The sequence below is a fragment of the Paraburkholderia sp. BGA-UO-ETr-F21 genome (assembly GCF_059567925.1).
In genome coordinates this window covers 57,672-171,551 of sequence record NZ_JCAQOY010000005.1, presented here as the reverse complement: position 1 = coordinate 171,551, position 113,880 = coordinate 57,672, and the positions used below count along the sequence as shown (strand labels likewise).

Genomic DNA, 113,880 nt, shown 5'->3' with positions numbered 1-113,880 from the left:
TTACTTCGCATGCCTGACGATGAGCCGACTCGGCGTGCCGGTTGCCTCGCTGCCGATGTCGGTCGCGACGCTCCAGCAAGCGCCGCTGCAGGTGCGCGATCAGCTCGCGCTGGCGTTCTCGCAATCGGGCAAGAGCCCGGATCTGGTCGGCACGATGGAAGCATTGCGCCAGGCAGGCGCGTTGACGGTCGCTGCCGTGAACGTGTCGGGCTCACCGTTGGCCGATGCGTGCGAATTCGAGTTGCGGCTCGAAGCCGGTCCGGAACTGAGCGTTGCGGCCACCAAGAGCTACATCGCGATGCTGTCGATTTCCGCGCAACTCGTCGCGCATTGGCAGAAAGACGCCGAACTGCTCGCGGCGTTGAAGACACTCCCCGAAGCCCTGCGAGCCGCGGGCAAGCTCGACTGGTCGAATGCCGTGGAGGAATTGCACGGCGTGGAGCGCATGATCGTGATCGGCCGCGGTCTGGGTCTGGCCATCGCGCAGGAAGCCGCGCTGAAACTGAAGGAAACCTCCGGCATTCAGGCCGAAGCGTTTTCGAGCGCGGAAGTGCGTCACGGTCCGATGGAACTGATCGACCGCGACTACCCGCTGCTGGTCTTCGCACCGCGCGGTCCGGAACAGGCGGGCTTGCTGCAACTCGCTCGCGACATGAAGGCGCGCGGCGCCCGTGTGCTGCTCGCGGCGCCGGCCGACGTGCCGGAAGCCACGCTGCCTCTCGCTACCACCGCTCATGCGGCGCTCGATCCGATCGCCGCGATCCTGTCCTTTTACGTGATGGCCGCCGGCCTTGCCGCCGCGCGCGGGCGCAATCCCGATGCGCCGCGCCATCTCAACAAAGTCACCGAAACTCACTGACGAGAAATCAGATGCGACGTGTCGAGGAGTCCCGCTTGATGAGCCATTCTGAAGGCCATATTGTTTTGCTCGCGCCGATGACCGGTCCGGTCGTGCCGCTCGCGAACGTGCCCGACCCTGTGTTTTCGGGCGGTATGTTCGGCGACGGTATCGGTATTGATCCGCTCGAGGGCCGACTCGTCGCGCCGTGCGACGGCACGGTGACGCATCTCGCGCGCACGGGTCACGCAGTGACGCTTGCCACTGCCGAAGGTGTCGAGATTTTGCTGCATATCGGTATCGATACGGTCGCGCTGAACGGCAAGGGCTTTGCGCCGATGGTCGCGCAAGGCGCTCACGTGCGCGCCGGCGACGTGCTGATCGAGTTCGATCAGGATCAGGTCGCGCTCAAAGCGCCGAGCCTCGTGTCGGTGGTGGCGATTGCCAATTCCGACGCGTTCGAGATCGTCGAGCGCGTGCAAGGCGGCCTGCTGAAAGCCGGTGAAACGCCGCTGCTGGTGCTCCGCGCGCGCAGTGGCGCGGCGGCCGAGGCGTCACGCCAGGCTGGTGTGACGAACGTGGCGGAAGAAGCCCGTCAGCAAGTCACGCTGGTCCACGCAGGCGGTCTGCATGCACGTCCGGCGGCGCGGGCCCGTGAAGCGGCGCGCGGTTTCGACGCACGCGTCGAAGTGCGTTACGAAGGGCGCAAGGCGGCGATCGAAAGCGTGGTGGGTTTGCTCGGACTCGGCGCGGGTGAGGGCGCGACCGTCGAGTTGCTCGGCGTCGGCCCGCAAGCGAGGGCCGCGATCGAAGCCATTGCTCACGAACTGACGCGCGAAGCGCATGGCGAAGTCGAAGAAAAACCGGCACGCCAAAGTTCGCCGGCGCCGCAAGCCGTGGCGCGTCCGGCGGGCGAAGCGCTCGCTCCGAATACGCTCGCCGGCGTGTGCGCCGCACCGGGCATCGCGGTCGGCAAACTGGTGCGCTGGGACGACGCGGACATCGATCCGCCGGAGAAGGCGACCGGCACGTCCGCCGCGGAGAGCCGCCTGCTCGACAAGGCGATTGCCACCGTCGATGCGGACCTCGGCACGACCGTGCGTGACGCATCGCAGCGCGGCGCGGTCGGCGAAGCGGGCATTTTCGCGGTACACCGCGTGCTGCTCGAAGATCCCACGCTGCTCGACGCGGCGCGCGATCTGATCAGCCTCGGCAAGAGCGCCGGCTTTGCATGGCGCGAAGCGATCCGTGCGCAGATCGCGATCCTTTCGAAAATCGAAGACGCGTTGCTCGCGGAACGCGCTGCTGACCTGCGCGACATCGAGAAGCGCGTGCTGCGCGCGCTCGGTTATACGAACGCCGCGGCGCGCACGTTGCCGGAAGAAGCCGTGCTCGCGGCGGAAGAGTTCACGCCCTCCGATCTCTCGACGCTGGATCGCTCGCGCGTTACCGCGCTGGTGATGGCGCGCGGCGGCGCGACTTCGCACGCGGCGATTCTGGCGCGTCAGGCGGGCATTCCCGCACTGGTGGCAGTCGGCGACGCGTTGCATGCGATTCCCGAAGGCACGCAAGTGGTGGTGAACGCCACGACCGGCCGCCTCGAATTCGCGCCGACCGGGCTCGACGTTGAACGCGCACGTCTGGAACGCACCCGTCTCGCCGGTGTGCGCGAAGCCAATCGCCGTACCTCGCAGCAAGCCGCCGTCACGTCCGATGGCCGCGCGATCGAAGTGGCCGCGAACATCGCCACGCTCGACGACGCGAAGACCGCCGTCGAAAACGGCGCCGATTCCGTCGGCCTGTTGCGCACCGAACTGCTGTTCATTCACCGCGCCGCTGCGCCGACCACGGACGAACATCGTCAGAGCTACCAGGCAATCGTCGACGCGTTGAGCGGTCGCACCGCGATCATCCGCACGCTGGATGTCGGCGCGGATAAGGAAGTCGACTATCTGACGCTGCCGCCCGAGCCGAATCCCGCGCTCGGCTTGCGCGGCATCCGCCTCGCGCAAGTGCGCCCGGACCTGCTCGACGACCAGTTGCGTGGTCTGCTCGCGGTGCAGCCTCTCGGCGCCGTGCGCATCCTGCTGCCGATGGTGACCGACGTCGGCGAATTGATCCGGATCCGCAAACGCATCGACGAATTCGCTCGCGAATCGGGCCGCACGGAGCCAATCGAAGTCGGTGTGATGATCGAAGTGCCGTCGGCGGCGCTGCTTGCCGATCAACTCGCGCAACACGCGGATTTCCTCTCGATCGGCACCAACGATCTGACGCAATACACGCTCGCCATGGATCGTTGCCAGGCCGACCTCGCCGCCCAGGCGGACGGCTTGCATCCGGCTGTGCTGCGGTTGATCGCAGCCACCGTGCAAGGTGCCGACAAGCACGGCAAATGGGTCGGTGTGTGCGGCGCGCTGGCGGGCGATCCGCTCGCCATGCCGCTGCTTATCGGCCTTGGCGTGACCGAGCTTTCGGTGGACCCGGTGTCGGTGCCGGGCATCAAGGCGCGCGTGCGTAACCTCGATTATCAGCTGTGCCGTCAACGCGCCCAGGATGCACTGGCGCTCGAATCGGCGCAGGCGGTAAGAGCAGCAAGTCGCGAAACCTGGCCTTTGGACTGAACCCCACACGGTCCGCAGCCGGCTTCGCTCAATTATTAACCCGAGCTACAAGACTCAACGACGACGTTCGATAACGACGTTCGACAACGACGTTCAACAAAGAGACAAAGGATTGGAGGTATCAATGGATGGGAATCCGTTTCTGAAAATTCAGCGGCTGGGACGCGCGCTGATGCTACCGATCGCGGTGCTGCCGGTTGCCGGCCTGCTGCTGCGACTCGGCCAGCCCGATGTGTTCAACATCAAGATGATTTATATGAACGCCCCCTTATGCGCCAGTTTTCGCGTGCTTTGATTTAACAGGATAGGCTGCAGCTTTATATACGGCCTTCTTGCAGCCTCATCCGCTGCGGGCCCCGATGAAATCCGCTAACTCGCCCCTCATTTGTCGCATGAGCTCCAAGCTCGAATCATCTTTCAGGTTTAGCGAGTTCCGGTCCGACCTGTCTTGTCATCACACTCGTTGCCAACGCAACCTTTGACGTCACCCTGCAAAGTTTAAATGTTCTGTTTCTGCTCTGACCATCAGGCCAGCCTGGTACTCACGTGCNTGAAATCCGCTAACTCGCCCCTCATTTGTCGCATGAGCTCCAAGCTCGAATCATCTTTCAGGTTTAGCGAGTTCCGGTCCGACCTGTCTTGTCATCACACTCGTTGCCAACGCAACCTTTGACGTCACCCTGCAAAGTTTAAATGTTCTGTTTCTGCTCTGACCATCAGGCCAGCCTGGTACTCACGTGCTCCTTCTGATACGGCTTGCCATGTGCAAGGATTGCCCAGATCGTCCGAGCCATCTTGTTCGCCAGTGCCACGGTGATCACGTTCGGCGGTCTTCGTTTTTTCATCTGCTCGACCCACGGACCTGGCTCCTTCGCGTGGAAGAGCACACTGCGTGCACCGTGGATCAGCAAGGTACGTACATACGTGTCGCCACGCTTGGAGATGCCCAACAACTGAATCTTTCCGCCCGTGCCCGTTTGTCCGGGAACGAGACCGAGCCAGGCCGCGAACTCGCGTCCGGATTTGAACGCTTTCGGATCGCCCATAGTCGAAACCACTGCGGTCGCAGTGAGCAAACCCACCCCGGGTATCGCCGCGATCGCATGACACGCTTTGTCTTCTTTCATCCACGTCTGCAAGCGTCGTTCGATGTCGGCGATCTGCTTATCGAGGCGCTCGAGGTCATTCCACATCTCACGCAACGACTCGATCAGCATCGCCGGCAGACGCTCGGCAAGTCTCGCAAGTACCGCGGGAATCGCTTTGTCGAGCGCTGCCCGGCTCTTGCTCATCACTTCGCCGTATTCAGTGAGCAGCCCGCGCAGACCGTTCATCTGTGCGGTCCGGAACTTGACTTTCTGTTGCCGCATCCGGTGCAGCGCTAACACTGCCTGCTGCGCCTCGGTCTTCACCGCGACCGCTTTACTTGGCATCTGGGCAGCCATCCAGATCGCGCGTGCATCTGCCGGATCATTCTTATTGCCAATCACGAAGGCTTTGACGAACTTCGCCGGCATCAGTTTTACCTGGTGACCCATCTCAATTAACCGCCGTGCCCAATGCTGAGCTCCGCCGCACGCCTCCATCCCTATCAGGCAAGGAGCCCGGTTCGCGAAGTGCTCAAGAAACAGCGCCCGTTTGAGCTGCCGGCTGACGATCTCCCCCGTGTCAGCATCTACCCAGTGAAGCTGGAACACCGTCTTCGCGATGTCGACCCCGACCGTCGTATACTTCATCTCGGACCCTCCGGTTAGCCTGTGAAGACCTTCATGATCTTCCAATTTGGGCACTTTTGATGCCGGCGGCCCGTGAGGGTCCACTTTTTCAGCTCCTAACGTCCGATAGGTGGGGGCGTTCATTCCATCATCTTGGCCGGTCGGCCGAGGTGATTGTTACGGGTTAGGTGGTCATGGTTGTCGTTGCTCCTTCGTTATTGTCGTTGGGGAATTTTTCGTTTATTTGATCGCCGTCGTTACCGCGTAACGATGTGTCGATGAAGTACGCACGCCACTGCGCCGAATCGGGCTCAATGCCCGCGAGGATGCGCTCATCTTCCGCGACGACCAACTGCTCGATCAATGTCTGTTGCGTTACTGCGTAACGACGTGCCAGCCTGGCAAGTGCCAGGGAGGCGCCGGTCTCGATCCAGACGCTCAGGCGTCGCTCACCATTGCCGTCATGGCCTGAATGAGGGCGCCGCGCCCTGTATGCGGCTTGCCGTTGCGCAGCTGTTTTTGCCATTTTCTTCCCCTGTCAGATTTCGTTACGCAGTAACGGCATCGCGCATGCGTTACCGCGTAACGTCGCCGTGGATGGCGTCACGTCGCATGCCCACTCACCGACAACTATCTGGCCGGTCAACGGGGGAGTTGTCGCTGGCCAGGAGGTCATGTCGTTGTCGCTGCTCCTTCGTCATTGTCGTTGGGTAATTGACGCCGGCGAGCATTCTGTTTGTCGCTGGCTTTGCGGCGTCGATAGCTTTCAACATTCAGCTCGAAGATCGTCGAGTGATGCACGAGCCGGTCGATGGCGGCGACCGTCATGCCGGGATCCGGGAAGACGTCGTTCCAGCCGGAGAATGGCTGATTGGCCGTGATCAGAAGACTTCGCCGCTCATACCGCTCGGCGATCAGCTCGAACAGCACGCTGGTTTCCGCCTGATCCTTCCTCACGTACGACAGGTCATCGAGGAGGATGAGATCGAAGCGATCGAGTTTGGCGAGTGCCGAAGGCAATTGCAGCGCCTTGCATGCTGCCTGAAGCTTCTGCACCAGTTCGCTGGTACGCGTGGACAGGACCCGGTAGCCCGCATCAATCAGCGCATGCCCAATCGCGCTTCCAAGATGACTTTTGCCCGCACCAGGTGGCCCGAACAGGAGTATCGTGGCGCCTTACTCGAGCCATGAATCGCCGGTGGCCAGTGCCATCACGTGCGCCTTCGAGACCATCGGGACGACGCCGAAGTCGAAGGTCGCGAGCGTCTTGGTCGGATCCAGTTGCGATTCGGCGCGATGACGTTCCAGCCTGCGTTTTGCCCGTTCAGCCAGTTCATGCTCGAACAGCACGCCGAGTAATTGAGAGGCCTGCCAACCTTCCTTGTCCGAGCGTTGCGCGAAGTCTGACCACAGCCGGCCGATCGTGGGCAGACGCAATTCGTTGAGCATCAGTCCCATGCTGCCGGCGTCGTAAGCGGGAGTGTTCATGCCAGCACCTCCTCATCGAGCAGCGTGTCGTAAAGCGACGCGTCGGGCATCTCGACCACCACCACCGGGCACTCAGCCTCGCGTGGCGCGAACTCGTTGAACAGCTTCTCCAGATCGGGTAGGTTCCCGAGCGCGAGCAAGGTGTCGAGCCGTTCTGCCAGTTGAGCCTCCACGCCGTGGTTACCGGCCAGATCGAGCAGGCCCACCATGGTCTTGCAGGCGTTGCGCGGCGTCATATCCCGATCCAGTCGCTCCCAAGCCCGGCGGTACGCCTCGCGAGGAAACAGGTCGTCGCGAAACGCGAGTCCCCTGAAGGCCTGCGGCTTACGCTTGAGCGAGTCGATGAAGTGCCGGTAGTCGATCGCCCGTCCGCGGCCCTTGCTTGTGCTCGTGGTTCTCGCGGTGCTGTGCACGAGCGCGCCGGACAGATAGCAATCGAGCCGGTCGCCGTAGACGCGCACCTTTAGCCGGTGGCTGATCAGTCGCGACGGCGCGCTGTACAGGACGCCGCGCACGCTGAAGGTGCCGCAGCGGGTCACGCGCGCCTCTTCCTCGACGAAGTCAGTGGTGCGGTGCTCTGGCAGATCCAGGAGGTATTCCCGCTCGACCTGGAACGCCGCGGCATTGCGCCGGTTCCGGCGCATCACGACGCCGCGCACAAACTCGTCGTAGGCCGCCCGGTCGGCGAAGTCGCGATGGCCTCGTAATTCCAGCGCCTGATCGATCTGGTCCTTCAGGTAACGATGCGAGGATTCAACGCTGCCATTCTCATGATTATGGGCTCGAGCCCATAATCACGAGTATGGTGTGGTAAAAAAATGTGCTGGTCGATAACCAACGAGGCCAAGGCAGCGTCTTTGCGGAAATCGAACAGCACATATTATTCGGCTACAGGGTGCGGAGGAAGGCCATCAGGTCGGGCTGATCACGCCATTGTTTTTGTACTTCGGCATTGCCTTGCACTTCGCATGTCGCCAGCGCCCGCGCCTTTGTTTCCAGGTTGATCTCGGCATAGATGTTGGTCGTCTCCAACGACACGTGCCCAAGCCAGCCGCGTATCGTATTGATGTCGACACCGGCCTGCAGTAGTAGCGAAGCGGTTGTATGTCGAATCACATGTGGGTGCACATTCTTGCCGGCGAGTGACGGTGCGCTGGCTGCAGCACGACTAGTACAACATCCCCTAAATACTTTTATTAATTGATCGGATGGTTTATCCTGGCCGTATGAGTCGAGGACGCCATGCAACGCCAGTGAAGCTGGCCAGGAAGGAAAGACAGGAGCTGCAGTCGCTGATCCGGCGCACGACGGCTGCACAGCGCGATGTGACGCGGGCACGCATCGCGTTAATGGCTCACGAGGGCTACACGAGCGCGGCGATCTCGCAGGAACTGGGGGTGTCTGTGCAGACAGTCAGCCAGTGGCGCCAGCGCATCGCACGGCAAGGCGCGCGAGGTATCCGGGAGGGCGAGCGCAGTGGTCGTCCGCCGCGCATCACGCAGGAGACACGGCTGCAGTTGATCGCGCTGGCGTGTGAAGTGCAGGAAGCGGGAGGCCGGGTCACGCCGACGCTCGACGAGATTGTGACGCGTGCAGTCGAGCGTGGGATCGTCGAACAGATTAGCCGCAGCCATGTGCAACGCATTTTGCAGGCCGGCGACGTTCGCCCGCATCGGGTGCAACAGTGGCTGCACAGTCCGGATCCGGCCTTTCGCGAGAAGGTCAACGTGATTTGCGGGCTGTACCGCAAGGCGCCGAAGAATGCGGTCGTGCTGAGCATCGACGAGAAGACCGGCATTCAGGCCATAGAGCGCAAGCATCCTGGGCGCGCCCCCGCAGCGGGACGGTTGCGTCGCCGTGAATTTGAATATATCCGTCATGGCACACAGGCGCTGATAGCGGCACTGGATGTGCATTCCGGACAGGTGCTGGGCAGTTGCCGCGACCGGCGCACCCAGGAGGGCCTGGTGGCTTTCATGGACAGCGTGGCGGCCGCGTATCCGGGCAAACAGGTGCATGTGATCTGGGACAACCTGAACACGCATCGTGCACAGGCCGTGTGGCAGGCGTTCAACGCGCGGCATGGCGGGCGGTTTCACTTCCACTTCACGCCTTTGCACGCGAGCTGGGTGAACCAGATCGAACTGTGGTTTGGGCTCTATACGCGCCGTGTGCTGCGTCACGCCAGCCACACCAGCACGGTGCATCTGCGCGAGCGTACAGAGCAGTTCATCCGCGAGCGCAACCAGACGGCACGTCCCTTCAGATGGACTTTCCGGGGTTACCCGTTGCAAACTGGCGCTTCCTGAACCGGAGCGCTCATGCCTGCCTTATCCGCAAACCATCATGCAAGCGAACTGCAGCGTCAACTGCGCACCCTGCTGGGCCACGACCAGATCGTCACGCAGGCTTACGGGCGTCATCTGCTGATCAAACGCGTGGACGATCAGGATCCGACCGTTGTGGCACGCCTGAGTGAACTCAGCCGCAATCGTTATGGTGCGGCCTTTCGCAGCCATAGCGGGCGATGGGAACCTCTGCCAGGTTACGGCACGCTCGACGAAATGGCCCAGCTGGTCGTCACGCTCCTGCAGCCCTACTTGCAGCCAGACAATTATTAAACCTATTTACGGGATGTTGCACTAGCGCAGCGCTTCACCAGAGCATGAATGCCGGAGCGCGTCATCGTCTGGTGGAACCGGTTGAGGAACACAGGTTCGGCGGCGGCCCTGCCTTCAGTCTGTGAGCGCAACGCCTCGATTGTGGATTTCCAGAGCGGGCAGCGGCGATGTTTGTTCCCCTTGCCGACGATGCTGGCCGAACGCGTGTGCCAGTCAATGTCGCCAATCCTGAGCTGCGCGGCTTCGCTTGCACGCGCTCCTGAATTAAACATGAAGAGCAGTAACGCATGTTCGCGCTGCCCCTGTGCTGTATTCATGTCAAAGGCTGCGAGCAGGGCGTCCATTTCCTGCCTGCTAAGGTAGCTGATCTCCGGCCGACTGGTTCTCTTGACGGGAATCAGATGAATCTGTGCCCACCAGTCGACGTATTCCGGTGCATGTTCGCCGATGAAACGAGCCAGCGCATGGATGCCGCCGAGCCGCTGATTTCGTGTGCTGACCATACAGTGGCGCTGTTCTTCCATGTGCGTCAGGAACAGGCGGACCATTTGCGCTGAGAGATCATCAACGATCAGGCGGTCGATCCGTTTGTCGACCTTGGCGGCCAGATACGGAAGCAACAGCATGAGCATGTCGCGGTAACTTTTTTGCGTATTGATGGCAAGATTACGTTCACCCACCAGATACTCGATCAGGAACCGCCGGATCCACGGACCCAGCAGAGATGAGTTATTCATGATGCACCTCAAGGAAGTAAGTTTCAAAGCGCGTGCCCGCTTCATTCAGCAACTCGGGCGTCAGAGTGAGGTAGCGCTGGGTGCTCGCGAGATCGATGTGGCCGAGATAGGTGGCCAGTTGCGGTAACAACAGTTGCAACTCCACGCCACCGCGATACCAGGCGGTTAGCCGGTGCACTGCGCCTGAGTGCCGCAAATCATGCAGCCTCGGCTGGCAGGACGCACCGCCTTCGCGTTGGATGTTTGCCAGGACGCGCTGTCGCTGAAAGGCCTTGCACACAGCTTTCTGGGTCACAGGGCGACCATCGCGGAAACAGAAGAACGGCGCAGCCGGTGCCTGCCCAAATCTCTGGTTGCGTTGCCGGGCATAGGTTCGCATCGCACTATTCAGATCTGCGCCTAGCGGAACCAGCCTCGATTTATAGAATTTGCTCTCGTGCACGTGCAGGACGGCTTCGTCGAGATTGACGTCCTGCATGGTTAGCCGCAAGGCTTCGCCATGGCGCAGGCAAGCGCCATACAGCATCAGAATGAGTGCACGCAAAACATATGCATCCAGCAGACCGTATGGACTGCATGCCGCCGGAGCCACGTCGAGCAGGCGCTTTAATTCCTGCTGCGAATAGATATAGGGTGTCAGCGGTGGCGGCAATTCCGGACTGTAGCGAGAAAGTGGAGAAGCCGAGACATGCCCACGCGAGAGGGCAAAACGAAACAGGCAGTCAAGTACTGACCTTCTCTTGCGCCAATGGTTAGTCAGCGGCCTGTTGCCAGTCAGGAAGTCATGTACCTGCCTGAGCGTGACCGACGTCACATCAATGTTGCCATCAACCCGGCGGCAGAATGAGGCAAGCGTGGCCGCTTCGGAATCAAAGCGCATGCCCAACGCCCGTTTGTGGCTCACGTATTGGGCGACAAGTTCGGAGAGCGTCATAGCAGACTCCCCAGATCGATTTCGGCCACACGCCTCAGTCCGCTCAGGTCAACCTTCGCATAGGTTCTCGTCGACGAAGCGCTGCGATGGCCGAGATGATCGCCGATCTCCTTCAGGGCAAAACCAGCATCGAGTAAGTGCCGGGCATTGGCATGCCTCAGGCAATGTGCGCCGCGCCGCGGGATGTCGATGCCAAGCACTGCGAGACGCGACCGGACAATGTCGCTTACGCGCGCAGGTGACAGCGGTCGGATCGGCGCCTCAACCGACAGGAACAGCTCACGATGAGCGCTTCGTGGACGCGCCTCCTTCAGGTAACGCAGAATGGCATTCCCAACTGTTGCCACCAGCGGATATTGCTGTGTGCAAAGCTGCTTGGGACGATGAACATGAAGGATCTCGCCGCACCAGTCTATATCCTCCAGACGGAGCAGTACCACCTCGCCGCGCCTCAGTCCGTAGACAACCAGCAGCATGATCATCGCACGGTTGCGTAGATCGATCGCACTGTCGCCGACAAAACTGGCCACGAATCTTTGCACGTCCTCCCAATCTGGCCCGAGCGGCAAACCCTCCTCCCTATACACCACGGGTGCTTCAATGCCGCACGCAACGTTGGTAGCCCAGCCTTGTCCTTCCGCATACCGGAAGAAATTGCGCAGCGTGCTCGCAAGCGCGTGCAATGACGCTCTGGACCAGCCCCGGTTGCCCTGGTACGCGAGATAGGTGTCGACGTCGTGGATAGTGAGAGCATCAATTGCCCTGTCAGGGCGGCAGACCATCGCCAGAAAATGACCGATCTCATCACGACAGTTTGAAATCGTAGCAGGAGAGAGTCCTCGCTGGTCGCGCATGAAATCGACGTAGTGCTCGACATAGTGAACAAATGGTTCTCTCGTGGGATGCCGTTCCTCCAGACGCCCCAGAAAACGCAGCCAGGCCGTGGCGGTATGGATGAACAGACGCCGCGAGCTGCGGGACTCGTTCGTGCGCTCACTTCGAACGAGACGAATCCGGTGGTCAACCGCAAACGCGATTTCCTCGTGCGTTATTAACCGCGGGCGGGACAGATCCATGCTCTGTGAAAAAACCAGCAGGACCCACGCGATCTTGCGGATCGACTTAGGCGGATAACCCAGTTCCTGACAATGTACGAGGAAGCGTTTCCTGGATTCCACGCAGGGCGCGAGCGTGTGGGCAGCAAGAGCATGCGGACGCGTAAAGAGAGTCTCAAACATGATATTCCCCCAATGTTGATCAGTGGAATATCAGTATCAGCCTGAAATTATGTCGCCATGGACGCGTCAACCTGACAGGCAATACAGGGTCATTAAGAGGCACCGCGACATTTTTTTTACCACACCATACTCGTTGCCCAGGCCCCGGTTGTTGCGTGTGCCTTCCATCCCGTAATGTTCGAGCAGCGCAGCATAGCGAGCCGTGAAGTCTTCCTTGTCCTTCAGGTTCTTGAATGCCGCCGACAGGCTGTCGGAGCGATGTTCGCGCGGGCAGCCACCAGCCTGCCACAGCGCGTTCTGCAATCCCGTCGCGAGGGCCTGGAAACTCTCTCCACCGTCGACCACGCTGGCGTACTCCCAGCGGGAGAACGCCAGCACGAAGTGATACAGCAGATGGGCAAAGGCAACGCCGCCGATTGTGACAGCCAGTTTCTCCATGTGCGTGAAGTCCGACAGGCCTCGCGCGCCGGGTTGATACGTTTGAGGGAAGAACACTTCCTTGCCGGGGCCTTCGAGGGCGCGCCACTGGCTGATATGCCGCTCGAGCGTGCGCCGCATGCTGTCTGGGAAGCGCTCCGGATGGTCTTCCTGCAATTTACGCAGCAGGGTGATCGCCTTGAGCTTTGGCACACTGCGCAGCAATGGGACAACTTCACTCTCCCAGACGTCGGCGAACGGATCAGGCCTTGAGCGCCAATAGCGTCGGGGTTGCTGCGACGGCAGTCCGGCGTCGTGCTCGACACGCCGTGCCGTGCGCTCACTCATGCCGGACTTCGCGGCAGCGAGCTTCTGGGGATGATGTTTGCGATGGTTCATGTAGAGGCGGACCTGTTGTTCGGTAATGCGGGTTCCAGACATGGGGCTGACCGCTCTTTTTAGCTTTAGTCAGCCATCCTATGCCTCCGCCGAACCGGCGCCGCCGGTAGCTCGTCGTCTCCGGCGGCTACGCCGCCTCCGACTCCTCACTACCGGCCAAGATGATCGCCGCTACACCGGACAAAATGATTGTCGCCCCCCACCAGAAAATGCGCTCCGAGCTCGCAGGCAGCGTCAAACAGCTCAAAGATGTCGCTTTCCCGGTCACCGATATGCACACAGCGATCTGGATCGCCGAGCCGGGTCGTTGATTGCCGCAGATTCTCAATCCAGCGAAAGCTTTCTTTCTGCTCGATCGGTATGCGAGTGAAGTTGACCTTGTTACGCCGGGTCGCCGTGTCCTTGAACTCTTTGCGGCTCCAGAACTTGATGGCGCTCAGCCCGAGCGGCAGACCTTGCGCTGTCACTGCGAGACTCGAATGCATCAGGATGCCGCATTGCGAGCTCGGCTTCTCCCTGCCTCGTCGCTGGGCAGAAGTTATCGTGCTGCCAGCGTAGCCGATGAGTTCGGGGTGCTCCCTTTCGTACGAAGACGTAGTGGTATCCTGAAGGACAAGAATTGGCCCATCGGTCGTGGAGAAACGCTGTGTGGTTGCCTGAAAATGTCCGCTCAGAATGTCCTGTTCACTGACGCGGTCATTGTCCATAAAACGATAGGCTGCCTTGGTATTGGCCCAGTCCTGGCAGGCAAGCGGAATGGTCTGCCCCATACCCTTCCAAAACTGCTTCAGCAGTATGCCAAAACGCTTGCGTAGCCGCACGTCCTGGAATTCGCTGCCTTCGAGTTCCTGTTCAAGCCACGCCCGGTCTTCTACCTGTCGTTTCCTGACCATCCATCTCGCACGCCATTCGTGACCTATGCCAGGTTACCAGGTTTCGGAGTGCAATTGTGGGTAATCACAAGTTGAAAAAATGTGTTTACATCCTGTCTTTTGCGCTACGAGACAGGATGGTACGAACGTTACTGAGCGACGAAGTATGGAACAAAGTGCAAGTTATCCTGCCGGGCAAGGAAGGCGACCGTGGTCGAACGGCATCCAACAATCGTTGGTTCCTCGAAGCAGTGCTATGGATTGCCCGAACCGGCAGTCCGTGGCGCGATCTTCCCGCGGAATTCGGCCGATGGCATACGGTATATATCCGCTTCTCGCGCTGGCGAAACAAGGGTGTGTGGGCGCGGGTGGCGAATGCTTTGGCAGGCGAGACCGAAATCGAGCACATCCTGATCGATTCGACGATCGTGCGAGCGCACCAGCATTCGGCCGGGGCCTTAAAAAAAGCGGGCCGCAAGCGCTCGGACGTTCTCGAGGCGGACTGAGCACCAAACTGCATCTGGCGGTGGATTCGAAAGGTCGCCCGTTGCGACTGATCGTCACTGAAGGACAGGTCGCCGACATCTCGTGCGCCGCGCAACTGGTCGAGCATCTGCGCACCGGAGCGGTGATCGCGGACAAGGGCTACGATGCTGACCACTTCGTGCAACGGATTCGGGCTACCCGTGCGAAGGTCGTGATTCCCCCGCGTTCGAATCGCAAGACAACGCGGCGCTACAACCGTGCGCTGTACCGTACACGCAACCTGGTCGAACGGTTTTTCAACCGCATCAAGCATTTTCGCCGCGTCTCCACTCGATATGACAAGCTTGCCGAGAGCTATCTCGTCTTTGCATCGCTTGCCTGCGCGTTTGGGCCAGTCGTAAATGTGAACACAGCCGAATTGATGTACTAAACGGTCCGCCGATTGCTGTTGCGTGTGACCAAATTACTGTCGGCTGGGTTGGCGACAAGCCGTTGCGGAAATGCAACGAAGTTTGATGCCTGGCCGCCCAGTGACGAACAGAGACCGAGATAGTGGGCGAGAAGACAGATCGGGTCTGGAAGCCACACGGACACAATTCTTTCTCACCGGCTGCAGAAGTCAAAAGCTCGCAGAGAGTGATGGTCTTCTTCATATTCCCCATCTAGAAACACGCGGAGCATGATGCTGACGCGGTCTGGCTGGACATTACTTGCACACTCGAACGAAGAAGAAGGGTTGTTGGAGTGAATGTCTTAAAGGCGCATCTAAAATCCACCATCGCCACGCTCATCGCCCGGGGGCAAACGTCAGCACTGCGGTGAGTGGCCTGAATTCCATCGGCTAGACGACTTCGGGCAATTCAAAGCTGCCGCCGCAAAGCCACGCTCGTTGCAAAAGGCAATCCACCCCCATTGAGGCGAGCGGCCCGTCGCCGATGGTTACAGCGGCAAACGTGCATGACAAGCACGCATTGCCTGATCTGCTCCATGGGGACGAACAACGTGTGTACGTTACAGTGCATATGCGAGCCAAAAGGAGCTGATGGCAAGCAAAGCGCCCAAGGCGAAAGACTTTACCAATGACCGCGTAAAAAACCGCCTTGGTGAAGTCGATGAGCTCAAGCGGGCAAAGAATCACAATAAATCAAAGATACGCGCTCGGGTAGAGCATGGCGGTTTCAAGAGCGAAGCGCAACACCGGGATCAATGGCCGGGGTGAGGATTGACTGGGCGGTTTCAAGAGTGAAGCGCAACAGGGGGCTAATGAATGGAAGCTGAGGTTATCGACGCGGTTGCAAGCATACGTTCGAAGACCTCGAATGGCGAATGAAATGCATGGGTAGCGCGAGGTCGGCTGTTGAGGCTGTCGGCGATGGCGTCGAGTTCGTCCTGACTGTAGATCGAGAGGTNCTGAGCTCCGCCGCACGCCTCCATCCCTATCAGGCAAGGAGCCCGGTTCGCGAAGTGCTCAAGAAACAGCGCCCGTTTGAGCTGCCGGCTGACGATCTCCCCCGTGTCAGCATCTACCCAGTGAAGCTGGAACACCGTCTTCGCGATGTCGACCCCGACCGTCGTATACTTCATCTCGGACCCTCCGGTTAGCCTGTGAAGACCTTCATGATCTTCCAATTTGGGCACTTTTGATGCCGGCGGCCCGTGAGGGTCCACTTTTTCAGCTCCTAACGTCCGATAGGTGGGGGCGTTCATTCCATTTGCCGACGCCGGCGGCGCGATCTTCGACAACCTGCCGCTGCTGTTCGCGATCGGCGTGGCGGTCGGTTTCGCGAAAGACAACAACGGCGTGGCGGGTCTGGCTGGCGCGATCGGTTATCTGATCGAAGTCGCCGTGATGAAGGACATCAACGACAAGCTCAACATGGGCGTGTTGTCCGGGATCGTGGCGGGTATCGTCGCGGGCTTGCTGTACAACAGGTACAAGGACATCAAGCTGCCCGATTACCTCGCCTTCTTCGGAGGGAAACGCTTCGTGCCGATTGTCACGGGGGTAGTGTGCCTCGTGCTCGGCATAGCGTTCGGCTACGTGTGGCAACCGGTGCAAGCCGTGATCGATACGGCTGGCCACTGGCTGACCACCGCGGGCGCGCTCGGCGCGTTCGTGTTCGGCGTGCTGAACCGTTTGCTGCTCGTCACGGGTTTGCATCACATCCTCAATTCGCTCACATGGTTCGTGTTCGGCACCTTCACGCCGCCGGGCGGCGCCGCGGTGACGGGCGATCTGCATCGCTTCTTCGCGGGCGACCCGACTGCGGGCACCTTCATGACGGGCTTCTTCCCGATCATGATGTTCGGCCTGCCGGCTGCCTGTCTCGCGATGTTCCATGAAGCGCCGAAGGAGCGCCGCGCGGTGGTCGGCGGCCTGCTGTTCTCGATGGCGCTCACGTCGTTCCTCACGGGCGTGACCGAGCCGATCGAATTCAGCTTCATGTTCCTCGCGCCGGTGCTGTACGTGATCCACGCGCTGCTGACGGGGCTCTCGCTCGCCATCTGTTCGGCGCTCGGCATTCACCTCGGCTTCACGTTCTCCGCGGGCGCAATCGACTACGTACTGAACTACGGCCTGTCGACGAGAGGCTGGTGGGCAATTCCGATCGGCCTCGTGTACATGGTGGTGTACTACGGACTGTTCCGCTTCTTCATCCGTAAGTTCAACATGGCGACGCCGGGCCGCGAGCCGGCCGCAGCCGACGAACAGGCCGACTCGTTTGCCGCTGGCGGTTTCGTTTCGCCGGTCGCCGGTGCGGCCGTGCCGCGCGCGCAGCGTTATATCGCCGCGCTCGGCGGTGCAGCGAATCTGTCGGTGGTGGATGCGTGCACGACGCGTCTTCGTCTGTCGGTAGTGGATTCGAACAAGGTCTCCGAAAACGAACTGAAGACGATTGGCGCACGCGGCGTGCTCAAGCGCGGGTCGACCAATGTGCAGGTGATCATCGGACCGGAAGCGGACATCATCGCGGATGAAATCCGCACGGTGATCGCGCAAGGTGGCGGCGATGCGATGAAGCCGGTGGCTGCCGCTCCGGCTCCTACTATGGCGGCTGCGCCGGTTCCGCAGGTGACGGCATCGGGCGCGCAAGGCGGCCCGCTCGATCCGGATCCATTGCGCTGGCTCGCCGTGTTTGGCGGCGCAGGCAACGTGGTGTCGCTGGATGCGGTGGCGGCAACGCGTCTGCGTATCGTCGTGCGTGACCCGTCGGCGGTCGATCGTCAACGTCTGGCGGCGCTCGACACGGCATGGGTCGCGGCGGATAGGTTCCATATCGTCGTCGGCGATGCCGCGCAGCGCTACGCAGAAAAGCTGGCGACGCGTCTGTCGCCGGCTACGGGAGCCGGTGCGGCGCCGCTGCCCGCGTAATTCTATCGACGCTTCGAACCGCGCTGATTTCGGTCTATCGGGCGGTTCGGTTCGCAAGCCACGATGTTCGGGAAGCCTCCGTTTTAACACCGGAGGCTTTTTTATGCACGGCAGTTACCGATATACGGCGGTGCGGCGCAGTAGCGCACACACGGTCTATTCTGAAAATAATTGGGTAAGCTAACTAATGACATTCGAGCGCCTTGTCATACCGGCAAGGCGTTTTCGTTCAAGCTCAGGAGTTACCCATGTCAATGCGAGCGGCAATCTGCCTCTTGTTCTTCCTGCCAGCCGGCGCTGCGTACGCCGGTGGCCAGTTCAATGTTCAATGCGCGTATTCGCACACGCTGCCGGACGATGCGATCGTCTTTCCGGGGCAGCCTGGCAGGGCCATGGTGCACGACTTTTTTGGCAACACGGGCGCGAATGCATATAGTACGTACTACTCCCTGAACGACAACAAGGTCACCACCTGTAATGTCGCGGCGGACCCTTCCTCGTACTGGGTTCCGCAATTGAAACGCGCGTCGGGAATCGTCGTGCCGGGTTATCAGAAGACCTACTACAAGAACGATCAGCCGGTGGTGCCGCTGCACACGATTCCCGATGGCCTGGAAATGCTGGCTGGCGATCACCGTTCATCCGTGCCCAAACCGCAGATCAACTATCTGTGCCGCGGCGGCTCCTACACCCAGATCGCGCCGACCCACTGCCCGGTCGTAACGGACAGCAGCGGCACTTACGCGCAGCTCGATATCTCGGTCCATTTTCCGGATTGCTGGGACGGCCGAACCCTTGTGCCGAACATGGCCAGCCACATCATGAACATGGCCTACCGGCAGGCGGACGGAAAATGTCCGGCCGCCTATCCCGTCAAGATTCCGGAACTGCAACTCAATGTTGCGTACGACCTGGGACAGGATCCTGATCTTTCCACCGCGCAATTGTCGATGGATCCGATTTTCGTGAATGGCACGTGGGTGCCGCAATGGGGAAGCCTGTATACCGCGCACGCGGACTTCATCAACGCGTGGAAGACCGATTCGCTGCAGTACGCTGTGGACAATTGCTCGAATGCGAACATTGCGTGCAGCAACAGCATCCCGACGTACTACTCGAAGGCCAGCGCCGATGTGTGGGTGGATGGCCGCGGCGTCACGCATGCGAGCGATAGCACGATGACCTCGGACGCGGGAAGTGTCGTGCTGATCAAAGTCCCGACGCCCACCAATCTGAAGGATTATCCGTACACCAACTCGTATCTGCAGACACTTGCGCAGAACGTCACGGACACGAGTGCGGTGACGCTGGATATCTACGCTGCTTCCACGAACTGGGACGATGTCGCCAACCTGCCAACGGCGGCCGCCTGCAATACGAACCAGCGAATCGGCGGCATCTACCTGGATAGTGCATTGCAGCCGCGCATCAACGACATCACGCGATACGTTGCATCGCAAGTCGCTGCGGGGGCGTCGCAAATCGGCGTGTGCATTCGCAACGCAACCGGCCGCACGATTCAGATCTCTTCACGCGACGGGACACGAACACCTGCGCTGTTCATGAAGTAATGTGGGCGGCGTGAGAGCAGGCGGGACCGCTTCTCATCTAGCCACGCAAAAAACGGCACCTTGAACCTCGAGGTGCCGTTTCTTTTTTGCGTGGCTATTCGACCGGCGCGCGGCCGGTTGAGCATGCATCAATGCGTCTTATGCTTGCCTGCTTCCACCGGCCGACGCGATTCCAGCCACATCACGTTGATCATGCCGAACGCTAACGCCACGCCGATTCCGAGAATCCAACTGAAATACCACATCACAAACTCCTGTTAAGCGTATTGGCGATCAATACATCGAATGGTGATTTTCTTCGAGCGCTGCCGCAGTCACCTTGCCGCGCATCACGCGATACACCCAGCTCGTATAGATCAGGATGATCGGCAGGAACACGATCACGGCGATCAGCATGATCTGCAACGTCATGCGGCTCGAGGTCGAATCCCACACGGTGAGACTGCTGCGGCCGTCGAGCGAGGAGGGCATGATGAACGGAAACATCGAGAAGCCCGCTGTGAGGATTACGCCGATGATCATCAGCGAGGTCGACAGGAACGCGCTCTTTTCAAAGCGCGAACGCGCGAGCAGCGTGGCGAGCACACCGCCCACCAGGCCGGCTGCGGGAGCGGCCACCATCCACGGATAGGTGGCGTAGTTGGTGAGCCACAGGCCCGGTGCGCCGATCACGCTCTTTAGCAGCGGATTGGCGACCGTATCGAGCGGCGCCGCGTCGACCAGCTGATAGCCGCCGATCATCGTAGCGATCAGCGCGCCGGCAATCAGGAACAGCACCACCGCCGCCAGCGACGCGATGCGCAGCGCGAGCGACGCGCGTTCGGCCACAATATCGTCCGCCTTCATCTTCACGAAGGCGGCGCCGTGCGCGGCCAGCATCGACACGCTGACGAGCCCGCACAGCACCGCGAACGGATTGAGCAGCGCGAAGAACCCGCCGTGATAGGTCACGCGCAGGTCGGTGTCGAACGAGAACGGCACGCCTTGCAGCAGGTTGCCGAACGCGACGCCGAACACCAGCGCCGGCACGAAGCCGCCGACGAACAGCGCCCAGTCCCACGCACTGCGCCAGCGCGGGTCTTCGCGCTTGCTGCGGTAGTCGAAGCCGACCGGCCGGAAGAACAGCGAGAACAGCACCAGCAGCATCGCGAAGTAGAACCCGGAGAACGAGGCCGCGTACACCAGCGGCCACGCGGCGAACATCGCACCCCCGGCGGTGATGAGCCACACCTGATTGCCTTCCCAGGTCGCGCCCACCGTATTGACGACAATGCGCCGCTCGGCGTCGGTCCTGCCGATGAAGGGCAGCAGGATCGCCGCGCCCATGTCGAAGCCGTCGGTGAGCGCAAAGCCGATCAGCAGCACGCCGATCAGCACCCACCAGATGAGTTTGAGGCTTGCATAATCCATGATGTTCTTTTCCCTTGAAACTCGGTGGCGGCGAATCAGGCGACCGTGTTGGTCGGCAACGGCTGGTTCAGCGGCTGATTCGGCGGCTGTTGTTCATGGTGGTAACGGCCCGTATGCAGCGACGAGGGACCGAGCCGCGCGTACTTGAACATCAGCATGATCTCGATGATGAACAGCACCGTGTAGAACACCACGAAGCCCCCGATACTCAGATACAGGTCGCCTGCCGTCAGGCTCGAGGCCGACAGGCTGGTGGGCAGAATGCCCGCGATGGTCCACGGCTGGCGGCCCACTTCCGCCACAATCCAGCCGAATTCAGCCGCGAGCCACGGCAGCGGAATCGCCCACACGGCCCAGCGCAGGAACCAGCGGCGCTTCTCCAGCAGCAGCGAGCGCTGCGCGCAGAACCAGAACGCCAGCACGAAGGTCGCGAGGAACAGGATGCCGAGGCCCACCATCAGGCGGAACGAGAAGAACACGGGCGCCACCGGCGGGATCGTTTTCTTTGCGGCCTGGGTGATCTGGTCGGGCGTGGCGTCGGTGACGTTCGCGGTGAACTGCTTGAGCATCAGGCCGTAGCCGAGGTCCTGCTTGTGCGCGTCGAAGGCGGCTTTGGCTTCGTCGGTGACATCGCCCTGTTTCAGCTTCTGCAGCGCGGCGTAGGCGAGCATGCCGTTCCTGATGCGCGCCTCGTTGCGCACCATCAGGTCCTTCAGGCCGACCACGGGTTCATCGAGTGAGCGCGTGGCGATGAGGCCGAGTGCGTAGGGAACCCGGATCGCGTAGTCGGTGCGTTCTTCCTTCTGGTTCGGAATCCCGATGATCGTAAACGGTGCCGGAGCGGGCGCGGTTTCCCATTCGGATTCGATCGCGGCCAGTTTGACCTGCTGGACTTCGCCGGTGCGGTAGCCGGATTCGTCGCCGAGCACGATCACGCACAGCGTGGAGGCGAGGCCGAAACCGGCGGCGATCGCGAACGAGCGCAGCGCGAATTCGGTGTCGCGGCGCTTGAGCAGATACCACGACGACACGCCGAGCACGAACATCGAGGCCGTCACATAGCCCGCCGAGACGGTGTGCACGAACTTGACCTGCGCGACCGGATTGAACAGCACGGAGAAGATGCTGTCGAGCTCCATGCGCATGGTCTGGTAGTTGAAGGTGGCGCCGACCGGATTGTTCATCCAGCCGTTGGCCACCAGAATCCACAGCGCCGAGAGGTTCGAGCCGAGCGCGACGAGGAACGTGACGCCCACGTGCTGGACCTTCGAGAGACGCTTCCAGCCAAAGAAGAACAGGCCGACGAAGGTGGACTCGAGGAAGAACGCCATCAGGCCTTCGACGGCGAGCGGCACGCCGAAAATGTCGCCCACGTAATGCGAGTAGTACGACCAGTTGGTGCCGAACTGGAATTCGAGCGTGAGGCCGGTGGTGACGCCCATGGCAAAGTTGATGCCGAACAGCTTGCCCCAGAACTGGGTCATGTCCTTGTAGATCTGCTTGCCGGTCATCACGTAGACGGATTCCATGATGACGAGCAGCCAGGACAGGCCGAGCGTGAGCGGCACGAACAGGAAGTGATAAAGCGCCGTGATGGCGAACTGGAGGCGCGACAGTTCTACGACTTCGCTAACGGGCATGTTGATCACCTTGGGACGGATGCGAGGCAGGCACGGACAGCAGCGCCTGCGCGACTTGCTCAGGCGGGAGCGACATGTGCTCTGCCTGTGGATGGTTGAAGAACGCGTATTTGAGCGCCATCAGCAGTACAAATTTGATGGCGAGGACGATGGCGATGTCCCGCGCCAACGTCGGACCGCGCACCCAGCCGTGGAACCTCTTGCGCAGGCTCGGGCGGCGGACGGTATTGCGATTGAGGGCTATGGTCATGATCGGTAGAAGGCAACTTCACACCGGTGAATCCGGCTGGCGCCAAGCCGCTTGAACGCATCAACGGTCTGGCGAATGCATCCCGATTCTAGGAGCAGAACCTCGCGCGCAACGGTTCCGTGCTGCGGCATTGGGTCGCGAGACTTGCGTCGTTTGACCAGTATTGCTATCGGGTTTGTGTTACGTCAAGAAACGCGTTGACCTTGCATCGGGTTCCACGCATGCGGGCGCGTGGGGGCATGCGGCGGCATGGGCGAAAAAAAGCCCCGCCGTCTTGCGAGGGCGGGGCTTTAGCGGTTGACTACCGCGCGCCGGGCGAACCGGCATGCTGAAACGCTTCAGGCTTTACGCATATTCGGTGAGTGCACCGCGCATCTTCTTCATTGCGCTCGCCTCGATCTGGCGAATCCGCTCGGCCGATACGCCAAACTCATCGGCGAGTTCGTGCAGCGTCGAGCCACCCGAGCCGTCGTCTTCCACCTTCAGCCAGCGAGCCTCGATGATGCGGCGGCTGCGGGCGTCCAGTGCGTCCAGCGCGCTTGCGATACCGTCGCTTTGCAGCTTGTCACGCTGACGCGAAGCCAGCACGGCGGTCGGTTCGCTATGCGAGTCGGCCAGATAAGCGATCGGCGCGTACGACTCTTCGCCGTCTTCAACCTGGCCTTCCAGCGCGATGTCGCCGCCGGACAGACGCGTTTCCATTTCGGAAACTTCTTCGCGCTTCACGTTCAACTCTTTGGCCAGATCGTCGATCTGGTCCGGCGTGAACGCGCCCAGCCCCTGCTTGTGGCTGCGCAGATTGAAAAACAGCTTGCGCTGCGCTTTGGTCGTGGCGACTTTCACCATCCGCCAGTTGCGCAGAATGTATTCGTGGATCTCGGCCTTGATCCAGTGCATGGCGTACGACACAAGGCGCACGTTCTGCTCCGGGTCGAAGCGCTTCACGGCCTTCATCAGGCCGATATTGCCTTCCTGGATCAGGTCGGCGTGCGGCAGTCCATAACCCAGATAGTTGCGCGCGATCGATACGACCAGCCGCAGGTGCGACAGGACGAGACGGCGCGCGGACTCGAGGTTGTCCTGCTCGCGAAATTCGGTGGCGAACTGGCGTTCTTCCGCCGGCGTCAGCATCGGAATCCGATTTACGGCCTGGATGTAGGCGTCGATATTGCCCAGTTGACCGGGCAGCAGCGAGGAATGCGAGAGCGCCAGCGCACCTGCCGAAGCGGCCTTAGCCGACGACGGGCTCAGAGTACTCGGAAGGGTCATTGCATGGCTCACGTAGGAAACTCCTTTGGAATCAGACAAAAGCTTGTTCAGGTAACGACTCCAGCGTTGGATGTTAGCACTCTGATTTACCGAGTGCTAATACTTAGAGGGCGTAGGGCCTTCTAGGTTCCGCAAATCGCTATTGAAATTCACGATCCAATAGCCATGCTACGCCTTCTTCAGCACCTCTGTTTGGAGCGTAGAAGTTACCTGTCAAAGCGCATTTGAGACGATAAGTGACCGATATTTGCTGAATTTGAAGTGACTAATTGCGAAAAAGTGGATTCCTTCATACGATCCACTCAATCGAGATTGACCTTAGAATACGCAGAACTGTTACGAATTGTTCAATGTTCGGCGGAGAGCGGGTGTTAGATGAACAACAAAAAGAATGGTTTGCGTGGTCTGGCTCTAAAAATTGCGACAGGGGCGGTACTGGTGGGCATGTCGGCATTGGCTTCGGCGGACCAGTTCGGCGTACAGGTGGCCGGTGGACTCGGCGATCGTCACGTCAAGAAACTTGATCTGGGAATCGTCTGGGATCCGGATCTGACCTGGTGGCAGATCGGCGACTGGCATTTCTCGCTGATCGGCGAAGCGCATGTGGCATGGTGGCACACCAACGAAGGCAACGTGCACGACAATATCGCCGAGGTTGGCGTGACGCCGATCATCCGCTTCATCAAGGAATCGGGCCCGATCCGCCCGTATGCCGAAGTAGGCGCGGGCATCCGCTTGCTTTCGAGCCCTCGGCTATCTTCGACCTTCACGCTGGGCACGGCGTTCCAGTTCGCCGACATGGCCGGTGTGGGCATGCAGTTCGGCAACCGCCAGCAGTATCAGGCGGGCTATCGCTTCCAGCATATTTCCAACGGCGGTATCAAAGAGCCGAATCCTGGTATAAATTTCCACCAGCTATATCTGCAATATAACTTCTGACGACCGTGGCCACGTTCGGCTCATCGGTGCGAGGGGCTGAGCGATGGTGGCAAAGATATTCGAAGCGATTCGCGCGGTCGAGCGAGAGCGTTTTCGTGCAATGGTCGACGGCGACGGCCAGTCGCTCGACTCTCTGCTCGCGGATAACGTGAGCTACGTTCACACGAACGGCAAGCGGGAAACGAAGCGGCAGTTCATCGACGGGATTGTCGCGGGGCGCCGCCGCTATCGGCAGATCGAGGTGCAGTCGCAAGACCTGCTGCCGGTCGGGCGGGAAACCTGCGTGGTCACCGGCCGGGCTTTGATCGAAATGGAAGCGAATAACGGCGCACTGCTGTTTCCGATCGCCTACACGGCGATCCATACGCAGGAAGACGGGCAATGGCGCCTGATCGCCTGGCAGGCGACGCGTTGCGCAATCGAGTGAGCTTTTTGAGCTCACTCTATCGGGCCGGTTGCGCCGTGTGAGCGTCCGGTTGCCACGAGCAAGCGGGTAGCTCGCTTGTGGTTTGCGTGTGTCTCGCGCATATGCCGGTTTGGTCGGGGCGTGGGCCTGCTCGCGGCCTCACTTGCGGCCTGATTCGCGGCCTCATTCGAGGCCTGATTCGAGGCCTTACCCAAGGCCTCTCCCGGGGCCTGATTGTCAGGCCGCGACGCTCTCCTGATCCACGCCGCTCCACTCGCGACTACCCATCGTTTCGGCCTCGACCATGACGGCCTGTTCTGCCGCGACGCCTTGTCGCGCCCCATGCTTCGCCTGAATCACCGTATCACCCGCATACGGGTGCCGCGGATCCACCGGCAACTGGTTGCACCGCTCCACCACGCGCCGGATCGCCGCCATGTCCGAGAAATCGAGCCCCGTGTCGATGCCTTGCGTAGCCAGATTCATCACGAGCGCGACGAGATCGACATTGCCGGTGCGCTCGCCGTTGCCGAACAGACAGCCTTCGACGCGGTCCGCACCGGCCAGCAGCGCCAGTTCCGCGGCGGCCACGGCGGTGCCGCGATCGTTATGCGGATGCACGGACAGCACGATGCTGTCGCGATAGGCGAGATTGCGATCCATCCATTCGATCTGGTCGGCGAACACGTTCGGCGTCGCCGCCTCCACGCTCGCGGGAAGGTTGACGATCATTTTGTGATCGCGCGTGGGCCGCCATGTCTGCGCCACCGCGTCGCACACCTCGCGCGAAAACGGCAGTTCGGCGGTATTGAACGTTTCGGGCGAGTACTGGAAGGTCCAGTGCGTGCCGGGCCGCGCCTGCGCATGCGCCTTGATGATTTGCGTGCCTTCCACGGCCAGCGCCTTGATTTCGGTCTTCGACTGGTTGAAAACGACCCGGCGAAACGTCGGGCAGATTGCGTTGTACAAATGCACGATCGCGCGCGGCACGCCTTCCAGCGCTTCGAATGTGCGCGCGATCAGTTCCGCTCGCGATGGCATGAACACCTCGATCGCCACGTCGTCGGGAATGCGGTTTTCCTCGATCAGCTTGCGGACGAAATCGAAATCCGTTTGCGATGCCGACGGATAGCCCACCTCGATCTCCTTGAAACCGATTGCGACCAGCATCTCGAAGAATTCGAGTTTTTGTGCGGCGTTCATCGGCTCGATGAGCGCCTGGTTGCCGTCGCGCAGATCGGTGCTCATCCAGACCGGCGCCTGGTTGATCGTGCGGCTCGGCCATTTGCGGCCGGTCAGTCGTACAGCGGGGAAGGGGCGGTATTTTTCAGCGGGATTGCGCAACATGGTGAGCCTCGTTCGTGGTGTCGTCTGCAAAAGGGTGGCGTCGAGCGGTTGGCGGACTGCCACGGGTGCACGGTCCGCCAACCGGTGGTTAGCGGCAGTAACGAACGGGCGCGAACGAACAGTGTCATGGAGACGGCGAAAACGGACGTGGAGATGGCCCATGCGACGTGCATTTGATCCTCGTGCTTCGTCCGCGCGGTAAACGGACGAATGCAAACGACTACGGGTGGTAAAGAACTACGCTTTGGGGATGAAACGGGAACAGCTGGGAGGACCGGACGAAGGCAACGCGGTTGCCGACGCGCCGACGCTACGCCTGACTCACGCTAGGCGTAGCGATAGGGGCCGCGCTAGGCGGCCGGAGGTAATTCGGAGGGTGTTCGGAAGGGAACGCATGGGTCTAATGTATGACGGCGCGCGACAGCGTGTCAACCCGCCGCGCTCTCGCCGGGCGACGGCGAGCGAGTCGTCGCGCTTACTGCGAGGCCGTCACACGGGCATTCTGGCGACGTCCACGATCAGTTCGACCTGCCGTTCGATCGCGCTCGGCACCGGCGCCTCGCCACGCAGGACGGCGCTGATCCAGGCGGCTGTCGTCGGCGCGTCTTTGGCCTCGGGCAAGTCGACTTCCGGCGCATTGGGCGACGAGCGTTCATGCGGCACGCGTGTTTCGCAGATGCCGTCGTGCAGCCAGTCGACCTGCACCTGACGGCGCGTATCCGCCACCGCTTCGCCTTCCGTACCGCGCGCGAGCAGGGCGCCGCCGGCTGCCGCGTCCGGATGTGTGTTGAACAGTTGCGTGAGACTGTCGCGATAGGGCGGGTGCGTGTAGTTCACGAGGCGCAATCCCGCGGGCGCGAACGGTTGCAAAATCTTCACCAGCGTGTGCGTCGAATTACGCACGCCCATGCGCCGGCGCAGCGCGAGCAGGCGCGCGAGTTTCGGCGCGAGCATGTCGATCGGCGTGAACGCAAGACGGCGCTCGGCGAGACCGTCTTCGATGTCGGCGAGCGAGCGCGCGTGCGGAATCTGCAGATGCGTGAAGATTTCCGCGCTCGTCACGCGGCCCGGATCTTCGGTTACGCCATGCACCAGCACCGGCACGCCTTCGCGAGCCAGCAGCAGGGCGAGCAGCGGCACCAGATTCGGCTGCTTGCGCGCGCCGTTGTAGGTGGGTATCGACACGGGCCGAAACGCGCCGTGCGGCAGATGAACCGGCTCGAACGACGCATGCGCGCCGGCCAGCATCGCGGCGAGTTCGTCGGCGGTTTCGCCCTTCACGCGATACGCGAGCAACACCGCGCCGAGTTCGAGATCGGCCACGCGGCCGTCGAGCATGGCGGTGTAGAGCGCGCGCGTATCGTCGGCAGTCAGCGCGCGGGCGCCGTTGGGGCCCCGGCCGATTTCCTTGATGAAGCGGGCGCAGGGGAAGGGATTGGCGGTGTCGGCGGAGTCGGTCATCGGGCGCAGTGGGACGTATTGGCGTGCCGCCTCGGAGCGGTCGGCCATGGTATTCAAGGGACGCTATTCAGTGTGAGTATCGCATCTATGGCGATCCGGCGAGGCAGCGCGTCCGCGGTTCGGGCCTTGCCGGTTCACGCCGAACTGCTGCGCGCGGCGCTTTGCCGCGCGTTACACTCGATGTTTTCTTGCCGCGCTGGCGGCATACATCAACGAACGGAGAACGGGATGAGTTACGTGTTTGCACCCGCACCGGTGGTCGCGGTGCCGGTGGTGGGATCCAGCGAGCAATTCGCGGTGCGTCGCATCTACTGCGTGGGCCGCAATTACGAGGCACATGCGCGGGAGATGGGACACGATCCTGATCGCGAACCGCCGTTCTTCTTCACCAAGCCGGCTGACGCCGTGCTGTACGTCGCGCCTGGCGCCACCGGGGAGTTTCCTTATCCGTCGCAGTCGAAAAACGTCCATTTCGAAATGGAAATGGTGGCGGCGATCGGCAAGGGCGGCAAGAACATTCCGGCCGAAACCGCGCTCGACCACGTCTACGGCTACGCGCTCGGTCTGGACATGACGCGCCGCGACCTGCAGGCGGAAGCGAAAAAGCTCGGCCGTCCGTGGGACACCGCGAAGGGCTTCGATCACTCGGCGCCGCTCGGCCCGATCCATCCGGCGGCCACGGTCGGCCATGTCGGCAAGGGCGCGATCTGGCTGTCGGTCAACGGCGAGGAAAAGCAAAGCTCGGACGTGTCGCAACTGATCTGGTCGGTGGCCGAGACGGTCGCTTATCTGTCGACGCTGTTCGAATTGCAACCCGGTGATCTGATTTTCACCGGCACGCCGGAAGGCGTCGGCGCGGTGGTGCCGGGCGATCTGATGAAGGGCGGCGTGGACGGGCTCGGCGAGCTCAGCGTGCGCGTCGTCTGACGGCCGGTTGGGGGAGACAGACAACATGAAGCTCTACAGCTATTTCCGTAGTTCGGCGTCCTATCGCGTGCGTATTGCGCTGAACGTGAAGAATCTGCCGTATGACTACGTGCCGGTCCACCTCGTGCGCGACGGCGGCGAGCAGTTGAAGCCCGAATACCGGAAAGTGAATGTGGACGGCATCGTGCCGACCTTCGTCGACGGCAACGACGTGATGCCGCAGTCGCTCGCGATCATCGAGTATCTGGAAGAGACGCACCCTGAGCCGCCTCTGCTGCCCGTGGCGCCGGCCGATCGCGCGTATGTGCGTGCGCTGGCATTGCAGGTGGCGTGCGAGATTCATCCGCTGAACAATCTGCGCGTGCTGAAGTATCTGAAGCACACTTTGTGTGTCGACGACGATGCCAAGGACGCGTGGTACCGGCATTGGGTGGAAGCAGGTTTCGCGACGTTCGAAGCACACGTCGCAGGCGACTCGCGCACCGGCAAGCTGTGTTTTGGCGATACGCCCACGATCGCCGATACCTGCCTGATTCCGCAGGTGTTCAACGCGCAACGCTTCAAGGTCGACACCGCGAAGTTTCCGACGATCCAGCGCATCTACGACTACGCAATGCAACTTGATGCGTTTGCCCGCGCGGCGCCAGGCGTGCAGCCCGACGCCGAGTAAGCCGGCACGATCCGGCTTGCTCCGGCCTGATTCGGGCGGCGGGGTAAAAAAAGGGCACTCCGTGGAGTGCCCTTTTTTGCTGTTTCGGCCGTCGCTGCTGTCGCAGCCGCTCTAAGCGCTGTAGCGTTAGCCACCCAGCAACGCGTCGGAAAACTCTTCCGCGCTGAACGGTTGCAAGTCCTCGACCTTTTCGCCGACGCCGATGAAGTACACCGGAATCGGACGCTGCCGGGCGATCGCGGCCAGAATGCCGCCTTTCGCCGTGCCGTCGAGCTTGGTGACGATCAGGCCGGTGAGGCCGAGCGCATCGTCGAAAGCTTTCACTTGCGCGAGTGCGTTCTGGCCGGTGTTGGCGTCGATCACCAGCAGTACCTCGTGCGGCGCGCCGTCTTGTGCCTTGCCGATCACGCGTTTCACCTTGCGCAATTCTTCCATGAGATGCAACTGGGTCGGCAGCCGACCGGCCGTGTCCGCCATCATCACGTCGATCTTGCGCGCACGCGCGGCGCCGACCGCGTCGAAGATCACGGCGGCCGGATCGCCGCTCTCCTGCGACACCACGGTCACGTTGTTGCGCTGGCCCCAGATGGCCAGTTGCTCGCGCGCGGCGGCGCGGAACGTGTCGCCCGCAGCCAGCAGCACCGACTGATCGAAGCTTTGCAGATGTTTGGCGAGCTTGCCGATGCTGGTGGTTTTGCCCGCGCCGTTGACTCCCGCGATCATCATGACGAGCGGCTGCGCGCGGCCGAGCATAAGCGATTTTTCAAGCGGCTTGAGCAGGTCGACCAGCAGTGTGCGCAGCGCCGCCTTGACCTGCTGCGGTTCGGTGAGGCGCTCGGCGCGCACTTTTTCGCGCAGCGCTTCGAGCAGGAATTCGGTGGCGTCGACGCCCGCGTCCGACATCAGCAGCGCGGTTTCGAGCTCTTCGTACAGATCCTCGTCGATCTTCGTGCCGACAAAGATGCCGGTCAGGCTCGAACTCGTTTTCGACAAACCAGTCTTCAGGCGTGTCAGCCATGAGCGCTTCGCGCCTGCGTCCTGCAGCGGAGGCGGAACGATTTCGACGGTTTCGGGCGCGGAATCTTCCGGCTCGGGCTCGATTGCCACCGGAGCGGCCGCAGCAGGCGCCTCGACGCGAGCCGGAGCCGCCGCCGGACGCGGGGTGGCCGGCGCGACCGGCGCAGGCGCCTGCACGGCGGCTTCGGGCGCCGGGGCTTCTGGCGCGGATTGCGACTCTTCTGGCGCGTTATCGGACTCTTTCGAACCCTTGAATCGTTTGAAAAAGCTGAACATGATCTGGCGTGGTGAGAGCGCGCGCCGATGCGCGCAGCCGGCATGACACCGGCGGGAGCGGCAGGCAGCGTTGCGATGCGGGATGCAAGGCGCTGGAAGCCGCACATTTTATCAGGCGCGCCGCTGCCCGTCGTATCGGCCGAACGGCCAGGCTGGACGCGCAGCGTCGCTGTGGTAACGTTGGCGCTCCGGCCCTCACGTATCGACGTTGCGGGCGCTTTCAAAACGTAATCGAAACTGCATGCCCCGTTCCGCACCTTCACGCGCCCATGGCGCTTCGTCCAAAAGCGGCAAGCCGCACGCCATCCGTATCATCGGCGGTGACTGGAAGCGCACGCCTTTGCCCGTGCTCGATCTCGACGGCCTGCGCCCCACGCCCGACCGCGTGCGCGAGACGCTGTTCAACTGGCTGGGCCAGAATCTGGACGGCCAGCGCTGCCTCGATCTGTTCGCCGGCAGCGGCGCGCTGGGCTTCGAGGCAGCGTCGCGCGGCGCCGCCCGGGTGTTGATGGTGGAGCGCAATGCGCGGGCCGCCAGCCAGTTGCGCGCCAATCAGGAACGCCTGTCGGCGCGCACGATCGAAATTGCTGAAGCCGACGGTTTGCGTCTTGCCGCGAGTCTCGCGCCCGGATCATTCGACGTGGTGTTTCTCGACCCGCCGTTCGGCGAAGATCTGCTCGGCAAAGCGCTCGCACTCGCCGGGCCGCTCGTCAGCGCAGACGGATTTCTATACGTGGAAGCCGGCGAGGCGCTCGAAGTCGAGGGAAACGAGACGCTCGCCGGGTGGGAAATCGTGCGGCAAGGGAAAGCGGGCGCTGTCCACTTTCATTTGCTGCAGCGCGAAAATAAGGAATAATGCGCGTTCCAAAACAAGCGCCGGGCGGTCTGCCGTCACGTGCGCGGTCGGTGCCAAATGCGTCGCGTGGACGCTTTGACGTGCCCTTTGTCTGAAGAGAGGAGAAGTCTCATGGTAGTCGCCGTGTACCCGGGCACGTTCGATCCGCTGACGCGCGGTCACGAAGACCTCGTTCGGCGCGCGTCGAGCATTTTCGACACGCTGGTGGTCGGCGTCGCCGACAGCCGTAACAAAAAGCCGTTTTTCACGCTCGAAGAGCGCCTCGACATTGCTCACGAAGTGCTCGGGCACTACCCGAACGTTCAGGTAATGAGTTTCAAGGGGTTGCTAAAGGATTTCGTGCGCAGCAATAACGCGCGGGTGATCGTGCGAGGCCTGCGTGCCGTGTCGGACTTCGAATATGAGTTCCAGATGGCCGGCATGAATCGCTATTTGCTGCCTGATGTCGAAACCATGTTCATGACGCCGTCCGATCAATACCAGTTCATTTCGGGCACGATCGTGCGCGAAATTGCCCAACTGGGCGGCGATGTCAGCAAATTCGTGTTCCCGTCGGTCGAGCAATGGCTGAAGGAAAAGGTCGCCGCGCTGGACCCGGCCAACGGCGCTTCGGCGGGGCAACCGTAACCGGCGTAAACTGTCGGTTTGACGGATCAAAGCTGGCTGCCGCCAGCGTGAAGTGAGAGAAGCATGGCCTTGATGATTACCGACGAGTGCATCAATTGAAAATTGGGGTCATATCATAAATTGACCGTCAACTAAGGCTTTCCAGCATTTCCAATTGCGCCGAAATCATGTTTTGCAACACCTATGCAACATCGGGAGCAAAACATGGCCACATTTAGTCAACGGAATGGCCGTTGGCAAATTAAAGTCGTCCGCAAGGGATTTCCAACCCAGTACAAATCGTTTGCAACAAAGGCTGAAGGGCAGGTTTGGGCACGTTCCGTCGAAACAGCAATGGATGACGGAACGTGGGTCGATCCGGCCAGCACGACCGACATAACGTTTGGCAAGCTGTTGGAGCGCTACCAAAAGTCGGTTACGCCGTCAAAGCACAGTCATGGCTCGTGCTTGCAAAAAGGGGGCAAGAGAGGGGCGATTCAGAGCAGGCTAACTACTGCGCAGCTAAAGCCCAGTACTGGCTCGGGAGAAGCGAGCAGCTATCCGGCTTGCCGCTCGAACTTATCTACGCGCAACATGTTAGCCAGAAGAAAGCGGCCAAAGCTCGGGTCGCGAAAGCCGATCCTATCCGCGAGTTCGCTGTGGGTCTGGTGAAAGACAACCCCGGTCGGTTCAACGGGCCATACGCTGCTGCCGCTGCAATCGAACCCAAGGTATTGCAAAAAATTGAGGAGCAAACGGGCAAGCGTCCTGTTGCGGGTTCGAAGAAAAAAAGCATTGCGCGATGGCTTGCGCATTTCTATGCCAAGTAAGCTCGCAAATATGGACACATGCCGGATGTGTCCATTTTCCCGATTGGTCCACGTCCGTAAGATTCTCCTTGTCGAAATCAACGACAAAACAACTTTACCGATAAGGAGATTCACAAAATGCTGAACGTTAATGATGTCAAGGATGAGGTTAAAGTTTCGGTTGCAGGCTCTGTCGATACGGATAATTTTTTCGACTCCGAAGAGCGTGAGGCCGATCTTTCTCCGGTGAGCGGTGCTGAAAACAAAGCACAGATTTCCTCTTCGAATAATCGTCCGGCTCCGCAAACGCCCGTCGATAAGTTTTTGGCTCAACTGGATGACGCGAGGGCAACCGTCGAAAAATACCGTGACCAACTGTACGAAACGCTGACTGCTGCGTACAAAGCCAGCCTGTTTTATTTCGAGCAAGACGAGAAGACGCGGAAGGAGTTAAAAGCGCAACTTGTAGCTCGATATGAAGCAGCAGGCTTCAAAGCTACGAAGAAAACCGTGATCGAGCACATGGTCCTGAAGAGTACGTTCGGCATGCTGAGCGACGCGACCGTATCGAACCGCGCAATCGCGCTCAAAGCGGCACGTGAAGAAAATATCGCTGTCGGCGAGTTCACGGGCTGGGTCGAGGGAAACGGCGGTATCCAAGCGGTTGTCACCGCGTACCGTCAGGAGAAAAACGGAACGGACAAACCGTTGTCACGCTCGGATCTGATCAAACAAGGTCAGGAAAAGATCGCCAACAACACCTCGAAAACCTTCAAAGCTGACGAGATGGGCAGTTTTGTGGCGGAAGCGGTCGCGCAGGACACGGAAGCGGTCGCGATTGTAGTGCGTCATCCGGGCGGCGGTTTCACGCTGAAGGGCTTCACGACTGCTCAGGCAGCGATCAGCGAGGCCTACGCAGCATTCGGCAAGTGAGCTGACAAAGCGAAAGTTAGTCGGGTTGGTGTCGGTTTTCATTGGTAGTCCTGATGGAACTCTGCGCGAACTCAATTTGATCGAGATTTTTCCCGAAGCAAATGCACAGGGCGAAAGCTGGTGCGACATGGCGCAGGTTGTCGCAACCGGTTCGAAATCTTGCGCAAATCTAAATTTAATCGAGATTTTTTTAAACAAGGAAAAATACCATGGCAGCACCGCAAAATGTTAAGCAAATCGCATTTCCCAATGTCACAGCATCGAGCTTGATTTTGGGAATTGCAAACGGCACGATTCCGTTTCCCGGAACGAGCGGAGTTAACGGCATCATTCTTCACGGCGATACGGGGAATGGTAAAACTGCTTGTGCAAAGTTGTTGCCGCAAGCAATCCAAAATGCGATTAATCCCGTTAAGATCAATGCCAGGTATGAGGATTGTACGCCGCCGAATAATGGGATCGATCTCCTGGAACAGATTAAGACTCAGATCGGGATGCAGATTCTAAATGGGGCGTACCACTACATCGTTCTTGACGAATTTGACAATCTGACGGCGGCTGCCATGAAACAGCTTAAGTCGGTTATGAATTATGGGCAGGATCACGCGGTGTTTATCTTGACGACGAATCACCTTAACAAGATTTCTGCGCCGATTCAGCAGCGCTGCAAGATTGTTAACTACAACCCGTCTTGTCCGACCGTTTGGATTCCGGTGGTTAGTCAAGAAATTCAGGTGCTTGGGAAAAGGCCGGTATCAAACGTTGACATTCTGAACAAGTTGATTCTTCCGGAAAACAATCTTCGTCGTGCTCTTGATCGCGTAAGTCAGTTGCCGTAACGCGGATATATTAGGCAGTACATCATCCTGATAAGGATGATTTCCGCAAAAAACTTGGGATTTCACCATGAAAACCCAGCAAAAAGCAGTAAGCCGGAAAATTAATTGAGCCGTTTGACGTATTCAGGTTCGCTGAGCCGAAATATCTCAGACTGTTCGATTCCTTCCGGGGCAGTAACTCTCAACGCTCGAATGGTTCGAGCAGGGATTAACTCATGCTTTATAAGGGACATCAGATATGAATAACATAACGTGGATGGAAACGCAGCTCAGGGGAAATACGCTTTTAAAGTAGTCTTGCGGGAGCGTGAGGCCATTCAGGTTGATGCCGACGTGTACAGTGACCTGCGAGACTGTGGGTCGAGAGCTATCCGCAGCCTGGAAATGGCGCGTTTGCAGGAGCGTCGAGACGTGCGAGATCGCTTTGGGATGGTGTATGCGCATCACATCGCTTCTGAAGCGTATGAGGTTTCCGTTACCTTCGCTGTTAATGCCGAGGCGGTGGCGTTCAAGCTGAAGTTCTGCTGACAAATTGGGGAGCCATGCTCCCCAATTTGTCAGCTACACGTAAGGCAAGCTGCCAGACGTTTTGGCACGTTGGCCGACTTGAGATGTACCCCGGCGTCGAAATCCTTCGGCAAGACGCCTGAGCTGCGTCGTCGCTGCCAAGAGACGCAGGTACGCGACAGGACGTGTATTACGGCCATTCGATGCGCGGCACTTACAGGTACGCGGTAACGCTTCACTTCAAAACCGATGGCGAAGCAGTAGCGTTCAAGTTGTTTGTAAGCTGGCGTAGCCCCTGTAACGGAGTAGCCTGCGACGTAGATTTGTGCGTCTTATTGGAATCTGCGCGGCTCAGTTTTTTGTGTCGCGCAGTCAAAGCTACAGTGCAGCAGTGGATGGCGCCTAGCTCGCATGGAACACAGGTCGCAAATCCTTGCGATAAACCGGCTGAAGTAATATCGAATTTGGCACGTTCTGTAGGGGTACACTTGCTCCGCTACGAAGCCGTGCAGACAAAAGCTTGGCGGCTCTGCTGGCAACCCCCGCGCGCATTTTGCGTGAGACATGCAGTGGTCGATTTAATTGACTCACGTGTGGCTAGGACCGCGCCATGATAGGGCGAGACAACGCACGCGCACAAGAGTCGGCTCAGTTACGTCCGTGCACGATTGGCGGGACACGCAGTTCGTCGATAACTTTTTGCAGCGCAATTCTGGCGCGCTCAAGGGTCATGGCGTCGCGCAGGTAACCGTCCTCAAAGACCTCACGGCTCTTGTCAGATTCGAGGCGACAGCGGACCGATATTTCCTGCAAGCACAAGGGAAGCGAGTCGTCTCTTGTTAGTCCGACTTTGGATGCCCAGAAGGCTATTGCCGATTCGGAGAGACCAAGCAATGGTGTCGGCCATGCGCGTGCACGATTAACTTCTAGCAAAACGCTGCGTTCGAAGCGCACTTTTTCTTTAAATGACAGTTTCATTGCATCATCCTATGTCCATTCAGCAACAGATCGAATCCAGCCTAGCGCCCGTTCCCCAAGGTCTATAGCCTGTCTCCGATCGAGGTCGGGCGCGGCGGTACCGCGGGTGACCGAATGTCGAGCGGTAATCAATAGCATATATTCTTCGTCGCTCAGAGGAAACGGGATGCTAGGGATGACTACCCGCATGGGAGATTGAGGACCGAAAATCGGCGCGTTACCTACTCGCGTCGATGCTATGAGGGCTGCGTTCCGACAGCAGACGTACAAGATGCCGCTCTCGTAGATGACCGTTGACTCTGGATCTCGCAGCGAAATGGCGGCCTCAGTCGCGATTTCCGCCAGTTCCACTATGTCTTTTCTTGCCTCGACATAGCATGCCGGTCTGCCGAGCGATTCGACGAAACTTCCGGAGGCATCAGACCACACCGGCTTCGATTCGAGGTACAGGTGCCAAGCGAAAAGGTGGCCGGTTTCGAACATTTTGCGTAGCCGCCGCTCGCCGTAGAGTGAGATATCCTTTTTCTCCGCCCGAGGCATGCCGGAAAACTGAGCTTCCGCCCACGATTGATCGCCCGCCCTCGAGCTATCGACAACGTACAGAACATCTAGGTCACTGTCCGCTCCGTCATCGCCACGAGCGCGAGAACCGAAGATGCGAATTTCTCGGACATAGGCTGTCTGTAAGCTCATCTATGCGAAAGAAAGCGAAAAATCATGTTCGTGAAAAGGCCCAATGAAACGTACCGAAATGTTGCGATCGCAACAGCGAGCCCATCTGGTACTTGTTCGTTGAATTTGACAGGTGCGTCGAGAAAGATATAAGTCGTCACGAGAATACCGCGCCACGCCAGATGGAGGTTTTGACCTAGCGACTGCGCCAAGTCGACACCTGAGCCAAGGACGAAAACAAGCAACCCGAGCACAACCACGACGACAAGCATTGAGCGAATAAAGCGCCACGGATGTTCACCGTGGCCCCAGAACCACCAGTCGCAGGTTAACCAAACAGATCGCAGAAGATGCGCTACCCGTTCCAACGTTGTGTATTTGTCAACGTACCACTGAGTTTTGCCTATCGCCGCTTCCACATGGAACTGCCGTTCCGCCCTTAATTCTTCGCGAATGACCAACCGCGCAGCGCGAACATCGCCGAGACTCTCGGCATTTACGCGGGCTGCAGCCATAAAATCCCGTCGCAAGTTTGGACGGGCGGGCGCGCTCGCGATAAGCTCCTTCGCTTCCAAGTGAGTCTCGAAAAATTGCGCATAGTCGAACTTGCACTGGGAAAACACCGCGCCGCGAAAGTTGGACCGGCTACATTTGACGGCCCTGAAATCGCAATCCTCGAATGTAGCGTCTCGGAAATAGGCGTCTTCAAATTCGCAAAAGGAAAAATCGCAGTTTTTGAAGTGGACTTTTCCGGCTGACACGTGTTTGAACTTGACGTGCTGGTATTTCCCGTCGGTAACTGTTCCAGAGAACTTCACGCCTTCCGCCCGTCGGATCGGAAAATCGGAATATTGCGCGGGAGGCTCAATCCCGTCGTTGGGTCGCTGATCGTTCATGGGCTGGCGTTGATGCAATTGGACGGAGACGGCTTGCATGGTGCCCCGCTAGTTTAACGTACAGAGTGCCGTCGTACGGCTACTGTGAACTTGGCGCGTCGGACCGCGCCTAGTAGTGAGGCTCGCAACGGTGCCGGCGTCCGCTCGCTCAACAACGCATTTCTTCTCGTGGCTCGTGTCGGTCGAGACGACAAGTCGTCCCCGCTATTTTTCTCATCAACAAATGAGATCGTTCCTTTACATCCAAAGGCACTTGTCGTATGATTTTCTCATTGTTACTCATCAATAGAGGAGATCTGTGATGAAAGCTTGTATTGAGGTCGATGACGCGCTGCTGGCAAAGGCGCTAAATGAGTGTGTCGAGCGCAAGGTAGATTTTGAGGCGTTTGTTGAGGAGGCAATTCGTGCCGCGTTGGACGAGCCCGACGAGAACGACGCAAAGGATGTGGATATCACTGGGATTGTCGCTAGAGCGGTTGACCATGCAAGTTCCTTGCCACCGGATACCACCTTTCATACCGATGACGTGTGCCTACCGGATGATTGGAAGGCGTTGAACGCTGGCGAACGCAAAATCTTCGGCAAAGCGTTTCGCAAGGCCGTTGAGGGTAGCTTGCCGCAGGTCGCAATCCATGTGGGTCGAACGAGCGGCAACAAGGCAATCTACAAGCGCGTGCAGTAAGGGAACAGCCACCGGCCGAAGGGGAAGACATGCAAACCTCAAGAAACGAGCAGAAGAAGTCCGAAGTCCTCGCGTATCTCAACGAGTTGGTGTTCAATCCGATTCTCGACTCGGATCATGCGTCTCCCAAGCTCAAGGCCGGCATCCGCATGACCTTGGCGCGAATGAGCAGTCGCGACCCGGCCGGTATCGTTCACTTTTTCTGGGCAGCAGTGACAGGAACTGAGAGGAGTGTTTCCTTTGCGCGTCAGATGCGGGAAGAGGGCTTCACTCGATTTGAAGAGATAATTGAGCCTTTCCGCGACCGGTTCAATGACGAGTGGCTGGGTGCTCCCTCGATTAGTTGATCACGCTGATTTTCGGGCCCATCGAAATCGCGTCGCTCGGGCACTCCGGCTCGCATACGTCGCAATTGTGTCTAAACGTCTTGCTGGTCATCGCTCGGCATGCTATCTGGACTTTGCGCGGCACAATTTGCAACACCTATGCAACTCAGCCGCAACACGCAAACGTGATTTTGGGCAGTCATGCGCGACCGTCGATAGGCTGAAAAAGCTATAATGTATTGTTTTTTCTAGCAAAGTTGGTGGCAGTATGGCCTTGATGATTACCGACGAGTGCATCAATTGCGACGTATGCGAGCCTGAGTGCCCGAACGACGCGATTTCGATGGGCCCGGAAATCTATGTGATCGACCCGAAGAAGTGTACTGAGTGCGTCGGGCATTTCGACGAGCCGCAGTGTATTCAGGTGTGCCCGGTCGAGTGTATTCCGCGCGATCCGGAGCATCTGGAAACGCCCGATGCGCTGATGGCGAAATACCACGCGCTACAGGCTGCAAAAAGCGAGTGAGGTACGGAGTTTTAAAAAAAGCGGCGAGACCTTTTGGACTCGCCGTTTTTTTATACCGTGCTTTTTAAGCTGTACGCCGCGCTATCCGACGTATGTACCGAAGATGTCGCGCAACGCGCCCAGCAGAACGTCACATTCGGCGTCGGTGCCGACTGAGAGCCGCAAGTGTTGGTCGATTCGCTGCGCTTTGAAATGGCGCACGAAAATCTCCTTTTCCCTCAACTGTGACGCGAGCGTCGCAGCATCGTAGCCTTCGTGGCGCGCGAACAGAAGATTCGCCGCCGACGGCACCACCTCGAAGCCCAGCGCCGTCAACCCGGCGGCCAGCCGTTCACGGCTCGCGATGACCTTGGCGCACGTGTCGCGAAACCAGGCGTCGTCTTCGTATGCTGCAGTGGCGGCGACCTGTGCGAGGCGGTCTAACGGATAGGAGTTGAAACTATCCTTCACGCGATTCAGCGCGTCGATCAATTCCGGGCTGCCGAACGCAAAGCCAACGCGCATGCCGGCCAGCGAGCGCGACTTCGACACGGTCTGAACGACCAGCAGATTCGGATAGCGATCGATCAGGCCGACGGCCGATTGGGCGCCGAAATCCACATACGCCTCGTCGATTACCACCACGGAATCCGGATTGCCCGCGACGAGCCGCTCGATATCGGCGAGCGGCAGCGGCCGGCCGGTCGGCGCGTTCGGGTTCGGGAACAGAATGCCGCCATTCGGCGAGGCGTAATCGTCGACGTTGATTGCGAAGCTATCGTCGAGCGGGATGGTCTGGTAGTCGACTTCGAAAAGCCGCGCGTAGGTCGGATAGAAGCTATAAGTGATGTCCGGAAACAGCAAAGGTTTGTCGTGCTTGAGCAGTGCCTGGAAGGTGAGGGCGAGCACTTCGTCCGAGCCGTTACCTGCAAAGACCTGGTCGGCGCGGATGCCGTGGTAGGCGGCGACCGTTTCGCGGAGTCTTCGCGCAGTTGGATCGGGATAACGGCGCAACGATTCTGCCGAGTCGCCGAGTTCCTGCCGGATGGCCTCGAGTACGCGGGGCGACGGCGGATAGGGATTTTCGTTGGTATTCAGCTTCACCGGATGCGCAACCACGGGCTGCTCGCCGGGCACGTACGGCGTCAGATGATGAACGATGTCACTCCAATAGCGGCTCAAGCGATTCTCCCTCATACAAAGCGGCCGACCGGCGTTGGCGCAAAGCACCGGCTCGGGTCCTGCGCAGGATAGTTGCGGTCGACGACGATACGGCGATCCAGGTTCCAGCAGCGGAGTCTATGGGTTGCGATGCAGCTGCATCATCGCGCGTTCAAGCTCGCCCTTGATGACTTGCGGCATCACGGCCAGCGCACGCTCGATCGATGCATCGATCACATCCTGCTCTTCCCGCCGCGGCGGCTTCAACACGTAGTTGGCGACATCCGGCTTGGCGCCGGCGCGCGCGCTTTCCGGGATAAGATCCCGCGGATGCCCGATGCCGATCCGCAGCCGCCAGTATTGCTGTGACGACAGATGCGCGGTGATGTCCTTGAGCCCGTTGTGGCCGCCGCTGCCGCCGCCGAGCTTCAGCTTGACGCTGCCGGGCAGCATGTCGAGTTCGTCGTGCGCGACCAGAATCTCGTCCGGGAGAATCTTGAAGAACTGAGCAACCGCCACGACCGATTGTCCCGAGCGGTTCATATACGTCTGCGGTTCCAGCAGATGCACTTCCTCGCCGTGAAGCCGTGCCTTGGCGTAGAAACCGTGAAAACGCCGCTCGTCGCGCAGCGTCGTGCCTGCTTCGCGCGCCAGTTGATCGACCAGCCAGAAGCCGGCGTTGTGGCGCGTCGCAGTGTATTCGGCGCCCGGATTGCCGAGGCCGACGATCAGCTTGATCATGATTGCGTAGGTCCGTCTGGCCCGGAAGGCGAACGCAGCCGAGCCGAAAAAAACCGAAAAAAAACCCGCCGGGGCGAACCTCGGCGGGTCACATCGACCGTTTCATTGAAACGGATCGAGAGGATTACTTGCTCAGTGCCTCGTGGCCCTTAAGCAGCCGGCGTTTCGCCTTCACCTTCAGCAGCAGCGGCATCGCCTTCAGCGATTGCGCCAGCCGGGATCGTTGCAGCTGCGACCACCGGGTTTTCTGCTTCGACGTGAGCAACCAGCGACACACCTGCCGGCAGCTTGATGTCCTTGGCGTGAACCGAGTGACCTGCTTCGATCGTCGCCAGATCAACTTCGAGGAATTCCGGCAGTGCCGAAGGCAGGCACTCGATTTCGATTTCGTTGATGACGTGCGAGATCACCGCGCTCGACAGCTTCACTGCCGGGTTCGATTCCTGGTTCATGAAGTGCAGCGGCACCTTGGTGTGCAGCTTCTTCTTGGCGTCGACACGTTGGAAGTCCACGTGCAGCACGAGCTGACGGAACGGGTGGTATTGCACGTCGCGCAGCAGAACCTGTTGCGACTTGCCTGCCACTTCCAGATCGAGGATTGACGAGTGGAAAACTTCTTTCTTCAGCGCGTGCCACAGCGCGTTGTGGTCCAGTTCGACCAATTGCGTTTCAGCACCAGCGCCATATACGATGCCCGGGGTCTTGCCCGAGATACGCAGGCGGCGGCTCGCACCCGTACCTTGCAAAGAACGCTCGAAAGCGACTACTTTCATTTTGAATCTCCAATGCACTGCCCGCGACCAGGCAGTAAAAACGGGGCCTGCAAGCCATTACGGCTGAGGCCCCAGAGCTGCGGCACGAACCTTCGTTCGTTCATGCCGATTGCGCGAAAGCGCAGTGTGCCGCCATGAGCGACGCGCTGCACCTTCGCAAATACTTAACTTTCAGCGAACAGCGACATGACCGAATCGCCGCGGCGAATCCGCGAGAACGTTTCGGCCAGCAGGCCGGCGCTGGTCAACGAACGGATCTTGGCGCACGAACGGGCTTCTTCGCCGAGCGGGATCGTATCCGTGACAACGAGTTCGTCGAGTGCGGAAGCAGCGATACGCTCGCCTGCGCCGCCTGACAGAACCGGGTGAGTCGCGTAAGCGAACACCTGTTTTGCGCCGCGCTCCTTCAAAACCTGAGCTGCCTTGCAGAGCGTACCGGCGGTATCGACCATGTCGTCCATGATCACGCAGGTGCGGCCTTCGACTTCACCGATGATGTTCATCACTTCGGCAACGTTCGCCTTCGGGCGGCGTTTGTCGATGATCGCGAGATCGCAATTCAGTTGCTTGGCCAATGCCCGGGCACGCACCACGCCGCCGACGTCCGGCGAAACGACCAGCAGGTTCTCGTAGTTCTGCTTGCGCAGATCGCCGAGCAGCACGGGCGTAGCGTAGATGTTGTCGACCGGAATGTCGAAGAAGCCTTGAATCTGGTCAGCGTGCAGATCCATCGTAATGATCCGCTCTACGCCGGCGATTTCCAGCATGTTCGCCACGATCTTCGCCGAGATGGCGACGCGCGCGGAACGCGGGCGGCGATCTTGACGGGCATAACCGAAGTAGGGGATGGCTGCGGTGATCCGGCCTGCGGATGCGCGCTTGAGCGCATCGACCATGATCATCAGTTCCATCAGATTGTCGTTCGCCGGTGCGCACGTGGACTGCAGGACGAAGACATCCTTGCCACGCACGTTTTCCTGAATCTCGACCTGGATTTCACCGTCCGAGAAACGGCTAACCATTGCTTTGCCGAGGGGAATACCGAGAATTTTGACGACTTCCTGTGCAAGCGCGGGATTTGCGTTGCCAGTAAAAACCATCAGGCCGTCATGGCTGCTCATCGTGCACCTACTTCAGGCTGGGGGCGAGGGGAAATGCGAGAAATTTTGGCAGGGGAGAAAGGATTCGAACCTTTGCATGCCGGAATCAAAATCCGGTGCCTTAACCAGCTTGGCGACTCCCCTACACTAACTCTGAGCTCCGCCGAACGTGGAGTTTCGTTCGGCGATGCAAAACTTATGACGCGAAAGTAAAGAGTGGATGCTGATCGAGACTTGCCGCCACTGCGCTGTTCCATTCGCCTGGCAGTTTGGTTTGCACCGCTTCTGCTTCAGCTTTACTACGGAACGCTGCAAAGACACTTGCACCTGATCCAGACATCCGCGCTGGCGCGATGTTTTCAAACCATCGCAGCACTTGCGCTACTTCCGCGTACTTCCCTACGACAACCTGCTGCATGTCATTCCGGCCAAAGCTTTCTGGCCATTCAGTGTTGCAGCTAAGTTCTGCAGGAAAGTCCGTAATTGTGAGGGGTTTTGAATCTCTTGTCAACGCTTTTTCAGAAAAAATCGCTGCAGTCGGAACATGAACCCTCGGCGTCACTACTAGGAAATGGCGCGGCGGCAATTGTACAACGTCTAATGCTTCTCCGACACCCTGTGCGAACGCATTTTTTCCAAAAACAAAAAATGGCACATCGGCGCCGAGTTTCAACGCCAGCGCCTGCAATTCGAGACGCGGCAGGTTGAGCTTCCACAGACGGTTCAGCGCGAGCAACGTCGTCGCCGCGTCGGAGCTGCCGCCGCCGAGGCCGGCGCCCATTGGCAGGCGCTTCTCGATTTCGATATCGACGCCTTCAGGCGAACCTGTATGCGTTTTGAGCAGCGTAGCGGCGCGCACGGTCAGGTCGTGCTCCGGCGGCACCTCGGCGATCTCGGTGCTGCGTGTGATGAGTCCGTCGTCGCGTCGCTTGAAGTGCAGGGTGTCGCCCCAGTCGAGCAACTGGAAGACCGTTTGCAGCGTGTGATAGCCATCCGGCCGGCGGCCGGTGATGTGCAGGAAGAGGTTGAGTTTCGCTGGCGCGAGGCAATCGCGCAGCGAATCGGTCGTTTCAATCATGAGTTGAGGCTACATGCGCCAGATGACGCAGAAGAAGCGGCAAGGTCGCGCGCGCAACGGTGCGTGAGGCGGTGCGTGAGGCGGTGCGTGAAGCGGCGCGGGTTACTGATCCAGAACGAGTTTGATGTCGAGAGGCGGCTGCGAGCGGCTCAGGTTGACGCGCTTCACACCGGTGGCCGGTGCTTCGGCGTACGCCAGGTAGTCGATCGTCCAGCCGTCCTGAGTAATCTCTTTTAGCCGCGAAGGTTGATCAGGGTCCTTCTCGGTCCTGGCGCGCGAAGTGGGCGCGGGCGACGGTTGCAGCCAATAGCGCAGCCCTTCGACCGGCAACGCGAAGCCGAGCGCATTCTGCATCAGCGTGGAGACGTTATCCGCTGTGAGCGGCTGGCGATTGGGCAATTCCAGCGTGGCCGAAGCCGGCGACGACGTCACCACCGCCAGCGTCTGGCCGAGCGGATTGCGCAACTCCAGGGTCACTGTGTCACCGGTTTCCTGCCAGCTGAAATTGCCGTAGGCATTGCGCTGCTGGCCGTTCTGATCGTCGTACTGGACCGCGAAGCGGCCTTGGTAAGCACGGCTCGTCTGCGCGGTCACAGAGGTCGCCGCATTCGACGTGGACGGCCCCTGCGGTTTCACAGAGGCACAGCCGGACAATGCGACAACCGCTGCCGCTGCGAGTCCGAGCGCCGCGCCACGCGGCGCCCGGGGAAGGGAAATCAGACGGGAAAGACGCATCAAAGATCGTTCACCTGAAGACGTTGGAGCGTTTTGACCAGCGTGTCGTTGTCCGGTTCGAGCTTGCGCGCGTCGCGGAAAGCGGCGCGTGCCTGATCCTGATTGCCGGTTTTCCACAACACTTCGCCAAGGTGCGCGCCGATTTCGGCATTCGGCTGCAGGTCGTAGGCTTTACGCAGCAGCTTGATCGCGTCCGACGTATCGCCCATCCGGTATTTGACCCAGCCGACGCTGTCCATGATGAACGCGTCGTTCGGCGCCAGCGAGGATGCCTTCTCGACCAGCTTGTCCGCTTCGGCGAGGCGCTGATTGCGATCAGCCAGCGAGTACCCGAGCGCGTTATACGCTTGCGGATTGTCCGGCTGCGTCTGGATCAGCTTGCGCAACTGCGCTTCCATGATGTCGTAATGTCCGGTCTTTTCGGCGGACATCGCGTAGTCGTAGGTCAGATCAGGGTCGTCGGGAAACTGCGCCGTGGCTTGCTGCAGGCGTGTTTCCGCCTCCGGATAGCGCTTTGCGTCGAACAGGATCGCCGCGTCCGTGCGTAAGATCAGTGCCTGGTCGCGCGGATCGGGCGCCTGCAGGTTGGCTAGCAACTTGCGCGCGTCGTCGGTCTTGCCCTGCTTGGCGAGCAATTGCGCGCGCGTGATCTGCGCCGGCACGAATTGCTGGCTCGACGGCGAAATCTTGTTCAGCCAGTCGCCCGCTGCCGCATCGTTCTTCTGTTCGAGCGACAGTTGCGCAAGATAGATGTACGCCTGGCCCGGATCGGCGCCCGGCGTTTTCTCGGCCTGCTGTGCGTACTGCGTGAGGTACGTTTGCGCCTCGTTGAAATTCTTTTGCTGGATCTTGATCAGCGCGAGCGCCATGAGCGGCGTGAGGTCGTTCGCGTTGTTCTTGTGCATGATCTCGAACTGCTTCTGCGCGTCGTCCAGACGGTCACTCGCCAGATACATCTGGGCGAGCGCGAGACGCGCGTCATGCGATTTCGGGTTTTGCTGCACGTACTTTTCGAGCGAGGCGATGCCTTCCTTGCGCTCTTCCGGGCCCATTTGCGACAGCATCAGCGCGGCCGGCAAATAGTCGGGCTTGAGCGCAAGCGCCTGCTCGAGCGACTTGCGCGCGCCCGGCGCGTCGTCCGAAACGAGCTGCTGGCGGGCGATGGCCAGTTGCGCTTCCGGCCGGTTCATGTCGTTCTTGAGCAGATCCTGCAGCACGTGCAGGCCGCCGATCCGGTTCGGCCCGCGCGAGAGCAGCAGTTGCAACGCCAGAATTGCGCTGCCGCGATTGGCGGCGGGCACCCTGGCGAGTTCGCGGGCGAGGATCTGCTCCGCGTCGTCAGGCTTGCCGGACAGCACGAGCAGCGACGCGTCCAGTTGCGCTGCGCGTTCCGAGTTCGGCGCATACTGCTGCCACAATTGCGCGGCGGCCAACGCATCCGACGGGCTTTGCGCGGCCAGCGCGATTTCGGTGGCGCGTTGCGCCATGCGCGGATCGTGCGTGTCGCGCGCGAGCGCGAGGTAGGTCTGATAGGCGGGCGCCGGCTGGTCGCGCTGCAGCGCGACTTCGGCGGCGAGCACCTGGAATACGATCTGGCTCGTCAATGGCACACCAGGCAGGGACTTCTGGTCTTCCGCCGATGCCGGGCCAAGCGGGTCCGGCAGGGTGACCGAGGTGTCATCCGAGTCCTGCGCGTGCGCGGGCACGGCAGCCAGCGCCCAGACGGCAAGCGCCGCCGCGCCGAGCATCCGGCGAGCGGACACGGCGTGCGGTACGCGGAGTGCGCTAGCCGGGCGCTTCAAAAACAGCTTCACGAAGGACAAGTTCATGGAAATCCGTTCAATGTTTCGGACGATTGTAACGCGCTCGCTACAATACGCGCACAACCACTCACGCAAGTTGCAGACCAGTTAGACATGCCAGAGTTGCCAGAAGTTGAGGTTACCCGACGGGGAATCGAACCGTATGTGTCCGGGCGCAAGGTTGAACGCGTTGATGTTCGTACGCCCGCGCTGCGCTGGCCGATTCCGGCCGATCTTGCGAAAACGTTGCGCGGCCACGTGGTGCGCAAGGTCGAGCGGCGCGGCAAGTACCTGTTGTTCGAGATCGACGCGGGCTGGTTCATTGTGCATCTTGGCATGACTGGGACACTGCGGGTGCTGCGCCATGTACCGCATCCGCCGGCCGCGGCGAAACACGATCACATCGACTGGATCTTCGACGAGTTCATTTTGCGCTATCGCGACCCGCGGCGCTTCGGCGCGGTGCTGTGGCATCCGCGCGAAGCCGGCGACGTGCTCGAACATCCGCTGCTTGCGGGCCTCGGCGTCGAGCCGTTTTCGCCCGCGTTCTCCGGCGCGCTGATGCACCGGCTCACGCGCGGGCGCAAAGTGTCGGTGAAACAGGCGCTGCTGGCCGGGGAAATCGTCGTGGGCGTGGGCAATATCTATGCGTCGGAGAGCCTGTTTCGCGCCGGCATCAGGCCGACCACGGCGGCGGGGCGCGTCTCGCTCGTACGATACGATCTGCTCGCGGACGCCGTGCGCGTGACGCTCGCCGCCGCGATCGAGAAGGGCGGCAGCACGCTGCGTGATTTCGTCGGCAGCAATGGCGAAAGCGGTTACTTTCAGCTCGACTATTTCGTCTATGATCGCGCGGGGCTGCCGTGCCGCGTGTGTGGAACGCCGATCAAACAGATCGTACAGGGGCAGCGTTCAACGTATTTCTGCCCCACCTGCCAGCGCTAACTCTTCAATGCCTTCTCGCTTAACTCCGCGTTCAACGCCATCCGATGCGCCTGCAGCGCCCGCTTTTCCGGCCATGTCCGATTTTTCCACGCGCCTGATCGCGTGGCAGCGTCAGCATGGCCGGCATGATCTGCCGTGGCAGAACACGCGAGATCCGTATCGCATCTGGCTGTCGGAAATCATGCTGCAGCAGACGCAGGTGTCGACGGTGATTCCGTATTACGCGAAGTTCCTCGCGCGTTTTCCAACTGTCGCTGCGCTCGCCGCGGCGCCGTCCGACGACGTCATGGCTTTGTGGGCCGGCCTTGGCTATTACACGCGTGCCCGCAATCTGCATCGCTGCGCGCAGGTCGTGGTCGAGCAGCATGACGGCGCGTTCCCGGCATCGGTCGAGGCGCTGGCGGAGTTGCCGGGCATTGGCCGTTCGACGGCGGCGGCGATCGCGTCGTTCGCATTCGGCGCGCGTGCGACGATTCTCGACGGCAACGTCAAGCGCGTGCTCGCGCGCGTGTTCGGCGTCGAAGGATTCCCGGGCGAGAAGAGAGTCGAGAACGCGATGTGGACGCTGGCGGAGTCGCTGCTGCCGTCGAATGCATCGGACGCAGAAGTCAGTGCGTACACGCAAGGCTTGATGGATCTCGGCGCGACCTTGTGTGTGCGTGGCAAGCCCGACTGCCTGCGCTGCCCGTTCGCCGCCGACTGTGTGGCGAACGTGACGGGGCGTCAGCGCCTATTGCCGACGGCGCGTCCGAAGAAGGCGGTGCCGACGCGCCGCACATGGATGCTGGTGCTGCGCGACGGCAATGCCGTGATGCTGGAGAAGCGGCCGCCTTCGGGTATCTGGGGCGGCTTGTGGAGCCTCCCCGAAGCCGCCGACGAAACCTCGCTCGCCGAGCGTGCGCGTGCCTTCGGCGGAGACGGTGCGGTTTCGCCGCTGGCGCCGCTCACGCATGTGTTCACGCATTTCAAACTGGATATCGAACCGCGGCTCGCGGAACTGGATCGTGGCGTGGGCGCCTTGGCGGCGTTGGGCGACGCGGACACCGCGTGGGTCGCGCTCAGCGATCTCGATTCGTTCGGCGTGCCCGCGCCGGTGCGCAAACTGCTGGACAGCTTGCAGGGCTCGCTGATCTGATCAAGCCGGCTGCAGCACGGCGGCCGCTTTCAGAGCAATTGATGTTGCTGCATGTAGTGATGAACCACGTCGATGCGCGCTCCGGCATCCTGCAATTCCATCAGTTTCTGGCGAGCACGCAGCGCGATCGGCAGCACTTCGGCCAGACGGTTCGACACCCATGACGGATCGTCGAGCCTGAATGGCTGCGCAAACGGCAGGCTTTCCGGATCCCGTTCGCGGATGGTCGCGATGATCCGTTCGAGCACCTCAGCGCATGCGCCGAATTTGGCCAGCTGCTCATTGCCTTCGAGCGGCGTGTCCTCGCCGAGCGGTTCCGCCATGCCGACCAGCAGGCCGCTTGTCTCCACGCGATGCGACAGCAGGCGAAAACGCCGTGTGCCGCGCGCGCGAATCAGCAGCATGCCGAAGGCTTCGACGTCGCATTCCTCGATTTCGGCGAGACAGCCGATTGCTTCGGGCACCGAAGGCTCTTCCTCGCGCGCGACTTCCGCGCCGCTCTTCAGCAGACACACGCCGAATGGCGTTTTTTCCCGCAGACAGTCGCGCGCCATGTCGAGGTAGCGCGCTTCGAAAATCTTCAGCGGCAGCAGTCCGTCGGGAAACAGCACCGTATGCAGCGGAAACAGCGGCACATCGGCAAGCACAGTAGAAGTAGAAGACATGGCGCAACGCTTCGAGTTGAGGCCGCGCGATGCGGCCGGTTAAGCCACTAACTTCGATGATTCGCCGGCTTCGACCGGCGCATCGCGGTGCCGCACAATGACATTCGCCGAAGCTGCGAGACGCGCGGCGAGCGTCTCGGCAATGAACACAGAGCGATGCTGGCCACCGGTGCAACCGATCGCGACGGTCAGATAACTGCGGTTGTCGTCGCGGAAATGCGGAAGCCATTTGGCGAGGAATTTCTCGATGTCGTCGATCATTTCATGCACGACCGGCAGCGCATCGAGAAAGTCGATCACGGGTTTGTCGAGGCCCGTGAGCGGCCGCAATTCATGATCGTAATACGGGTTCGGCAAGGTGCGCACGTCGAAGACGAAATCCGCGTCGAGCGGCACACCGCGCTTGAAGCCGAACGACTCGAACATCAGCACGAGGCCCGAATCTTTCTGCTCGATAAAGCGTTTGACCCACGCGCGCAACACGTTTGCGCGCAGATTGCTGGTGTCGATCTGATGGCCGAACTCGGCCAGGCCCGCCACGAGTTCGCGTTCGCGCTCGATCGCTTCGGCGAGTGAGGTGAGCAGGCCGACGTCCGCGTCGCGCGCGGTCGAACCGGACAGCGGATGGCGGCGGCGCGTTTCGGAGAAGCGTTGAATCAGCGATTGTGTGCTTGCGTTCAGGAACAGCACCCGCACGTCGTGGGCACGCGACAGGTCGCGGATCATGGCGGGCATTTCGTCGAGCGAGGCGCTAGAACGCGCGTCGATTGCGACGGCAAGGCGATCTTGCCCGTCCTCGGCGAGATAGGAAGCCAGTTGCGGCAGGAAACGCGGCGGCAGGTTGTCGACGCAGTAATAGCCTGCGTCTTCAAGCGCGTTCAGGGCAACTGACTTGCCGGAGCCGGATATACCGGTGATCAGGATTATGCGCATGGAGTCGTCGAAACCGTACATTTCATCATAGCATCTGGTCCCCATGCGCGTACCCGACCTGCCGCTGGCTGCGGTAAGGCATGGTCTCGTGGACTCAGATCAGTTTGCCGGGAAACTGGCTGTCGGGGTCTTGCATCGCCAGGCGCTGGCGATCCATGAAGTCGCGCAGCGTGTCGATGCCGCGCAGTTGCAGGATCGTATTGCGCACGGCTGCTTCGACCAGCACCGCCAGGTTTCGGCCGGCTGCCACCTGAATCGTGACTTTGCTGATCGGCAGGCCGAGCACGTCCACGGTCTGGCTCTCCAGCGGCAGGCGTTGGAATTCGCCATCAGGACGGCGGACCAGTTGCACGATCAACTTGAGCTTCATTTTTCGGCGAACCGCGGTTTCGCCGAAAATGGTCTTGATGTCGAGCAGGCCCAAGCCGCGCACTTCGAGCAGGTTTTGCAGCAGCGGCGGGCAACGCCCTTCAACGAAGTCCGGACCGAGACGCACGAAGTCCACCGCGTCGTCGGCAACGAGTCCGTGGCCGCGGCTGATCAGTTCCAGCCCGAGTTCGCTCTTGCCGAGGCCCGAGTCGCCGGTGAGCAGCACGCCCATGCCGAGGATGTCGAGAAACACGCCATGCAGCGTGGCGCGCGGCGCCAGAATGCGCGACATGTAGAGGCGCAGGCTGTCGATCACCGCGGCGGCGGACATTGGCGTGGTGAATAGCGGCGTGGACGAGCGCGTGCAGCGCAGCACCAGTTCCGGCGGCGCCGCGACGCCGCCCGCCACCACCAGAAACGGTGGTTCCAACGCGATCAGCTCGGCCATGTGGCGCGAGCGGTCTTCATCGGTTTGGCGCTTGTAGTAGTCGATTTCGGCGTCGCCGAGCACCTGGATCCGGTTCGGGTGGATCAGGTTCAAGTGGCCGACAAGGTCGGCGCTCGACGTGGCATTGGCGACCGATTCCGAAGAAAAGCCGCGCTCCCAGCCTTCATGCCCCGTCAACCAGCTGAGCTTCAGCGTGGCGGCGTTATCGTCGAAAATGCTCTGGGCGTTGATGCTGGACGTATCCATGAGTCAGTGACTCCAGTGTGGGCCGCTTGCCGGGCAAAGCGAAGGCCACGCTAGCGCGAGCCGCTTGCCTTGCCGGGCAGTATCCGCGTGCGGGCGGATAACCGGCGTGCGGATAACCGCCGATACATCAAGGTTGCCACTGAGTGAGCAGGCGATGCAATGTTTCGCGGTCTTCTTCCGTGTGCAGGCGCTCGCGGGCTTCGCGATCGGATAGCAACTGGGCGATTTCCGAAAGGATCTCGAGGTGTTGCTGAGTGGCCTGTTCCGGCACGAGCAGGAAGATGAGCAGCGAGACCGGCTGACCGTCGGGCGATTCGAAGGGGATGGGTTCGGCAAGGCGGACGAACGCGGCGAGCGGCTGCTTCAAGCCTTTGATCCGGCCATGCGGAATCGCCACGCCTTCACCGAGGCCAGTCGATCCGAGGCGCTCACGCGCGAACAGATTGTCAGTGACCGTGCTACGGGCGATGCCGTTCTGGTTCTCGAAGATCAGGCCCGCTTGCTCGAACACACGCTTCTTGCTGGTGACCGAAAGACCGACGACGACGTTCTCGAGGGGAAGAAATTTGGCTAAACGATTCATGTTGACAGGCGAAAACGTGGCCTGGGTTCTCCTCGCTGGGGCGTTTGAGTGGCGTTCCATTCGTTTGATGCTCGCGGCGACGAGCGTGGAGGTGCAAAAAGCGCAGGACTCCGGCCGACCGTTTTTTCCGCTTGAGCTAACTTTGACCCCGATGGTAACCGGAACATTATAGAACAGGGTAGCCACGGATGGTGCGACGCGCCATCAATGCGCCGTGAGTTATGTTCTAGCGTCGATATGCCACGCGGCCATGCGAGAAATGGGCGTCCAGAAACAAAAAACCGCCCGGGTTCGGGCGGTTTTGCTGGTTAAGGGAAAACGAAGAGCGAATGAAAAAATCCTCCAGGTTCCCTTACTGCGGCGGCACGTCTAGTTGCGGCGCCGGTTGATACTTGATCGCCTCATGCGCATGGCCTTGCAGGCGATCCTTATGGCGAATGACTTGCCGGTCAAGCTTGTCGATCATCAGATCGATCGCAGCGTACAGGTCGCTGTCACAGCTCTCGACAAAGAGATCCTTGCCCTTGAGATGCAGGTTGATTTCAACCTTTTGACGCTTTTCCTTTTCCTTGTGGTTGTTGTCGACCGAGAGGACCACACTGCCGTCGATGACCTGATCGAAATGTCTTAGCACCCTATCCAGTTTGGTGATCACGTATTCGCGCAACGCAGGCGTTACTTCGAGGTGGTGTCCACTGATCTGCAGATTCATAGTGCTTCTCCAAGCTAGTGGCCGCTTGATCCGCACGATGAGGAAGGTCCGGTCGATCTGTCGACTTGCCTGAGTCGTCCCCCGGTGACTGACTTCTGGCAGGTCGCATCGGCCGGCCTGTCCGCCAACAGCGGAGCGGCCGGTAAATGCCCGCCACGGAAGGCGACGGGCTACAGAGACTTGCGCAGGTTGACTGCCGGAATCTTGAGCGCTTCACGGTACTTCGCAACGGTACGCCGTGCGACCACGAAGCCCTGTTCCGCCAGCAGTTCGGCTATGCGACTGTCTGAAAGAGGAGATTTCGGGTTTTCCGCTCCTATCAGTTGCTTGATGAGCGCGCGGATCGCCGTTGAAGACGCCGCGCCGCCCGTGTCAGTCGAAACGTGTGATCCGAAGAAGTACTTAAATTCAAGCGTCCCGAATGGGGTCAGCATGTATTTACCGGTTGTCACACGCGAGACAGTTGACTCGTGTAGGCCCAGCGTATCAGCAATTTCCCGCAAAACCAAGGGGCGCATGGCAATTTCGCCGTGCACAAAAAAGCTCTTCTGACGCTCGACAATAGCTTGCGCCACCCGCAGGATCGTCTCGAAACGCTGCTGGATATTTTTGATCAGCCAGCGCGCTTCCTGCAGTTGCTGGCGCAACGAACCGCTGCCCGGATCGCCCCTGTTATTGCGCAGGATGTTCGCGTAAAGGTGATTGATTCGCAGCTTCGGCACGACTTCCGGATTCAGCTCGGCCTGCCAGCCCTGTGCCGTTTTGCGCACCATGATGTCCGGCACGACGTAGTCCGCTTCGGCCTTGCCGTAAGCGGCGCCGGGGAACGGTTCGAGCGAGCGGATCAGCACGTGGGCGTCGCGTAAGTCGTCGTCGCTGGCCTTCAGGTGCTTGCGCAGACGCGTGAAATCGCGCGCCGCCAGCAATTCCAGATGGTGGGCGACGATATCGAGCGCGAGCGTGCGAGTGGGTGAGGCATCGAGCCGCAGCAATTGCAGCTTGAGACATTCCGACGCGGAACGGGCGCCGACGCCGGCCGGGTCGAAGCTATGCAGCAGCGCAAGCGCGGCATTCAGTTCGTCGAGGTCGACTTCGAGTTCTTCGGGCAGATCGGCCTGCACTTCCTCGAGCGTGGCGGCAAGGTAGCCGTCGTCGTCGAGCGATTCGATCAGGAAGGTGATCAGCGCCCGGTCGCGCTGGCCCGCCTGGGTGACGCGCAATTGCGCCATCAGGTGGTCGCGCAGCGAGGTGCTCGATTCGTGGATTTGCAGCGGCGGCAGGTCGTCGTCGTCCGAGGCGTTGCCCGAGCGGCCGTAGTCGTCGAGATTCCACTGGGATGCGTCGCCGTTACTGTCGCCGCCGAGGCCGTTGTATTCGTCCACGCCCTGCGGCTCGCCGTTCTCGGCGCGCTCGCTGCTGCTGGTGGACGATGACGACGTGCTGCCGCCCATCTGGTCGGGCGGAGCGGACGAATTCGGCGTCTGGGCGATCAGCGAGCCGTCGGCCGCCACGCGCAGCGGGCTCGCGATCCAGTCGTCCTCGTTCTCGAGGAGTGGATTTTGCGAGATCGCCATTGCGACTTCCTGCTGCAATTCGAGCGTAGACAACTGAAGCAGCCGGATGGACTGCTGCAGTTGCGGCGTCAGCGCAAGATGCTGCGATAGGCGGAGTTGGAGGCTGGCTTTCATGGCAAGTTGAGATTCATTGTAGAGAGTTTGCCACGACCGCGATACCTTGCGACATTCGCAATTACGCGTGCGCCTCTCGCGTGCACTCTCGTGCGCTCTTTCGGGCGGTGTTGGGCGGTGCTGGGCGCGAATCGGCCCGGGTCGAAAATACGCGTGTGCGGTTGCCGCACGGGGAGCCGGCGGGTGCGCGCTCGCACCGCCGGGAATCCCTGATGCGCTTACATGCGGAAGTGCTCGCCCAGATAGACGCGCCGCACGCTTTCGTTTTCGATGATGTCGCTCGGGGCGCCGGCTGCCAGCACACTACCGTCGCTGATGATATAAGCGTGATCGCAGATGCCGAGCGTTTCGCGCACGTTGTGGTCCGTAATCAGCACGCCGATGTTGCGCTGCTTCAGAAATTTGACGATCTTCTGGATTTCGAGCACGGCGATCGGGTCGACGCCGGCGAACGGTTCGTCGAGCAGAATAAAGCTCGGATTGGTGGCCAGCGCGCGAGCAATTTCGACCCGGCGGCGTTCGCCGCCCGAGAGCGACAGCGCCGGATTTTCGCGCAAGTGCGAAATCTGCAATTCGTCGAGCAAGGCTTCCGTGCGGCTCGTAATGGTGTCTTTGCTAAGCCGCTTGCCGTTGTCTTCGTGCTGCAATTCGAGCACGGCACGAATGTTTTGTTCGACGCTGAGCTTGCGGAACACCGAAGCTTCCTGCGGCAGGTATGACAGCCCAAGCGAAGCGCGCTTGTGGATCGGCAGCAGGCTGATCGACTTGCCGTCCAGATCGATTTCACCCGCGTCGAGCGGCACGAGGCCGACGATCATATAGAACGAGGTGGTCTTGCCCGCGCCGTTGGGCCCGAGCAGACCGACCACTTCGCCGCTTTTGACGTCGAGCGACACGTCTTTGACGACGGTGCGCGACCCATAACGCTTTTTCAGGTTGCGCACTGCCAGCGAACTACTGGTGCCGGCCGGCTTGCGATTGGGGAGGGACGCGGAGGTGCTCACTGGTTCGGCGCTCCCTGGATCGTAGTGGACGGCGCAAGCGTGGCCGACGCGCCGTTCAGCGGCGCGGCGCCGCCGTTGCGCGGCGCCAGCATGGCGCGCACGCGGCCGGTCGGGTTACCCGGGCCGGCTACGTCCTTACCTGCCTTCGCGGTATAGAAGTCGCTCTGGCCGTCGTACGTAATGACGCTGCCGTGCACCTGGTCCATGACCGTGGACAGGCCTTGCAGGCGTTTCACGGTGGCGTTGGTGGTGAGCGTGGTCAGATCCTGCTTGCCGTCGTAGTCGATACGAATGGCCGTGCCTTCGATGTATTCGTCGAGACCTTCGCGCTTCTGGCGGAAATACGACAGATTGCCGCCGCTCGAGGTGCCGGTGGCGTACTGATAGCCTTGCGGGTCTTGTGTCACTTCGACGCGGTCGGCCTTGATCACGATCGTGCCTTTGGTCGCGACCACATGGCCGGTAAAGATATTGACCTGTTTGAGGTCGTCGTAAGTCATGTTGTCCGCTTCGACGTTCAGCGGCTTGTCCTTGTCGGCACGGTCCGCGTGCGCGAGCGGCGCGAAGCCGGCGAGCGGCAACGCGACGATCAGCGCGGCGAGTCCGGCGCGGCACGCGGACAGGGAGCGCGAGCGGCCGGTATCAAAACGGGGGAACGATTCGTTCATGCAGTCACGCCTGGAATGGATTACCCGGGTTGCTTGGGCGAGCTGCCGCCTGCTTCGGACGGGGCGATCGAGCCTTTCACGTTGCCGAACAGCTGCATCACCCGGGTGACGTTGTTGTAGTTCATGCCGCTGGCAGTCATCACCGACATGCCGCGCTGAAGTTTAACCGGCTTTTCGGTCTCGATCACATCGTCGTTGACCAGCACCCTAAAATGCTGCGAATCCGCTTGCATCTGCGGATCTCCGAAGCCGGGCGCGCGCAGGATGCGCGCGTTGTCGTACAGATCGACGATGGACGCGTCGCCGTTCACCTTGCCGGTGTCGCCGGTCGCGGTGACGATTGGTTTGCCGGGCTGGAACGCGCGCATGGCCGGTTTGACCATGTCGCTCAGCTCGTCGTCTTCGTAGTGGATCAGCGATTGCGCAGTCAGCCGGTATTGCGTCGAGCCCGACTGGTCGAGTTCGGAAATCGAGAAGTTGTCGGCGAAGTAGTCCGGCGTGTGTTCCTTGGGACGCACCACGCCTTCGTTCTGCCGGGGCAGGGTGGCCTGCAACAGCCACCACGTGATACCGGCGAGCGCAGCCATTGCGACCAGCGGAATCAGCGAAGTCAGGCGAAACTGGTTCATCCGACGAGGCCTCGCTGTTCGCCGCTACAGGCGGCCGCGAGCAACGCCTCGTATTTGTGCTGCGCACGCAGCAACGTATCGCAGACTTCGCGCGCCGCGCCATGGCCGCCGCGCGCTTCGCTGACCCAATGGGCCCGCGCGATCACTTCGGGGTGCGAGTTGGCCGGCGCGGCCGCGAAGCCGACCTTTAGCATCACGCCGAGATCGACCCAGTCGTCGCCCATGTAGCCGCATTGTTCCGCTGTCATGCCGGTTTGCTGCAGCAGGTCTGCGAACGCCAGGGGTTTGTCCTGCACGCCCTGGTAGACGTGCGTGATGTTCATTTCCTTCGCCCGCGCCGCCACGATGCCCGACTTGCGCCCGGTGATGATCGCCGTTTCGATGCCGGCCTGGCGCAGCAGCTTCATGCCGTGGCCGTCCATCGAATTGAAGCCCTTCATCGTGTCGCCTTCCGCCGTGAACAGGAGGCCGCCGTCGGTCAGCACGCCGTCGACGTCGAAAATCATCAGCTTCACGCGGCTTGCGCGTTCGGTTGCGGTGGCGGGAGCGAGGGCCATCAGATCACCTTCTTCGAGAACAGGTCGTGCATGTTGAGTGCGCCGATCAGCTTGCCTGCTTCGTCGACGACCAGCATCTGATTGATGCGGTGGCGCTCCATGAGTTCCACGGCTTCCACCGCGAGTTGATCCGGACCGATGGTGCGCGGGCCGGCGGTCATCACGGAGGCGATCGGCAACTGACGGAAATCGCCGTCGCGTTCGAGCACGCGGCGCAAGTCGCCGTCGGTGAAGATGCCGGCCACGTGGTCCGCGTGATCGACGATCGCGGTCATGCCCATGCGCTTGGCGGTCAACTGGAACAGCGCGTCGCGCACGGTGGCCTCGGGTGTGACCTTCGGCACTTCGTCGCCGGTGCGCATGACGTCGCGTACATAAGTGAGCAGGCGCCGGCCGAGCGCGCCGCCCGGATGCGAGCGGGCGAAGTCGTCGCGGCCGAAGCCACGCGCGTCGAGCACCGCGACCGCGAGCGCGTCGCCGAGCGCGAGCGCGGCGGTGGTGCTGGCGGTGGGCGCAAGGTTCATCGGACAGGCCTCTTTCGCTACCCCGGAATTCAGGTGCACGTCGGCCAGTTGTGCGAGACTCGATGACGGGCGGCCCGTCATCGCAATCAGCTTCGCGCCGAGCCGCTTGATGAGCGGCAGGATCGCCACGAGTTCTTCGGTTTCACCGGAATTGGACAGCGCCACGAACACGTCGTCGGCAGTGACCATGCCGAGGTCGCCATGACTGGCTTCCGCTGGGTGCACGAAGAACGCCGGCGTGCCGGTGCTGGCGAGCGTGGCCGCGAGCTTGCGGGCCACGTGGCCGGATTTGCCGATGCCGGAAACGACTACGCGCCCGCGGCAGCCGAGGATGAAATCGACCGCCCCGACGAAACCATCGTCGAGTTGATCGCGAAGCGCGCGCACGGCGTCCGCTTCGATGTCGAGCACGTCGCGAGCGAGCGCGAGTGCCCGGTCGCCATTGATTTTCGCTATCATTCGCGAAGTATAGCAAAGGCGCCTGTTCGCCGCGCCGGGCCTGCTGTGCCGAGCCGCTGTCTCTATTGCTGCCTTTAACGGCCCCTCAACCTTGTCGCACGGCGTTTCTCGTGCGCGGTTCCGCTGACGAACGAGGACGCTTTACCGATGCGTTTCTGCCGATGATTTCCCCCCTCGAAATGACGCTGTTCCTGCTGCTTGCATCGGTGGCGGGCGTGGTGACCTTTCGCTTTCTGAATCTTCCGCCGATGCTCGGCTATCTGACGGTGGGCATCGTCGTCGGGCCGCATGCATTCGGTCTGATTCCGGACTCGGTCGGGGCGCAGAACCTCGCTGAATTCGGCGTTGTGTTCCTGATGTTCTCGATCGGGCTGGAGTTTTCGCTTGCCAAGCTGCGCTCCATGCGCCGTCTCGTGTTCGGCCTCGGCCTGTTGCAGGTGATCGGCACGATCGCGGTGGCGGTCACGCTCGGTTTCGTGCTGGAGCGCTGGGTGCACATCAGGTGGCAGGCAAGCGTGGCGCTGGGCGGCGCGCTCGCCATGTCGTCGACGGCGATCGTCAGCAAGATGCTGGCGGAGCGGCTGGAGATCGAGACGGAGCATGGGCGCAATATCTTCGGCGTGCTGCTGTTTCAGGATCTGGCGGTGGTGCCGCTGCTGATCGTCATCGCGGCGCTGGGCGGCAATTCCGAAGACCTGGTCAGCGCGCTCGGCGTGGCGGCGATCAAGATCGTGGTGGCGTTGGCGCTGCTTTTGATCGTGGGTCAGCGGTTCATGACGCGCTGGTTCAACGTGGTGGCGCGGCGCCGGTCGCAGGAACTGTTCATTCTCAATCTGTTGCTGGTGACGCTCGGCGCCGCGTTCATCACGGACAAGTTCGGGCTGTCGCTCGCGCTCGGCGCATTCATCGCCGGCATGTTGATCGCCGAGACGCCGTACCGGCATCAGGTGGAAGAGGACATCAAGCCGTTTCGCGACGTGCTGCTCGGTCTCTTCTTCGTCACCACAGGCATGCTGCTCAATCCGCGGGTGATCTGGGAGCATCCGCTGATCGTGCTCGGTTTCGTGCTCGGGCCGATCCTGCTGAAGGCGGTCATGGTGACGGGCCTCGCGCGCCTGTTCGGCGCCTCGCCGGGCGTTGCGATGCGCACCGGTATCGGCCTCGCGCAGGCGGGCGAGTTCGGCTTCGTGCTGCTGAATCTGATTCTCGACAAGCATCTCGTCGACGCCACGTTGTTGCAGGCGATACTCGCCGCCATGCTGCTGTCGATGCTGGCCGCACCGTTCATGATCCAGAACGCGGACCGGATCGTGCTGCGCCTGTCGTCGACTGAATGGATGATGCAGTCGTTGCAGATGACGCGCATCGCCACGCAAAGCCTGAAGCAAAGCGGCCACGTGATCATTTGCGGTTACGGCCGGGCCGGCCAGAATCTGGCGCGCATGCTGGAGCACGAAGGGTTGTCGTACGTCGCGCTGGACCTGGATCCCGACCGTGTCGCGGCGGCGGCGGCGGCGGGTGAGTCGGTCGTGTTCGGCGACGCAGGGCGGCGCGAGTCGCTGCTCGCCGCCGGTATCCACCGCGCGGCCGCGATTGCGATCACCTACGCGAACACGCCGTCGGCACTGCGCGTGCTGCACAACATTCACGAACTCGAACCCACGCTGCCAGTGATCGTCCGTACGGTGGACGACGCCGATCTGGAAAAGCTGCTGGCCGCGGGCGCGACCGAAGTGATTCCGGAAATCGTCGAAGGCAGTCTGATGCTCGCCTCGCATACGCTCGTGGTGATGGGCGTGCCGATGCGGCGGGTGGTGCGCCGGGTCGAGGAAATGCGCGACGAGCGCTATGCGCTGCTGCGCGGCTACTTCCACGGCGCCGACGACGTGGATGACGACGACGGTCACGAACAGGTGCGGCTACAATCGGTGCCGGTCGACGAAAACTCGGACGCCGTGGGCCGCACGCTCGCGGAATTGGGCCTGTTCGACGTGGGCGTCGAAGTGACGGCGATTCGCCGGCACGGCATTCGCGGCGTCGAGCCGGACCCGTCCACCAAGCTGCGTTCGAGCGATATCGTGGTGCTGCGCGGTCTGCCCGAGCAGTTGGCGGAGGCCGAGGAACGGCTCTCGAAGCATCGGCGCGCGGGCGCCACCGCAGCATAGCGCCGCCTGTACCCAGGGCGAGGCGCGTGCCTGCGGGCGCGCCCTGGTTTAGCTTTTCATCGGACCTGTGCAGGTCCATCCGGAGACATCATGTCCAACGCGCTCTCGAGCGCGCCGCTCGATGCGGCCGATTACATCAAAAGCCACATTCGCACGGTGCCCGACTGGCCGGAGCCGGGCGTGCAGTTCCGCGATATCACGCCGCTTTTGCAGGAGCCGAAGTCGCTGCGCGTGTTGATCGATCTATTCGTGCAGCGCTATATCGACGCAAAGCTCGATTACATTGCCGGGTTGGATGCGCGAGGTTTTATCATCGGGCCGATTCTCGCGTATGAGCTGAACCTCGGCTTCATTCCGATTCGCAAGGCGGGCAAGCTGCCCTACAAGCGGGTCGCGCAATCCTATGACCTCGAATACGGCTCCGCCACCGTCGAGATTCACGAAGACGCCTGCAAGCCGGGTGATCGCGTTGTCATCATCGACGACCTGATCGCCACGGGCGGCACGATGATGGCCGGCAAGATCCTGCTCGAGCGGCTCGGCGCGGTCGTGGTGGAGGGCGCGGCGATTATCGATCTGCCCGAACTCGGCGGCTCGAAGCTGCTGCGCGAGAGCGGTCTCGCGCTGTATACGGTGACTGGATTCGACGGTCATTGATCATTGGCGGCAAACGCGCTGCGAGAAGCTTCTTCCTGCTCACAGAGAAGGACACAACAATGCCTAACTTCCTGCTGTTTCTCGCCACCTCGATCGCGATCACCGTGGCGCCCGGCCCGGACAATCTGCAAGTGCTCGCGCGCGGGATCTCGCAGGGCCGCGCGGCCGGTTTCGTCGCGGCGCTCGGCTTCGCGGCGGGCATCACGTTTCACACCACGCTGGCCGCGCTCGGCGTGGCCGCGTTGCTGCGCTCGTCGCCGATGGCCTTTACAGCGATCAAGCTGGCCGGCGCGGCTTATCTGATCTGGATCGGCATCAAGGCCTTGCGTAGCCAGGGTCTCGCCACCGCGAACGAGCGCGCGCCGCAGCCGCTGATGGCGGTGTTTCGCCAAAGCGTGCTCGGCAATCTGCTGAATCCGAAGGTGACGCTGTTTTTCATCGTGTTTCTGCCGCAGTTCGTGCAGCCGAACGGCTCGCAAAGCGTCACGCTGCAGATGTTCGAACTCGGCGCGCTGTTCATGTTGCAGACAGTGGTGGTGTTTTCGCTGTTCGGCGTGTGCGCGGGGATCGTGGGCGGTTATCTGAAGCGTCGCCCACGGGTGGGCGTGTGGCTCGATCGCCTTGCCGGTGCGACGTTCATTGCCATCGGCATTCGGGTCGCGTTGCGCGATTGAGGTGAGCGGCGCGGTGCCCAGCGCTCACCGTTGAGCGCTCACCGTCAAACACCGGAAACAGTTTGGAGCTTTACATGACTTTGCCTTGCATCACCGCCGCGCGCCGCTTCGACGTGCATGCGCATGTGCCGTTCTGGATCGGCGCCGAACAGGTCGGCTGGATCCGCACGAGCGATGTGCCGTCGCTCGCGCGCTGGCCCGATGTGTTCGACCTCGACACTAACCGTGTGACGCTCGCGCCCGCATTCAATACGGTGGATTTGCGCAGCGCCGCGCTCGGTTCTGTGATCGGTGCGCTCGCCGCCGAAGGCCGCATTCCAGGCTGGCGCAACGAGACCTACGCGATCCGCAACGCGTTCGATGCGCCGCCGCTCGCGTATATCGAACGCGCGGCGTCGCGCTTCTTCGGCACGATGACCTACGCGGTGCATCTGAACGGCGTCGTAGAATACGCGGACGGCGCGCCGCAATTGTGGATCGCGCGCCGCAGCGACACCAAGGCGACCGACCCGGGCATGCTCGACAATGTCGTGGCAGGCGGGATCGGCTGGGGCTTCGGCGTCGAGGCGACGATCATCAAGGAGTGCTGGGAAGAAGCCGGCATTCCCGAGGAGATCGCCGCCCGTGCCGCGGCGGGCCGCACCGCGCATGTGCTGCAATCGTTGCCGGAAGGCACGCAGGCCGAACAGATTTTCATCTACGACCTTGCGTTGCCGGCTGATTTCGCGCCGCGCAACCAGGACGGCGAAGTGGGCGAGCACCGGCTCGCGCGCATCGACGAAGTGGCGCGCTGGATCGAGGAAGGCGCGATGACAGTCGATGCGAGTCTCGCCACGCTGGATTGTCTGTTGCGCCGCCGTTGGATCGATGAAGACGCGTGCGCCGGCATCGAGGCCATGTTCGTGCCGCCAGCGCTCGCCTGATTGCCGCAAAGGTGCGCGCGCAACGAGAATGTCGAAACACGCCGCATCGAGCCGTACATACCGAACAAACCATGCATTGAAGAAGGGAGTCACCCAGGTCATGTCGACCGATCACAGCTTTATCCTCAAACTGTCGTGCGCCGACCGGCCCGGCATCGTTCACGCAGTGTCGGGCTTTCTGTTCGAGCGTGGCAGCAATATTCTCGACTCCGCGCAGTTCGGCGACAGCCGCACCGGCGAGTTCTTCATGCGCGTGCATTTCCAGCAGGTGGGCGGCGATCCGGGTCTGGAAGCGTTGCGCACGTCGTTCGCGACGCTGGCTGAACAGTTCGGCATGCGCTGGGAGTTGCACGACGCGTCGGTGAAGCCGCGCGTGGTGATCATGGTGTCGAAGATCGGCCATTGCCTGAACGATCTGCTGTTCCGCTACCGCACTGGCCAGCTGGGTATCGAGATTCCCGCGATCATCTCGAACCACAAGGAGTTCTATCAACTCGCCGCCAGCTACGACATTCCGTTCCATCACTTCCCACTGTTGGGCGCCACGCCCGACGCGAAAGCGGCACAGGAAGCACGCGTGCTCGAAGTGATCGACGAGCATCAAGCCGACCTGGTGGTGCTCGCGCGCTACATGCAGATTCTGTCGCCGAAGCTGTGCGAAGCACTCGCCGGCCGCGCGATCAACATTCATCACTCGTTCCTGCCGAGCTTCAAGGGCGCGAAGCCGTATTACCAGGCGTTCGACCGCGGTGTGAAGCTGATCGGCGCGACGGCCCATTACGTGACGACGGATCTGGACGAAGGTCCGATCATCGAGCAGGAAGTGGAGCGCGTCGACCACAGCATGACGCCGGAGCAATTGACGGCGATCGGCCGCGACGTCGAATGCGTGACGCTCGCGCGCGCGGTGAAGTGGCACGTGGAGCATCGCGTCGTGCTGAACGGCAGCAAGACGGTGGTGTTTCGCTAAAGGCGGTTGATCGCTTTGCGGCAGAGATAAATGGCGGTAGCCGGACGACTCCGGCGCCGCCATTTTTTTGTCGACTACGGCCGCGCGGCTGACCGGCCTGCGTCACGCGCGGCATTCGCGTTTTGCGCCGAGCGGCGGCGCGCATTCAACTTCTTCAGCCAGATCAGCAGCCCTGTCGCGCTCAGCACGGCGACCGCGAGGCCGACTGCGCTAATCAGAATCCGTCCGCCTAGACCGAGGATGCGCCCCGAGTGCAGCGGGTATTGGACCTGCAAGAAGATGTCGCCGGCCGTGCCCTTGCCGGGAATCTGCGTGCTGAGTTGCTTGCCGGTGGCCGCGTCCCAATACATCCACGGATTGCCGAGGCCGATATCGCCGTGATCGTTGCCGGTTGCGTAAAAGCCGACGCCGTACGCATGCATGAATTCCGCATAGTAGACGCCGCCCGGCCCGACGCCGAGATTCCGTGCTTTGCCGGCCTGCTCGGCCAGTTGCACAATGCGCTCGCGGGGGAGTACGGTGTCGCCGGGTTGCGGCGCGCGGCGGATTTCAGGGTTGTTGAGCGGATCGGGCGTGAGCGTCGAGAACATCGACACGATTGGGCGCACCACCGGCGCTGCAAGATTCATCGATACCGATGTCAGCGCAACGATCATCAGCAGGCCCCAGATCCATACGCCGCCGGAGCGGTGCAGATCGAAAGTGAGCGCGTAGCCGCCGCGCCCGAAGCGGAAAGCGAACGACTTGCGCCATACCTTGGCGCTCGGAAACGACAGCCATAGCGCGATCAGGCTGTCGAACAGCCAGACGATGCCGACGATCCCCATCAGCCACGTACCGATATCGACGCCGCCCGTAAAAGGCAGTTGCAGCGTGTAGTGGAGCTTGTAGATGAACGGGATCAAATTGATCGGCGCGAGCGAGACGGCGCCCCATTCGCGGCGTCCCTGGATCTCGCCGGTGGCGGGGTCGACGGCAATCTGATTGAAGTCCAGCGGGTAGGGCTGGTGCGTGGCTGGGTCGATACGCGGCAACACCATCATTTGCAGCGTGTGGCCCGGTTCGGCCGCCAGCGGCAGATACGTCACCTGCAAACGCGGATCGGCGGCTTCCACGCGGCGCGCGAGTTCCAGCCCCGACAGCGCCGGTCCTGCGGTGCGTGCCTTGAAGAACGACGGGTTCAGCGCCGCATCGAGTTCATGGTCCCACGCGATGACCGCGCCGGTGAGGCCGGCGACGAACAGAAACAGCGCAGTGGCGACACCGAACCAGCGATGCAGGCGGACGAACTGCCGCCTCATGGGCGATCCGGCGAAGCGGAGCGGAAATTCGAATCAGGTGTCACGACACAGGTTTTGTGTAAATGGGAATTGTTCTCATCTTAAGGAATCATGCCACGGACTGCAAGTTTGTCGTAAGTTCGCGGCGACATTCGGGGACCGTCTGCCGCATACGATGAGCGGCGGCAGCGGCGACCCTTCCGGTCCCGACCAGCATCTGAACACGAACGTCCAGTTCCACACCGCGGGCGTGCAGTACAACCTGAGCCCGGACTGGACGCTGAATGCGAACTACAGCTACAGCAAAAGCTCACGCGATCGCAACGAGAGCAGCTAATGTCTGCAGAACAGCGCCGGAGAGTGCACCGAAAGCCGCGTCTACACGCAGGACGGCGAGTCGATCTTCCGGGGCGTGGAGTTCGACGGAGACGTATGACGCCGGGCGATCCGCGCACGTTGTCACTGAATGCGCGCATCGACTTCTGAGCATGAAAAAAAGCGGCACCGAAGTGCCGCTGTTTCGTTGCCGTGCCTCCGCTTTAGGCGCGTTGGCCGCCGCCTCAAACCAGCCGCAGGTAAATCAATTCCCGCTTGATATACGCATAGAAGATCGGCGCCGCCACCACGCCCGGAAGGCCGAACGCCGCTTCCATGATGAGCATGGCGATCAGCAATTCCCAGGCGCGCGCCTCGATCTGTCCGCCGACAATGCGCGCGTTCAGGAAGTATTCGAGCTTGTGGATCAGGATCAGGAACACGAGCGACATGACCGCCGCCGGAAAGCTCACCGAGAGCGCCACCGCGACGATGATCGTGTTCGAGATCAGATTGCCGATCACCGGGAGCAGGCCGACGATGAACGTGACCAGCACCAGCGTCTTCGACAACGGCAGCGTGTCGTGGAAGATCGGCAGGACCACCAGCAGGAAGATGCCGGTAAAGACCGCATTGATCGCGGAAATTTTCACCTGAGCGAACACGATACGGCGGAACGCATCGGCGAAACGGGTCACGCGCGTGATGAAGGCCGTGGAGAGCGGCAGACGCTGGATATGCTTTTGCGCGCCGACCGCGATGATCGCCCCGATGATCATGCCGATCAGGATATGCGTGAACGCGCGCGCCGCGGTCTTGCCGCTTTGCTGCAGCATGTTGGCGTGCGTTTGCATCAGCTCCGCCGCCTTGGTCTTCATCTGCTCGGTATCGACCGGCAGAGAGTTGGCGATGAATTGCGGAATGCGGCCACGCGCCTGGTCGATCAACTGCATGGCCTGGTCGAGCAGCTTCTGCACGCTCGGCACGTCGTTTTCGAAATGCTCGATGATGCCGAGCGTGAGCCCCGTCAGTGCGCCCACGATCACCGTGGACAGAATCACGACCGCGAGCCAGCGCGCCCGCTTGCTCGACATATGACGCTCGATGCGCGGCGCGATGGTGTGTACCAGCTGGAACACCAGCAGCCCGGCGAGCAACGCGCCGAGCAGCCGAAGTTCGATGACCGCCCACATGCCGAACAGCATCACGACGTAACTGCCGATTTCGACTGCCGAGAGCTTCGGCAGGCTCATGTCGCTAGTCAGCCTGACCGGGCGTGGGCGTAGGTCCTGCACTTGCCCGTCGTCGCGCGCCTGATTCCGCTTGGCCATGGCTTATTCCGTCCCCAACCCGAGTTGTGCAGCGTTACTTTTTACTGGCCGCGCGTTTCAGCAAAGGCGCCAGATATTTACCGGTAAAACTTGCCTTCGACTTCGCAACCTGCTCCGGCGTGCCTTGGGCGATGATTTGCCCGCCGCCCGCCCCGCCTTCAGGGCCGAGGTCGATGACCCAGTCCGCGGTTTTTATTACATCGAGATTATGCTCGATGATCACGACGGTATTACCCTGGTCCCGTAAACGATGAATCACTTCGAGCAACAGCGCGATGTCATGAAAGTGCAATCCGGTGGTCGGTTCGTCGAGTATGTATAGCGTGCGACCGGTATCACGCTTGCTCAGTTCCAAAGATAGTTTGACCCGCTGTGCTTCCCCGCCCGACAGGGTAGTGGCCGACTGGCCCAGGCGGATATAGCCCAAACCCACGTCCAGCAGGGTTTTCAGCTTGCGCGCGACGACCGGCACAGGCTTGAAGAACTCGTAGGCATTCTCCACCGTCATGTCGAGGACTTCGCTGATGTTCTTGCCTTTGTACTGAACGTCCAGCGTTTCGCGGTTGTAGCGCTTGCCGTGGCAGACGTCGCACGGCACGTACACGTCCGGCAAAAAGTGCATCTCGACCTTCAGCACGCCGTCGCCCTGGCAGGATTCGCAGCGGCCGCCCTTCACGTTGAACGAGAAGCGGCCCGCTTCGTAGCCGCGTTCTTTCGCCGCAGGCACGCCCGCGAACAGTTCGCGGATCGGCGTGAAGAGACCCGTGTAGGTGGCCGGATTCGAACGCGGCGTGCGGCCGATCGGCGACTGGTCGACGTTGATCACCTTGTCGAAGTGCTCCAGACCTTCGATCGATTCGTACGGCGCCGGCTCCGTGGCCGAACCGTACAGGTGATGCGCGACCGCGTGATAGAGCGTGTCGTTGATCAGCGTGGACTTGCCCGAACCGGACACGCCGGTCACGCAGGTCAGCAGGCCGACCGGCAGATCGAGCGAGACGTGCTGCAGATTGTTGCCGTAGGCCTCGACGATGCGCAGTCGGCGCTCGTCCGGCTCCTTGCGTTCGTCCGGGAACTCGATGTTGCGCGCGCCGGACATGTACTGCCCGGTCATCGACGCCGCGTTCGCCTGCACCTGTTTGGGCGTGCCTTCGGCGATCACCATGCCGCCGTGTTCACCCGCTCCCGGCCCCATGTCGACCACGTAGTCGGCCATGCGGATCATGTCTTCGTCGTGTTCGACGACGATCACCGAGTTGCCCAGATCGCGCAGATGCTTGAGCGTGGCGATCAGCCGGTCGTTATCGCGCTGATGCAAGCCGATGGACGGTTCATCCAGCACGTACATCACGCCGGTTAGCCCCGAGCCGATCTGCGAGGCGAGGCGAATGCGCTGCGCCTCGCCGCCGGACAGCGTTTCCGCACTGCGTTCGAGCGACAGATAGTCGAGCCCGACGTTGTTCAGGAACATGAGCCGCGCGACGATTTCCTTGACCACCTTGTCGGCGATTTCGCGCTTCGAGCCTTCCAGGCGCAGCGTCTGGAAATAGCCGAGCGCGTCGCGCAGCGGCCAGCCGCTGATTTCGAAGATGCCGCGCGCATCGCCGTCCGCGCCGATCCGCACGAAGCGCGCTTCGCGGCGCAGCCGCGTGCCGGCGCAGGCAGGGCAGGGCTGGTTGTTCTGATACTTGGCGAGCTCTTCGCGTACCGCGACCGAATCGGTCTCGCGGTAACGCCGCTCCAGATTCGGGATGATCCCTTCGAACACATGCTCGCGCACCGAGGTGCGGCCGCGTTCGTTGATGTACGAGAACGGGATCTCCTGCTTGCCCGAACCGAACAGCAGAATCTTGCGGACCTTCTCCGGCAAGTCTTCGACGGCCGTATCGATATCGAACTCGTAGAACGCCGCAAGGCTCTGCAGCATCTGGAAGTAGAACTGGTTGCGCCGGTCCCAGCCCTTCACCGCCCCCGCCGCGAGCGACAGCGACGGATGCGCGACCACCCGCTTCGGGTCGAAGAACGTGATCTGGCCGAGGCCGTCGCATTCCGGGCACGCGCCCATCGGATTGTTGAACGAGAAGAGCCGCGGCTCCAGTTCCTGCAGCGAGTACGAGCAGATCGGGCAGGCGAACTTGGAGCTGAACAGATGCTCTTTGTCGGTGTCCATTTCGAGCGCGATCGCGCGGCCGTCGGCGAGACGCAGTGCCGTTTCGAACGATTCGGCGAGACGCTGCTTCATGTCGGGGCGCACTTTCAGGCGGTCCACGACCACGTCGATGGTGTGCTTGTCGTTCTTCTTCAGCTTCGGCAGCGAGTCGACTTCGTAGATTTTCGCGACGCCTTCATTGGCGGTGCCGCCGCCCGAGCGCACGCGGAAACGGATAAAGCCCTGCGCCTGCATTTCCTCGAACAGTTCGACGTGCTCGCCCTTGCGGTTGGCCACCACCGGCGCGAGGATCATCAGCCTGGTTTCTTCCGGCAGCGCGAGCGCCGCGTCGACCATCTGCGAGACGCTTTGCGCTTCCAGCGGAATTTCGTGGTCCGGACAGTAAGGCGTGCCGACCCGTGCGAACAGCAGACGCAGATAGTCGTGAATCTCGGTGACGGTGCCGACCGTGGAGCGCGGATTGTGCGAGGTCGCCTTCTGTTCGATCGAGATGGCCGGCGACAGCCCTTCGATCAGATCGACGTCGGGCTTCTCCATCAGTTGCAGGAACTGGCGTGCATAGGCGGAGAGACTTTCGACGTAGCGCCGTTGTCCTTCCGCATAGAGCGTGTCGAACGCCAGCGACGATTTTCCCGAGCCTGAAAGGCCCGTGATGACGACGAGCTTGTGACGGGGTAGGTCGAGGTTGACGTTCTTCAGGTTGTGGGTGCGAGCCCCACGAATACGGATTTGTTCCACGGATTTATTCCATGAACTGGCGGAAAGAGGAAGAGGCTAAACCTGCTACTATAACGACTTTTCAAGACCGCCGTTACGGCTTCCTGACAGCCTGAAGAGGTGTCGAAGCGAGCTGTAAGGCAGCGGCCCAGCGCTGCGGACAAGAGGTCTAACTGGGGCCGTTTTCCGCGAGTACAAGGCAACCGCGAGGCAACCCCGAGGCAACCGCGAGGCGCCGGCGGAAGGTGCGAAGGCTGCGGGCTCGATCCTCGTGCCGCATGCTGGCCCGCCGTCCTGCGGCAAGCCGCGCGGTCATGGCCGCCTTACCGCTGTGTCCGCCCGCGGTGTGCCACCCAGCTCATTCACAGAACGTTCCCGATGTCCAATCCGTCCGCCACTTCCTCACGCATGAGCGCGCCTGAACTGCGCGCGACCGTGTCGCTTGCCGCGATCTTCGCGCTGCGCATGCTGGGTCTCTTCATGATCATGCCGGTGTTCTCGATCTACGCGAAGACCATCCCCGGCGGCGACAACGTGCTGCTGGTGGGGATCGCGCTCGGCGCTTACGGCGTGACGCAGTCCATGCTGTACATCTTCTACGGCTGGGTCTCCGACAAGGTCGGCCGCAAACCGGTCATTGCGACCGGCCTGCTGATCTTCGCGCTCGGCAGCTTCGTGGCGGCGGGCGCGCACGACATGACGTGGATCATCGTCGGCCGGGTGATTCAGGGCATGGGCGCGGTGTCCTCCGCGGTGATCGCGTTCATCGCCGACCTGACCGCCGAGGAAAATCGCACCAAGGCCATGGCCATGGTGGGCGGCAGCATCGGCGTGTCGTTCGCGGTGGCGATTGTCGGCGCGCCGATCGTGTTCCAGTGGGTCGGCATGAGCGGCCTGTTTACGCTGGTCGGCATCTTCTCGATTCTGGCGATCGGCGTGGTGGTGTGGATCGTGCCGGATGCGCCGAAACCGGTGCATGTGCGCGCACCATTCGCCGAAGTGCTGCACAACGTCGAGTTGCTGCGTCTGAATTTCGGCGTGCTCGTGCTGCACGCGACGCAAACCGCACTGTTCCTCGTCGTGCCGCGCATTCTCGAAGCCGGCGGCCTGCCGGTCGCCTCCCACTGGAAAGTGTATTTGCCGGTCATGGGCCTGTCGTTCGTGATGATGGTGCCGGCGATCATCGCCGCCGAAAAGCGCGGAAAAATGAAAATCGTGCTGCTGTCGGCGATCGCTCTTATCCTGATCGGACAGTTGTTATTGGGCGTCGCTCCGCATACGATTCTGAGTGTGGCGGCGATCCTTTTTGTGTACTTTCTCGGCTTCAATATTCTTGAAGCTTCGCAGCCTTCGCTGGTGTCGAAACTGGCGCCCGGAACCCGCAAGGGCGCGGCCGCCGGCGTGTACAACACCACGCAGTCCATCGGTCTTGCGCTGGGCGGCGTGGTCGGCGGCTGGTTGCTGAAGGCGGATGGTCAGAGCGCCGTCTTCTTCACTTGTTCGGGGCTCGTCTTTTGCTGGCTTATAATCGCCGCAAAGATGAAACAGCCGCCGCGCAAAGCGTAATACGGCGCATCCAGAACTTACCCAGAACTCACCCGGCGGCGGGCAGAGGCGCAGTTCCGGTCTCGGGCCTGCCGGCCCTGAAACGCGAACCGTGTATTGCCGCGCCGCCCGTAACGGAATCAACAGGAGAAACTCATGGCATCCGTGAACAAGGTCATTCTCGTCGGCAATCTCGGAGCCGATCCGGAAGTCCGTTATCTTCCGAGCGGCGACGCAGTGGCGAACATCCGCCTTGCAACGACGGATCGGTACAAGGACAAGGCGTCCGGCGAAATGAAAGAAGCGACCGAATGGCACCGCGTCTCGTTCTTCGGCCGCCTCGCGGAAATCGTGTCCGAATATCTGAAGAAGGGTTCGTCGGTGTACCTGGAAGGGCGCATCCGTACCCGTAAGTGGCAGGCGCAAGACGGCACCGACCGTTACTCGACGGAAATCGTCGCCGAGCAGATGCAAATGCTGGGTGGCCGCGGCGGCTCGATGGGCGGCGGCGGTGACGAAGGCGGTTATAGCCGCGGTGAGCCGTCGGAGCGAAGCGGCGGCGGTGGTGGTGGCCGTGCGGTATCGGGTGGTGGTGCGCGTGGCGGCAGCGGTGGCGGTGGCGCGAGCCGTCCGAGCGCGCCGGCTGGTGGCGGATTCGACGAGATGGATGACGATATTCCGTTTTAACCGCCCGTAATCAGAAAGAGTAAAGATCAACCCCGCCTTCGTGCGGGGTTTTTTGTTCTTGGCTCTGGCAGGCAGCGCGCACGAACACTGGCACGGCACACTGATTCATAAAAAAACGCGCAAGCGATCGAAATCGGGGCTACATTTTTTAGACGCCACCCGTGATGCATTTTGTCCGTGGAATCGATAGCCCCGCGTGACAGCGCGGATTCCCTTTCATCTTCCGAGGGGTCATTTGACATGTCGGATGATGCCGCAGATGTCCTGATCGTCGGCGCCGGCCCGGTCGGTCTATTGCTCGCTACGGAGTTGCGACGCGACGGCGTCGAGGTGCGCCTCGTCGACCGTATGTCCACCAGGATCTTCTATTGCAAGGCGCTCGGCATTACGCCGCGCACCATCGAGATATTCGAAGACATCGGCATCGCCCGGCGCGCGATTGAGTCCGGAATATGGCTGACCGGCGTTCAAACCTGGCAGGACGGCGCCATGGTCCCTGCACGCAGCATGAACATGCCGACGGCAGGGCTGCCCTACGGCTCGTTGTCGCTCGCGCAGTTCGAAACGGAACGTCTTCTCGAGGCCGCACTTGCCGCGCATGGCGGACGGGTCGAATACGGCGTCGAGTTGACCGCCTTCGAAGAGCGCGAAGGCGCGGTCCATGCGCAACTCACGGATTCCGACGGGCAGACGCACACCCTGCGTTGCCGTTGGCTCGTGGGCTGCGATGGCGCGCACAGCAAGGTTCGCTCGACGCTCGGTTTTGCGTTCGAAGGCGGACAATACCCGCAAACATTCGCGCTCGCCGATCTCGACGTCGAGTGGGATTTGCCCCGGGGGCCGATGTATCGCTTCGAATGGAGTGCTGAGGGCCGCCCGAAAACGGCGCTCGCGGCAGTGCCGGTTCGCGGCTCGGACCGACGCTATCGGCTCTCGGTCGTCGTGCCCGAAGACAAGGCGGCGTTCGCCGATAACCCCTCACCCGATTTCGATACGATGTGCGCGCTGCTGCTGCCGGCATTGCCCGATGACACGCGCCTCTCGTCGATGCGCTGGTCGTCGGTCTACCGTGTCAGCCATCGCATCGTGCCTGCGTATGCGCAGGGCAGCGTCTTCATTGCTGGCGACGCGGCGCATATTCATCCGCCGGTGGGCGGGCAGGGTATGAATACGGGCTTGCAGGACGCGCACAATCTGGCGTGGAAGCTGTCGCTCGCGACGAAAGGCCTCGCACAGCCTGAATTGCTCGAGAGCTATTCGGCGGAACGGCATCCCGTCGGAGTCGACGTCGTTCAGTCGACCAGCGCGGCGCTCAATGCGGTGTTCGCTCGCGAGGCGGTGACACCGGCTATGCGCGAAACCCAGTTGCTCGTCACCTATCGCGGCAGCCACATCGTCGCCGACGAGTGTCCCGGGATGGACGCGGCGTCGCCCGCGCCCGGCGACCGGGTTCCCGAAGTGGGGGGCTTCCAGCAGACCTACGTCGGCCACTCGCAGCGCCTGCATGATCACGTCGGCCGCGGCCGACATGTCTTGCTCGGCTATATCGATTCACCCGGTGCGCAATACGACGCGTTCGTCGAGGGCTGCTCCGCGCTCGCTGCCCTGCCTGACGAGTTCGCGTCCGCGGTGCTGATCGTGGCGCCGGGATGCGATGTGCCCCGCAACGAGCGGATCACCGTGCTGACGGATGCGGCACATGAATTCGCGACGGCGTTTCGCGCCCCGAGCGGCACGGTGTGGGGCGTGCGGCCCGACGCGCATCTCGGCTGGCGTGCGAGCCATTGTTCGAAAGACGCGTTGAAAGGGTGGTTGCGGCGGTCGGTACTGATCGACTGACGTGATTCGGGGCGGCGTGCGATAGTCGGGCGCCGGTCTGGAACTCCCTTAGGGATAAACCTAAGCCCCAAGCCAGGCATGCCTCAGCGCCCCATTTCCCACCCTTCAACCCCATCTGCCTCAATGTCGCCTTGACATTCACTCCTTCCCCGACAATACTCAATCCATAGTTTGTACGGACAAAGTAACAAACGCAGATAAAGTCACTCGAAACAGGAGACAGGCATGGAATCAGACCTCGCAGTCAAACACCGCATACGCGCCAGTTACGGGCGCTACCTCGAAGATTTCCAGGTCGGCGATATCTACGAACACCGCCCCGGGCGCACTATTACGGAAGCCGACAACATCCACTTCTCGCTGCTGACGATGAATTTCCATCCGATGCATTGCGATGCCGCCTACGCCGCCAAGAGCGAATTCGGCCGCCTGCTGGTCAATAGCGGTCTGACGGTTGCCGTGGTGCTGGGACTCTCGGTGAACGACGTCAGCGGCAAGGCGATTGCCAACCTCGGCTGGAAAGAAATCCGTTTGACCGGCCCGGTGTTTTGCGGCGACACGATTTATGCGGAATCCGAAGTGCTCGAGAAGCGCGAATCGAAGTCGCGTCCGGGGCAGGGCATCGTCACCGTGCAAACTCGCGCGTTCAAGCAGGACGGCACACCGATCATGGACTTCGTGCGCAGCGCTCTCGTGCCGGCGCGCGGCCACGGCGTCGGCGATTGATGGACGCATTGCCCCGCGTCAATCGCCGCATGGGCGAACTGAACGCTCGGGCAGTCTGAGAACGACCAGCAGCACATTGCGCGCATCTGCCGGCAAGAGCAGCCCGCGCGCGGATTCCGGCGGCGCCCGAACAGGCGTCACGAAGCGGCAAGCGTCAATGCGGCCGCATGCACACCAAGGAGACAAAGGTGGCTATCGGTATCGTCAACTCGGGCGCGCGACTTGATCGCCTGCCCATCGCGTCCTTTCACTGGAAGGTTCTCGGCCTCATCAGCGCGGGCGCCTTTCTCGACGCCTTCGACATCTATCTCGCCGCCGGTGCGCTCGGCGCGATGGTGAAAGCGGGCTTCTCCGATCTGAAACTGAACGCGCTATTCATTTCGGTGACGTTCTTCGGCATGCTGATCGGCGCAGGCCTGGCCGGTTATCTCGGCGACCGCTTCGGCCGCCGCTCGTCGTATCAGACCAATCTGCTGATCTTCGGCATCGCGTCGATCGCCGCGTGCTTCGTGCCGAACATGATGTGGCTGATCGTGCTCCGGCTGATCATGGGCATCGGCCTCGGCGCCGAACTCGTGGTGGCGGCGGGCACGTTGTGCGAATTCATCCCCCCGGCATCACGCGGACGCTGGACCGCGTTGCTCGCGCTCATTATCAATTCCGGATTGCTGGTGTCGACGGCGGTGGGCTACGTCGTGATCCCGCTGCTGGGTTGGCGCTATATGTTCGGGATTGCCGGCGTCGGCGCGATCATCGTGTGGGTGTTGCGGCACCGTATGCCGGAGTCGCCGCGCTGGCTCGAATCAGTGGGCCGCAGCGACGAAGCCGAGGCGACCGTTTCGGCCATCGAAAACGAGGTGCAGCGACAGAAAGGCCCGTTGCCGCCGGTCGAGCGCACCGAAAGTCTCGAAGTGCCGAAAGCACCGTTCTCCGCTCTGTTCTCGCACGCCATGCTCGGGCGAACGCTGGTCGCCATTCTCACGGCGGTCGCGGTGAATATTTCGGTGTACGGTTTTGTAGCGTGGTTGCCGACCTTCTTCGTGAAGGAAGGTCTCACCATCGTGCAATCGCTCGGCTTCACGACGCTCATGGCGTTCGGCGCACCCGGCGGCGCGTTGATCGGCTTTCTCTGCGCGGATCGTGTGGGCCGTGCGCGTGGTCTGGTGATCTTCGCGATCGCCACGATCGTGGTCGGCTTCATCTATCCGAACATGCATGCGGGTTGGGCGATCAGCAGTGTCGGCTTCGTGCTGGTCACCTGCATCTACACGGTCACCACGCTCGGCTTGTTCGCCTACATCCCCGAACTCTTTCCGACCGAACTGCGTCTGCGTGGAACTGGCACAGCAGGCGTTTGCGGCCGCGCTGCCTCGATGACCACGCCGTATCTCGCGGTGGTGCTCTACAACTCGTTCGGTGTGTCCGGTGTGCTGGCCATGGTGAGTAGCGTGCTCGGGCTGTTGGTGTTCGGCATTCTGCTGCTGCGTGTCGAAACCAATCAGCACGCGCTCGAGCGGATCTCGCCGAGCCTCGACACCGATTCCGATCCGATACCCGCTACCCAGCAAGGTTAATCCTCCATGACTTCACTCGATACCTCTGTCACGCTGTCCGATCAGTACGCGCGTTTCGGTCTGGGTCTGCAATTGCGCGACGTGCCGCGTGCGGTGCAGACGCGCGCCAAGCATCTGATTCTCGACGCCGTTGGCATTGCATTCGCGTCACGTGGTTATCCGTATGCGGATGTCGCGCTCGCCGCCTTCTCCGAACTCGGCAACGGCGCTTCGCCGGTGATCGGCTACGGCCGGCGTCTCGGCCTGCGCGACGCCGCGACGATGAACGGCGTGCTGATTCACGGTCTCGACTTCGACGACACGCATTCGCGCGGCGTCATTCACTCGACCACCAGCGCGTTGCCCTGCGTGCTCGCACTCGCCGATCGCGACGGCGTAAGCGGCGCCGATCTGTTGACCGCGTATATCGTCGCAATGGAAGTGTCGACGCGCGTGGCGTCGGCGGCCAGGGGCGGATTCCACGACGCCGGATTTCATCCGACCGGCCTGGTGGGCGCGTTCGGCTGCGCGGTTGCCGCAGCGCGTCTGCTGCAACTGGACGAGGCTAGCGTGGCGCATGCGCAAGGCATCGTGCTTTCAATGGCGGCCGGCAGCCTCGAATTTCTCGAAGACGGCGCGTGGACCAAGCGCGCTCATCCGGGTTTCGCGGCTGCCTCGGCGATCACCGCCGCGACGCTCGCCAAACACGGCTTTACGGGTCCACGTTTGGCCTACGAAGGACGCTTCGGGCTCTACGCGAGCCACCTCGGCAAACCACTCGACGCCGCCGATCGCGGACTCGCCACCGAAGGCCTGGGCAGTTCATGGCAGATCGACGAAGTGGCGATCAAGCCGCTGCCCGCGTGTCACTTCACGCATGCAGTCGCCGACGCGGCGATCGCGTTGCATCGCGAGCATCGCTTCTCGGCAGACAAGCTCGACTCGATCAAACGCGTGGTCGCGAAAGTGCCGCGCGGCACGGTGGAAATCGTCTGCGAACCGGTCGAGGCGAAGCGCAAGCCGGTCACCGCCTACGACGCGCAATTCAGCGTGCCGTACATCGTCGCCACGGCGTTGCTCAAAGGCCGCTTTACGCTCGACGAACTCGAACCGGCCGCGCTCGCCGATCCAGCGGTTTTGGCGCTCGCCAAAAAAGTCGATTACGAAATCGATCCCGACACGACCTTCCCGCGCCACTACACCGGCGAAGTCGTGGTGGAGCGCAGCGACGGTTCGCGTGTCGCGCATCGCGAGGCGATCAATCGCGGTTGCGCGGACCGCCCCGTCAGCAACGACGACATCGTCGCCAAGTTCCACGCGAACGCGCTGCGCAGCATTTCCCGCAGTGAGGCCGAACAGGTCGCCCACGCCGTCTTGCAACTCGACGAACAGCCGGCCCGCGCGCTCGCCGACACGCTTGCTGGACACACCGCATCTTAAGGACGTCATCATGACCGCAACTGAACTCGACACGATGGAAAACGATCAACTGATTCTCGACATGCTGGACCGCTTTCTCGACACCGAGGTGCGGCCCTACGTTCACAAGTTCGATCACGACGATATCTATCCGGCGGAGATCGTCGAGAAGATGAAAGAGATGGGCCTGTTCGGCTGCATCATCGATCCTGAGTATGGCGGGCTGGGCCTGTCGACGCGGACCTACGCGCAGATCATCGCGCGCATCTCGCGGGTCTGGATGTCGGTGAGCGGCATCATCAATTCGCATCTGATTCTCGCGATGCTGGTGCAACGCAACGGCACGCCCGAGCAGAAGAGCAAGTATCTGCCGAAGTTCGCCACCGGCGAGTGGCGCGGCGGCATCGGCCTGACCGAGCCCGATTGCGGCACGGATCTGCAGGCGATACGCACGACCGCCAAACGCGTCGGCGACGAATACATCGTGAACGGCAACAAGACGTGGATCACCAACAGCAAGCACGGCAATACGCTGGCGCTGCTGGTAAAGACGGATACGACGGCAGAGCCGCGGCATCGCGGGATGAGTTTGTTGCTGGTGCAGAAAGGTCCAGGATTCGAAGTCAGCCGCCAACTCGAAAAGCTCGGCTACAAAGGTATCGATACCTGCGAGCTGTCGTTCAACGACTATCACGTTTCCGTGGATGCGTTGATCGGCGGCGTGGAAGGCAAGGGCTTGCAGCAGATACTCGGCGGCCTGGAACTCGGCCGTATCAATGTCGCGGCGCGCGGCGTCGGCGTCGCGCAAGCCGCGCTCGATGAATCCGTCAGCTACTCGCAGCAGCGCAAAACCTTCGGCAAGCCGATCTGCGAGCATCAGGCGATCCAGTTGAAACTCGGCGAGATGGCGACGCGCGTCGAAGCGGGGCGCCTCCTTGTCGACGCCGCCGCGCAGAAGTACGACCGCGGCGAGCGCTGCGATATGGAGGCGGGCATGGCGAAATACTTCGCCACTGAGGCCGCGCTGGAAAACAGCATCGAGGCCATGCGCATTCACGGCGCGTACGGCTATTCGAAGGAGTACAACGTCGAGCGACTGTATCGCGATGCGCCGCTCCTCACCATCGGCGAAGGCACCAACGAGATGCAACGCATCATCATCGCCAAGCAGTTGATCGAAAGGAGTCCGGTATGAGTTTGCCTCTTTCCGGCGTGCGCGTGCTCGCCATTGAACAATACGGCGCTGGGCCGTTCGCGACCCAGCATCTCGCGGACCTCGGCGCGGAGATCATCAAGATCGAGCATCCGACCAATGGCGGCGATGTCGGCCGCGCGGTGGGCCCGTATTTTTTCGGCGACGGCGATAGTCACTTTTTCGAAGCGTTCAATCGCAACAAATGCAGCCTGACGCTCGACCTGAAAAAGCCCGAAGCGCGCGCGGTGCTGCTGGACCTCGTCGCGAAGAGCGATGCGGTGTTCAATAATCTGCGCGGCGATCTGCCGGCGAAGCTCGGGCTCACCTATGAGCAACTTCGCGAGGCGAATCCGAAGATCGTGTGCGGGCATCTGTCCGCGTACGGTCGCACCGGCAGCCGCGCGGCATGGCCGGGCTACGACTATCTGATGCAGGCCGAGGCCGGCTATCTGTCGGTTACGGGCGAGCCCGATAGTCCGCCGGCGCGCTTCGGCTTGTCGATCATCGATCTGATGACGGGCACGACCGCGGCGATGGCGCTGCTCGCCGGTCTGGTCGATGCGAAGACATCGGGCAAGGGACGCGACATCGACGTGAGTCTCTTCGACGTCGCGCTGCACAACCTCGCGTATGTCGCGACGTGGTATCTGAACGGCGGCGTCGTGACGGGGCGCGAGAATCGCTCGTCGCATCCGTCGCTCACGCCGAGCCAGTTGTACAAGACCCAGGACGGCTGGATTTTCCTGATGTGCAACAAGGAAAAGTTCTGGGGCGTGCTCGCCGAAGTGCTCGACAAACCGTCGTGGGTGACCGATCCGCGCTTTTGCAACTTTCAGGCACGCCTCGCGAATCGCGAGCTGGTGCAGACCGAACTCGACACGGTGTTATCGGGCGCGACCACGGCAACATGGCTCGAACGCTTCGGCGGCCGTGTGCCTGCGGCACCGGTGTTCGACGTCAAGGAGGCGTTGGAGAATCCCTTCGTTGCCGAGCGCGAATGCGTGGTGAACGCCGAGCACCCGCGCTTCGGCACGGTGCGTGGCGTGGCCGCGCCGGTGCGGATCGACGAGCCGCTGCCGACGCGCGCGGCGCCGGACCTCGGGCAGGACACCCAACGGTTGCTCGACGAACTGGGCTATGGTCCGGAAAGGATAGCTTTGCTGAGAGAGGCGGGTGTGGTGCAATAAGGCCGGGCGGGCAACCGTCCGCTCTTCCACTTTTTTGCACATCGAGATGGCCACGACAGTCCTCGGGCAACAGCCGCGCTACATGCAACTGGCACAGACGCTCCTGAACGAGATTCAGGGCGGACAGTTTCCCATCGGCACGTTGCTGCCGACCGAATTCGAGCTCTGCGAGCAGTTCGGCGCGAGCCGCTTCACGGTGCGCCAGGCCATCAAGCAATTGGAGCAGCGCGGTCTGGTGGACCGGCGGCCCGGCATCGGCACCCGCGTGAAAGCCATACAAAGCGAGACCGCGTACCGGCAGGTGATGGAGCGCCTGAGCGATCTGCACCGCTACACGTCGGACACGGAGCTGGAGATCGAGTCGACGCAAACCGTCGAGATCGACGACGCCGAACTGCTCGAGCGGCTCAGCGCGAAGCCAGGTGAGACCTGGTTGCTGGCCGAGGGCATTCGCCGTTCACCGGACAGTGTCGAGCCGATCTGTCACACGCAGGTGTATATCCATCCGGCGTTCCGCTCGTTGACAGGCCTGAGCGGCCGCACGCATGTGCCGATCTACACGCTGATCGAAAAGCAGTTCGGCGAGCAGATCGCCGAAGTTCAGCAGGAAATCCGCGCGGTCGCGCTGCCGGCGGCGCTGGCGCAACGTCTGAACGCGAAGCCGCGTTCGCCCGCGCTGTGGTTGTGCCGCCGTTATCTGAACCGGCGTGCGCAGGTGGTCGAGCTGACCATCAGTGTGCATCCGGCGGACCGCTACAGTTATTCCGAAACATTTCAACGCGACTGGCACGCCAACTAGCAGCATCGCGGCGTGCGGTTCAGGAGAGCAGGATGGACGCACGCAGTTATCTGTTCGTACCGGGCGACCGGCCCGAGCGCTTCAGCAAGGCGCTCGACACGGGCGCCGACGCGGTGGTGATCGATCTCGAAGACGCGGTTGCGCCGGCGGCGAAGCTCGCCGCGCGCGATGGCCTGCAACGCTGGCTGTCGACTGCGGATCCCGCGCGGCTCATCGTCCGCGTGAACGCGGTGGGCACACCGTGGCATGTCGCCGATGTGGAGATGGTGCGGGCCTCCGGCATTGCCACGTTGATGCTGCCTAAGTCGGACAGCGCGCAGCAACTCGCCGACGTCGCCGCGCGGCTGCCGGCGGCGATGCGCATCGTGGCGCTCATCGAAACCGTCGCGGGTGTGGTGGCGATGCGGGAAATCGCCGCCGTGCCGTCGGTCACGCGGCTTGCGTTCGGCACCGTGGATTTTTGCGGCGATGCCGGCATTGAAGGACTCGGCGTCGAACTGAATTACGTACGCTCGCAGATGGTGATCGAATCGCGCTATGCGGGCCTCGCCGCGCCGGTCGATGGCGTGACGCTGGAACTCGACGATCTCGCCCGCCTGACGGAGCACGTGGCCGGCGCGCGGCGCTTCGGCTTCGGCGGCAAGCTGTGCATACACCCGCGCCAGGTGGATCCGGTCAACAGCGGTTTCGCGCCCAGCGAGGACGAGCGGCGTTGGGCGGCGCGTGTTCTCGCGGCGTGTCGCGAACATCCGGAAGGGGCGTTCGCGGTGGACGGCAAACTGGTTGACCGGCCGGTCATCGAGCGGGCGAAAAGGATTGCTGAATTCGACACGCTCACGCGGTGACGGCGCGCCGGTTCGGCCCGGCGGTAAGGCAAGCCATGCTTACCGGCGCAAATGGTCCAACGCGTCCCTCATGGGCACACTGGAGATGACAATCGGCCCCGTAAACGGCGTGTCCAGGTCGACGATCACATAGATCGCGGAAGCAATCGACACCGCGCCGAGCAAAATCGTGACCAACGCCAGCGCGTTGCGCGGCGCGATCAGGCCGAAACTCAGAAAGATCACGGCCAGCCAGAAGGTCAGTGTCTTGAGGAACGGCTGGGAAATCGAGCTGTGCGCTTCCTCGATGATCTTCCACCGCGCGTCCACCACGCGCCGGTATTGCACCAATCCGTCGTCGAGCGCGCGTTGCTGTAATGGATCGTGGGTCCGCAATTGCCGTAACTCCCTGCCCACGGCGGTCAGCATATCGCCGAGCCGCACGTTCTCCAGTTTCTGCGAGTTGTCCTGCGAGCCGATGTCTTTCGGGTATTCGCCGCTGGGAGGGGGTTCGCCGGGCCACGTCGAGGCAATCGCCGCCGCCGTGTACTGGCGCAACAGGTGCCGGGCCGGATCGGTATCCGCGCCGTATTGGCGCAAGGTCGTGTCGAACTCGATCAGATCGGCTGCGTAAGCGCGCAAATCATTGGAAGCCGTGTCGAAGCTGGACTTCGCGGATGCCGTCATCAAGCCGAGTACCAGCGCGGCGAACGTCACCAGCATGCCGATCACCAGCTGGATCAACTGCACGGTTTCATGCGCCTTGTGCTCTTCAGGCAACAGCGGCCGCACCCACACGCCCACGCCGGTCGCGATCAGCAAGAGAGCGAAAATCACCACGGTCGAACCGACTTCGGACATACGCATGCTCCGTAGACGCACCCTCGTCACTTTCCATCAACCGCCGCCCGCCGAAAACCCGGGTAGTCCCGCAACGATCGGCGCGTATCACCGGCCTCATCCGCTTGAATTTTGATGTAACACAACGGCGTGGGCATCGACTATCAAGTTTTTGCTGATCGCGCCGTAGTCCTTACATGTGGCATTCGCTTAAATCAAGACAATAGTTGCGGACCTGGCCGAGTGAGCTTGGGCGCAGCGCGCGTGGCCGAGATTTTTGATGAACATCCGGTCAGGCAGCCCAATGGAGACACGCCCGATGTTGAAAAATCTGTCGATTCGCACCTGTCTGACCATGATGATCGGATTTTTCGGCATCGTGTTGCTGGTCGGCGCCGCCGCCGGCCTGCTGTCGCTGCGCTCGAGCAACGCCTCGCTGCAGCAGATGTACACCGTGGACACGCCGGCAGTCGCCGACCTCGAAGGCAGCGCCGGACAGCTATTGCGCCTGCGTCTCGCGCTGGCGACGTATGCCTCGCTCGTCGATCTCAACGATCAGGATGGCGCGAACGCCGTGCTCAAGCGTTTCGATCAGTACCAGAAAGGATCGAACGACCGTCTTGCCCACTATGTGAGCCGCGCGAGCACGGACGCCGACGAACAGCGTCTCATCAAGGATATGCAGGACAAGCGCGACACCTTCCTGCACGAAGGCGTCGATCCGGCGCTCGCCGCGCTCAAGTCCGGCGACAAGACCACCTTCCAGCAATTACAGGCGCACAAGCTGCCTTCGCTCTACAGCGCCTATGAAAAGGCGATGCTCACGCTCGAACAGTTGCAGATCGATCACGGCGCGCAGCGCTATCAGGATGCGCAGGATCTGTTCTACGCGATCTGTATTGCGGTGGCGATCGGCATGGTCGTGTCGCTGCTCGGTTCGTTGATCGGCCGCGCGGTGCTGGTGCGCGCGATTGTCAGTCCGGTCGACGCCACCATCGCGCAGTTTCAGCGCATTGCCAATGGCGACCTGACTGGTCAGATCGTCGTGGCCAGCAATAACGAAATGGGCCGTCTCGCGGCCGCATTGCGCAAGATGCAGGAATCGCTGATCGCGACGGTGAATTCGGTGCGGCAAGGCACGGAATCCATCGACACCGGCGTGAGCGAGATTGCCGCGGGCAACACCGATCTGTCGCAACGTACCGAAGAGCAGGCCGCGTCGCTCGAAGAAACGGCGGCGAGCATCGAACAGCTCACCTCGACGGTCAAGCAGACGGCCGACAACGCGAAGCAGGCCAGCTCGCTCGCGCAGGGCGCATCCAGTCTGGCCGCGCAAGGCGGCGATCTGACGGAGCAGGTGGTGGGCACGATGCATGGCATCGTCGACGATTCGCGGCGCATCGCCGACATTGTCGGCGTGATCGAAGGGATCGCATTTCAGACCAATATTCTCGCGCTGAATGCGGCAGTCGAAGCCGCGCGCGCCGGCGAGCAGGGACGCGGCTTCGCGGTGGTGGCGAGCGAAGTGCGCTCGCTCGCGCAGCGCAGCGCGGCAGCGGCGAAGGAGATCAAGGGTTTGATCGACGAATCGACGGCGCGTGTGCAGGCCGGCTCGCAACTGGTACAACGCTCGGGCTCGACGATGACCGAGATCGTCGACGCGATCGCGCGCGTGAGTTCGATCATGGGTGAAATCGCGGCGGCCGCGACCGAGCAGAGCACCGGCATCGATCAGGTCAATCTCGCGGTTGCGCAGATGGACGAGGTGACTCAGCAAAATGCGGCGCTGGTCGAAGAGGCCGCGGCGGCGGCGAGTTCGCTGGAAGAGCAGGCGCGGCGACTGACTTCCGCCGTGTCGGTGTTCCAGACCGGCAGCGGCGCAGGTTCGTCGTCCGCGCATGGCGGACGGCGCGGCGGTTCGGTCGCCGCGCCGGGAACCACGCATGCAGGCGAGTTCGCAACGGCTTGAGATCGGCGGTTGTGTTGCGAGACGGCGTGTCGAGTCGTTGGGACGAGTCGCGCGGCACGCGCAAAGTGTCCGCTACTGCATGGCCGCATAGTATTTCGCCACACTGTCGATCTCGGCGGGCGTCATCTGCCGTGCGACGTTGCGCATCTGTTCGTTGATGTCGTTGTGTCTTGCGCCGGAAGCAAAGGCGCGTAACTGCGCCGCCAGATAGATCGACGACTGTCCGCCCAGCCACGGCGCCGCACCCTTGCGATCGAGCTGCCCGTGGCATGCCGCGCAAGGCGCGATATTGCGCTGCGGATCGCCCTGCATGGCCAGCTTCACGGCATTCGCATCCGGTTCCACACCGGTGGGCAGGGTCTGCGCTGCCGGCGCTCGCGGCAGCGATGCGTAATAAGCCGCCAGATCGTGCAGATCCTGGTCGCTGCGCGCTGCGATGATCGGTTGCATGATCGCGTTCTGGCGCACGCCGTTCTGGTAGTCGCGCAATTCTTTATAGATCACGTCGGCATATTGCCCGGCCAGCGCGGGCGCCGTCACCTGCACCGTGCCCGGCACGCCGTGACACATCGAGCAATTTTGCGTCGCGATCGTCGCGCCGCGGCCGATCGAATTCGCGTCGGCTCGCGCGCGCCGCAAAGGCGGCAAAACCACCACTTCGCTCGGCACCGGGCCGGTGAGATTGGCGCCGCCGTACCAGCTCGACGGCGCGCCCGCGGCGCTGCAGATCGTCGCCCATAAGCCGCGGTCGCCGAAGGCGTTGCTCGCCGAAGGCAGCCAGATAAAGCCGATCAGTATCGACACGACGGCAATCGCAAGCGTGCCGCCCACGCTCACCGTGAACCACGGGTTGCGTAAGCTGAAGACGCGTTCCTGGTTCATCGCTGCGCTCCGACGACGACTGCCGGCACGGACGTCTGCGGCAATCTGAGCAACTGCACGATCGGCACACTGTAGTTGACGACCGTGAGGCCGATCATCAACGCCACCCACAAACCGAAGCTGTTGAGCGCGGCCGGCACGCGCTCCACCGGCTGTGCCGCGCTCGCGAAGCGGAAGCTCTGCTGCTGCACCACCGGGCCGAATTGCGACTTGGCGAGGATGTAGATGAACAGCACGCCGGACACCACGAGGATCAATCCGCCCACCGCCGACATGCCGACCCAGAACGCCTGCGACTGCATGCCCGGCGTGTTGTAGTCGTAGTAGGCCATGCGGCGCGGCGCACCGAGCAGGCCGACGTAATGCCATGGCAGCGTCACGACCATCATGCCGATGAACCACAGCCACAGTTGCGTACGCACCAGCTTGACCGACGCGAGGGCCCGGCCGGTCAGTTGCGGCCACAGTTCATAGGCGATCGCGAAGTACATGATGACGATCGCGCCGCCGAAGATCAGATGGAAGTGCCCGGTCACCCACTGTGTGTTGTGCACGGTCGAGTTCAGCTGGTAGCTCATGTTGATCAGCCCGCCCGCGCCGCCGAGTCCGAGCATCACGAACGAGAACGCGATGACGAGCATCATCGGGTTTTGCCAGGGCAGTGCGCCTATCCAGCCGAAGGCGCCCTTGCCGCCGCGCAGTCGGCCGGCGATTTCGACGGACGCGCAGATCGTGAACACCGTCAGCAGCGTCGGCACCGACACCATGCCGGTGAAGACGGCATGCAGAAACTTGAAGCCGGAGCCGACCTGCGGATCGGCGAACAGGTGGTGAATGCCGATCGGCATCGCGAAGACGAGGAACAGGATGAACGACACGCGCGCCATCGAATCGCTATAGAGCCGTCCGCCGATCGCGCGCGGCACCAGCGTGTAGTAAGCGATATAAGCGGGAATCAGCCAGAAGTAGACGATCGCGTGCAGCGTCCACGAGAACAGGATGCGCGAGAGGCCGGCGTCGATCGTGTTGGTCAGGCCGAATGCGACCGGCAGGATCTGGAACAGGATTTCCAGCGCCGCGCCGACAGCGGTCCAGGCCCACAGATACGCGCCCGCCACGTTGGCGAACATGGCGAGCGGCACCGGCTTGCCCGGATTGGCGCGCTTCCAGATGCGCAGGTTCACATGCATCAGCGCGACCCAGATCCACGAGCCGACCACCACCAGCACCACGCCGAGGTAATAGAAGGGACTGCCGATCATCGGTGGATAGAAGGTGTAGAGCACCGAGGCCTGGCCGAGCGCCACGGGCACCATTGCCATCACCGCGCCGATTGCCAGCATGATGAAGGCGGCCCACGCCCATTTGAGACCGACGAGGCGCTGCACGAGCGCGAGTTCGACGATCGCGTAGCCGAAACCCATCGACACCAGCGTGGGCAGCACATAAGCCATCACGGAGCCGTGCGCGGTTACCGAACGATAGTAAAGCTCGGGGTCGCCGACCCACGGCACCAGCGGGCTGCGCACCAGCATCTGCCAGGCGCCGAGCAGCAGCGCGATCAGAAACGCAATGAAGGCGAGCCAGAAATGCGCGAGAACGAGTCGCTTAGCGTGAAACACAGCTCAGCCTCCGTGATTGTCGGGCCTGCTCGAAGAAGGTGGCTTTGTCGATGACTTTCACGTGGGCCCACATGGTCTGATGCCCGAAGCCGCAGAACTCGTGGCACGGCATGGTGTGATCGGCAGGCGCGTCGAAGCGCGTGTTCAGCGTGGCGACGTAGCCGGGCACGACCATCGTGTTGATGTTGGTGTCGGTGACGAGCAGGCCGTGCACGACGTCGGCGCTGGTGGTGCGGATCGTGATCGGCGTGTCGGCGGGCACCAGCAGACATTGCGGCGTGAACGAGTATTGCTGCGCGATGAAGCGCACGACCACCGAGCCGTCCGGCTCGACCGCACTGCCCAGATTGTCTTCGACGAATTCGCCGGACAGTTGCAGGCGTGATGGATCGATCGTTTCGACGCGCGAGGGCGGCATCATCGCCCAATGCAGTCCCGAATACACGATCACGACCAGCATCAGAACGATCAGCGCGACGGCGAAAATGGCCCAGCGGCGCTCGGCGCGCAAGGCGACCGCGTGGCCGCCCGATTGGTGGTTGGAATCGGTCGACATGATCAGTGAACCACGCCGCGCGGCAGAAACACGAGAAAGTAGAAGCCGAACCAGATCGCCATGACGATCAGCGTGGCGACGCCGGCGAGAGCGATCGCGCCATGCGGGCCGGCCGCGACGACGCGTTCCACTTCTTCGTCCGTCGGCGGGGCCGCGCTACCGGTATCGTTTGCTTCCATCTGAAGGCTCTCCAGTGCGGCGGTTCAGTGCAACGGCGCGTTGCGCAACGCGTTGACGTCGCGCGACGTCACGGGCTGACCGTGATTGCCCCACGCCGTGCGGATATAGGTGACCACGGCGGCGGCGTCGGTGTCGTTCAGTTCCTGACCGAAAGGCGGCATGCCGTACGGTTCAGGATTGCGCATCGTGCCCGGCGGGAAACCGCCATTGAGCACGATGCGAATCGGATTGACCGAAGAGTCCATTTCGATCGACTGGTTGCCGGCGAGCGGCGGATAGTGTTGCAGCTTGCCTTCGCCCTTTTCGCCGTGGCAGATCGCGCATTTGTCGGCGTAGATTTTTTCGCCGAGCGCGAACACATTGGTGTTGGTCGGCGCCGACGGACCGGTCTTGCGGCCGCTCTTGTCGGGCAAGGATTTCAGATAAACCGCCATCGCCTTGATATCGTCTTCCGTCATGTACTGGAGGCTGTGGTACGTGACTTCGGCCATTGGGCCGTACACCGCGCCGCGATCGGAAATGCCCGCTTGCAGCAGATCGACGATGTCTTTGGTGCTCCAGTCGCCGAGGCCGCCGTCCTTGTCCGAGGTCAGCGAAGGCGCGTACCAGTTCTGTACGGGAATCAGGCCGCCCGCGAACTGTTCGCTCTGCGACGAGCCGCCGAGCATGTTGATCTTGGTGTGGCACATCGTGCAGTGCCCGAGCCCTTCGACCAGATACGCGCCGCGGTTCCATTCGACCGATTTGGTCGGATCGGGCTGGAATTCGCCTTCGCGGAAATACAGCGTGCGCCAGCCGTACAGCAGGTTGCGCTGATTGAACGGGAAGCGCAGCGTGTGTTTGTGATTCGGCTCACGCACCGGCGTGACGGTCCGCAGATAGGCGAAGATCGCGTCCGAGTCCTCGCGCGTGACCTTGGTGTATTGAGCGATCGGCATTGCCGGATAAATCAGCGTGCCGTCCGGTGTGCGGCCGGTGCGCATCATCTTGAAGAACGCATCCTGGCTCCAGGTGCCGATGCCGTATTGCGCGTCCGGCGTGATGTTCGGCGAATACAGCGTGCCGAACGGCGTTTCCATGGCTAGGCCGCCCGCGAACAGTTTGCCGCGCGGCGCGGTGTGGCAGGCCACGCAGTCGCCCGCGCGCGCCAGATACTCGCCGCGTTTGACGATGTCGGGGCGCGTGTCGGCGGCCCCGCCCGGCGCGGACGTTGTCGCGGTGTCGGCGGCGCGTGCTTCGGCGATGAGGGGCGTGTGCGATACGTGCAGAAGCGCGGCGCTGCCCGCGAGGATCAGGCCGGCGGCCAAGAGGCCTGACGCGAACGGCGCATGCGCGCGTCGGCCCTTCGTCATGGCGAGCACAGTGGTGAGCAGCGCGGTGCGCAGCGCGCGGAACGAGCCCGGAGAGCGAAGTGTCGGCTTCATTGCGGTTGGCTCCCGCATGCGAGAGGCAGCCGCTCGCCGGACGCCGGTGCGGGCCGCGGATCGGCCGGACGCGGCTGGCGCGCGAGCCAGCTCGATACCGCGGTAATGTCCTTGTCGTTGAGCTTGACCGCGATCGAATGCATGCAGTCCGGTGCGAGCGCGTGCCGCGTGCCCGAGCGCCAGGTACCCATTTGTCCGGCGATATAGCTCGCGTGCAAACCGAGCAGACCTGGAATGCCCGGCTGCGTCCCGGTCATGCGCGCACCGTGGCACGCAATGCACGCCGGTATCTTGCGGGCGGGGTCGCCCTGGGTGACGAGGCGCTGTCCGGCGGCGAGCACTGCCGGCGCGACGGCGCTTTGATCGGCGTTGGGATAGGGCGGTTGCAGATCGGCGAAATACTGGCTGATCTTGCGCAGATAGTCGTCGGGCAGGAAGGCGAGCAGATAGCCCATTGGCGGATATGTGCGGCCGCCGTCGCGAAACGCGGTCAACTGGTTGAACAGATACTCGGCCGGCTTGCCGGCAATGCGCGGAAAGTAATCGTTGTTCAGGCCTTGGCCCTGCACGCCGTGACAGGAGGTGCAGGCGCGCACGCGTTCGTCCATGGCCGAGGGCATGGCGCTGGACGCGTCGGTGGCGGCGAGCGCCACGCCGCTCCACATGACGTAAAGCACTAACAGAACAGACGATCCGATAGTTCTACGATGCACGCCAGGCCTCTATTGGGAACGTTCTTTCTTCTCGATTATTTCTCGCGCATTCGCTCGCGGATTGGCTCCTGAATCCACGGACGGTGTGTGGCAACTCCGTCAGTTGTTTTTGTATAACGAGTGCGAAAACAGCAAATCGAAAACGGACTTATTCTGAATGGCGAGTGTTGATTTGCTACGGCGATGCGATTGCTTTTTAAAACAACGATCTGCCTGAATGCGCCAGTGGGTGGCGGCTTTCGGGCTGCGGGAATTAACGCTTGAAACGTTCAGCAGCGTGTACGAGGTTGCAGGAATTCATTCGGCGCGTCAATAGCAAACAAAAGCTAATTTGACCAAACACCTGTTCATGATAGGCGTCGACCAGGGGGCTTTCAACGTTTCATTGCAAATCGCCGCGTGCTTCGACGTTATCGCGCGAATGTGATTGTTTGATGATGGAACACGTGCTTGAGCGACACGCCTTGGACCTCCTGCACGCGTGGTCAACTGAAGAGCCGCAGCAAGGCCGTGCGCGCATTGCTCACGCGTTCGCTTTCGCCGATTCGTCCGGGCAACAGATGAAACTCCACGGCGGGCAACGCGGGTAAGCCGACGCTCGCCGGGCACGCCACGACGCCGCCGCCGACCGACGATTCGTTCAGGCAGGAAATGCCGAGCCCCGCCTTCAGTGCGAGTTGCAAGCCTGCCACGCCGGAGGCGGAGTGCGACACCACGTAGGGCACTTTGTGTTCGTCGAGCAACTTCACGACGAAACGCTGCAACTGGCAGCTCGACGGCAGCAACACGAGCGAATAAGGGGTGGCCGGCCGCGGACCTGAATCCGCCGCGCTCACCCAAAGCAGTTTTTCGCGCCGCACAACCGTGCTCGGCGCAGCGTTGCGCCGGCCGGTGGCGCGCGAGTTATCCGTGACGAGCCGCAGCGAGAGACCAATGTCGAACGACGCATCATCGCCTGCATTGCTGTCGATCACCGCACTTGGCAAAACGGTGACGTGCAGCTTCAGGCGCGGATGCTGTTCCGAAAACGTCTTGAGAATGCGCGCGATGTCGTGCGGACGGTAGTAGTCCGTGATGGCGATGCGCAACTCGCCGTCCAGCGAGCGGCCTTGCAGATCGTCGAACGCGGCTTCGCTCATTGCGATGATGCGCCGCGCGTGGTCGAGCAGGCGGCTGCCGGCCGGCGTGGCGCTGACGCCTTGCTTGCTGCGTATGAAGAGCGGCTGGCCGGCGCGTTCCTCCAGTTTCTTCAACTGCTCGCTGACGGAAGACTGCGACAGGAATACGCGCTCCGCGCCCGCCGAGACACTGCCCGATTCGGCGACGGCGACGAAGGTACGCAACTGTGTCAGGTCGAATCCACGCTGGCTCATGATTCGGTATATCCGATGGAAGTCATCTAAAATTCCGGCTTTTCCGATAGAAAGCCCAGCCGTAGCATACCTCCAGATTCTTTGCGGAGGGTGGAATGGGAAACGAATCAATGGTGGCCGTAGGGCTATCCGGCAGGCGTTCGGCAAGCCACAGGTGGAAGGTGCTCGGGGTCGGTTTCGCTGCGAACGCGAGCTTTTCGGCGGCATTTTCGGGAATTCCGACGACGGCGGTTTTCTTGCGCTCGGGCTATCACCTGGGCAACGACGGTCTGGGTCTCGTGCTCGGCATGCTGGGCCTCGGCATCGCGGTCAGCGAGTTGCCATGGGGACTGCTGACCGACCGCTGGGGCGACCGGCATGTCCTGTTGCTCGGACTGCTTTCGACCGCAGCCGCGCTCGCCGGCCTCGCGTTGTTCGTCGTGCCGTCCGGTACGCACATACCGGGCGTGAGCACGCTCGCGCTTGGCCTGTTGCTGGTTGGACTGTTCGGCGGCAGTGTCAACGGTTCGAGCGGCCGCGCGGTGATGGCCTGGTTTCGCGAAGGCGAGCGCGGCCTCGCCATGAGTATTCGCCAGACCGCGGTGCCTGCGGGCGGCGGCCTTGGCGCACTGCTGCTGCCAGTGCTCGCGTCGCGTTATGGCTTTGCGAGCGCATATACCGTCCTGGCGCTCGCCTGTGCGATCACGGCGGGGTTCGCATGGCGCTGGCTGCATGAACCTGCTCATACCGATTCGGAAGGCGCACGCGAAGTCCATGACACGGCGGCGAATGGCGCGCGCAGCAGTGTCTCGCCGTTGCGCGACATCGGCATCTGGCGCGTGGCGCTCGGCGCTGGAGCGCTGTGCGTGCCGCAACTCGCCGTCGTGACGTTCGGGACGGTGTTTCTTCACGATTTCAGCCGCGCCGGCGTCATGGCGATCAGCGTGACGATGGCTGCGGTGCAAACGGGCGCCGCGATCGCGCGGGTCTGGAGTGGCGCGTGGACCGACCGGCGCGGCAATCGGCGGAACTATATGCGCGCCTGCAGTTTGCTGACGGCGGTGTTGTTCGCCTCGCTCGCGTTACTGACCGGCCTCGCCGGCATGCATCACGCGACGCTGACAGCGGTATTCGCGCTGATGGTCGTGCTGGGCGGTGTGAGCGCGTCGGCATGGCACGGCGTGGCCTTTACGGAACTCGCCACGCTGGCAGGGACGAACCGCGCCGGCACGGCGCTGGCGATCGGCAACACGTGTGTCTTTCTCACGCTGTTCGTGACGCCGCTGGTAATACCGCCGCTGTTGACGATAGGTTCGTGGCCGATGGTGTGGGCAGTAGCCAGCGTGTGCGCATTGATCGCGTTCCCGGTATTTCCGCGCGCGGCGCGTGAAAGCAAGGCGAGGGCACCGCGCGCCTGCGACGCAATCTGACGAAGCGCGTCGCCGCTCGGCAATAAGGCGGTTGCCGCGGGGCGGCTGCCGCGCTTTTTGTCATGCCGTTGGGCGGCGTGTGGACACGCCTGCGATGAGTGGTTGCACCGTCGAATTCCGGCCGGAATGGGTTCCGTTGTGAAAGTGAAAAATATTCATTCTGCGTATTTATTCTTTTCTTCTTTGATAAATCCGCATTGGTAATTGGTTTTTCTACAGGATTCGGAGCGCTCCGATTTTCGTGGAGTTGTAGTGGTGATTTTATGGCCGCCTTGACACGCGAAGCGTCGTCAAGGGGCCGTCAAAGAATAGGTAAAGTGTGTCAGATTTTTTCTGCACATTTGAAAATAATCCTACAACAAACGAGAGAAAATCCTGGTGAACCTTCGAATTATCCTGGCGGACGATCATCCATTCGTTCTGCTTGGCATCCGTGCGACTTTAAAAATGCATGCCGGTGTCACCATCGTCGACGAAGCGACGAATGCCGTTTCGCTGCTCGAACGCTTGCGGAACACACCCTGCGATGTGCTCGTCACCGATCTCGCCATGCCGGAGCGCTCGGGCGCCGTCGACGACGGCCTCGATCTTGTCCGGCGAATCCGTTGCGGCTGGCCGCAGCTGCGCATCGTGGTGATGACAACGCTGACGAATGCCGCGATCCTTCGCGCCATTGTGTCGGACGGTGCCGTGAGCATGCTCGGCAAGGCGGAGTCGATGCACGAGCTTTGGCAGGCGATTGCCACGACTCGGCACGGTGAGGCCTATCTCGGGCGTTCCATCGTCGAAGCGCTCGCGCGCCCGCAGGAGTTTGCGTGTGAACGACCGGCGCCGCCGCGTCTATCAGGCGCTCAGGCCAAAGTCGTCAGGCTGCTGGTGGACGGCCAGTCGATCGCTGAAATTGCAGCGGCGCTCGGCTGTCATCGTCGCACGGTCAGCAGGCAGAAACGCGAGGCAATGACCAAGCTCGGAGTTGCCAACGATCCAGGTCTTTTTTCTCACGTGCGCGCATACGGAATTCCTGGTTTTGAATCGTATATCTAAGCAATTTACTTTTTAAATCGAATGCGGTGGTTTCGGAGCGATCTTATGTTTATTTTCTGAAAAATGTTTAATGATCGGCACGAGAGCTGGTTTTACTGAAAAGGGCGGCAGTCAATCAAGGTACGGAGGAAAAATAGAAGATGCGCGACACCGCTGAGGTAAGCACGCCCATTCGAGCCATCATTGCGGACGATCATCCACTGGTGCTGCTGGCGATCGAGAATCTGATGGGCGGTTATCCAAATATGGAGATTGTCGGTCGCGCGGCGGATGCGACCGAACTCTTCACGGAAGTCGACCGTGGTTCATGCGATCTGGTGCTCATGGACCTCTACATGCCGGGCGGTTCGGATGGCAGCGGACTGGAAGTCGTCAGGCAGTTCAAGATGCGCTACCCCGACATCGCGCTCGTCGTGCTCACCATGGAAACCGAGGCAGCCGAGCTGCAAAAGGTGATTTCGCTCGGCGCCGACGCATTGGTGAGCAAGCGCGACCGGATCGATCTGATTCACGTGGCCGTCGTCACGGCATTGGCGCGCGAGTGTTACGTCGGGCCGGCGGTGCGCGCGTTGATCGCCGACGCAACGGTGACCCAGCGGCTCGACTTTGTCCGGCAAATGCTGTCGCGCCGCGAGCTCGAAGTGTTCACCCAATACGCGTCAGGATTTGGCGTGACCGAGATCGCCGCGCGTTTGGGGCGCAGTGTCAAAACGATCAGCGCGCAGAAGTGCACCGCCATGCGCAAGCTCGCGCTGCACAGCGACGCGGAACTGTTCCGCTTCGCCGTCGAGTACGGGGTGATTCCCGAGGAGCGCGTGCAGAACCGGTGACGAGCCGGCCGCGTGTCGCGCCTTGGCGTGACGAAAACAAGATGCATTGGCATCGCCCGGGGAAGCACAACGAGTGCGGGGCATGCCAGTCGATAAGACAACAAGAAGATGAGACAAAAGATTCGCGTCATCGTCGCGGACGATCACGACTGCGTTCGTGTCGGCGTCAAGCAAATGTTGCAAACCGTCCCGCACATCGAGTTTGTCGGCGAAGCGGCCGACACGCATGGCCTCGCTGAATTACTCGACGCTTATGCATGCGACGTGGTCGTTTCGGATATCAACATGCCGGGCATTCACGGCGGCAGCAACGCGGTGTCTTTTCTGCGCCGCCTGTTGCGGGGCCGGCCGCGTCCATGCGTCGTCGTGCTGACCATGATCTGCCATGCGCACATGCTTACCGGCCTTTTGCACATCGGCGTGGGCGGTATCGTCGATAAACGTGAAACCGTCACCGCCTTGCTCGACGCAATCGAGGCGGCGATTGCTGGCCGCGTCTATCTGTCGGAGCATGCGCGCGCCGCAATCGAAACGGCGGATGCGCCGCCGCAGCTTCGCGCCGGTGTTCTGAGCGCGCGCGAGTGGGAAATCTTCCAGCTCTATGTGCAAGGTCTCGCTGTCCACGAGATCGCAGCGCGTTTGCAGCGCAGCGGCAAAACGATCAGTACGCAGAAACGTAGTGCAATGCGCAAGCTCGGCCTGGAAACGGAAGCCGACCTGATCGACTACGCGCGCCAAATCGGATTGACCTGAAACGCGAGGGGCGTATTGCATTGCGACGTTGGCAGCTGTTTTTAGAGAACAGCGAATTTAGGAGTGTTCCGATTGGTCGCGAGACATTGCCGCCTCATAGTTCTGCGTTCGCTGCGGCTTTATTCGATGCTCCCGTGACGAAAGCAGTCATTTCGTTAAGCTGAGCAATGCCCGAGCCGAGCGAATTCAGGCAGATGTCTTATGGCAATCGCGCAGGGCCGTCTGCCTCATGGACAGAAACAGGAGGCGGCATGGTTGCATTAGGTAAGCGGTTGTTGGTGGAGAGTGCGGGAACGGCATGGCTCGTCTTCGTCGGCTGCGGCAGCATTGTGCTGAACGTCGGCGCGATCCAGCAGGCTGGCGGCGTGCTGGAAGCGGCGGTGGCATTCGGCCTCGCACACGCCACGGCCAGCTACTGCATCGGCAGCCTGTCCGGCGGTCATTTCAATCCCGCTGTCACCGTAGGCTTTACCGTCGCACAGCGTTTCCCGGTCAGGGATTTGCTCCCCTACATTGCCTCGCAGATTCTCGGCGCGATCGTTGCCGCAGCATTGCTCCTTTACGTGGCGGGCGGCCGTCCCGGTTTCGATCTGCGCGCAAGCGAGTTCGCGGCAAATGGCTTCGGCGACCATTCTCCCGCTGACTATCAATTGCATTCGGCGCTGGCAATCGAGTTCGTGCTGTCCTTCTGCTTTGTCATGGCCAACCTCATGATCGCCCGCCGGCACGACGTGCAGCCGCTCGCGCCGCTGGTGCTCGGCGCCGGTCTGGCGCTCGTCTACCTGGTGTCGATCCCGGTCACCAACGGCTCCGTCAATCCCGCCCGTTCCACGGCGCAAGCCTTGTTCGTCGGAGACTGGGCGCTGGATCAACTCTGGCTGTTCTGGGCTGCGCCGCTATCGGGCGGCATCACTGCCGGCGCGCTGTTCTCGTATCTGCACGGCAAGCCCGAGCACGGTAGCGCCGTGCTCGCCGATGGGCAAGGCGAAGTCGTCTGAGTGTTGCCGGGCGCCATCATCGTGTCTGCCGTCAATTTCCCGCCAAACGTTGCAGTGAGGCGCACGCTCGAACGCGTGTGGCTTGGTCTGCTCGTATGGGCGTTGTTTGTCGCCACCCAAACGGCAGCCGCCGCCCAACTGTTCGACAACCGTTCGAACAGCCAGAGCGTTGCCGCTTTTCCCGCGAAACTGACCGTCGGGGTTCTCGCGGGCGGCTGGCTGCCGCTCGACGCGTTGCAAGGCGGACGCCTCACCGGCATGAGCGTCGACTATCTGCGCGCGCTCGTCGGGCCGAATGTCGTTATCGAAGCCAAGGCGTTTCCGGATGTGCCGCAATTGCTTGCCGCGGCCTGCGCTGGAGAGGTCGACCTGTTGACGAGCGTTGCCCGCACACCGGAACGCGAGCGGTGCCTGAGTTTTACCGCACCGTATTTCCGTTCTTCGTCGTCGGCAGTGGTTCGCCGTGATGGTGACAGCTACGCGAGTCCCGCTCAGATTGCCGGAGCACGTATCGCAATAGAAAAGGGTTTTGCGCTCGAGCGGGTGGCACGCGAGCGCTTTCCTCATGCGCAGATCAGCGTGTTCGCCACGACGCATGCCGCACTCTCGGCGGTGGTCCGGGGCGACGCCGACGTTTATCTCGGCTTCACGCCGGCTGTGCAATATGCGTTGGCTACGGAGGAGTTCCGTGGTTTGCACGTGGCCTTCGAGGAGAGCAGCCGGACCGCCAATCTGCGCTTCGCGGTGCCACGGAGCCGCGCTACGCTGCGCGACCAGCTCGACGAGGCGCTCGCCTCGATGAATCCGGCCGACGACGCGGCGATTCGTGTGCGCTGGCTATCCGGCAACTTCGACGCGAAGCCCGTGCCCGTTGCGCCGCGTCTCGTGCTGACGCCGCAGGAGCAGGCCTGGCTTCGTTCGTTGCCGCCGTTGCAGATTGGCTTCGATAACGGCTGGTCCCCGTTCAGTTACGTCGACAGTTCCGGGCAACCGGCCGGTATTGCCGCCGACTATCTGGCGTATCTGAGCCGCACGCTCGGCGTCGTGATCAACCGCGCCCGCACGGCCGACTGGCCCGCCGCTATCGAAGCCTTTCAGCACGGCGAGCTGGCGATGCTCGCCACGGCCTCGATTCATGATCCGCGACTCAAGCGGGCGCGCCACACCCTTGCATACGAAAGCTATCCACTGGTGATCGTCGGGCGTGAGAACGAGCCGGCGGCCAGATCGCTGAACGATTTCGCGTCACGGCGCATCGTCGTTTCGTCGCACGTTGCCGGATCGATTCCGCTCGGATTCGAGCGCATTCCGGCGGACCACGTTGCAATCGCGCCCAGTCTCGACGACGCGCTCAGGATGGTCGAGGCCGGCGAGGCGGACGTGCTGGTCGGCAATGTGGCCGCTATCGACATCCTGCTCAAGCAGCGTTACGACGGTGTCCTGAAAATCCTCGGCACGGTAGGCGAAACCGACGCGCTCGACTTCGCTGTGCGCCCGGACCTGAGTCCGCTTGCCGAACTGATCGATCGTGCATTGCTGGCCATGCCGGCTGCGGAAAAGCAGCGCATCCGGCAGAAATGGGTCACCGGCAGTGCGCCGGAGTCGGGCATATGGAGCGTGACCGCGGTGCGCCTGCTGCCGTTGCTGATCGGCATCGGCGTCGCGCTGCTGATCACGCTGCGTGCCTATCTGTTGCTGCAACGGGAAGTCAGGCTGCGCAAGAAAACCGAGCTCAAGCTCGAGCTGCAACTGAATTTCCAGGAAACGATGATGAAGATGGTGCCGTATCCGCTTGTCGCCATGGACCTCGACGGCCGTTATATCGCAGTCAACGAGGCTTATGAGCAAGCCTGCGGATTGAGCCGCGAAGCGGTCATCGGACGAAACACCATGGACGTGCAAACATGGGGTGAGGCCAACAGCCGGATTCTCGGCGACATGACTCGCGAGATGCTAAGCGGGCGCGAGACTGTGCAGTTGGAGTTGCAGTTCGAGCGCGGCGCGGGCAATGTGCGGCATGGCCTTTTCTGGGCCAGCGTCTGCCGTGGCAGCGACGGTGAGCCGGTTTGCGTGCTGGGGACGGTGGTCGATATCACGGACATTCGGCGCGCTGAGATGCGCGCGCGCGAAACCGAACGGCGCCTCTTCGACGTGACGCGCTCCTTGCCGGCGGTGGTGTTTCAACTGCGCCGCACTTCGGATGGCGCGTACTCGTTTCCGTATATCGGCGGCGACACGCGGCATCTGCTGGGTGCTAAAGACAGTGCGGTGAGCAGCAGCGATCACGTCGATTTCCAGCGCGTGTGCGAGGAGGACAGGGCGTTCGTGCTGGCGGAACTGGAGCGCTCGGCTCGCAGCGAAACGCCGGTGAACATGGAGTTTCGTTTCGAAGGCGACCAGGAGATCAAGTGGGCACGTGCCGAGCTGGTGCCGCGTCGCGAAACGGACGGTAGTGTCGTGTGGAGCGGTTACTGGGTGGACGCCAGCGTCGAGCACGCTCGCTCCGACGAACTGGCGCGAGCGCGCGACCTGGCCGAAGCGGCTTCGCGCGCCAAAGACGACTTCTTCGCAATGATGAGCCACGAAATCCGCACGCCGATGAACGGTGTGCTCGGTCTCGTCGAAGTGCTGGAGCGTACGCCGCTCAATGCGGACCAGGGCGAAATGCTGGGCATGATCCACGAGTCGGCGGGCGCACTGCTGCAGATCCTCGACGACTTGCTCGACTTCTCGAAAATCGAAGCCGGACGGCTGACGATCGAGGCCGAATCTATCGACATACGTGAACTGGTGGACAACGCTGTCGGTCTGTTGGCCGGGCGGGCGCACGAAAAGGGCCTGAAAGTGCGCGTGGACATTGCGCCGGACGTCGCAGCCACGCTGCGGGGCGACAGCGTACGGTTGCGCCAGATTCTGTTCAATCTGCTTGGCAATGCCATCAAGTTTACGCCGCAAGGCGAGGTCGACGTGTGCGTGTCGGTCGTTGCTCAGGCCGGCGACATTCAAACGCTCGCCATGACTGTCGAGGACACCGGGATCGGCATCGCGCCGGAGGTGCAGGACAAGCTGTTCGAGCCGTTCGTGCAGGCCGAGTCTTCCACCACGCGCCGTTTTGGCGGCACAGGCCTCGGTTTGACGATCTGCCGCAAGCTGATCGACCTCATGGGCGGTTCGCTTGCATTGCACAGCGATCCGGGCAGCGGCACACGCATCACCGTACGGCTTACCATGGCTGTCGAGACTCAGCGCTATTCGGTCAACGGCTTGCGCGGCAAGCGCGGGCTCGTGGCAACTGGCGACGCTCGTGTTGCTCAAGCCCTGATGCACTTCGGCGAGGCACTCGGACTTGCGTTGCGTCGCGTGTCGCCCGATGCGCCGGAACTGCGCGATCGCGTCGCACTGGAAGATCTGGATTTGCTGTTCGTGAACGAGGATGTGACTTTACCCGCGGACGTTCGCGCGCGCACGCGTGTCGTCTGTCTGACTGAGAAGCCGAAGCCGACGGGTTACCGCATTCTCGACGACACCGTGCGCGTCAGCATCAATCCCATTTCCTGGCGTGGCCTCGGTGCCGCGTGCGCCGCCGCGATGACCGGGCTGCCGTCGGTGGCGCCGCGCCTGGCTGCCATGCCACGCGCGCCGGAGGGCGGCGCTTCGCCTCCGGATCGGGAGCGGGCAATCGCCAGTGGCCGGCTGATCCTCGTTGCGGAAGATCATCCGGTCAACCAGGAGTTGATTCGCCACCAACTCGCGTTGCTAGGTTTCGCCTGCGACGTGACGAACGACGGCGCGGAAGCGCTGGCAGCGCTGGAGCGCACGAACTACGGCTGTCTGATCACGGATTGCCACATGCCGAACGTGTCGGGCTACGAACTCACTCGGCGCATTCGTGAACGTGAGCAGGGTGGCATGCATCGGCTACCCATTCTGGGTATCACGGCGAACACCGCGCCCGAAGACCTGAACCTGTGTCGCGACGCCGGCATGGACGACAGCCTGGTGAAGCCGACCCGGCTGGCCACGCTGCGCGACTATCTGAGCCGCTGGTTTGGATCCGACAGCGCGGGGCACGCCGCGCCTTTGGAGGCCGCGAGAACGCCGGCTGTCGCTGCACCGGAGGTCCACGGCGGCGCTGATCCCTTCGTCCCGGTCGACCTGGGGCACATGACACAACTATGGGGGAGCGAATCGACCGTCAAGGCGCTGCTCGACTCGTTCGTATCGTCCGTTCGGGAAGACGTGCAGTCGCTCTCGCCATTGCTCGAGCGCGTCGGCTCCGAGCGCACTGAACTGGAGCGTGTGCGCGAATGGCTTCATCGCGTGGAAGGGGCGGCGAGCGTCCTGCAATATCCGCCGCTACTCATGGCGCTCGAAGATTACCGCCGCGAAATCAATGTGAAACCGCCTGAACTTGTGCGCAATGACGGAATGGTTCTAATCAACAAGTGCAACGCCATGCTGGACGGCATCGAACAGCAAGCCGCATTGCTCGTATAGTGGGCTGCCGGTTGAAAAAGCCGGAGGGGATTATGCGAAATAGGTGCGATCGCTTCGTAGTTGAGCGCACCCACGCGGATGAGAGGCGAGACGATGGAACGAAAAAAAACGCGGCCGAAGCCGCGTTAAAGATTTGGAGACATCCCTCGATGAAGGAGTCACTTCTCGCAGCCGGAAGCATAACCGGGATAACGCGGTTGATTCACTACAAAATCGACAATTAACTGTTTGAGAAATTCGCTTAAAACGCTTCCAGGGCGTCGTCTCATCACCCCGTCTTGGCGGGGTGCCGGCGGCGGCGTGTGCGCACAGCGGCACTTCTCGCGCGATATCGCCAAGGTTCAACTCGTCGGCAAGACTCAGGATCACTACGGACAACTATGAAGTCGCCGCGTTTCAATAGGTAAAAGCAGCGCCTCGCGAGCGGCTTCTGGCAGCACAGCGCGTGGCGCCCGCGCCGGCCATGCGCGGTCCGAGGCACAAACAGGCTCAGCGGATTTGAACTAGTATGTGGTGGCTCCGCGCGGCCGAAGTGTCGGTGCGGCGGTGCATCAAGTCCGGAGAAGACCATGATTGCGCTTCGAAAACTGAATCTCGCTATGGTGTTGTGGGCGTTGGCGTCGGGCGTCGCCTTCGCCGATACGGTGGCCTTGAAGGCGGATCTCGAGCCGTCGAGCGAAGTGCCTCCTCGTGTGAGCCACGGACACGGCATGTTGAACGCCACCTTCGACACCTCGACCAAATCCCTGCAATGGACGGTCACTTATGAAGGCTTGAGCGGCCCGGCAACCGCCGCGCATTTCCACGGGCCTGCGCCGGTGGGCCAGAACGCCAAGGTTCAGGTGCCGATCGACAAGGGAGCCCTCGCCAGCCCGATCAAAGGATCGGCGGCGCTCACCGAGCAGCAGGTCACCGATCTGATGGCGGGGCAGTGGTACTTCAACGTTCATACCGCGCAAAACCCGATGGGTGAAATTCGCGGGCAGGTTTTGCCGGCTAACTAACGAGCGGAAAACCTTACCGGGCGGCGCGGACCTTTTTGGGATTAGAAGCCGCCGCCCACCGGCGCTGCCGTGAACGCACGTAACATGACGGGACACAATCGAAGGAGCGTGTCCCGATGAGCTGGCAAAGCGCACTCGCGTGCTGGTATCTGCGTAGGCAGTTTCGTCCCGAGACCTTGAAGCCGCGTATCAATGTCGAGAAGGCGCGCGCGTTGACCGCCAAGCGCGCCTGGTCGCCGCGCGTGCCTCGCGGCTGGCGTCTGCGTGAACTGTACGGCCCGGGCGATGCGCCCTTGCGCGGCGAATGGATCGAGCGCGCCGACGGGGCGCAAGCCGCGCAGACCGGTGCAACGGTGCTGTATTGCCACGGCGGCGGCTATTACTTCTGTTCACCGCGTACGCATCGCTCGATTGCGTTCGGTCTGGCGACACGCGCCGACGCGGCCATTTTTTCGCTCGACTACCGTCTCGCGCCGGAGCATCGCTTCCCGGCGGCGTTGAACGATGCAACCGACGCTTATCGTCAGTTGATCGGCAATGGCATTGCGCCCGAGTCGATTGTGATCGCCGGCGATTCGGCGGGCGGCGGCCTCGCGCTCGCTACCCTGGTGGCGCTGCGCGACGCCGGCGACCCCATGCCGGCCGGCGCCCTGCTGTTCTCGCCATGGACCGATCTGGCTGCGACGGGCGCCAGCATCCGCACCAACGACGGTCTCGACCCCATGTTCAGTGGCCCGGCAATCGCGCTGGCGGGAAAAGTTTATCTCGGCGACACGCCGGCCACGCATCCCCATGCCTCTCCCGTTTATGCCGATCTGAACGGCTTGCCCCCGCTCTTCATCATGGTGGGCAGCACCGAGGTGTTGCTCGACGACTCGCAGCGCGTGGCCGACAACGCGCGCGCGGCAGGTGTCGACTGCGAACTCGAAGTGTGGAACAAGATGCCGCACGTCTGGCCGATTTTTGCACCGTTCATCCCGGAAGGAAATCGCGCGCTCGAGCGCGCCGCCACCTTCGTGCGGCGCGTGACGAGCCGCGCGTCTCAGCCGTCGAGCGCGATGTCGATGGTCTGATAGGCGGCTTCGACCATCTGCTGGCCGTATTGCCGTTCCAGCCGCCGCACGGTGAAGTGCGCATGCGCGACCTGCTGGAAGTGGTCGATGAAAACCGTATTGACCATCGCGCCGAGCACCGCGCCGATTGCCGGAATCGACTTGGCGGCGATCTGTTCGCTCACCTGCACCGAAAAGCGCGCGGCGATCGTGTTGACGAGGCGCAGCAAGGCCGCGGAACCATGCGTGGTGAAACCTTTGGTGGCGATCTCGGACGACGCTTTCGACACTGCCTGCGCCAACGCGCCGCGCATGATGAAGTAGCCGAAGTCGGCGTCGTCGTCGGCACTCGATGTGCTGCCCATGCCGAGCACGGTCAGACACTGCAGTTGCGTATCGATCGACGACAGATCCTCACCCTCGCTACGCGCGATGTCGCAGATCGAGCGAAACATCAGCGTGGTCGTGACCGGCAGTTCGACGGGCAGCGCAAACAGTCCGAATGCGCCGCCGGCCGCGCCGGTGGTCGCCACGGCGAACTTGTGAAGCAGATTGCTCGGTTTTTCGGGCGCCGCTAGCGGAAGCCCGGCGTCCTTGCGCCCCAGCGTGCGCAGCGCGATTGCCAGGCACTTGCGCAAAGCCAACTCGGTCGCGTCCGCGACCTTTTCGTTCGCGAACGCCGGCATGCGCGAGAGCAGCTTCTCCAGCGGCGCGCCGACGATGCTGGCCAGTTTCATCGCCAGAGCGGGGCTTTCCAGTTCATGTTTCGCACGCCGCAGCGCCTTCAGGTCGTCGTCCGATAACGATTGTGCTGCGAGCGAACTCGGCTCCATGTGCCTCCCTGGCGTCATGTGATGTGTTTTTTTCAGTCAGTTGCCGCTGCGGCGCACTGCGGCGGCGTGTCCGGATTAGAGCATCACCGCGTGGTATGATTCCCCATCGATTGACAAGTCAACTGTTGCGCTATCAAAAATGGCTGTCCATACCGCGGCCCACCACTCGAGTGGGCAAGTTTTACCTTTCCGCGAATCACTACTGGCGATGCTCGGCATCTCCTTTGTCACGATGCTGGTCGCGCTCGACCAGACCGTGGTCGGCACCGCATTGCCCACCATCGTCGCCGAACTCAAGGGTTTCGAGCTGTACGCGTGGGTCGCCACGTCCTATTTGCTGACCTCGGTGATTACCGTGCCGATTTTCGGCCGGCTCGGCGATTACTACGGGCGCAAGCCGTTCGTGATCGCGTCGATCGTCGTGTTCACGGGCGCCTCGGTGCTGTGCGGCGCGGCCAACAATATGCTGTTCCTCGTGCTCGCGCGCGGTTTGCAGGGCATCGGCGGCGGCATGCTGGTCGGCACCGCGTTCGCCTGTATTCCCGATCTGTTTCCCGACTCGGTCGTGCGCCTGCGCTGGCAAGTGTTGATGAGTTCGGCGTTCGGTATTGCCAACGCGGTCGGGCCGTCGCTCGGCGGTTTCCTCACGCAGTATTACGGCTGGCGCTCGGTTTTCTATGTGAATCTGCCCGTCGGTCTGCTGTCGCTGTTTTTCGTCTGGCGTTTCCTGCCACATCTGCGTCATGTCGAACACGAAGGCAAGATGCGGCTCGACTGGCCTGGCGCCGTGTTGATCGCCGTGGCGCTCGGCTCGCTGCAATTGTTCGTCGAGTTGCTGCCCAAGCATGGCGTGAGCTTCGGTGCGGCCATGCTGCTCGCGTTGAGCGTCGCGTCGGCTTACGCGCTCTGGCAGTGGGAAAAGCGCTGCCCGACGGCGATCCTGCCGGTCGACATGTTCCGCAATCGCAGTCTCGCCGCGCTGTTCACGCTGGCCGTGCTGGGTGGCTTCACGATGTTCTCGCTGCTGTTCTATGCGCCGCTGCTGTTCCAGGGCGGCTTCGGCATGTCGCCGAAAGACGCGGGGCTCGTCATCACGCCGCTCGTCGTATTCATTACGATCGGCAGCATCGCCAATGGGCGCATCGTCTCGCGCGTGCGCAATCCGAATCTGATGCTTTACGTGGGCTTTACGCTGCTCGCACTGGCGTGCCTGGGCGTGGTCGTCGCGACGCGCGCCATGCCGCAATGGCTGTTGATGTCGTTCATGGTCGTCGGCGGGCTGGGACTCGGTTTCGTCATGCCGAACCTGACGATTTTCGCGCAGCAAACGGCCGGCCGTGAGCACCTCGGCATTGCCACGGCGCTGCTGCAGTCACTGCGCATGATCGGCGGCATGATCGGCACCGCGCTGACCGGCACGCTGGTCAGCCACATGTACGCGAGCGGCGTGCGCAGCGCGCTGGAAAACGATCACGCATCGCAATGGTTCGCGGATCTCGGCGACCCGCAAATTCTCATCAATCGCGACGCGCAAACCACCTTGCTAGGCCAGTTGACGCACGCGGGCCATAACGGCGCGATGTTGCTCGAGAGCGCGCGCGAAGCTCTCGTGGCGGCGATTCATCTGGGTCTGGCCATGGCGGCGATCATCGCCGTGGTGTCGGTCTGGCAAAGCCGCCGTGTGCCGCCGATCAAGCTCCAACGCAAGCTCGAACCCGTGATTCATGCGGACTGATTTTTTAGACTTATCGTTTTACTGACAGATCATGGAAGAACAGGATCGCGTCGCCGTCATGCAGCAATTCGGCCGCACTTATCGGGCCTTCATGTCGGCCTTCGAGGCGCACGTCGGCCACCCGCTGCCGCGCTGGCGCATTCTGCTCGCGCTGCACGAGCAGGCGGGCGAGTCGTCGCAGAAACGGCTGGTGGAGCGCTTGCGTGTCGACCCGGGCGCGCTGACGCGGCAGTTGAAGACACTGGAAGGTTTGGGCTGGATCGCTCGCAGCATGGACACGCGCGACAATCGCGTGACCAATGTGCGTCTGACCGCAGCGGGGCAGTCGGCGACCGAAGCCAGCTTGCCGCGTCGCAATGCGTTTTTGCACGACACGATGGCCGCGCTGCCGGACGAGGCGCTGGGCGCGCTGTCCAATGCACTGAAGATGCTCGAGGTGAGAATTGGAGAAGTGGCGGCGACAGCCGGCGCTGCGGGAGCCGCCGCCGGCGATGTTTCGCAGCAGGCAGCCGAAGTCGTGGAGGGCGAAGCACCGCGTCAACCTTAACGTGCCGTGCGCGGCTTGAACGACGCCGCACGCGGCGCTTCGGGGATCACAGAGCGATCGCTTGCTCCACGCATTCCGAAACAACACGAAAGGGGCGCCCCGATGTTTCAGGGCGCACCTTTCGCAAGAAGAGTCAGAAGAACGTTTCGATCACTTCCGTGACGCGATACGCCGGATCGACCACCAACACCTGACGCCATTTGTCGAACGTCAGACACGGGTGCGAGATGTCGAACGCGATCATGTCGCCCACTTTCAGATCGGCGCCAGCGGGAATCCGCAGATACGCATGCTGATCCATCAGGCCGAAAATCTCCCAGCCTTCGCTTGCCGCGATATCGCGCGGCGCTTCGTTACCCGGACGATAGTGGCGCGCCGGTTCCGGCATGCCCGCATCGAACGCGGAATCGCGTTTGCCAAGACCAATGATCGCGCGATCCGGCTCGGGAATGGACTGCACATACGCCCACAATTGCAGCGCCGGAAGCAGCCCCTCGCCCATTTTCTTCGCGACCGGATTACGGGCGAAGATGTCCGTCTGCGCCTTGCGATAGATGCCGACGTCGTGCGTCAGATAGCAGCCTGGACGCAGCACGACCTCGACCTTGCCGGTCTCCGACGCCTTCACGAATTCTTCCGCGACCACGTCGTACCAGGCCGATCCCGCGCCTGACAGCACGGCCGGCGTACGCGCAAAACGCCCTTGCTCGACGAGCTCGCGCGTGAGCGCGACCGCGCTCTGCAGGAACTCGCGAACTTCGGGCTCTTCCTTCAGCACACCTTCGTACAACTCGACGCCGGCGAGCTTCAGCGTGTCCGGATAGCGTGCAATTGCGTCGAGCACCGCGTTGCGCTGCCCCGCGTCGCGCACGCCCGTGCGGCCGCCCTGCACGCCGAGTTCGAGCAGCACCTGCAACTGCTTGTTCACCGACTTGAAAAACTCGCCCAACTGCTCGACGCCTTCGACCGAATCGACGAGGCAGAAGAATTCGAAATCCGGATCGCTCAACAACTCGGCGACCATCATCATGTTGCGGCGGCCTACCAGCTGATTGGCCATCAGCACGCGCGAAACGCCGCCGTGATAAGCCGCGCGCACCTGGTGCGCGGTGGCGAGCGTAATGCCCCATGCGCCGGTTTCGAGCTGACGGCGAAACAGCTGCGGCGCCATGGTGGTTTTGCCGTGCGGCGCGAGTTTGACGCCGTATTCCGCGACGAATGCCTGCATCCATTTCAGGTTGTGTTCCACCCGGTCCGCGTACAGCACGGCGGCCGGCAGGCTCACGTCTTCGTTCAGCAGGTTCCACTCCAGGCGCGCGGCATCCGTGAGTTGGATGCTGGTGCCCGGAACCATGCCCAAGCCCTTGCTATAAGGATCAATCGTCGCGCCCTGATAGTTTGTAACTTTCATGTCTCCTTGCTCCATCGTCCAGTTAAATTGAATCAAAGTTGACTTTAGCATGTTACCGAAAGTACGATGGATGAAGAAATGTTATTTAGTACCATGGATCTTGAAGGCGCGTTGTCAGCCTTTGCCTGGCTTTTGCTCCGCCTTCGCGCCGTATCCCACAGTCTGCAATGAACTCAACCGCCGAACCGCTGGCTTTCGACATCGTTGCGCGCATCGCCGAATGCGCGCCGGAACTGCGCTCGGCTGAGCGCAAGGTTGCCGCGCTGATTCTCGACGATCTCACGGGCGCTTCGCGCGCCAGCATCGGCGCGCTCGCGCAGCAGGCCGAGGTGAGCGTGGCGACCGTGACGCGCTTTGCCAAGGCGGTAGGCTGCCGTGACGTGCGCGAACTCAAACTGCGGCTCGCTCAGGCTGCTGCGGTCGGTCAGCGCTTCCTGCAGCCGGGCAGCGCGGGCGACGCCCCCGAGCCGATCGCGACCCGTGTGTTCGACGAATTGCAAACCGCGCTGGCGCACAACCATCAATTGCTGCGTCAGGCGCCGCTCGGCGAAGCCGCAGCCGCGTTGCGCGCAGCGCGCATGATCTATGTGTTCGGGATGGGCGGCGGTTCCACCGCGCTCGCCGACGAAATGCGCTTTCGGCTCGTGCGCCTCGGCCGGCCCGTCGCGACTTATCAGGACGGCTTGCTGCAACGCATGGTAGCGAGCACCGTGTCGCGAGAATGCGTGGTGATCGCGCTTTCCACCACCGGGCGCGTGCCCGAGATGGTCGAGAACTGCAAGATCGCGCGCAGCTACGGGGCGACCGTGATCGCGTTGACCGCGCCGGCTTCGCCGCTTGCGCGGCTGGCCGATTGGGTCATCCCGATCGTCGCCTTTGAAACCGACTTCATTTACAAGCCGTCGTCGTCGCGCTACGCAATGATGATGGCGCTCGATGTGCTCGTCACCGAACTCGCCGTCAGTCAGGGCGACGAGAGCCGCGAATTGCTGCGCCGCATGAAGCACGCACTCGACACGCACCGCGGCGGCGGCGATCGACAACCGTTAGGAGACTGATCCATGCATTCGCATCCCGAAGCCGCCGATACGCTGATCGTCGGCGCGCAACTGTACGACGGCACGGGCGCGCCGCCAGTCGAGCGCGATGTCGCGGTTCGCGACGGCCGCATCGTCGCGATCGGCAATCTGTCGAACTGGCTCGCCGAAGAAGTGATCGAGGCCGAAGGCCGCGCGCTGGCGCCGGGTTTCATCGACGTTCACACGCACGACGACACGCATGTGATCCGCTCGCCGCAAATGCTGCCGAAGATCACGCAAGGCGTGACGACGGTGATCGTCGGCAATTGCGGTATCAGCGCGTCGCCGGTCGCGCTGAAGGGCGATCCGCCCGATCCGATGAACCTGCTTGGCGAGCGCGACGCGTTCCAGTATCCGACCTTCGCCGCGTATGTCGCAGCAGTGAATGCGGCGCGGCCGGCGGTGAACGTCGGCGCGCTGATCGGACATACGGCGTTGCGCAGCAACCAGATGGACCGGCTCGATCGCGCGGCGACCGAGCAGGAAATCGAGGGTATGCGCGCGCAACTCGAGGAAGCACTGGCGAATGGCGCGCTCGGTTTGAGTTCAGGTCTCGCCTACGGTTCGGCGTTCGCCGCGCCGACCGAAGAAGTGATGGCGTTGGCCGAGCCGCTCGCCGCGGCCGGCGCGCTGTACACCACGCACATGCGCACCGAGTTCGACGCGATTCTCGATGCGATGGACGAAGCGTATCGCGTGGGCCGTCACGCGCATGTTCCGGTGGTGATCTCGCATTTGAAGTGCGCGGGTCCGTCGAACTGGGGGCGCAGCGTCGAAGTGCTGAAATCGCTGGAAAGCGCGAGCCGGTTGCAGCCGATCGGTTGCGATTGCTATCCGTACAACCGCAGTTCGTCGACGCTCGATCTGAAGCAGGTGACGGGCGACATCGACATCACGATTACGTGGTCGGAGCCGCATCCGGAGATGGCGGGCAAGCTGATCAAGGAGGTTGCGGCGGAGTGGGGCGTTACGCAGCAGGAAGCGGGCAAGCGCCTGCAACCGGCGGGCGCGGTGTACCACAACATGTCCGAAGACGACGTGCGGCGCATCCTTTCGCATCCCGCGACCATGGTTGGCTCGGACGGCCTGCCGAACGATCCGCTGCCGCATCCGCGCTTGTGGGGCGCGTTTCCGCGTGTGCTCGGCCACTATGCGCGCGACGCGGGTTTGCTGCCGCTCGAAGAGGCGGTGCGCAAGATGACCAGCTTGTCGGCGCGGCGCTTTGGTCTGGCGCAGCGCGGCGAGGTGCATATCGGCTATCACGCCGATCTGGTGCTATTCGACCCGGCCAAGGTGCGCGACGCGGCGACGTTCGAAAAACCGCAACAGGCCGCCGACGGCATCGACGCGGTGTGGGTGAACGGCGTGCTGTCGTATCGCGATGGCCAAGTAACGGGCGAGCGCGCCGGTCACTTCGTGGCGCGCGGCGCGGCGTCGAAGGGTGACGCGCACGGCGCGTTCTGAATTTTTGCTCGATTGAGTGATTGATTGCGGTGCGCGCGGCGATTTGCGTCGAGCGCGTGCCGGACTTTTAAGGAGTGTGATGATGAAGCGTTATGGTGTTGAAGGCGGGAAGGGAACGGGCGGTCAGCATATGCCGTTTGCACGCGCGGTCGAAGCCGACGGCTGGCTGTTCGTGTCCGGCCAGACGCCGATGGAAAACGGCGAAGTGATCAACGGCGGCATCGTCGAACAATCGCATAAAGCGATCCAGAACGTGTTCGCGATTCTGAAGGAAGCCGGCTATGGCGCGGAGCATGTGGTCCGCTGCGGCGTGTGGCTGGATGATCCGCGCGACTTCGCGTCGTTCAACAAGGTGTTCCGCGAGTATTTCGGCGAGAACCCGCCGGCGCGCGCCTGCGTGGTTTCTTCGATGGTGATCGATTGCCGCGTCGAAGTGGACTGCGTGGCTTATAAGAAGCCCACGGCATAAGCCTGAACATTCAGCCGGATTGGTTCGCCGCAGCTTCGCACCAACTCGCCGCGGCGAACAAGCTGCTTTTTACTGCCGGGCCAGACGCATATTGTCCGGCATCGGCAAGTTGTAATTCGTGCGGAACGGATTGATGTCCAGTCCGCCGCGCCGCGTATAACGTGCGTACACCGCGAGCTTGACCGGCTTGCAGGCTTTCAGCACATCGAGAAAAATCTTCTCGACACACTGTTCATGAAAACCGGTGTGATTGCGGTACGAGATGATGTAGCGCAGCAAGCCAGCGTGATCGATCTGCGGGCCTACATAATGAATCTGCACGCTGCCCCAATCGGGCTGGCCTGTCACCGGGCAATTCGACTTCAGCAAGTTGGAGAACAGCGTTTCTTCGACCGGCGCTTCATGCAGCGCCGCTTTCAGCAGCGATGCGTCCGGCTGATAGATATCGGTATCCAGATCCAGCCGGTCCAGCGACAAGCCTTCGAATTCTTCCATCTGCAATTTGCCGAACTCATAGGGCGCAGCCAGATGAACGGAGACGGTCGCGCCGCACGAAGCGGACACGTCGCGCTTGATCGTGTCGCGCACCGCGTCCATCGATTCGAACGCGGTCTGCGCGAATGAGCCGAGATAGAGCTTGAACGACTTCGACTCGACGATATTCGGCGAGTCCGCCGGCACGTAGAAAGTCGCCACCGCGATTTGCGGCTTGCCGCGCGCGTTCAGCCAGGACAACTCATACGCATTCCAGATGTCCGTGCCGAAGAACGGCAACTGCGCGCCGATGCCGATCGCCTCGCGCGCATTTTTGCGCGCGATCGGAAACAGCAGCGAAGCGTCGTATTGTTCGGTGTAAGTGGAGGCCTTACCCAGCGGTGATTGTTCGGGTGTCATGATGCGTTCACGATGCCACTCAGCACGTGCCCCGTCGCCGTCACGACGCGGGCCGATTCGCAGTGGCCAATTTGGTCGTCGAAGAAAAAGTCCGGCTCGAACTCGCGCAGAAATGCGCTCTTGTCGAGGCCGCCGAGGAACATCGCTTCGTCGATTTCAATGTTCCACGCCATTAAAGTGCGGATCGCGCGCTCGTGCGCGGGCGCCGAGCGCGCCGTCACCAATGCCGTACGAATATGCATGGGCGCGGCTTCATCCGCGAGTTTTTGCAGCCGGTGCAGTGCTTCGAGCAACGGCTTTAACGGGCCGTCCGCGAGCGGTAGATCCTTGTTGTGAATCTCGTGGCCGACGAACGCGCGCAAACCGTCTTTCTGGAACACGCGCTCGGCTTCGTCGGAAAACAGGACGGCGTCGCCGTCGAAGGCAATGCGGATTTCGTCGGGATACTTGCTCGCCATTTTCGCCGATTCCGGCAAGACGCGCGCGGCGGGAAATCCGGCGGCGAGCGCGTCGCGCACGTCCTCCTGATTCGCCGACAGAAACAGCGACGCGTTCAGCGGTTTCAGATAGCCGAACGGCGCGCGTCCGCGAGTAAACACGCCGCGTTCGATGGCGAGCCCGTATTCCCGGCACGAATGGAACGCCCGCAATCCGCTGATCGGATCGCTGCGCGAGAGGATCACCACTTCGACGCGATGTCCGCCCGCATTCAACGCCAGCAGCTTACGGATCAGCGGAAACGCCACGCCCGGCTTGGCGGGCACGGCGAGGCGGTCGCGCTGCAGCGCTTCATAGGCTTGCAGGTCGCCTTCCTCGTACACGCGGTTCTCTTCCTCGAAGTCGAACAGCGCGCGCGACGAGATTGCCACCACCAGTTTGTCGACAAGCGAAAGAGCCATCTGCGCGTTTCAGTCCTAAAAGATCAGGCGAGGAATAAGCGATACACCGGGTTTTGCGTCTCTTCCCAGTTCGGATAGCCGAGCGTGGCGAGAAAACGATCAAAGGCCTCGTTCTCGCTCACCGGCACCTGGACGCCGACCAGAATCGAGCTGTAGTCCGCGCCCTGGTTGCGGTAATGGAACAGGCTGATATTCCAGTTCGGCGCCATCGACGAAAGGAATTTCATCAGCGCGCCCGGCCGCTCCGGAAACTCGAAGCGGAACAGGCGTTCGTCGTGTGCCAGAGGCGAGCGGCCGCCCACCATGTAGCGGATGTGCTGCTTGGAGAGTTCGTCGAAAGTGAGATCGACTGTGGCGAAGCCGTGCGCTTCGAACGCACCCGCGATCTGAGCCGATTCGCTGCGATTCCTGATCTGCACGCCCACGAAGATATGGGCGGAGTTCGCGTCCGCAATGCGATAGTTGAACTCGGTGACGCTGCGCGTGCCCACCAGTTCGCAGAAACGCCGGAAGCTGCCGCGCTCTTCGGGGATCGTCACGGCAAACACGGCTTCGCGCGCTTCACCCACTTCGGCACGTTCGGCCACGAAGCGCATGCGGTCGAAGTTCATGTTCGCACCGGACGTGATCGCGATCAGCGTCTGGTTCTCGATGCCTTCGCGCTCTGCATACTGCTTGGCACCGGCCACGGCCAAAGAACCCGCAGGCTCCAGCACGCTGCGGGTGTCCTGGAAGACATCCTTGATCGCGGCGCAGAGTGCGTCGGTATTTACGAGCAGCACGTCGTCGAGATACTCGCTGCACAGGCGGAAGGTTTCTTCGCCGACCAGCTTCACCGCCGTGCCGTCCGAGAACAGGCCAACCTCGTTCAACGTGACCCGCTCGCCAGCTTTCAGCGACGCGGCCATCGCGCATGAATCATCGGTCTGCACGCCGATCACCTTGATTTCCGGGCGCACCGATTTCACGTACGCAGCCACGCCCGCCGCGAGCCCACCGCCGCCGATAGGCACGAAGATCGCGTGAATCGGGCCTTGATGCTGACTGAGAATCTCCATGGCGACTGTCCCTTGCCCGGCGATCACATACGGATCGTCGAACGGATGCACGAAGGTCAGGCCGCGCTCTTCCTGCAGCTTCACCGCGTGTCCATACGCATCGCTATACGATTCGCCGAACTGCACGACTTCGACGGTCGGTCCGCCGTGCGCGCGCACCGCATCGACCTTCACCTGCGGCGTGGTGACCGGCACCACGATGATCGCCTTCACGCCCATGCGCGCCGCCGACAGCGCGACACCCTGCGCATGGTTGCCCGCCGACGCGGTAATCACGCCACGTTCCAACGCCTCGGAAGGAATATGCGCCATCTTGTTGTACGCGCCGCGCACCTTGAACGAGAACACCGGCTGGTTGTCCTCGCGCTTCAGGTAGACCGGATTGCGCAGACGTGCCGACAGGTTCGGCGCGCGTTCGAGTTCGGTCTCGCGGGCCACGTCGTAGACGCGCGCGGTGAGGGTTTTTTTCAGGTAGTCGTGGGAGGCCATGCGGGTTGCGCGGTGCGCTTTGCGAGACGGGAAGGGTCAATGATAGCGCCAACGGTGTACGCTCAGGCTTCCGGCTGATGCACCGAAGCGGCGCCGCGAAGTTTCTCCCGACCGTTCGGTCGGTCAATTGGGTGTTGCGGTTTCGTTGCGCGATTCGCCGCGAAATTGCTCAAAGCCCCGGCGCAGATCTGATTTCACCCGTCAACGCGTGGCGGGATCATGCGGTAGAATTCCATTTTGGAATAAGGATCGGAAGATGCACTGGCAGCCTCGGATCGCCCACTTGATGCCCACCCCGCGTGAGTCTTGCCCCGCGGCGGAGCGTCTCGTCCGCCACGCACGATCGTGTAGCTGTATCTGAGCGCCACGAAGCGACCGGTGTGGGTTGACC

104 protein-coding genes, 1 tRNA gene and 7 pseudogenes (1 of these 112 cut by a window edge) are annotated in these 113,880 nt (G+C 61.8%); 54 read left to right on the top strand and 58 right to left on the bottom strand.

Going from position 1 to position 113,880, the window contains the following annotated elements; translation table 11 throughout:
* The 3 genes from AC57B1_RS02260 to AC57B1_RS02250 form a co-directional block, all read left to right on the top strand.
* Nucleotides 1-859, top strand: the 3' portion of a protein-coding gene (locus AC57B1_RS02260) for an SIS domain-containing protein (protein ID WP_496416771.1). Its footprint begins 149 nt before the window's first position; 859 of the gene's 1,008 nt are visible here — the last part of the coding sequence; its start codon lies beyond the left edge, outside the window; it ends in the stop codon at nt 857-859.
* Between the two features lie 38 nt (nt 860-897).
* The gene (gene ptsP / locus AC57B1_RS02255; protein WP_496416443.1) at nt 898-3,462 is read left to right on the top strand and encodes a phosphoenolpyruvate--protein phosphotransferase; all 2,565 of its coding nucleotides are present in this window, start codon (nt 898-900) and stop codon (nt 3,460-3,462) included.
* 124 nt (nt 3,463-3,586) lie between these two features.
* Entirely contained in the window at nt 3,587-3,757 is a 171-nt protein-coding gene (locus tag AC57B1_RS02250) for a hypothetical protein (RefSeq protein ID WP_496416779.1), read from the top strand.
* Between the two features lie 421 nt (nt 3,758-4,178).
* On the opposite strand, the gene AC57B1_RS02245 is transcribed toward AC57B1_RS02250, so the two are convergent.
* The 5 genes and pseudogenes from AC57B1_RS02245 to AC57B1_RS02225 form a co-directional block, all read right to left on the bottom strand.
* Nucleotides 4,179-5,198, bottom strand: coding sequence for an IS110 family RNA-guided transposase (locus tag AC57B1_RS02245; protein WP_496416442.1), 1,020 nt, complete (start codon nt 5,196-5,198; stop codon nt 4,179-4,181).
* A gap of 163 nt (nt 5,199-5,361) precedes the next feature.
* Nucleotides 5,362-5,703 carry a hypothetical protein gene (locus AC57B1_RS02240; protein ID WP_496416441.1) on the bottom strand — a complete coding sequence of 114 codons (342 nt, stop codon included), beginning with the start codon at nt 5,701-5,703 and terminating at the stop codon, nt 5,362-5,364.
* Nucleotides 5,704-5,849: 146 nt separating this feature from the next.
* A pseudogene (istB, locus tag AC57B1_RS02235) lies at nt 5,850-6,665 on the bottom strand (IS21-like element helper ATPase IstB).
* Nucleotides 6,662-7,450: pseudogene (locus AC57B1_RS02230) on the bottom strand (Mu transposase domain-containing protein); the annotation flags it as partial. The pseudogenes AC57B1_RS02230 and istB, both read right to left, overlap by 4 nt.
* 103 nt (nt 7,451-7,553) lie before the next feature.
* Nucleotides 7,554-7,982: a tyrosine-type recombinase/integrase gene (locus tag AC57B1_RS02225; RefSeq protein WP_496416440.1), complete on the bottom strand. Its 429-nt coding sequence runs from the start codon at nt 7,980-7,982 to the stop codon at nt 7,554-7,556.
* On the opposite strand from AC57B1_RS02225, the gene AC57B1_RS02220 reads away from it, so the two are divergent.
* Both AC57B1_RS02220 and AC57B1_RS02215 read left to right on the top strand, forming a co-directional pair.
* Nucleotides 7,892-8,974, top strand: a complete 1,083-nt coding sequence (locus AC57B1_RS02220) for an IS630 family transposase (protein ID WP_496416439.1) — start codon at nt 7,892-7,894, stop codon at nt 8,972-8,974. The genes AC57B1_RS02225 and AC57B1_RS02220 overlap by 91 nt on opposite strands.
* 12 nt (nt 8,975-8,986) lie before the next feature.
* A complete protein-coding gene (locus AC57B1_RS02215) occupies nt 8,987-9,286 on the top strand; it encodes a hypothetical protein (RefSeq protein WP_496416438.1) in 300 nt (99 codons plus the stop codon).
* A gap of 2 nt (nt 9,287-9,288) precedes the next feature.
* On the opposite strand, the gene AC57B1_RS02210 is transcribed toward AC57B1_RS02215, so the two are convergent.
* From AC57B1_RS02210 to AC57B1_RS02190, 5 genes and pseudogenes are all read right to left on the bottom strand, one after another.
* A complete protein-coding gene (locus AC57B1_RS02210) occupies nt 9,289-10,023 on the bottom strand; it encodes a tyrosine-type recombinase/integrase (protein ID WP_496416437.1) in 735 nt (244 codons plus the stop codon).
* Nucleotides 10,016-10,957 (bottom strand): tyrosine-type recombinase/integrase, encoded by a 942-nt coding sequence (locus AC57B1_RS02205; RefSeq protein ID WP_496416436.1) that lies wholly within the window; start codon nt 10,955-10,957, stop codon nt 10,016-10,018. Before AC57B1_RS02205 ends, AC57B1_RS02210 begins: the two co-directional genes overlap by 8 nt.
* Nucleotides 10,954-12,195, bottom strand: coding sequence for a tyrosine-type recombinase/integrase (locus tag AC57B1_RS02200; protein WP_496416435.1), 1,242 nt, complete (start codon nt 12,193-12,195; stop codon nt 10,954-10,956). Before AC57B1_RS02200 ends, AC57B1_RS02205 begins: the two co-directional genes overlap by 4 nt.
* Before the next feature lie 96 nt (nt 12,196-12,291).
* Nucleotides 12,292-13,053, bottom strand: a pseudogene (istA, locus tag AC57B1_RS02195) (IS21 family transposase); the annotation flags it as partial.
* A 107-nt stretch (nt 13,054-13,160) separates the two neighbouring features.
* Nucleotides 13,161-13,904, bottom strand: coding sequence for an IS4/Tn5 family transposase DNA-binding protein (locus AC57B1_RS02190; RefSeq protein WP_496416434.1), 744 nt, complete (start codon nt 13,902-13,904; stop codon nt 13,161-13,163).
* Between the two features lie 116 nt (nt 13,905-14,020).
* Here AC57B1_RS02190 and AC57B1_RS02185 point away from each other — a divergent pair.
* Both AC57B1_RS02185 and AC57B1_RS02180 read left to right on the top strand, forming a co-directional pair.
* Nucleotides 14,021-14,799 (top strand): IS5 family transposase gene (locus tag AC57B1_RS02185; RefSeq protein WP_496416770.1). Its coding sequence is split into 2 segments (ribosomal slippage): nt 14,021-14,351 and nt 14,351-14,799, totalling 780 coding nucleotides; the frame shifts between segments, so codons are not numbered across the junction.
* 499 nt (nt 14,800-15,298) lie between these two features.
* Nucleotides 15,299-15,540: pseudogene (locus AC57B1_RS02180) on the top strand (IS5/IS1182 family transposase); the annotation flags it as partial.
* Nucleotides 15,541-15,629: 89 nt separating this feature from the next.
* Here AC57B1_RS02180 and AC57B1_RS02175 read toward each other — a convergent pair.
* Nucleotides 15,630-15,776: pseudogene (locus AC57B1_RS02175) on the bottom strand (IS30 family transposase); the annotation flags it as partial.
* A 3-nt stretch (nt 15,777-15,779) separates the two neighbouring features.
* A pseudogene (locus tag AC57B1_RS02170) lies at nt 15,780-15,953 on the bottom strand (IS110 family transposase); the annotation flags it as partial.
* Between the two features lie 109 nt (nt 15,954-16,062).
* Between AC57B1_RS02170 and AC57B1_RS02165 the strand changes: the two are divergent.
* Both AC57B1_RS02165 and AC57B1_RS02160 read left to right on the top strand, forming a co-directional pair.
* The gene (locus AC57B1_RS02165; RefSeq protein ID WP_496416433.1) at nt 16,063-17,742 is read left to right on the top strand and encodes a PTS sugar transporter subunit IIBC; all 1,680 of its coding nucleotides are present in this window, start codon (nt 16,063-16,065) and stop codon (nt 17,740-17,742) included.
* A gap of 248 nt (nt 17,743-17,990) precedes the next feature.
* Nucleotides 17,991-19,313: a DUF1996 domain-containing protein gene (locus AC57B1_RS02160; RefSeq protein ID WP_496416432.1), complete on the top strand. Its 1,323-nt coding sequence runs from the start codon at nt 17,991-17,993 to the stop codon at nt 19,311-19,313.
* Nucleotides 19,314-19,441: 128 nt separating this feature from the next.
* On the opposite strand, the gene cydX is transcribed toward AC57B1_RS02160, so the two are convergent.
* From cydX to rpoH, 5 genes are all read right to left on the bottom strand, one after another.
* Nucleotides 19,442-19,558, bottom strand: a complete 117-nt coding sequence (gene cydX / locus AC57B1_RS02155; protein WP_091796841.1) for a cytochrome bd-I oxidase subunit CydX — start codon at nt 19,556-19,558, stop codon at nt 19,442-19,444.
* A 28-nt stretch (nt 19,559-19,586) separates the two neighbouring features.
* Nucleotides 19,587-20,723: a cytochrome d ubiquinol oxidase subunit II gene (gene cydB / locus AC57B1_RS02150; RefSeq protein WP_496416431.1), complete on the bottom strand. Its 1,137-nt coding sequence runs from the start codon at nt 20,721-20,723 to the stop codon at nt 19,587-19,589.
* A 35-nt stretch (nt 20,724-20,758) separates the two neighbouring features.
* The gene (locus AC57B1_RS02145) at nt 20,759-22,363 is read right to left on the bottom strand and encodes a cytochrome ubiquinol oxidase subunit I (RefSeq protein ID WP_091793600.1); all 1,605 of its coding nucleotides are present in this window, start codon (nt 22,361-22,363) and stop codon (nt 20,759-20,761) included.
* Nucleotides 22,353-22,613, bottom strand: coding sequence for a cytochrome oxidase putative small subunit CydP (gene cydP / locus AC57B1_RS02140; RefSeq protein WP_496416430.1), 261 nt, complete (start codon nt 22,611-22,613; stop codon nt 22,353-22,355). Before cydP ends, AC57B1_RS02145 begins: the two co-directional genes overlap by 11 nt.
* 345 nt (nt 22,614-22,958) lie before the next feature.
* Entirely contained in the window at nt 22,959-23,894 is a 936-nt protein-coding gene (gene rpoH / locus AC57B1_RS02135; RefSeq protein WP_091796837.1) for an RNA polymerase sigma factor RpoH, read from the bottom strand.
* Between the two features lie 363 nt (nt 23,895-24,257).
* Here rpoH and AC57B1_RS02130 point away from each other — a divergent pair, with 363 nt between their 5' ends.
* Entirely contained in the window at nt 24,258-24,821 is a 564-nt protein-coding gene (locus AC57B1_RS02130) for an acyloxyacyl hydrolase (RefSeq protein ID WP_496416429.1), read from the top strand.
* A 43-nt stretch (nt 24,822-24,864) separates the two neighbouring features.
* Nucleotides 24,865-25,248 carry a nuclear transport factor 2 family protein gene (locus tag AC57B1_RS02125; protein WP_091796835.1) on the top strand — a complete coding sequence of 128 codons (384 nt, stop codon included), beginning with the start codon at nt 24,865-24,867 and terminating at the stop codon, nt 25,246-25,248.
* A gap of 309 nt (nt 25,249-25,557) precedes the next feature.
* Here AC57B1_RS02125 and AC57B1_RS02120 read toward each other — a convergent pair.
* Together AC57B1_RS02120 and ybiB are read right to left on the bottom strand one after the other, a co-directional pair.
* Nucleotides 25,558-26,574, bottom strand: a pseudogene (locus tag AC57B1_RS02120) (2-isopropylmalate synthase); the annotation flags it as partial.
* Between the two features lie 489 nt (nt 26,575-27,063).
* Nucleotides 27,064-28,035 carry a DNA-binding protein YbiB gene (gene ybiB / locus AC57B1_RS02115; protein WP_496416769.1) on the bottom strand — a complete coding sequence of 324 codons (972 nt, stop codon included), beginning with the start codon at nt 28,033-28,035 and terminating at the stop codon, nt 27,064-27,066.
* Nucleotides 28,036-28,263: 228 nt separating this feature from the next.
* Here ybiB and AC57B1_RS02110 point away from each other — a divergent pair, with 228 nt between their 5' ends.
* Both AC57B1_RS02110 and maiA read left to right on the top strand, forming a co-directional pair.
* Nucleotides 28,264-28,962, top strand: a complete 699-nt coding sequence (locus tag AC57B1_RS02110) for a fumarylacetoacetate hydrolase family protein (protein ID WP_091796833.1) — start codon at nt 28,264-28,266, stop codon at nt 28,960-28,962.
* A 25-nt stretch (nt 28,963-28,987) separates the two neighbouring features.
* Entirely contained in the window at nt 28,988-29,632 is a 645-nt protein-coding gene (gene maiA, locus AC57B1_RS02105) for a maleylacetoacetate isomerase (protein ID WP_496416428.1), read from the top strand.
* A gap of 126 nt (nt 29,633-29,758) precedes the next feature.
* On the opposite strand, the gene ftsY is transcribed toward maiA, so the two are convergent.
* Complete coding sequence (ftsY, locus tag AC57B1_RS02100) at nt 29,759-30,925, bottom strand: signal recognition particle-docking protein FtsY (RefSeq protein WP_408302421.1); 1,167 nt, start codon at nt 30,923-30,925, stop codon at nt 29,759-29,761.
* Between the two features lie 241 nt (nt 30,926-31,166).
* Here ftsY and rsmD point away from each other — a divergent pair, with 241 nt between their 5' ends.
* The 6 genes from rsmD to AC57B1_RS02070 all read left to right on the top strand — a co-directional run bounded on the left by rsmD (nt 31,167) and on the right by AC57B1_RS02070 (nt 35,496).
* Complete coding sequence (rsmD, locus tag AC57B1_RS02095; protein ID WP_496416427.1) at nt 31,167-31,781, top strand: 16S rRNA (guanine(966)-N(2))-methyltransferase RsmD; 615 nt, start codon at nt 31,167-31,169, stop codon at nt 31,779-31,781.
* A gap of 111 nt (nt 31,782-31,892) precedes the next feature.
* A complete protein-coding gene (coaD, locus tag AC57B1_RS02090) occupies nt 31,893-32,408 on the top strand; it encodes a pantetheine-phosphate adenylyltransferase (RefSeq protein ID WP_091796829.1) in 516 nt (171 codons plus the stop codon).
* A gap of 347 nt (nt 32,409-32,755) precedes the next feature.
* The gene (locus AC57B1_RS02085) at nt 32,756-33,217 is read left to right on the top strand and encodes a hypothetical protein (protein WP_496416426.1); all 462 of its coding nucleotides are present in this window, start codon (nt 32,756-32,758) and stop codon (nt 33,215-33,217) included.
* Between the two features lie 117 nt (nt 33,218-33,334).
* The gene (locus AC57B1_RS02080) at nt 33,335-34,129 is read left to right on the top strand and encodes a hypothetical protein (protein WP_496416425.1); all 795 of its coding nucleotides are present in this window, start codon (nt 33,335-33,337) and stop codon (nt 34,127-34,129) included.
* Nucleotides 34,130-34,338: 209 nt separating this feature from the next.
* Nucleotides 34,339-34,968, top strand: coding sequence for an AAA family ATPase (locus tag AC57B1_RS02075; protein WP_496416424.1), 630 nt, complete (start codon nt 34,339-34,341; stop codon nt 34,966-34,968).
* Between the two features lie 252 nt (nt 34,969-35,220).
* Nucleotides 35,221-35,496, top strand: a complete 276-nt coding sequence (locus AC57B1_RS02070) for a hypothetical protein (RefSeq protein ID WP_496416423.1) — start codon at nt 35,221-35,223, stop codon at nt 35,494-35,496.
* A 627-nt stretch (nt 35,497-36,123) separates the two neighbouring features.
* On the opposite strand, the gene AC57B1_RS02065 is transcribed toward AC57B1_RS02070, so the two are convergent.
* From AC57B1_RS02065 to AC57B1_RS02055, 3 genes are read right to left on the bottom strand one after another with little or no spacing between them, the layout of a single operon-like run.
* Nucleotides 36,124-36,453, bottom strand: a complete 330-nt coding sequence (locus AC57B1_RS02065; protein WP_496416422.1) for a hypothetical protein — start codon at nt 36,451-36,453, stop codon at nt 36,124-36,126.
* A 9-nt stretch (nt 36,454-36,462) separates the two neighbouring features.
* Nucleotides 36,463-37,146, bottom strand: coding sequence for a nucleotidyltransferase domain-containing protein (locus AC57B1_RS02060; RefSeq protein ID WP_496416421.1), 684 nt, complete (start codon nt 37,144-37,146; stop codon nt 36,463-36,465).
* Nucleotides 37,143-38,060 carry a pentapeptide repeat-containing protein gene (locus AC57B1_RS02055; protein WP_496416420.1) on the bottom strand — a complete coding sequence of 306 codons (918 nt, stop codon included), beginning with the start codon at nt 38,058-38,060 and terminating at the stop codon, nt 37,143-37,145. Before AC57B1_RS02055 ends, AC57B1_RS02060 begins: the two co-directional genes overlap by 4 nt.
* Before the next feature lie 262 nt (nt 38,061-38,322).
* On the opposite strand from AC57B1_RS02055, the gene AC57B1_RS02050 reads away from it, so the two are divergent.
* The 3 genes from AC57B1_RS02050 to AC57B1_RS02040 all read left to right on the top strand — a co-directional run bounded on the left by AC57B1_RS02050 (nt 38,323) and on the right by AC57B1_RS02040 (nt 39,555).
* Nucleotides 38,323-38,703, top strand: a complete 381-nt coding sequence (locus AC57B1_RS02050) for a DUF1413 domain-containing protein (protein WP_179735909.1) — start codon at nt 38,323-38,325, stop codon at nt 38,701-38,703.
* Nucleotides 38,704-38,732: 29 nt separating this feature from the next.
* Nucleotides 38,733-39,050, top strand: coding sequence for a hypothetical protein (locus tag AC57B1_RS02045; protein ID WP_496416419.1), 318 nt, complete (start codon nt 38,733-38,735; stop codon nt 39,048-39,050).
* A gap of 247 nt (nt 39,051-39,297) precedes the next feature.
* Nucleotides 39,298-39,555, top strand: a complete 258-nt coding sequence (locus tag AC57B1_RS02040) for a YfhL family 4Fe-4S dicluster ferredoxin (protein WP_091796810.1) — start codon at nt 39,298-39,300, stop codon at nt 39,553-39,555.
* A gap of 81 nt (nt 39,556-39,636) precedes the next feature.
* On the opposite strand, the gene hisC is transcribed toward AC57B1_RS02040, so the two are convergent.
* The 8 genes from hisC to AC57B1_RS02000 form a co-directional block, all read right to left on the bottom strand.
* Nucleotides 39,637-40,716, bottom strand: coding sequence for a histidinol-phosphate transaminase (gene hisC / locus AC57B1_RS02035; RefSeq protein WP_496416418.1), 1,080 nt, complete (start codon nt 40,714-40,716; stop codon nt 39,637-39,639).
* A gap of 117 nt (nt 40,717-40,833) precedes the next feature.
* Entirely contained in the window at nt 40,834-41,436 is a 603-nt protein-coding gene (gene pth, locus AC57B1_RS02030; protein WP_496416417.1) for an aminoacyl-tRNA hydrolase, read from the bottom strand.
* A 149-nt stretch (nt 41,437-41,585) separates the two neighbouring features.
* A complete protein-coding gene (locus AC57B1_RS02025; RefSeq protein ID WP_091796807.1) occupies nt 41,586-42,209 on the bottom strand; it encodes a 50S ribosomal protein L25/general stress protein Ctc in 624 nt (207 codons plus the stop codon).
* Nucleotides 42,210-42,373: 164 nt separating this feature from the next.
* On the bottom strand, nt 42,374-43,330 hold the full coding sequence (locus tag AC57B1_RS02020; RefSeq protein WP_006048037.1) for a ribose-phosphate pyrophosphokinase: 957 nt from the start codon (nt 43,328-43,330) through the stop codon (nt 42,374-42,376).
* A 46-nt stretch (nt 43,331-43,376) separates the two neighbouring features.
* Nucleotides 43,377-43,453: transfer RNA gene (locus AC57B1_RS02015), tRNA-Gln, on the bottom strand.
* A gap of 52 nt (nt 43,454-43,505) precedes the next feature.
* Nucleotides 43,506-44,387 carry a 4-(cytidine 5'-diphospho)-2-C-methyl-D-erythritol kinase gene (gene ispE / locus AC57B1_RS02010; RefSeq protein WP_496416416.1) on the bottom strand — a complete coding sequence of 294 codons (882 nt, stop codon included), beginning with the start codon at nt 44,385-44,387 and terminating at the stop codon, nt 43,506-43,508.
* 102 nt (nt 44,388-44,489) lie between these two features.
* Complete coding sequence (lolB, locus tag AC57B1_RS02005) at nt 44,490-45,122, bottom strand: lipoprotein insertase outer membrane protein LolB (RefSeq protein WP_496416415.1); 633 nt, start codon at nt 45,120-45,122, stop codon at nt 44,490-44,492.
* Nucleotides 45,122-46,951: a tetratricopeptide repeat protein gene (locus AC57B1_RS02000; protein ID WP_496416414.1), complete on the bottom strand. Its 1,830-nt coding sequence runs from the start codon at nt 46,949-46,951 to the stop codon at nt 45,122-45,124. The genes lolB and AC57B1_RS02000 overlap by 1 nt, the downstream gene beginning before the upstream one ends.
* Nucleotides 46,952-47,038: 87 nt before the next feature.
* Here AC57B1_RS02000 and mutM point away from each other — a divergent pair, with 87 nt between their 5' ends.
* Together mutM and mutY are read left to right on the top strand one after the other, a co-directional pair.
* Entirely contained in the window at nt 47,039-47,869 is an 831-nt protein-coding gene (gene mutM / locus AC57B1_RS01995) for a bifunctional DNA-formamidopyrimidine glycosylase/DNA-(apurinic or apyrimidinic site) lyase (RefSeq protein ID WP_408302433.1), read from the top strand.
* Between the two features lie 7 nt (nt 47,870-47,876).
* The gene (gene mutY, locus AC57B1_RS01990; protein ID WP_496416413.1) at nt 47,877-49,004 is read left to right on the top strand and encodes an A/G-specific adenine glycosylase; all 1,128 of its coding nucleotides are present in this window, start codon (nt 47,877-47,879) and stop codon (nt 49,002-49,004) included.
* Between the two features lie 29 nt (nt 49,005-49,033).
* Here the strand turns inward: mutY and AC57B1_RS01985 are convergent, their stop codons facing one another.
* The 11 genes from AC57B1_RS01985 to kdsD all read right to left on the bottom strand — a co-directional run bounded on the left by AC57B1_RS01985 (nt 49,034) and on the right by kdsD (nt 58,489).
* Entirely contained in the window at nt 49,034-49,669 is a 636-nt protein-coding gene (locus tag AC57B1_RS01985) for an LON peptidase substrate-binding domain-containing protein (protein WP_091796801.1), read from the bottom strand.
* 39 nt (nt 49,670-49,708) lie between these two features.
* Entirely contained in the window at nt 49,709-50,602 is an 894-nt protein-coding gene (rapZ, locus tag AC57B1_RS01980; protein ID WP_091800827.1) for an RNase adapter RapZ, read from the bottom strand.
* 94 nt (nt 50,603-50,696) lie between these two features.
* Nucleotides 50,697-51,665, bottom strand: coding sequence for an HPr(Ser) kinase/phosphatase (hprK, locus tag AC57B1_RS01975; protein WP_007179412.1), 969 nt, complete (start codon nt 51,663-51,665; stop codon nt 50,697-50,699).
* Between the two features lie 127 nt (nt 51,666-51,792).
* The gene (locus AC57B1_RS01970) at nt 51,793-52,308 is read right to left on the bottom strand and encodes a PTS sugar transporter subunit IIA (RefSeq protein WP_091796800.1); all 516 of its coding nucleotides are present in this window, start codon (nt 52,306-52,308) and stop codon (nt 51,793-51,795) included.
* Between the two features lie 292 nt (nt 52,309-52,600).
* Nucleotides 52,601-52,960, bottom strand: a complete 360-nt coding sequence (hpf, locus tag AC57B1_RS01965) for a ribosome hibernation-promoting factor, HPF/YfiA family (protein ID WP_007179410.1) — start codon at nt 52,958-52,960, stop codon at nt 52,601-52,603.
* Nucleotides 52,961-53,130: 170 nt separating this feature from the next.
* Nucleotides 53,131-54,648: an RNA polymerase factor sigma-54 gene (locus AC57B1_RS01960; RefSeq protein ID WP_496416412.1), complete on the bottom strand. Its 1,518-nt coding sequence runs from the start codon at nt 54,646-54,648 to the stop codon at nt 53,131-53,133.
* A 218-nt stretch (nt 54,649-54,866) separates the two neighbouring features.
* A complete protein-coding gene (gene lptB / locus AC57B1_RS01955) occupies nt 54,867-55,652 on the bottom strand; it encodes an LPS export ABC transporter ATP-binding protein (RefSeq protein WP_091796798.1) in 786 nt (261 codons plus the stop codon).
* Nucleotides 55,649-56,320: a lipopolysaccharide transport periplasmic protein LptA gene (gene lptA, locus AC57B1_RS01950; RefSeq protein ID WP_091796797.1), complete on the bottom strand. Its 672-nt coding sequence runs from the start codon at nt 56,318-56,320 to the stop codon at nt 55,649-55,651. The genes lptB and lptA overlap by 4 nt, the downstream gene beginning before the upstream one ends.
* Nucleotides 56,321-56,340: 20 nt before the next feature.
* Nucleotides 56,341-56,949: an LPS export ABC transporter periplasmic protein LptC gene (gene lptC, locus AC57B1_RS01945; RefSeq protein WP_408483339.1), complete on the bottom strand. Its 609-nt coding sequence runs from the start codon at nt 56,947-56,949 to the stop codon at nt 56,341-56,343.
* Nucleotides 56,946-57,506, bottom strand: a complete 561-nt coding sequence (locus AC57B1_RS01940; protein ID WP_496416411.1) for a KdsC family phosphatase — start codon at nt 57,504-57,506, stop codon at nt 56,946-56,948. The genes lptC and AC57B1_RS01940 overlap by 4 nt, the downstream gene beginning before the upstream one ends.
* On the bottom strand, nt 57,506-58,489 hold the full coding sequence (kdsD, locus tag AC57B1_RS01935; RefSeq protein ID WP_496416410.1) for an arabinose 5-phosphate isomerase KdsD: 984 nt from the start codon (nt 58,487-58,489) through the stop codon (nt 57,506-57,508). Before kdsD ends, AC57B1_RS01940 begins: the two co-directional genes overlap by 1 nt.
* Nucleotides 58,490-58,650: 161 nt before the next feature.
* Here kdsD and AC57B1_RS01930 point away from each other — a divergent pair, with 161 nt between their 5' ends.
* The 5 genes from AC57B1_RS01930 (at nt 58,651) to purU (ending at nt 63,878) form a co-directional block, all read left to right on the top strand.
* Entirely contained in the window at nt 58,651-60,654 is a 2,004-nt protein-coding gene (locus AC57B1_RS01930) for a monovalent cation:proton antiporter family protein (RefSeq protein WP_496416768.1), read from the top strand.
* A gap of 90 nt (nt 60,655-60,744) precedes the next feature.
* Nucleotides 60,745-61,311: an adenine phosphoribosyltransferase gene (locus AC57B1_RS01925; protein ID WP_091796793.1), complete on the top strand. Its 567-nt coding sequence runs from the start codon at nt 60,745-60,747 to the stop codon at nt 61,309-61,311.
* Nucleotides 61,312-61,370: 59 nt separating this feature from the next.
* A complete protein-coding gene (locus tag AC57B1_RS01920; protein WP_496416409.1) occupies nt 61,371-61,985 on the top strand; it encodes a LysE family translocator in 615 nt (204 codons plus the stop codon).
* A 74-nt stretch (nt 61,986-62,059) separates the two neighbouring features.
* Complete coding sequence (locus tag AC57B1_RS01915) at nt 62,060-62,908, top strand: NUDIX hydrolase (RefSeq protein ID WP_408353380.1); 849 nt, start codon at nt 62,060-62,062, stop codon at nt 62,906-62,908.
* Between the two features lie 100 nt (nt 62,909-63,008).
* Nucleotides 63,009-63,878, top strand: a complete 870-nt coding sequence (purU, locus tag AC57B1_RS01910) for a formyltetrahydrofolate deformylase (protein ID WP_091796790.1) — start codon at nt 63,009-63,011, stop codon at nt 63,876-63,878.
* 74 nt (nt 63,879-63,952) lie between these two features.
* On the opposite strand, the gene AC57B1_RS01905 is transcribed toward purU, so the two are convergent.
* Entirely contained in the window at nt 63,953-65,179 is a 1,227-nt protein-coding gene (locus AC57B1_RS01905; protein WP_496416408.1) for a PepSY-associated TM helix domain-containing protein, read from the bottom strand.
* Nucleotides 65,180-65,333: 154 nt separating this feature from the next.
* Here AC57B1_RS01905 and AC57B1_RS01900 point away from each other — a divergent pair, with 154 nt between their 5' ends.
* A complete protein-coding gene (locus AC57B1_RS01900; protein WP_496416407.1) occupies nt 65,334-65,495 on the top strand; it encodes a hypothetical protein in 162 nt (53 codons plus the stop codon).
* Nucleotides 65,496-65,718: 223 nt separating this feature from the next.
* On the opposite strand, the gene AC57B1_RS01895 is transcribed toward AC57B1_RS01900, so the two are convergent.
* Complete coding sequence (locus AC57B1_RS01895) at nt 65,719-66,804, bottom strand: AI-2E family transporter (protein WP_091796788.1); 1,086 nt, start codon at nt 66,802-66,804, stop codon at nt 65,719-65,721.
* Nucleotides 66,805-66,838: 34 nt separating this feature from the next.
* The gene (uvrA, locus tag AC57B1_RS01890; protein ID WP_091796787.1) at nt 66,839-69,712 is read right to left on the bottom strand and encodes an excinuclease ABC subunit UvrA; all 2,874 of its coding nucleotides are present in this window, start codon (nt 69,710-69,712) and stop codon (nt 66,839-66,841) included.
* A 357-nt stretch (nt 69,713-70,069) separates the two neighbouring features.
* Here uvrA and AC57B1_RS01885 point away from each other — a divergent pair, with 357 nt between their 5' ends.
* From AC57B1_RS01885 to AC57B1_RS01840, 10 genes are all read left to right on the top strand, one after another.
* Nucleotides 70,070-71,257: an MFS transporter gene (locus tag AC57B1_RS01885; protein WP_408185974.1), complete on the top strand. Its 1,188-nt coding sequence runs from the start codon at nt 70,070-70,072 to the stop codon at nt 71,255-71,257.
* A gap of 135 nt (nt 71,258-71,392) precedes the next feature.
* On the top strand, nt 71,393-71,923 hold the full coding sequence (locus tag AC57B1_RS01880) for a single-stranded DNA-binding protein (RefSeq protein WP_496416406.1): 531 nt from the start codon (nt 71,393-71,395) through the stop codon (nt 71,921-71,923).
* A 240-nt stretch (nt 71,924-72,163) separates the two neighbouring features.
* Nucleotides 72,164-73,762: an FAD-dependent monooxygenase gene (locus AC57B1_RS01875; RefSeq protein WP_496416405.1), complete on the top strand. Its 1,599-nt coding sequence runs from the start codon at nt 72,164-72,166 to the stop codon at nt 73,760-73,762.
* Nucleotides 73,763-73,987: 225 nt separating this feature from the next.
* A complete protein-coding gene (locus AC57B1_RS01870) occupies nt 73,988-74,488 on the top strand; it encodes a MaoC family dehydratase (protein ID WP_091796783.1) in 501 nt (166 codons plus the stop codon).
* Between the two features lie 167 nt (nt 74,489-74,655).
* Complete coding sequence (locus AC57B1_RS01865; protein ID WP_496416404.1) at nt 74,656-76,062, top strand: MFS transporter; 1,407 nt, start codon at nt 74,656-74,658, stop codon at nt 76,060-76,062.
* A gap of 6 nt (nt 76,063-76,068) precedes the next feature.
* Nucleotides 76,069-77,481 (top strand): MmgE/PrpD family protein, encoded by a 1,413-nt coding sequence (locus AC57B1_RS01860; RefSeq protein WP_496416403.1) that lies wholly within the window; start codon nt 76,069-76,071, stop codon nt 77,479-77,481.
* A 10-nt stretch (nt 77,482-77,491) separates the two neighbouring features.
* The gene (locus tag AC57B1_RS01855; protein ID WP_408185977.1) at nt 77,492-78,655 is read left to right on the top strand and encodes an acyl-CoA dehydrogenase family protein; all 1,164 of its coding nucleotides are present in this window, start codon (nt 77,492-77,494) and stop codon (nt 78,653-78,655) included.
* On the top strand, nt 78,652-79,842 hold the full coding sequence (locus tag AC57B1_RS01850; protein WP_091796779.1) for a CaiB/BaiF CoA transferase family protein: 1,191 nt from the start codon (nt 78,652-78,654) through the stop codon (nt 79,840-79,842). The genes AC57B1_RS01855 and AC57B1_RS01850 overlap by 4 nt, the downstream gene beginning before the upstream one ends.
* 46 nt (nt 79,843-79,888) lie before the next feature.
* Nucleotides 79,889-80,641, top strand: a complete 753-nt coding sequence (locus tag AC57B1_RS01845) for a GntR family transcriptional regulator (RefSeq protein WP_091796778.1) — start codon at nt 79,889-79,891, stop codon at nt 80,639-80,641.
* A gap of 32 nt (nt 80,642-80,673) precedes the next feature.
* Nucleotides 80,674-81,486 (top strand): HpcH/HpaI aldolase/citrate lyase family protein, encoded by an 813-nt coding sequence (locus AC57B1_RS01840; protein ID WP_496416402.1) that lies wholly within the window; start codon nt 80,674-80,676, stop codon nt 81,484-81,486.
* A 39-nt stretch (nt 81,487-81,525) separates the two neighbouring features.
* On the opposite strand, the gene AC57B1_RS01835 is transcribed toward AC57B1_RS01840, so the two are convergent.
* The gene (locus AC57B1_RS01835) at nt 81,526-82,326 is read right to left on the bottom strand and encodes a bestrophin-like domain (protein WP_496416401.1); all 801 of its coding nucleotides are present in this window, start codon (nt 82,324-82,326) and stop codon (nt 81,526-81,528) included.
* A gap of 298 nt (nt 82,327-82,624) precedes the next feature.
* On the opposite strand from AC57B1_RS01835, the gene AC57B1_RS01830 reads away from it, so the two are divergent.
* Nucleotides 82,625-84,274 (top strand): methyl-accepting chemotaxis protein, encoded by a 1,650-nt coding sequence (locus AC57B1_RS01830; protein WP_408185980.1) that lies wholly within the window; start codon nt 82,625-82,627, stop codon nt 84,272-84,274.
* A 72-nt stretch (nt 84,275-84,346) separates the two neighbouring features.
* On the opposite strand, the gene AC57B1_RS01825 is transcribed toward AC57B1_RS01830, so the two are convergent.
* From AC57B1_RS01825 to AC57B1_RS01795, 7 genes are all read right to left on the bottom strand, one after another.
* Nucleotides 84,347-85,156 carry a c-type cytochrome gene (locus tag AC57B1_RS01825; RefSeq protein ID WP_496416400.1) on the bottom strand — a complete coding sequence of 270 codons (810 nt, stop codon included), beginning with the start codon at nt 85,154-85,156 and terminating at the stop codon, nt 84,347-84,349.
* Nucleotides 85,153-86,778, bottom strand: a complete 1,626-nt coding sequence (locus tag AC57B1_RS01820) for a b(o/a)3-type cytochrome-c oxidase subunit 1 (protein WP_496416399.1) — start codon at nt 86,776-86,778, stop codon at nt 85,153-85,155. The genes AC57B1_RS01825 and AC57B1_RS01820 overlap by 4 nt, the downstream gene beginning before the upstream one ends.
* Nucleotides 86,765-87,334: a cupredoxin domain-containing protein gene (locus AC57B1_RS01815; protein ID WP_091796772.1), complete on the bottom strand. Its 570-nt coding sequence runs from the start codon at nt 87,332-87,334 to the stop codon at nt 86,765-86,767. Before AC57B1_RS01815 ends, AC57B1_RS01820 begins: the two co-directional genes overlap by 14 nt.
* A 2-nt stretch (nt 87,335-87,336) precedes the next feature.
* Nucleotides 87,337-87,513 carry a hypothetical protein gene (locus AC57B1_RS01810; RefSeq protein WP_408302467.1) on the bottom strand — a complete coding sequence of 59 codons (177 nt, stop codon included), beginning with the start codon at nt 87,511-87,513 and terminating at the stop codon, nt 87,337-87,339.
* 24 nt (nt 87,514-87,537) lie between these two features.
* Nucleotides 87,538-88,938: a c-type cytochrome gene (locus AC57B1_RS01805; protein WP_091796771.1), complete on the bottom strand. Its 1,401-nt coding sequence runs from the start codon at nt 88,936-88,938 to the stop codon at nt 87,538-87,540.
* Nucleotides 88,935-89,651, bottom strand: coding sequence for a c-type cytochrome (locus tag AC57B1_RS01800; protein WP_091796770.1), 717 nt, complete (start codon nt 89,649-89,651; stop codon nt 88,935-88,937). The genes AC57B1_RS01805 and AC57B1_RS01800 overlap by 4 nt, the downstream gene beginning before the upstream one ends.
* Nucleotides 89,652-90,136: 485 nt before the next feature.
* Nucleotides 90,137-91,024 carry a LysR family transcriptional regulator gene (locus tag AC57B1_RS01795; protein ID WP_408302473.1) on the bottom strand — a complete coding sequence of 296 codons (888 nt, stop codon included), beginning with the start codon at nt 91,022-91,024 and terminating at the stop codon, nt 90,137-90,139.
* A gap of 95 nt (nt 91,025-91,119) precedes the next feature.
* Between AC57B1_RS01795 and AC57B1_RS01790 the strand changes: the two genes are divergently transcribed.
* The 8 genes from AC57B1_RS01790 to AC57B1_RS01755 all read left to right on the top strand — a co-directional run bounded on the left by AC57B1_RS01790 (nt 91,120) and on the right by AC57B1_RS01755 (nt 102,632).
* Nucleotides 91,120-92,433, top strand: coding sequence for an MFS transporter (locus AC57B1_RS01790; RefSeq protein WP_496416398.1), 1,314 nt, complete (start codon nt 91,120-91,122; stop codon nt 92,431-92,433).
* Between the two features lie 378 nt (nt 92,434-92,811).
* The gene (locus AC57B1_RS01785; protein ID WP_496416397.1) at nt 92,812-93,477 is read left to right on the top strand and encodes a response regulator; all 666 of its coding nucleotides are present in this window, start codon (nt 92,812-92,814) and stop codon (nt 93,475-93,477) included.
* A gap of 140 nt (nt 93,478-93,617) precedes the next feature.
* Complete coding sequence (locus AC57B1_RS01780; RefSeq protein WP_091796766.1) at nt 93,618-94,307, top strand: response regulator; 690 nt, start codon at nt 93,618-93,620, stop codon at nt 94,305-94,307.
* Between the two features lie 108 nt (nt 94,308-94,415).
* Nucleotides 94,416-95,060 (top strand): response regulator, encoded by a 645-nt coding sequence (locus AC57B1_RS01775; protein ID WP_408483326.1) that lies wholly within the window; start codon nt 94,416-94,418, stop codon nt 95,058-95,060.
* A gap of 251 nt (nt 95,061-95,311) precedes the next feature.
* Nucleotides 95,312-96,058 carry an aquaporin Z gene (gene aqpZ / locus AC57B1_RS01770; RefSeq protein ID WP_496416396.1) on the top strand — a complete coding sequence of 249 codons (747 nt, stop codon included), beginning with the start codon at nt 95,312-95,314 and terminating at the stop codon, nt 96,056-96,058.
* A 21-nt stretch (nt 96,059-96,079) separates the two neighbouring features.
* The gene (locus AC57B1_RS01765; protein ID WP_496416395.1) at nt 96,080-100,555 is read left to right on the top strand and encodes an ATP-binding protein; all 4,476 of its coding nucleotides are present in this window, start codon (nt 96,080-96,082) and stop codon (nt 100,553-100,555) included.
* Between the two features lie 569 nt (nt 100,556-101,124).
* Nucleotides 101,125-101,559, top strand: a complete 435-nt coding sequence (locus AC57B1_RS01760; protein ID WP_091796763.1) for a CHRD domain-containing protein — start codon at nt 101,125-101,127, stop codon at nt 101,557-101,559.
* A 116-nt stretch (nt 101,560-101,675) separates the two neighbouring features.
* On the top strand, nt 101,676-102,632 hold the full coding sequence (locus AC57B1_RS01755) for an alpha/beta hydrolase (protein ID WP_496416394.1): 957 nt from the start codon (nt 101,676-101,678) through the stop codon (nt 102,630-102,632).
* Here the strand turns inward: AC57B1_RS01755 and AC57B1_RS01750 are convergent.
* A complete protein-coding gene (locus AC57B1_RS01750; RefSeq protein ID WP_408353412.1) occupies nt 102,602-103,444 on the bottom strand; it encodes an EcsC family protein in 843 nt (280 codons plus the stop codon). The two genes, AC57B1_RS01755 and AC57B1_RS01750, sit on opposite strands and share 31 nt — an antisense overlap.
* Before the next feature lie 139 nt (nt 103,445-103,583).
* On the opposite strand from AC57B1_RS01750, the gene AC57B1_RS01745 reads away from it, so the two are divergent.
* Together AC57B1_RS01745 and AC57B1_RS01740 are read left to right on the top strand one after the other, a co-directional pair.
* The gene (locus AC57B1_RS01745) at nt 103,584-105,179 is read left to right on the top strand and encodes an MDR family MFS transporter (protein WP_496416393.1); all 1,596 of its coding nucleotides are present in this window, start codon (nt 103,584-103,586) and stop codon (nt 105,177-105,179) included.
* 31 nt (nt 105,180-105,210) lie between these two features.
* The gene (locus tag AC57B1_RS01740; RefSeq protein ID WP_496416392.1) at nt 105,211-105,726 is read left to right on the top strand and encodes a MarR family winged helix-turn-helix transcriptional regulator; all 516 of its coding nucleotides are present in this window, start codon (nt 105,211-105,213) and stop codon (nt 105,724-105,726) included.
* 133 nt (nt 105,727-105,859) lie between these two features.
* Here AC57B1_RS01740 and AC57B1_RS01735 read toward each other — a convergent pair whose 3' ends face one another.
* Entirely contained in the window at nt 105,860-107,137 is a 1,278-nt protein-coding gene (locus tag AC57B1_RS01735; protein WP_496416391.1) for an amino acid deaminase, read from the bottom strand.
* A gap of 167 nt (nt 107,138-107,304) precedes the next feature.
* Between AC57B1_RS01735 and AC57B1_RS01730 the strand changes: the two genes are divergently transcribed.
* From AC57B1_RS01730 to AC57B1_RS01720, 3 genes are all read left to right on the top strand, one after another.
* Nucleotides 107,305-108,195 carry a MurR/RpiR family transcriptional regulator gene (locus tag AC57B1_RS01730; protein ID WP_091796757.1) on the top strand — a complete coding sequence of 297 codons (891 nt, stop codon included), beginning with the start codon at nt 107,305-107,307 and terminating at the stop codon, nt 108,193-108,195.
* 3 nt (nt 108,196-108,198) lie between these two features.
* Nucleotides 108,199-109,680, top strand: a complete 1,482-nt coding sequence (locus AC57B1_RS01725; protein WP_496416390.1) for an N-acyl-D-amino-acid deacylase family protein — start codon at nt 108,199-108,201, stop codon at nt 109,678-109,680.
* 82 nt (nt 109,681-109,762) lie between these two features.
* Complete coding sequence (locus tag AC57B1_RS01720) at nt 109,763-110,149, top strand: RidA family protein (protein WP_007179354.1); 387 nt, start codon at nt 109,763-109,765, stop codon at nt 110,147-110,149.
* 69 nt (nt 110,150-110,218) lie between these two features.
* Here AC57B1_RS01720 and queF read toward each other — a convergent pair whose 3' ends face one another.
* Genes queF through ilvA form a run of 3 tightly spaced genes read right to left on the bottom strand, consistent with a single transcriptional unit; the run spans nt 110,219 to nt 113,489 of the window.
* Nucleotides 110,219-111,043, bottom strand: coding sequence for an NADPH-dependent 7-cyano-7-deazaguanine reductase QueF (gene queF / locus AC57B1_RS01715; RefSeq protein ID WP_091796755.1), 825 nt, complete (start codon nt 111,041-111,043; stop codon nt 110,219-110,221).
* Nucleotides 111,040-111,942: a 5'-nucleotidase gene (locus AC57B1_RS01710; protein WP_091796754.1), complete on the bottom strand. Its 903-nt coding sequence runs from the start codon at nt 111,940-111,942 to the stop codon at nt 111,040-111,042. The genes queF and AC57B1_RS01710 overlap by 4 nt, the downstream gene beginning before the upstream one ends.
* Before the next feature lie 23 nt (nt 111,943-111,965).
* Entirely contained in the window at nt 111,966-113,489 is a 1,524-nt protein-coding gene (gene ilvA, locus AC57B1_RS01705; protein WP_496416389.1) for a threonine ammonia-lyase, biosynthetic, read from the bottom strand.
* Nucleotides 113,490-113,880 lie beyond the last annotated feature (391 nt).

Bases quoted from the DNA above. Each gene is read 5' to 3' on its own strand.
- rapZ (WP_091800827.1), bottom strand. From the start codon at position 50,602: ATGCGCATAATCCTGATCACCGGTATATCCGGCTCCGGCAAGTCAGTT.
- queF (WP_091796755.1), bottom strand. From the start codon at position 111,043: ATGACACCCGAACAATCACCGCTGGGTAAGGCCTCCACTTACACCGAA.
- AC57B1_RS01875 (WP_496416405.1), top strand. From the start codon at position 72,164: ATGTCGGATGATGCCGCAGATGTCCTGATCGTCGGCGCCGGCCCGGTC.
- AC57B1_RS01925 (WP_091796793.1), top strand. From the start codon at position 60,745: ATGTCCAACGCGCTCTCGAGCGCGCCGCTCGATGCGGCCGATTACATC.
- AC57B1_RS01865 (WP_496416404.1), top strand. From the start codon at position 74,656: ATGCACACCAAGGAGACAAAGGTGGCTATCGGTATCGTCAACTCGGGC.
- hpf (WP_007179410.1), bottom strand. From the start codon at position 52,960: ATGAATCTGCAGATCAGTGGACACCACCTCGAAGTAACGCCTGCGTTG.
- AC57B1_RS01885 (WP_408185974.1), top strand. From the start codon at position 70,070: ATGTCCAATCCGTCCGCCACTTCCTCACGCATGAGCGCGCCTGAACTG.
- AC57B1_RS02075 (WP_496416424.1), top strand. From the start codon at position 34,339: ATGGCAGCACCGCAAAATGTTAAGCAAATCGCATTTCCCAATGTCACA.
- AC57B1_RS01760 (WP_091796763.1), top strand. From the start codon at position 101,125: ATGATTGCGCTTCGAAAACTGAATCTCGCTATGGTGTTGTGGGCGTTG.
- AC57B1_RS01960 (WP_496416412.1), bottom strand. From the start codon at position 54,648: ATGAAAGCCAGCCTCCAACTCCGCCTATCGCAGCATCTTGCGCTGACG.
- ftsY (WP_408302421.1), bottom strand. From the start codon at position 30,925: ATGTTCAGCTTTTTCAAACGATTCAAGGGTTCGAAAGAGTCCGATAAC.
- maiA (WP_496416428.1), top strand. From the start codon at position 28,988: ATGAAGCTCTACAGCTATTTCCGTAGTTCGGCGTCCTATCGCGTGCGT.
- AC57B1_RS01730 (WP_091796757.1), top strand. From the start codon at position 107,305: ATGAACTCAACCGCCGAACCGCTGGCTTTCGACATCGTTGCGCGCATC.
- AC57B1_RS01750 (WP_408353412.1), bottom strand. From the start codon at position 103,444: ATGGAGCCGAGTTCGCTCGCAGCACAATCGTTATCGGACGACGACCTG.
- AC57B1_RS01930 (WP_496416768.1), top strand. From the start codon at position 58,651: ATGATTTCCCCCCTCGAAATGACGCTGTTCCTGCTGCTTGCATCGGTG.
- ptsP (WP_496416443.1), top strand. From the start codon at position 898: ATGAGCCATTCTGAAGGCCATATTGTTTTGCTCGCGCCGATGACCGGT.
- AC57B1_RS01870 (WP_091796783.1), top strand. From the start codon at position 73,988: ATGGAATCAGACCTCGCAGTCAAACACCGCATACGCGCCAGTTACGGG.
- AC57B1_RS02110 (WP_091796833.1), top strand. From the start codon at position 28,264: ATGAGTTACGTGTTTGCACCCGCACCGGTGGTCGCGGTGCCGGTGGTG.
- AC57B1_RS01725 (WP_496416390.1), top strand. From the start codon at position 108,199: ATGCATTCGCATCCCGAAGCCGCCGATACGCTGATCGTCGGCGCGCAA.
- AC57B1_RS01720 (WP_007179354.1), top strand. From the start codon at position 109,763: ATGAAGCGTTATGGTGTTGAAGGCGGGAAGGGAACGGGCGGTCAGCAT.
- AC57B1_RS01815 (WP_091796772.1), bottom strand. From the start codon at position 87,334: ATGTCGACCGATTCCAACCACCAATCGGGCGGCCACGCGGTCGCCTTG.
- AC57B1_RS01985 (WP_091796801.1), bottom strand. From the start codon at position 49,669: ATGTCTTCTACTTCTACTGTGCTTGCCGATGTGCCGCTGTTTCCGCTG.
- AC57B1_RS01860 (WP_496416403.1), top strand. From the start codon at position 76,069: ATGACTTCACTCGATACCTCTGTCACGCTGTCCGATCAGTACGCGCGT.
- AC57B1_RS02000 (WP_496416414.1), bottom strand. From the start codon at position 46,951: ATGAACTTGTCCTTCGTGAAGCTGTTTTTGAAGCGCCCGGCTAGCGCA.
- AC57B1_RS01805 (WP_091796771.1), bottom strand. From the start codon at position 88,938: ATGAAGCCGACACTTCGCTCTCCGGGCTCGTTCCGCGCGCTGCGCACC.
- AC57B1_RS01795 (WP_408302473.1), bottom strand. From the start codon at position 91,024: ATGAGCCAGCGTGGATTCGACCTGACACAGTTGCGTACCTTCGTCGCC.
- AC57B1_RS01710 (WP_091796754.1), bottom strand. From the start codon at position 111,942: ATGGCTCTTTCGCTTGTCGACAAACTGGTGGTGGCAATCTCGTCGCGC.
- AC57B1_RS01845 (WP_091796778.1), top strand. From the start codon at position 79,889: ATGGCCACGACAGTCCTCGGGCAACAGCCGCGCTACATGCAACTGGCA.
- AC57B1_RS02080 (WP_496416425.1), top strand. From the start codon at position 33,335: ATGCTGAACGTTAATGATGTCAAGGATGAGGTTAAAGTTTCGGTTGCA.
- AC57B1_RS01810 (WP_408302467.1), bottom strand. From the start codon at position 87,513: ATGGAAGCAAACGATACCGGTAGCGCGGCCCCGCCGACGGACGAAGAA.
- AC57B1_RS01970 (WP_091796800.1), bottom strand. From the start codon at position 52,308: ATGGAACGCCACTCAAACGCCCCAGCGAGGAGAACCCAGGCCACGTTT.
- AC57B1_RS01895 (WP_091796788.1), bottom strand. From the start codon at position 66,804: ATGGCCAAGCGGAATCAGGCGCGCGACGACGGGCAAGTGCAGGACCTA.
- AC57B1_RS02245 (WP_496416442.1), bottom strand. From the start codon at position 5,198: ATGAAGTATACGACGGTCGGGGTCGACATCGCGAAGACGGTGTTCCAG.
- pth (WP_496416417.1), bottom strand. From the start codon at position 41,436: ATGATCAAGCTGATCGTCGGCCTCGGCAATCCGGGCGCCGAATACACT.
- AC57B1_RS02145 (WP_091793600.1), bottom strand. From the start codon at position 22,363: ATGCCCGTTAGCGAAGTCGTAGAACTGTCGCGCCTCCAGTTCGCCATC.
- hprK (WP_007179412.1), bottom strand. From the start codon at position 51,665: ATGGATACGTCCAGCATCAACGCCCAGAGCATTTTCGACGATAACGCC.
- ispE (WP_496416416.1), bottom strand. From the start codon at position 44,387: ATGATTGAAACGACCGATTCGCTGCGCGATTGCCTCGCGCCAGCGAAA.
- AC57B1_RS01940 (WP_496416411.1), bottom strand. From the start codon at position 57,506: ATGGCCCTCGCTCCCGCCACCGCAACCGAACGCGCAAGCCGCGTGAAG.
- mutM (WP_408302433.1), top strand. From the start codon at position 47,039: ATGCCAGAGTTGCCAGAAGTTGAGGTTACCCGACGGGGAATCGAACCG.
- AC57B1_RS01835 (WP_496416401.1), bottom strand. From the start codon at position 82,326: ATGTCCGAAGTCGGTTCGACCGTGGTGATTTTCGCTCTCTTGCTGATC.
- ilvA (WP_496416389.1), bottom strand. From the start codon at position 113,489: ATGGCCTCCCACGACTACCTGAAAAAAACCCTCACCGCGCGCGTCTAC.
- AC57B1_RS02060 (WP_496416421.1), bottom strand. From the start codon at position 37,146: ATGAGCTTACAGACAGCCTATGTCCGAGAAATTCGCATCTTCGGTTCT.
- AC57B1_RS01825 (WP_496416400.1), bottom strand. From the start codon at position 85,156: ATGAACCAGGAACGCGTCTTCAGCTTACGCAACCCGTGGTTCACGGTG.
- coaD (WP_091796829.1), top strand. From the start codon at position 31,893: ATGGTAGTCGCCGTGTACCCGGGCACGTTCGATCCGCTGACGCGCGGT.
- AC57B1_RS02200 (WP_496416435.1), bottom strand. From the start codon at position 12,195: ATGTTTGAGACTCTCTTTACGCGTCCGCATGCTCTTGCTGCCCACACG.
- AC57B1_RS02160 (WP_496416432.1), top strand. From the start codon at position 17,991: ATGTCAATGCGAGCGGCAATCTGCCTCTTGTTCTTCCTGCCAGCCGGC.
- AC57B1_RS01915 (WP_408353380.1), top strand. From the start codon at position 62,060: ATGACTTTGCCTTGCATCACCGCCGCGCGCCGCTTCGACGTGCATGCG.
- AC57B1_RS01745 (WP_496416393.1), top strand. From the start codon at position 103,584: ATGGCTGTCCATACCGCGGCCCACCACTCGAGTGGGCAAGTTTTACCT.
- AC57B1_RS02040 (WP_091796810.1), top strand. From the start codon at position 39,298: ATGGCCTTGATGATTACCGACGAGTGCATCAATTGCGACGTATGCGAG.
- AC57B1_RS02190 (WP_496416434.1), bottom strand. From the start codon at position 13,904: ATGGTCAGGAAACGACAGGTAGAAGACCGGGCGTGGCTTGAACAGGAA.
- AC57B1_RS01850 (WP_091796779.1), top strand. From the start codon at position 78,652: ATGAGTTTGCCTCTTTCCGGCGTGCGCGTGCTCGCCATTGAACAATAC.
- AC57B1_RS02215 (WP_496416438.1), top strand. From the start codon at position 8,987: ATGCCTGCCTTATCCGCAAACCATCATGCAAGCGAACTGCAGCGTCAA.
- AC57B1_RS01880 (WP_496416406.1), top strand. From the start codon at position 71,393: ATGGCATCCGTGAACAAGGTCATTCTCGTCGGCAATCTCGGAGCCGAT.
- cydB (WP_496416431.1), bottom strand. From the start codon at position 20,723: ATGGATTATGCAAGCCTCAAACTCATCTGGTGGGTGCTGATCGGCGTG.
- lptC (WP_408483339.1), bottom strand. From the start codon at position 56,949: ATGAACCAGTTTCGCCTGACTTCGCTGATTCCGCTGGTCGCAATGGCT.
- AC57B1_RS02220 (WP_496416439.1), top strand. From the start codon at position 7,892: ATGAGTCGAGGACGCCATGCAACGCCAGTGAAGCTGGCCAGGAAGGAA.
- AC57B1_RS02045 (WP_496416419.1), top strand. From the start codon at position 38,733: ATGCAAACCTCAAGAAACGAGCAGAAGAAGTCCGAAGTCCTCGCGTAT.
- AC57B1_RS01755 (WP_496416394.1), top strand. From the start codon at position 101,676: ATGAGCTGGCAAAGCGCACTCGCGTGCTGGTATCTGCGTAGGCAGTTT.
- AC57B1_RS01905 (WP_496416408.1), bottom strand. From the start codon at position 65,179: ATGAGGCGGCAGTTCGTCCGCCTGCATCGCTGGTTCGGTGTCGCCACT.
- AC57B1_RS01790 (WP_496416398.1), top strand. From the start codon at position 91,120: ATGGGAAACGAATCAATGGTGGCCGTAGGGCTATCCGGCAGGCGTTCG.
- AC57B1_RS02055 (WP_496416420.1), bottom strand. From the start codon at position 38,060: ATGCAAGCCGTCTCCGTCCAATTGCATCAACGCCAGCCCATGAACGAT.
- AC57B1_RS02130 (WP_496416429.1), top strand. From the start codon at position 24,258: ATGAACAACAAAAAGAATGGTTTGCGTGGTCTGGCTCTAAAAATTGCG.
- AC57B1_RS02205 (WP_496416436.1), bottom strand. From the start codon at position 10,957: ATGACGCTCTCCGAACTTGTCGCCCAATACGTGAGCCACAAACGGGCG.
- AC57B1_RS01830 (WP_408185980.1), top strand. From the start codon at position 82,625: ATGTTGAAAAATCTGTCGATTCGCACCTGTCTGACCATGATGATCGGA.
- AC57B1_RS01780 (WP_091796766.1), top strand. From the start codon at position 93,618: ATGCGCGACACCGCTGAGGTAAGCACGCCCATTCGAGCCATCATTGCG.
- AC57B1_RS02020 (WP_006048037.1), bottom strand. From the start codon at position 43,330: ATGAGCAGCCATGACGGCCTGATGGTTTTTACTGGCAACGCAAATCCC.
- AC57B1_RS02050 (WP_179735909.1), top strand. From the start codon at position 38,323: ATGAAAGCTTGTATTGAGGTCGATGACGCGCTGCTGGCAAAGGCGCTA.
- AC57B1_RS02240 (WP_496416441.1), bottom strand. From the start codon at position 5,703: ATGGCAAAAACAGCTGCGCAACGGCAAGCCGCATACAGGGCGCGGCGC.
- AC57B1_RS01900 (WP_496416407.1), top strand. From the start codon at position 65,334: ATGAGCGGCGGCAGCGGCGACCCTTCCGGTCCCGACCAGCATCTGAAC.
- AC57B1_RS01740 (WP_496416392.1), top strand. From the start codon at position 105,211: ATGGAAGAACAGGATCGCGTCGCCGTCATGCAGCAATTCGGCCGCACT.
- AC57B1_RS02210 (WP_496416437.1), bottom strand. From the start codon at position 10,023: ATGAATAACTCATCTCTGCTGGGTCCGTGGATCCGGCGGTTCCTGATC.
- cydP (WP_496416430.1), bottom strand. From the start codon at position 22,613: ATGACCATAGCCCTCAATCGCAATACCGTCCGCCGCCCGAGCCTGCGC.
- AC57B1_RS02065 (WP_496416422.1), bottom strand. From the start codon at position 36,453: ATGAAACTGTCATTTAAAGAAAAAGTGCGCTTCGAACGCAGCGTTTTG.
- AC57B1_RS02250 (WP_496416779.1), top strand. From the start codon at position 3,587: ATGGATGGGAATCCGTTTCTGAAAATTCAGCGGCTGGGACGCGCGCTG.
- lptA (WP_091796797.1), bottom strand. From the start codon at position 56,320: ATGAACGAATCGTTCCCCCGTTTTGATACCGGCCGCTCGCGCTCCCTG.
- purU (WP_091796790.1), top strand. From the start codon at position 63,009: ATGTCGACCGATCACAGCTTTATCCTCAAACTGTCGTGCGCCGACCGG.
- AC57B1_RS01840 (WP_496416402.1), top strand. From the start codon at position 80,674: ATGGACGCACGCAGTTATCTGTTCGTACCGGGCGACCGGCCCGAGCGC.
- AC57B1_RS01775 (WP_408483326.1), top strand. From the start codon at position 94,416: ATGAGACAAAAGATTCGCGTCATCGTCGCGGACGATCACGACTGCGTT.
- aqpZ (WP_496416396.1), top strand. From the start codon at position 95,312: ATGGTTGCATTAGGTAAGCGGTTGTTGGTGGAGAGTGCGGGAACGGCA.
- rsmD (WP_496416427.1), top strand. From the start codon at position 31,167: ATGCCCCGTTCCGCACCTTCACGCGCCCATGGCGCTTCGTCCAAAAGC.
- AC57B1_RS01920 (WP_496416409.1), top strand. From the start codon at position 61,371: ATGCCTAACTTCCTGCTGTTTCTCGCCACCTCGATCGCGATCACCGTG.
- AC57B1_RS02025 (WP_091796807.1), bottom strand. From the start codon at position 42,209: ATGAAAGTAGTCGCTTTCGAGCGTTCTTTGCAAGGTACGGGTGCGAGC.
- AC57B1_RS01855 (WP_408185977.1), top strand. From the start codon at position 77,492: ATGACCGCAACTGAACTCGACACGATGGAAAACGATCAACTGATTCTC.
- ybiB (WP_496416769.1), bottom strand. From the start codon at position 28,035: ATGACCGACTCCGCCGACACCGCCAATCCCTTCCCCTGCGCCCGCTTC.
- mutY (WP_496416413.1), top strand. From the start codon at position 47,877: ATGCCTTCTCGCTTAACTCCGCGTTCAACGCCATCCGATGCGCCTGCA.
- lolB (WP_496416415.1), bottom strand. From the start codon at position 45,122: ATGCGTCTTTCCCGTCTGATTTCCCTTCCCCGGGCGCCGCGTGGCGCG.
- cydX (WP_091796841.1), bottom strand. From the start codon at position 19,558: ATGTGGTATTTCAGTTGGATTCTCGGAATCGGCGTGGCGTTAGCGTTC.
- kdsD (WP_496416410.1), bottom strand. From the start codon at position 58,489: ATGATAGCGAAAATCAATGGCGACCGGGCACTCGCGCTCGCTCGCGAC.
- AC57B1_RS01735 (WP_496416391.1), bottom strand. From the start codon at position 107,137: ATGAAAGTTACAAACTATCAGGGCGCGACGATTGATCCTTATAGCAAG.
- AC57B1_RS02125 (WP_091796835.1), top strand. From the start codon at position 24,865: ATGGTGGCAAAGATATTCGAAGCGATTCGCGCGGTCGAGCGAGAGCGT.